Annotated in this window: 108 protein-coding genes and 1 tRNA gene (2 of these 109 only partly in view); 58 read left to right on the top strand and 51 right to left on the bottom strand. The window is 67.4% G+C overall.

Going from position 1 to position 111,456, the window contains the following annotated elements; all coding sequences use genetic code 11:
* The 3 genes from cobT to CXR42_RS01340 all read left to right on the top strand — a co-directional run.
* A protein-coding gene (cobT, locus tag CXR42_RS01350; protein WP_103255719.1) for a cobaltochelatase subunit CobT crosses the window boundary here: on the top strand, positions 1-1,802 show its 3' portion. 67 nt of this gene lie to the left of the window's left edge; 1,802 of the gene's 1,869 nt are visible here — the last part of the coding sequence; its start codon lies beyond the left edge, outside the window; the stop codon is at positions 1,800-1,802.
* 76 nt (positions 1,803-1,878) lie between these two features.
* Entirely contained in the window at positions 1,879-3,675 is a 1,797-nt protein-coding gene (locus CXR42_RS01345; RefSeq protein WP_103255718.1) for an aminopeptidase P family protein, read from the top strand.
* Positions 3,676-3,685: 10 nt separating this feature from the next.
* Entirely contained in the window at positions 3,686-4,027 is a 342-nt protein-coding gene (locus tag CXR42_RS01340) for a DUF427 domain-containing protein (RefSeq protein ID WP_103255717.1), read from the top strand.
* On the opposite strand, the gene CXR42_RS01335 is transcribed toward CXR42_RS01340, so the two are convergent.
* Positions 4,014-4,424 (bottom strand): SufE family protein, encoded by a 411-nt coding sequence (locus CXR42_RS01335; RefSeq protein ID WP_103255716.1) that lies wholly within the window; start codon positions 4,422-4,424, stop codon positions 4,014-4,016. The genes CXR42_RS01340 and CXR42_RS01335 overlap by 14 nt on opposite strands.
* Positions 4,425-4,546: 122 nt before the next feature.
* On the opposite strand from CXR42_RS01335, the gene CXR42_RS01330 reads away from it, so the two are divergent.
* Positions 4,547-5,005, top strand: a complete 459-nt coding sequence (locus tag CXR42_RS01330) for a hypothetical protein (RefSeq protein WP_245875317.1) — start codon at positions 4,547-4,549, stop codon at positions 5,003-5,005.
* Positions 5,006-5,332: 327 nt separating this feature from the next.
* Here CXR42_RS01330 and rnd read toward each other — a convergent pair whose 3' ends face one another.
* Positions 5,333-6,487, bottom strand: coding sequence for a ribonuclease D (gene rnd, locus CXR42_RS01325; protein ID WP_103255715.1), 1,155 nt, complete (start codon positions 6,485-6,487; stop codon positions 5,333-5,335).
* 130 nt (positions 6,488-6,617) lie between these two features.
* On the opposite strand from rnd, the gene CXR42_RS01320 reads away from it, so the two are divergent.
* Complete coding sequence (locus CXR42_RS01320) at positions 6,618-6,980, top strand: YbaN family protein (protein ID WP_103255714.1); 363 nt, start codon at positions 6,618-6,620, stop codon at positions 6,978-6,980.
* Here the strand turns inward: CXR42_RS01320 and purN are convergent.
* Positions 6,972-7,559 carry a phosphoribosylglycinamide formyltransferase gene (gene purN / locus CXR42_RS01315; protein WP_103255713.1) on the bottom strand — a complete coding sequence of 196 codons (588 nt, stop codon included), beginning with the start codon at positions 7,557-7,559 and terminating at the stop codon, positions 6,972-6,974. The genes CXR42_RS01320 and purN overlap by 9 nt on opposite strands.
* A complete protein-coding gene (gene purM, locus CXR42_RS01310; RefSeq protein WP_103255712.1) occupies positions 7,556-8,602 on the bottom strand; it encodes a phosphoribosylformylglycinamidine cyclo-ligase in 1,047 nt (348 codons plus the stop codon). Before purM ends, purN begins: the two co-directional genes overlap by 4 nt.
* A 125-nt stretch (positions 8,603-8,727) precedes the next feature.
* On the opposite strand from purM, the gene CXR42_RS01305 reads away from it, so the two are divergent.
* On the top strand, positions 8,728-9,675 hold the full coding sequence (locus CXR42_RS01305; RefSeq protein WP_103255711.1) for a sterol desaturase family protein: 948 nt from the start codon (positions 8,728-8,730) through the stop codon (positions 9,673-9,675).
* A 21-nt stretch (positions 9,676-9,696) separates the two neighbouring features.
* Here CXR42_RS01305 and CXR42_RS01300 read toward each other — a convergent pair whose 3' ends face one another.
* Positions 9,697-9,903 carry a hypothetical protein gene (locus tag CXR42_RS01300; RefSeq protein WP_103255710.1) on the bottom strand — a complete coding sequence of 69 codons (207 nt, stop codon included), beginning with the start codon at positions 9,901-9,903 and terminating at the stop codon, positions 9,697-9,699.
* A 124-nt stretch (positions 9,904-10,027) separates the two neighbouring features.
* Between CXR42_RS01300 and CXR42_RS01295 the strand changes: the two genes are divergently transcribed.
* From CXR42_RS01295 to CXR42_RS01235, 13 genes are all read left to right on the top strand, one after another.
* Positions 10,028-10,103: transfer RNA gene (locus CXR42_RS01295), tRNA-Ile, on the top strand.
* A 17-nt stretch (positions 10,104-10,120) separates the two neighbouring features.
* A complete protein-coding gene (locus CXR42_RS01290) occupies positions 10,121-11,494 on the top strand; it encodes an NAD(P)/FAD-dependent oxidoreductase (RefSeq protein WP_103255709.1) in 1,374 nt (457 codons plus the stop codon).
* A gap of 136 nt (positions 11,495-11,630) precedes the next feature.
* Positions 11,631-12,950: a vanadium-dependent haloperoxidase gene (locus CXR42_RS01285; protein WP_103255708.1), complete on the top strand. Its 1,320-nt coding sequence runs from the start codon at positions 11,631-11,633 to the stop codon at positions 12,948-12,950.
* Positions 12,950-14,506, top strand: a complete 1,557-nt coding sequence (locus CXR42_RS01280; protein ID WP_103255707.1) for a CRTAC1 family protein — start codon at positions 12,950-12,952, stop codon at positions 14,504-14,506. Before CXR42_RS01285 ends, CXR42_RS01280 begins: the two co-directional genes overlap by 1 nt.
* Before the next feature lie 445 nt (positions 14,507-14,951).
* Positions 14,952-16,094 (top strand): serine/threonine protein kinase, encoded by a 1,143-nt coding sequence (locus CXR42_RS01275; protein ID WP_103255706.1) that lies wholly within the window; start codon positions 14,952-14,954, stop codon positions 16,092-16,094.
* 3 nt (positions 16,095-16,097) lie between these two features.
* On the top strand, positions 16,098-16,781 hold the full coding sequence (locus CXR42_RS01270) for an HAD family hydrolase (protein WP_103255705.1): 684 nt from the start codon (positions 16,098-16,100) through the stop codon (positions 16,779-16,781).
* Positions 16,778-17,734, top strand: coding sequence for a sugar-binding transcriptional regulator (locus tag CXR42_RS01265; protein ID WP_103255704.1), 957 nt, complete (start codon positions 16,778-16,780; stop codon positions 17,732-17,734). The genes CXR42_RS01270 and CXR42_RS01265 overlap by 4 nt, the downstream gene beginning before the upstream one ends.
* Positions 17,735-17,839: 105 nt before the next feature.
* Positions 17,840-19,150 carry an ABC transporter substrate-binding protein gene (locus CXR42_RS01260; RefSeq protein WP_103255703.1) on the top strand — a complete coding sequence of 437 codons (1,311 nt, stop codon included), beginning with the start codon at positions 17,840-17,842 and terminating at the stop codon, positions 19,148-19,150.
* Between the two features lie 131 nt (positions 19,151-19,281).
* Positions 19,282-20,154: a carbohydrate ABC transporter permease gene (locus tag CXR42_RS01255; protein WP_103255702.1), complete on the top strand. Its 873-nt coding sequence runs from the start codon at positions 19,282-19,284 to the stop codon at positions 20,152-20,154.
* Between the two features lie 10 nt (positions 20,155-20,164).
* Positions 20,165-20,995, top strand: a complete 831-nt coding sequence (locus CXR42_RS01250; protein ID WP_103255701.1) for a carbohydrate ABC transporter permease — start codon at positions 20,165-20,167, stop codon at positions 20,993-20,995.
* A 6-nt stretch (positions 20,996-21,001) separates the two neighbouring features.
* On the top strand, positions 21,002-21,991 hold the full coding sequence (locus tag CXR42_RS01245) for an ABC transporter ATP-binding protein (RefSeq protein WP_103255700.1): 990 nt from the start codon (positions 21,002-21,004) through the stop codon (positions 21,989-21,991).
* Complete coding sequence (locus CXR42_RS01240) at positions 21,988-22,755, top strand: L-iditol 2-dehydrogenase (RefSeq protein ID WP_103255699.1); 768 nt, start codon at positions 21,988-21,990, stop codon at positions 22,753-22,755. The genes CXR42_RS01245 and CXR42_RS01240 overlap by 4 nt, the downstream gene beginning before the upstream one ends.
* Positions 22,756-24,192 (top strand): mannitol dehydrogenase family protein, encoded by a 1,437-nt coding sequence (locus CXR42_RS01235; protein ID WP_103255698.1) that lies wholly within the window; start codon positions 22,756-22,758, stop codon positions 24,190-24,192.
* Positions 24,193-24,238: 46 nt separating this feature from the next.
* Here the strand turns inward: CXR42_RS01235 and CXR42_RS01230 are convergent, their stop codons facing one another.
* Positions 24,239-25,873 carry an NAD(P)H-hydrate epimerase gene (locus tag CXR42_RS01230; RefSeq protein WP_103255697.1) on the bottom strand — a complete coding sequence of 545 codons (1,635 nt, stop codon included), beginning with the start codon at positions 25,871-25,873 and terminating at the stop codon, positions 24,239-24,241.
* A gap of 170 nt (positions 25,874-26,043) precedes the next feature.
* Between CXR42_RS01230 and CXR42_RS01225 the strand changes: the two genes are divergently transcribed.
* From CXR42_RS01225 to CXR42_RS01215, 3 genes are all read left to right on the top strand, one after another.
* Positions 26,044-26,382, top strand: a complete 339-nt coding sequence (locus tag CXR42_RS01225; RefSeq protein WP_103255696.1) for a P-II family nitrogen regulator — start codon at positions 26,044-26,046, stop codon at positions 26,380-26,382.
* Positions 26,383-26,452: 70 nt separating this feature from the next.
* Positions 26,453-27,862, top strand: a complete 1,410-nt coding sequence (glnA, locus tag CXR42_RS01220; RefSeq protein WP_103255695.1) for a type I glutamate--ammonia ligase — start codon at positions 26,453-26,455, stop codon at positions 27,860-27,862.
* 203 nt (positions 27,863-28,065) lie between these two features.
* The gene (locus CXR42_RS01215; RefSeq protein ID WP_103255694.1) at positions 28,066-28,782 is read left to right on the top strand and encodes a hypothetical protein; all 717 of its coding nucleotides are present in this window, start codon (positions 28,066-28,068) and stop codon (positions 28,780-28,782) included.
* A 154-nt stretch (positions 28,783-28,936) separates the two neighbouring features.
* On the opposite strand, the gene CXR42_RS01210 is transcribed toward CXR42_RS01215, so the two are convergent.
* The 3 genes from CXR42_RS01210 to CXR42_RS01200 are packed head-to-tail and all read right to left on the bottom strand — an operon-like array spanning position 28,937 to position 31,203.
* Positions 28,937-29,812 (bottom strand): alpha/beta hydrolase, encoded by an 876-nt coding sequence (locus tag CXR42_RS01210; protein WP_103255693.1) that lies wholly within the window; start codon positions 29,810-29,812, stop codon positions 28,937-28,939.
* Positions 29,813-30,409 (bottom strand): NAD(P)H-dependent oxidoreductase, encoded by a 597-nt coding sequence (locus CXR42_RS01205; protein WP_103255692.1) that lies wholly within the window; start codon positions 30,407-30,409, stop codon positions 29,813-29,815. It abuts the gene before it with no gap.
* On the bottom strand, positions 30,406-31,203 hold the full coding sequence (locus CXR42_RS01200; RefSeq protein ID WP_245875316.1) for a heme-dependent oxidative N-demethylase family protein: 798 nt from the start codon (positions 31,201-31,203) through the stop codon (positions 30,406-30,408). The genes CXR42_RS01205 and CXR42_RS01200 overlap by 4 nt, the downstream gene beginning before the upstream one ends.
* Before the next feature lie 132 nt (positions 31,204-31,335).
* On the opposite strand from CXR42_RS01200, the gene CXR42_RS01195 reads away from it, so the two are divergent.
* Together CXR42_RS01195 and dddP are read left to right on the top strand one after the other, a co-directional pair.
* Positions 31,336-32,301, top strand: coding sequence for a hypothetical protein (locus tag CXR42_RS01195; RefSeq protein WP_146037974.1), 966 nt, complete (start codon positions 31,336-31,338; stop codon positions 32,299-32,301).
* Positions 32,302-32,477: 176 nt separating this feature from the next.
* Entirely contained in the window at positions 32,478-33,812 is a 1,335-nt protein-coding gene (gene dddP, locus CXR42_RS01190) for a dimethylsulfonioproprionate lyase DddP (RefSeq protein ID WP_103255690.1), read from the top strand.
* Between the two features lie 84 nt (positions 33,813-33,896).
* Here dddP and CXR42_RS01185 read toward each other — a convergent pair whose 3' ends face one another.
* Both CXR42_RS01185 and CXR42_RS01180 read right to left on the bottom strand, forming a co-directional pair.
* Positions 33,897-34,781: an endonuclease/exonuclease/phosphatase family protein gene (locus tag CXR42_RS01185; RefSeq protein WP_103255689.1), complete on the bottom strand. Its 885-nt coding sequence runs from the start codon at positions 34,779-34,781 to the stop codon at positions 33,897-33,899.
* A gap of 9 nt (positions 34,782-34,790) precedes the next feature.
* On the bottom strand, positions 34,791-35,372 hold the full coding sequence (locus tag CXR42_RS01180) for a TetR/AcrR family transcriptional regulator (protein WP_103255688.1): 582 nt from the start codon (positions 35,370-35,372) through the stop codon (positions 34,791-34,793).
* 75 nt (positions 35,373-35,447) lie between these two features.
* Between CXR42_RS01180 and CXR42_RS01175 the strand changes: the two genes are divergently transcribed.
* The 7 genes from CXR42_RS01175 (at position 35,448) to CXR42_RS01150 (ending at position 41,140) form a co-directional block, all read left to right on the top strand.
* Positions 35,448-35,819, top strand: coding sequence for a hypothetical protein (locus CXR42_RS01175; RefSeq protein ID WP_103255687.1), 372 nt, complete (start codon positions 35,448-35,450; stop codon positions 35,817-35,819).
* Between the two features lie 63 nt (positions 35,820-35,882).
* Positions 35,883-37,187: an adenylosuccinate lyase gene (gene purB / locus CXR42_RS01170; protein WP_103255686.1), complete on the top strand. Its 1,305-nt coding sequence runs from the start codon at positions 35,883-35,885 to the stop codon at positions 37,185-37,187.
* Between the two features lie 98 nt (positions 37,188-37,285).
* The gene (locus CXR42_RS01165; protein ID WP_103255685.1) at positions 37,286-37,819 is read left to right on the top strand and encodes a hypothetical protein; all 534 of its coding nucleotides are present in this window, start codon (positions 37,286-37,288) and stop codon (positions 37,817-37,819) included.
* Positions 37,820-37,845: 26 nt separating this feature from the next.
* Positions 37,846-38,010, top strand: a complete 165-nt coding sequence (locus tag CXR42_RS19430) for a hypothetical protein (RefSeq protein WP_180995946.1) — start codon at positions 37,846-37,848, stop codon at positions 38,008-38,010.
* A gap of 59 nt (positions 38,011-38,069) precedes the next feature.
* Entirely contained in the window at positions 38,070-39,149 is a 1,080-nt protein-coding gene (locus CXR42_RS01160) for a flagellar motor switch protein FliG (protein ID WP_103255684.1), read from the top strand.
* A gap of 208 nt (positions 39,150-39,357) precedes the next feature.
* Positions 39,358-40,260 carry a DMT family transporter gene (locus tag CXR42_RS01155; protein ID WP_103255683.1) on the top strand — a complete coding sequence of 301 codons (903 nt, stop codon included), beginning with the start codon at positions 39,358-39,360 and terminating at the stop codon, positions 40,258-40,260.
* Positions 40,244-41,140 (top strand): LpxL/LpxP family acyltransferase, encoded by an 897-nt coding sequence (locus tag CXR42_RS01150; RefSeq protein ID WP_103255682.1) that lies wholly within the window; start codon positions 40,244-40,246, stop codon positions 41,138-41,140. The genes CXR42_RS01155 and CXR42_RS01150 overlap by 17 nt, the downstream gene beginning before the upstream one ends.
* A 42-nt stretch (positions 41,141-41,182) precedes the next feature.
* Here the strand turns inward: CXR42_RS01150 and CXR42_RS01145 are convergent, their stop codons facing one another.
* Positions 41,183-41,878, bottom strand: coding sequence for a DUF1223 domain-containing protein (locus CXR42_RS01145; RefSeq protein ID WP_103255681.1), 696 nt, complete (start codon positions 41,876-41,878; stop codon positions 41,183-41,185).
* A gap of 178 nt (positions 41,879-42,056) precedes the next feature.
* Between CXR42_RS01145 and acnA the strand changes: the two genes are divergently transcribed.
* Positions 42,057-44,744: an aconitate hydratase AcnA gene (gene acnA / locus CXR42_RS01140; protein WP_103255680.1), complete on the top strand. Its 2,688-nt coding sequence runs from the start codon at positions 42,057-42,059 to the stop codon at positions 44,742-44,744.
* A gap of 113 nt (positions 44,745-44,857) precedes the next feature.
* Positions 44,858-45,004: a hypothetical protein gene (locus CXR42_RS19425; RefSeq protein ID WP_180995945.1), complete on the top strand. Its 147-nt coding sequence runs from the start codon at positions 44,858-44,860 to the stop codon at positions 45,002-45,004.
* 143 nt (positions 45,005-45,147) lie between these two features.
* Here CXR42_RS19425 and CXR42_RS01135 read toward each other — a convergent pair whose 3' ends face one another.
* Genes CXR42_RS01135 through ccmA form a run of 5 tightly spaced genes read right to left on the bottom strand, consistent with a single transcriptional unit; the run spans position 45,148 to position 47,888 of the window.
* On the bottom strand, positions 45,148-45,684 hold the full coding sequence (locus CXR42_RS01135; RefSeq protein ID WP_245875315.1) for a DsbE family thiol:disulfide interchange protein: 537 nt from the start codon (positions 45,682-45,684) through the stop codon (positions 45,148-45,150).
* A complete protein-coding gene (gene ccmD / locus CXR42_RS01130) occupies positions 45,677-45,838 on the bottom strand; it encodes a heme exporter protein CcmD (protein WP_103255678.1) in 162 nt (53 codons plus the stop codon). The genes CXR42_RS01135 and ccmD overlap by 8 nt, the downstream gene beginning before the upstream one ends.
* Positions 45,835-46,563 (bottom strand): heme ABC transporter permease, encoded by a 729-nt coding sequence (locus tag CXR42_RS01125; protein ID WP_103255677.1) that lies wholly within the window; start codon positions 46,561-46,563, stop codon positions 45,835-45,837. Before CXR42_RS01125 ends, ccmD begins: the two co-directional genes overlap by 4 nt.
* Before the next feature lie 54 nt (positions 46,564-46,617).
* Positions 46,618-47,274 carry a heme exporter protein CcmB gene (gene ccmB / locus CXR42_RS01120; RefSeq protein ID WP_103255676.1) on the bottom strand — a complete coding sequence of 219 codons (657 nt, stop codon included), beginning with the start codon at positions 47,272-47,274 and terminating at the stop codon, positions 46,618-46,620.
* Positions 47,271-47,888: a heme ABC exporter ATP-binding protein CcmA gene (gene ccmA / locus CXR42_RS01115; protein WP_103255675.1), complete on the bottom strand. Its 618-nt coding sequence runs from the start codon at positions 47,886-47,888 to the stop codon at positions 47,271-47,273. The genes ccmB and ccmA overlap by 4 nt, the downstream gene beginning before the upstream one ends.
* A gap of 95 nt (positions 47,889-47,983) precedes the next feature.
* On the opposite strand from ccmA, the gene CXR42_RS01110 reads away from it, so the two are divergent.
* The gene (locus CXR42_RS01110; protein ID WP_103255674.1) at positions 47,984-48,970 is read left to right on the top strand and encodes an aldo/keto reductase; all 987 of its coding nucleotides are present in this window, start codon (positions 47,984-47,986) and stop codon (positions 48,968-48,970) included.
* A 58-nt stretch (positions 48,971-49,028) separates the two neighbouring features.
* Here CXR42_RS01110 and CXR42_RS01105 read toward each other — a convergent pair whose 3' ends face one another.
* The 4 genes from CXR42_RS01105 to yajC are packed head-to-tail and all read right to left on the bottom strand — an operon-like array spanning position 49,029 to position 52,382.
* The gene (locus CXR42_RS01105; RefSeq protein WP_103255673.1) at positions 49,029-49,385 is read right to left on the bottom strand and encodes an Mth938-like domain-containing protein; all 357 of its coding nucleotides are present in this window, start codon (positions 49,383-49,385) and stop codon (positions 49,029-49,031) included.
* Between the two features lie 8 nt (positions 49,386-49,393).
* Positions 49,394-50,365: a protein translocase subunit SecF gene (gene secF, locus CXR42_RS01100; protein ID WP_103255672.1), complete on the bottom strand. Its 972-nt coding sequence runs from the start codon at positions 50,363-50,365 to the stop codon at positions 49,394-49,396.
* A 12-nt stretch (positions 50,366-50,377) separates the two neighbouring features.
* The gene (secD, locus tag CXR42_RS01095; RefSeq protein ID WP_103255671.1) at positions 50,378-52,045 is read right to left on the bottom strand and encodes a protein translocase subunit SecD; all 1,668 of its coding nucleotides are present in this window, start codon (positions 52,043-52,045) and stop codon (positions 50,378-50,380) included.
* Between the two features lie 4 nt (positions 52,046-52,049).
* Entirely contained in the window at positions 52,050-52,382 is a 333-nt protein-coding gene (gene yajC / locus CXR42_RS01090; RefSeq protein WP_103255670.1) for a preprotein translocase subunit YajC, read from the bottom strand.
* Between the two features lie 184 nt (positions 52,383-52,566).
* Here yajC and serS point away from each other — a divergent pair, with 184 nt between their 5' ends.
* Positions 52,567-53,853: a serine--tRNA ligase gene (gene serS / locus CXR42_RS01085; RefSeq protein ID WP_103255669.1), complete on the top strand. Its 1,287-nt coding sequence runs from the start codon at positions 52,567-52,569 to the stop codon at positions 53,851-53,853.
* A gap of 60 nt (positions 53,854-53,913) precedes the next feature.
* The gene (locus tag CXR42_RS01080; RefSeq protein WP_103255668.1) at positions 53,914-54,621 is read left to right on the top strand and encodes a hypothetical protein; all 708 of its coding nucleotides are present in this window, start codon (positions 53,914-53,916) and stop codon (positions 54,619-54,621) included.
* Between the two features lie 65 nt (positions 54,622-54,686).
* Here CXR42_RS01080 and der read toward each other — a convergent pair whose 3' ends face one another.
* From der to CXR42_RS01055, 5 genes are all read right to left on the bottom strand, one after another.
* Positions 54,687-56,156, bottom strand: a complete 1,470-nt coding sequence (gene der / locus CXR42_RS01075; protein WP_103255667.1) for a ribosome biogenesis GTPase Der — start codon at positions 56,154-56,156, stop codon at positions 54,687-54,689.
* Between the two features lie 48 nt (positions 56,157-56,204).
* Positions 56,205-57,548, bottom strand: coding sequence for an outer membrane protein assembly factor BamB family protein (locus tag CXR42_RS01070; protein ID WP_103255666.1), 1,344 nt, complete (start codon positions 57,546-57,548; stop codon positions 56,205-56,207).
* A 41-nt stretch (positions 57,549-57,589) separates the two neighbouring features.
* Positions 57,590-58,246, bottom strand: coding sequence for a hypothetical protein (locus tag CXR42_RS01065; protein ID WP_103255665.1), 657 nt, complete (start codon positions 58,244-58,246; stop codon positions 57,590-57,592).
* An 88-nt stretch (positions 58,247-58,334) separates the two neighbouring features.
* Positions 58,335-61,697, bottom strand: a complete 3,363-nt coding sequence (locus tag CXR42_RS01060) for a caspase family protein (RefSeq protein ID WP_103255664.1) — start codon at positions 61,695-61,697, stop codon at positions 58,335-58,337.
* 122 nt (positions 61,698-61,819) lie between these two features.
* Positions 61,820-63,670: an ABCB family ABC transporter ATP-binding protein/permease gene (locus CXR42_RS01055; protein WP_103256964.1), complete on the bottom strand. Its 1,851-nt coding sequence runs from the start codon at positions 63,668-63,670 to the stop codon at positions 61,820-61,822.
* 80 nt (positions 63,671-63,750) lie between these two features.
* Between CXR42_RS01055 and CXR42_RS01050 the strand changes: the two genes are divergently transcribed.
* Positions 63,751-64,107, top strand: a complete 357-nt coding sequence (locus CXR42_RS01050) for an ArsR/SmtB family transcription factor (RefSeq protein ID WP_103255663.1) — start codon at positions 63,751-63,753, stop codon at positions 64,105-64,107.
* Here the strand turns inward: CXR42_RS01050 and CXR42_RS19640 are convergent.
* Positions 64,068-65,438: a LysM peptidoglycan-binding domain-containing protein gene (locus CXR42_RS19640; RefSeq protein ID WP_245875314.1), complete on the bottom strand. Its 1,371-nt coding sequence runs from the start codon at positions 65,436-65,438 to the stop codon at positions 64,068-64,070. The two genes, CXR42_RS01050 and CXR42_RS19640, sit on opposite strands and share 40 nt — an antisense overlap.
* A 96-nt stretch (positions 65,439-65,534) precedes the next feature.
* Here CXR42_RS19640 and CXR42_RS01040 point away from each other — a divergent pair, with 96 nt between their 5' ends.
* On the top strand, positions 65,535-66,089 hold the full coding sequence (locus CXR42_RS01040; protein WP_103255662.1) for an LOG family protein: 555 nt from the start codon (positions 65,535-65,537) through the stop codon (positions 66,087-66,089).
* A 69-nt stretch (positions 66,090-66,158) separates the two neighbouring features.
* Here the strand turns inward: CXR42_RS01040 and CXR42_RS01035 are convergent, their stop codons facing one another.
* From CXR42_RS01035 to CXR42_RS01000, 8 genes are all read right to left on the bottom strand, one after another.
* Positions 66,159-66,761 (bottom strand): superoxide dismutase, encoded by a 603-nt coding sequence (locus tag CXR42_RS01035; protein WP_103255661.1) that lies wholly within the window; start codon positions 66,759-66,761, stop codon positions 66,159-66,161.
* Between the two features lie 92 nt (positions 66,762-66,853).
* The gene (locus CXR42_RS01030; protein ID WP_103255660.1) at positions 66,854-67,264 is read right to left on the bottom strand and encodes a hypothetical protein; all 411 of its coding nucleotides are present in this window, start codon (positions 67,262-67,264) and stop codon (positions 66,854-66,856) included.
* Positions 67,265-67,346: 82 nt separating this feature from the next.
* Complete coding sequence (locus CXR42_RS01025; protein WP_103255659.1) at positions 67,347-67,895, bottom strand: sarcosine oxidase subunit gamma; 549 nt, start codon at positions 67,893-67,895, stop codon at positions 67,347-67,349.
* On the bottom strand, positions 67,888-70,806 hold the full coding sequence (locus tag CXR42_RS01020) for a sarcosine oxidase subunit alpha family protein (RefSeq protein WP_103255658.1): 2,919 nt from the start codon (positions 70,804-70,806) through the stop codon (positions 67,888-67,890). Before CXR42_RS01020 ends, CXR42_RS01025 begins: the two co-directional genes overlap by 8 nt.
* A complete protein-coding gene (locus CXR42_RS01015) occupies positions 70,803-71,126 on the bottom strand; it encodes a sarcosine oxidase subunit delta (protein WP_103255657.1) in 324 nt (107 codons plus the stop codon). Before CXR42_RS01015 ends, CXR42_RS01020 begins: the two co-directional genes overlap by 4 nt.
* Positions 71,127-71,154: 28 nt before the next feature.
* Complete coding sequence (locus CXR42_RS01010; RefSeq protein ID WP_146037973.1) at positions 71,155-71,904, bottom strand: FkbM family methyltransferase; 750 nt, start codon at positions 71,902-71,904, stop codon at positions 71,155-71,157.
* Positions 71,905-71,959: 55 nt separating this feature from the next.
* On the bottom strand, positions 71,960-72,298 hold the full coding sequence (locus CXR42_RS01005; RefSeq protein ID WP_103255655.1) for a hypothetical protein: 339 nt from the start codon (positions 72,296-72,298) through the stop codon (positions 71,960-71,962).
* A 103-nt stretch (positions 72,299-72,401) separates the two neighbouring features.
* Positions 72,402-73,649: a sarcosine oxidase subunit beta family protein gene (locus tag CXR42_RS01000; protein WP_103255654.1), complete on the bottom strand. Its 1,248-nt coding sequence runs from the start codon at positions 73,647-73,649 to the stop codon at positions 72,402-72,404.
* Positions 73,650-73,874: 225 nt separating this feature from the next.
* Here CXR42_RS01000 and ccmI point away from each other — a divergent pair, with 225 nt between their 5' ends.
* Genes ccmI through CXR42_RS00985 form a run of 3 tightly spaced genes read left to right on the top strand, consistent with a single transcriptional unit; the run spans position 73,875 to position 75,803 of the window.
* A complete protein-coding gene (gene ccmI / locus CXR42_RS00995) occupies positions 73,875-75,086 on the top strand; it encodes a c-type cytochrome biogenesis protein CcmI (RefSeq protein WP_103256963.1) in 1,212 nt (403 codons plus the stop codon).
* Entirely contained in the window at positions 75,083-75,556 is a 474-nt protein-coding gene (gene ruvX, locus CXR42_RS00990) for a Holliday junction resolvase RuvX (RefSeq protein ID WP_103255653.1), read from the top strand. The genes ccmI and ruvX overlap by 4 nt, the downstream gene beginning before the upstream one ends.
* Positions 75,557-75,572: 16 nt before the next feature.
* Positions 75,573-75,803 carry a DUF1289 domain-containing protein gene (locus tag CXR42_RS00985; RefSeq protein WP_103255652.1) on the top strand — a complete coding sequence of 77 codons (231 nt, stop codon included), beginning with the start codon at positions 75,573-75,575 and terminating at the stop codon, positions 75,801-75,803.
* 118 nt (positions 75,804-75,921) lie between these two features.
* Here the strand turns inward: CXR42_RS00985 and CXR42_RS00980 are convergent, their stop codons facing one another.
* Both CXR42_RS00980 and CXR42_RS00975 read right to left on the bottom strand, forming a co-directional pair.
* The gene (locus CXR42_RS00980) at positions 75,922-76,662 is read right to left on the bottom strand and encodes a hypothetical protein (RefSeq protein ID WP_103255651.1); all 741 of its coding nucleotides are present in this window, start codon (positions 76,660-76,662) and stop codon (positions 75,922-75,924) included.
* The gene (locus CXR42_RS00975; RefSeq protein WP_103256962.1) at positions 76,656-77,474 is read right to left on the bottom strand and encodes a sulfite exporter TauE/SafE family protein; all 819 of its coding nucleotides are present in this window, start codon (positions 77,472-77,474) and stop codon (positions 76,656-76,658) included. The genes CXR42_RS00980 and CXR42_RS00975 overlap by 7 nt, the downstream gene beginning before the upstream one ends.
* Before the next feature lie 163 nt (positions 77,475-77,637).
* Here CXR42_RS00975 and CXR42_RS00970 point away from each other — a divergent pair, with 163 nt between their 5' ends.
* Positions 77,638-78,831 carry a multidrug effflux MFS transporter gene (locus tag CXR42_RS00970; protein WP_103255650.1) on the top strand — a complete coding sequence of 398 codons (1,194 nt, stop codon included), beginning with the start codon at positions 77,638-77,640 and terminating at the stop codon, positions 78,829-78,831.
* Here the strand turns inward: CXR42_RS00970 and dusA are convergent.
* The 5 genes from dusA to CXR42_RS00945 form a co-directional block, all read right to left on the bottom strand.
* Positions 78,810-79,835, bottom strand: a complete 1,026-nt coding sequence (dusA, locus tag CXR42_RS00965) for a tRNA dihydrouridine(20/20a) synthase DusA (RefSeq protein WP_103255649.1) — start codon at positions 79,833-79,835, stop codon at positions 78,810-78,812. The two genes, CXR42_RS00970 and dusA, sit on opposite strands and share 22 nt — an antisense overlap.
* 270 nt (positions 79,836-80,105) lie before the next feature.
* A complete protein-coding gene (locus CXR42_RS00960) occupies positions 80,106-80,777 on the bottom strand; it encodes an ankyrin repeat domain-containing protein (RefSeq protein ID WP_103255648.1) in 672 nt (223 codons plus the stop codon).
* A gap of 55 nt (positions 80,778-80,832) precedes the next feature.
* Complete coding sequence (locus CXR42_RS00955) at positions 80,833-81,315, bottom strand: GlcG/HbpS family heme-binding protein (RefSeq protein ID WP_103255647.1); 483 nt, start codon at positions 81,313-81,315, stop codon at positions 80,833-80,835.
* An 88-nt stretch (positions 81,316-81,403) separates the two neighbouring features.
* Positions 81,404-82,012 carry a response regulator transcription factor gene (locus tag CXR42_RS00950; RefSeq protein ID WP_103255646.1) on the bottom strand — a complete coding sequence of 203 codons (609 nt, stop codon included), beginning with the start codon at positions 82,010-82,012 and terminating at the stop codon, positions 81,404-81,406.
* Positions 82,009-83,499 (bottom strand): sensor histidine kinase, encoded by a 1,491-nt coding sequence (locus CXR42_RS00945; RefSeq protein WP_245875313.1) that lies wholly within the window; start codon positions 83,497-83,499, stop codon positions 82,009-82,011. The genes CXR42_RS00950 and CXR42_RS00945 overlap by 4 nt, the downstream gene beginning before the upstream one ends.
* A 193-nt stretch (positions 83,500-83,692) precedes the next feature.
* Here CXR42_RS00945 and CXR42_RS00940 point away from each other — a divergent pair, with 193 nt between their 5' ends.
* The 16 genes from CXR42_RS00940 (at position 83,693) to CXR42_RS00865 (ending at position 99,807) form a co-directional block, all read left to right on the top strand.
* Positions 83,693-84,415, top strand: coding sequence for a GntR family transcriptional regulator (locus CXR42_RS00940; RefSeq protein ID WP_103255644.1), 723 nt, complete (start codon positions 83,693-83,695; stop codon positions 84,413-84,415).
* Positions 84,416-84,531: 116 nt separating this feature from the next.
* Positions 84,532-85,587, top strand: coding sequence for an ABC transporter ATP-binding protein (locus CXR42_RS00935; protein WP_103255643.1), 1,056 nt, complete (start codon positions 84,532-84,534; stop codon positions 85,585-85,587).
* Positions 85,584-86,465: an ABC transporter permease gene (locus CXR42_RS00930; protein WP_103255642.1), complete on the top strand. Its 882-nt coding sequence runs from the start codon at positions 85,584-85,586 to the stop codon at positions 86,463-86,465. The genes CXR42_RS00935 and CXR42_RS00930 overlap by 4 nt, the downstream gene beginning before the upstream one ends.
* Positions 86,462-87,235, top strand: coding sequence for an ABC transporter permease (locus CXR42_RS00925; protein ID WP_103256961.1), 774 nt, complete (start codon positions 86,462-86,464; stop codon positions 87,233-87,235). The genes CXR42_RS00930 and CXR42_RS00925 overlap by 4 nt, the downstream gene beginning before the upstream one ends.
* An 18-nt stretch (positions 87,236-87,253) precedes the next feature.
* On the top strand, positions 87,254-88,300 hold the full coding sequence (locus CXR42_RS00920) for an extracellular solute-binding protein (RefSeq protein WP_103255641.1): 1,047 nt from the start codon (positions 87,254-87,256) through the stop codon (positions 88,298-88,300).
* 53 nt (positions 88,301-88,353) lie between these two features.
* A complete protein-coding gene (locus CXR42_RS00915) occupies positions 88,354-89,514 on the top strand; it encodes an amidohydrolase family protein (protein WP_103255640.1) in 1,161 nt (386 codons plus the stop codon).
* Positions 89,515-89,524: 10 nt separating this feature from the next.
* Positions 89,525-90,181 carry a flavin reductase family protein gene (locus CXR42_RS00910; RefSeq protein ID WP_103255639.1) on the top strand — a complete coding sequence of 219 codons (657 nt, stop codon included), beginning with the start codon at positions 89,525-89,527 and terminating at the stop codon, positions 90,179-90,181.
* Positions 90,182-90,194: 13 nt separating this feature from the next.
* The gene (locus CXR42_RS00905; protein ID WP_103256960.1) at positions 90,195-91,676 is read left to right on the top strand and encodes an amidohydrolase family protein; all 1,482 of its coding nucleotides are present in this window, start codon (positions 90,195-90,197) and stop codon (positions 91,674-91,676) included.
* Between the two features lie 245 nt (positions 91,677-91,921).
* Entirely contained in the window at positions 91,922-92,350 is a 429-nt protein-coding gene (rnk, locus tag CXR42_RS00900) for a nucleoside diphosphate kinase regulator (RefSeq protein WP_103255638.1), read from the top strand.
* Positions 92,347-93,102 (top strand): sulfite exporter TauE/SafE family protein, encoded by a 756-nt coding sequence (locus CXR42_RS00895; protein WP_245875312.1) that lies wholly within the window; start codon positions 92,347-92,349, stop codon positions 93,100-93,102. The genes rnk and CXR42_RS00895 overlap by 4 nt, the downstream gene beginning before the upstream one ends.
* A gap of 213 nt (positions 93,103-93,315) precedes the next feature.
* Positions 93,316-94,065: a GntR family transcriptional regulator gene (locus CXR42_RS00890; protein WP_103255637.1), complete on the top strand. Its 750-nt coding sequence runs from the start codon at positions 93,316-93,318 to the stop codon at positions 94,063-94,065.
* A 70-nt stretch (positions 94,066-94,135) separates the two neighbouring features.
* Complete coding sequence (locus tag CXR42_RS00885) at positions 94,136-95,695, top strand: putative N-acetylmannosamine-6-phosphate 2-epimerase (RefSeq protein ID WP_103256958.1); 1,560 nt, start codon at positions 94,136-94,138, stop codon at positions 95,693-95,695.
* Positions 95,692-96,993: an extracellular solute-binding protein gene (locus CXR42_RS00880; RefSeq protein ID WP_103255636.1), complete on the top strand. Its 1,302-nt coding sequence runs from the start codon at positions 95,692-95,694 to the stop codon at positions 96,991-96,993. Before CXR42_RS00885 ends, CXR42_RS00880 begins: the two co-directional genes overlap by 4 nt.
* A 55-nt stretch (positions 96,994-97,048) precedes the next feature.
* The gene (locus CXR42_RS00875; RefSeq protein ID WP_103255635.1) at positions 97,049-97,909 is read left to right on the top strand and encodes a carbohydrate ABC transporter permease; all 861 of its coding nucleotides are present in this window, start codon (positions 97,049-97,051) and stop codon (positions 97,907-97,909) included.
* Between the two features lie 8 nt (positions 97,910-97,917).
* The gene (locus CXR42_RS00870) at positions 97,918-98,733 is read left to right on the top strand and encodes a carbohydrate ABC transporter permease (RefSeq protein WP_103256957.1); all 816 of its coding nucleotides are present in this window, start codon (positions 97,918-97,920) and stop codon (positions 98,731-98,733) included.
* Between the two features lie 3 nt (positions 98,734-98,736).
* Positions 98,737-99,807: an ABC transporter ATP-binding protein gene (locus CXR42_RS00865; RefSeq protein WP_103255634.1), complete on the top strand. Its 1,071-nt coding sequence runs from the start codon at positions 98,737-98,739 to the stop codon at positions 99,805-99,807.
* A gap of 539 nt (positions 99,808-100,346) precedes the next feature.
* Here CXR42_RS00865 and CXR42_RS00860 read toward each other — a convergent pair.
* From CXR42_RS00860 to CXR42_RS00820, 9 genes are all read right to left on the bottom strand, one after another.
* Positions 100,347-102,128 (bottom strand): ABC transporter ATP-binding protein, encoded by a 1,782-nt coding sequence (locus CXR42_RS00860; RefSeq protein WP_103255633.1) that lies wholly within the window; start codon positions 102,126-102,128, stop codon positions 100,347-100,349.
* The gene (locus CXR42_RS00855; protein ID WP_103255632.1) at positions 102,125-103,084 is read right to left on the bottom strand and encodes an acetamidase/formamidase family protein; all 960 of its coding nucleotides are present in this window, start codon (positions 103,082-103,084) and stop codon (positions 102,125-102,127) included. Before CXR42_RS00855 ends, CXR42_RS00860 begins: the two co-directional genes overlap by 4 nt.
* On the bottom strand, positions 103,084-104,697 hold the full coding sequence (locus tag CXR42_RS00850; protein WP_103255631.1) for an ABC transporter substrate-binding protein: 1,614 nt from the start codon (positions 104,695-104,697) through the stop codon (positions 103,084-103,086). The genes CXR42_RS00855 and CXR42_RS00850 overlap by 1 nt, the downstream gene beginning before the upstream one ends.
* Positions 104,698-104,717: 20 nt before the next feature.
* A complete protein-coding gene (locus CXR42_RS00845; protein WP_103255630.1) occupies positions 104,718-105,638 on the bottom strand; it encodes an ABC transporter permease in 921 nt (306 codons plus the stop codon).
* A complete protein-coding gene (locus CXR42_RS00840; RefSeq protein ID WP_103255629.1) occupies positions 105,638-106,519 on the bottom strand; it encodes an ABC transporter permease in 882 nt (293 codons plus the stop codon). The genes CXR42_RS00845 and CXR42_RS00840 overlap by 1 nt, the downstream gene beginning before the upstream one ends.
* Positions 106,497-107,099 carry an ANTAR domain-containing response regulator gene (locus CXR42_RS00835; RefSeq protein ID WP_103255628.1) on the bottom strand — a complete coding sequence of 201 codons (603 nt, stop codon included), beginning with the start codon at positions 107,097-107,099 and terminating at the stop codon, positions 106,497-106,499. The genes CXR42_RS00840 and CXR42_RS00835 overlap by 23 nt, the downstream gene beginning before the upstream one ends.
* A complete protein-coding gene (locus tag CXR42_RS00830) occupies positions 107,096-108,175 on the bottom strand; it encodes a transporter substrate-binding protein (RefSeq protein WP_103256956.1) in 1,080 nt (359 codons plus the stop codon). Before CXR42_RS00830 ends, CXR42_RS00835 begins: the two co-directional genes overlap by 4 nt.
* A 283-nt stretch (positions 108,176-108,458) precedes the next feature.
* Entirely contained in the window at positions 108,459-110,963 is a 2,505-nt protein-coding gene (locus tag CXR42_RS00825; RefSeq protein ID WP_180995944.1) for a hybrid sensor histidine kinase/response regulator, read from the bottom strand.
* Positions 110,964-111,046: 83 nt separating this feature from the next.
* Positions 111,047-111,456 carry the 3' portion of a putative pterin-binding protein gene (locus CXR42_RS00820; RefSeq protein WP_146037972.1) on the bottom strand. 109 nt of this gene lie beyond the right edge of the window, so 410 of the gene's 519 nt are visible here — the last part of the coding sequence; the start codon falls outside the window, past its right edge; the stop codon is at positions 111,047-111,049.

Here is a 111,456-nt window from a genome sequence, read left to right as displayed (position 1 = left end):
TGGCGGATGACCCCGAGATGTCGGTGACCTATTCGGTCGACCCGGCCGGGATGAACAAGGAAGGCGTGCGCCTGCCCCAGGTCAGCCGCCGCATGACCCGGGACGAGGTGCTGCTGGCGCGCGGCACGGCCGACAGCTTTGCCCTGCGGCGCAAGTATCACGACGACGGCGTGGCCGCGCGCTATGCCCCGACCGGCCCCCTGGCCCGCGACATCTATGAGGCGATGGAGGCCGCCCGCTGCGAAGCGGTCGGTGCGCGTGCCATGCCCGGCACCCATGGCAACATCGACGCCAAGATCGCCCACGAGGCCGAGCGCAAGGGCTATGGCCAGGTCACCCAGGCGTCGGAAGTGCCGCTGCCGGTCGCGGCCGGCTATCTGGTGCGCCAGATGGCCACCGGGCTGCCCTTGCCCAAGGCTGCCGAACACGCCGCCGACCTTTGGCGCGGCTTTGTCGAGGAACAGGCCGGCGCGACCCTGTCAAGCCTGGATCACGTACTGGCCGACCAGGCCGCCTTCGCGCGCCTTGCCCGCAAGGTGATCGCCGACCTCGGCTATGGCGACCAGCTCGGCGACGACCCCGACGCGCCCGAGGATGTGGGCGACGATCAGGCGGAAGAGGATCAGGACAGCCCCGACACCGCGGGCGAAGAGCAGGACGAAGGCGAAGAGGCCGAAGCCTCGCCCGAGCAATCCCAGGAGGAGCAACAGGACCAGTCCCAGGCGCAGGTCACCATGGAGGACAGCGCCGACATGGAACAGGGCGACGAGGCCGAGCTGCCCGAGGGCGAGGCCCCCCTGGAGCCGCCCCCGCCCGCTCCCTATTCCGACGCCGACCCGAACTATGCGGTCTATACCACGGATTTCGATGAAGAAATCCGCGCCGAGGAACTGGCAGAACCGGCGGAGCTGGAGCGCCTGCGCGCCTATCTTGACCAGCAGTTGGAGCCCTTGAAGGGCGCGGTCAGCCGCCTGGCCAACAAGCTGCAGCGCCGCTTGCAGGCCCAGCAAAACCGCAGCTGGGAGTTCGACAAGGAGGAAGGCATCCTGGACGCCGGCCGCCTGGCCCGCGTGGTGGCGAACCCGACCATGCCGCTGTCGTTCAAATGGGAAAAGGACACCGAGTTTCGCGACACGGTGGTCACGCTGCTTCTGGACAACTCCGGCTCGATGCGGGGCCGGCCGATCAGCATCGCCGCGATCTGCGCCGATGTGCTGGCCCGCACCCTGGAACGCTGCAACGTCAAGGTCGAGATCCTGGGCTTCACCACCCGCGCCTGGAAGGGCGGCCAAAGCCGTGAACGCTGGCTGGCGCAGGGCCGCCCGCAGATGCCGGGGCGGCTGAACGACCTGCGCCACATCATCTACAAGTCCGCCGACGCGCCCTGGCGGCGGGTGCGGCCGAACCTTGGCCTGATGATGAAAGAGGGCCTGCTGAAGGAAAACATCGACGGCGAGGCGCTGGAATGGGCGCACCGCCGGATGCTGGCCCGGCCCGAGGCACGGCGGATCATGATGGTGATCTCGGACGGCGCGCCGGTCGACGACTCAACCTTGTCGGTCAACCCCGCGAATTATCTGGAGAAACACCTGCGCGACGTGATCGCGATGGTCGAGCGTCGGCGCGCGGTGGAACTGATCGCAATCGGTATCGGCCATGATGTGACCCGCTACTATCAGCGCGCAGTGACGATCACCGATGTCGAGCAATTGGCCGGCGCGATGACCGAACAACTCGCCGGGCTGTTCGAGGTCGACCCGAAGAAGCGCGCCCGGGCGCTGGGGATGCGGCGGGCGGGGTAAGGGGGGCCTTCTGCCCCCCTCTGGCCTGACGGCCATTCACCCCCCGCGGATATTCGGGCAAAGATGAAAGACGCTTATGTTCCAGACCTTTGACAGCCATTCCTCACCCACTCAGGGCCCACCCCGCCTGGCTGCTTTGCGCGCGCGTCTGGCAGACATGGGGCTGGCCGGGTTTCTGGTGCCACGGGCCGATGCCCATCAGGGCGAATACGTCGCCGCGCGGGATGAGCGGCTGCAATGGCTGACCGGGTTCACCGGCTCGGCCGGGTTCTGCATCGTGCTGCCTGACGTGGCGGGGGTGTTTATCGACGGCCGTTACCGGACACAAGTGAAGGCCCAGGTGGACCTTGCCGCCTATACGCCGGTGCCTTGGCCAGAGGTTAAGCCGGGCGAGTGGATCGCCGAGCATCTCTCGGCCGGGATGGTGGGATTCGATCCTTGGCTGCATACCGCGGACGAGATCGAGAAACTTGAGAAGGCACTTGAAGGTAGTCCGGTAACAATCTCACGCGTAACGAAAAACCCGCTGGATACAATCTGGCCCGACCACCCCCCCGCGCCGCTTGGCAAGGCGTTCATCCACCCCGATCACCTGGCTGGCGAAAGCCATGCTCAGAAGCGTACCCGTCTGGCCGAGGAGTTGCGCAAGGCCGGCCAGCGCGCGGCGGTGCTGACCCTGCCGGACTCGCTGTGCTGGCTATTGAACATCCGCGGCGCGGATGTGCCGAAGAACCCGGTCGTGCATGGCTTTGCCCTTTTGCACGACGACGGGCGGGTGGACCTGTTCTCGGACCCGGCGAAGTATGACGATGCGGTGCGGGCGCATCTTGGCCCCGAGGTCCGCCTGGCCCCGCCTGACGCTCTGGCCGATGCCTTGCGCGCGCTGGCCGGGCCGGTGCGGGTCGACAAGGGCTCCGCCCCCCTCGCCGTGGCGGATATCCTGCGCGCAGCGGGGGTAGAGGTCGCCTGGGGTGACGATCCCTGCAAACTGCCGAAGGCGCGCAAGAACCCCGCCGAAATCGCCGCCACCCGCGAGGCGCATCTGCGCGATGGCGCCGCGATGGTGGAGTTCCTGTGCTGGCTGGACCGTGAGGCCCCCGGGACCCTGACCGAGATCGCCGTGGTCCAGGCGCTGGAAGGCTTCCGCCGGGCGACAAACGCCTTGCACGACATCAGCTTTGACACGATCTGCGGCGCGGGGCCGAACGGAGCGATCATCCACTACCGGGTGACCGAGGAGACGAACCGTCCGATCCGCGCGGGCGAGTTGCTGCTGGTCGATTCGGGCGGGCAGTATGTCGACGGGACCACAGACATCACGCGGACCATTGCCATCGGCGATCCGGGGGAGGAGGCGCGGGCGGCCTATACCCGCGTCCTGCAAGGCATGATCGCGATCAGCCGGGCGCGGTTTCCCAAGGGCCTGTCGGGCCGCGACATCGACGCGCTGGCGCGCTTTCCCTTGTGGCTGGCGGGGCAGGATTATGACCACGGGACCGGGCACGGGGTCGGCGCGTTCCTCTCGGTGCATGAGGGGCCGCAGCGGATCTCGCGGCTGTCCGAGGTGTCGCTGGAGCCCGGCATGATCCTGTCGAACGAGCCGGGCTATTACCGCGAGGGGGCCTTCGGCATCCGGCTGGAGAACCTGATCGTCGTCGAACCCGCCCCGCCCCTGGGTGACAATCGCGCGCAGCTGGCCTTCGAGACGCTGACCTGGGTGCCCTTCGACCGCCGGCTGATCCGGGCCGCCGACCTTGCCCCCGGCGAGCGGGCCTGGCTGGACGCCTATCATGCGCAGGTGCTGGAAAAGCTTGGCAAGCGGGTCGCGGGCGCTACCCTTTCGTGGCTGCAGGACGCCTGCGCGCCGCTTTAGGGAGAAGCCGATGGCCAGCCACATCACCATCTCGCCGATTGCCGACAAGATCACGGTCACTGCCGGCAGCACGGTCCTGGGCACCAGCCACCGCGCGCTGGAACTGCGCGAGGGCAGCGCGCCGCCCGTGGTTTATGTCCCGCGCGAGGATCTGGACATGGACCTGCTGGAGCGCACCCCACGGGCGACGACCTGCCCGTGGAAGGGCCAAGCCAGCTATTACTCGGTCCGGGACGGAGAGCGGCTTCTGGAGAACGCAGTCTGGTCCTATGAGGCCCCGAAGGCCGATGTCGCGGCGATTGCCGGGCATCTGGCCTTCTATACCGACCGGGTCCGGGTCACGCGCGGCTAGCGGCGGTCTCGCGGATCCGCTCGACCATCGCGCGGACCCCGTTGGATCGCTGGCTGGAGAGGTGTTCATTCAGCCCCAGGCGGCCCAGTTCGGCCGGGGCGTCGACCTTGGTCACCTCGGCCAGCGGCAGGCCCGCGTACAGGGCGTGCAGGACCGCGATCAGGCCGCGGACGATCATCGCGTCGCTGTCGCCCTGAAAGTCGAAGCGTCCGTCCTCGATCACCGGGCGCAGCCAGACCTGACTTGCGCAGCCTTGCACTTTCAGCGCGGGGACCTTGAACGAGTCGTCGAGGGGCGGCATCGCCTTGCCCAACTCGATCACGTGACGATAGCGGTCTTCCCAGTCGTCCAGGAATTCGAAGGTTTCGGCGAGGTCTTCGAAGGCGGCGGTGGCCATGGCATGCTCCGGTCGTTGTGGTGGAGGTAAGGCCGCGCAGCCGAAAGGTCCAGCCTGAGAGAGATGCTTTTCAAACGCGGCCCCATCGGCTACCCAAGGATGACACTTCAGGAAGGCCGCCCATGTCCCTTGTTCGCCCCGTGCTGCTTCTGACGCTCTGCGCCACCCTTGCGGGCTGCGGCGGGTTCCGGGACAGCCGGTTGAACCCGTTCAACTGGTTCGGCCGGTCCGAGCCGCGCGAGACGATCGTGCTGCCGGAACAGGTGCGGGATCAGCGGCCGCTGGTCGAGACCGTGGTCAGCCTGGTGGTCGAGCCGATGCCGGGCGGGGCGATCGTGCGGGCGCGGGGGCTGGCACCGACGCAGGGCTTCTGGGCGGCCGAGCTGGTGGCGGCGGAGACGGACCAGCAGGGCGTCCTGGTCTATGAGTTCCGCATCCTGCCGCCGACGGGGCCGGCGGATGTGAACACCCCCCGCTCGCGTGAGATCGATGTGGCGGTCTTCGTGTCCGACTACAAGCTGGACCAGGTGGGCGAGATCGTGGTGCAGGGCGCGACCAACGCGCGGTCGGCGCGGCGGTAGGGCTGGCTGCCCACGGTGGACAAAACCGGATAGTTTCGGGATATCAGTGGCTTGAGCGCGGTCGTTCAGGGTTTGTTAAGACCTTGGATTGGCTGGTTTCGGGGCGATTTTCCCTGTGAGCGGTGCGCTGGAAGCACACCCTACGCGGCGGCAACCGGGGTTGGTTCTGTCTGTCGCCTGCGGTTCGGGTCGGGCAAGAGCAGTGCGCAGGAAGCACAGGCTGGCCTGTTGCGGCCGGACGATTCGGCGCGGCAGGAAGAGGTGCGCTGGAAGCACACCCTACGCTGTGGCAGGGGCGCGCGTCCGGCTTGGCCGCTTGCCGCGCCGTCAGAGGTGGACGACGCGGACCTCATGGCCCTTGGCGGACAGCGCGATCTCGCCCTTGCACAGGCGCATGGCGTCGTCGCCGAAGGCCTCGCGCCGCCAGCCGGAAAGGGCGGGCACGTCACGCTCGCCGGCGGCGATCAGGTCCAGGTCGGCGGACGATGCGATCAGGCGGGGGGCCACGCCCAGCGACTCGGATTTGGCTTTCAACAGCACCCGCAGAAGATCGGCCAGTGCCGGGTTCACCTGCATCTGTTCGCGCGCGGCGTCGATCCGGGGGATGTCCTCGGGCCGCATCTCCAGCCCTTCCTTGACGGCGGCCAGGATGCCCTCGGCGATCTCGGGCTTGCGGCCTTCGCGCAGGAGGAGGCGCGAGCGGCCCAACTCCTCGACCGTGGTCGGCCGGGTCGAGGCGAGTTCCAGAAGCGCGTCGTCCTTCATCACCCGGCTGCGCGGCACGTTCTGCGCCTGGGCATAGGTCTCGCGGAAGCGGGCGAGCGCCTTGACCACGGCCAGAAAGCGGCCCGAGGTGGTGCGCGTCTTGATCCGCTGCCACGCCTCATCCGGGTTGACGGTATAGGTCGCAGGATCGGTCAGCAGCGACAACTCCTCGGCCACCCAATCGGCGCGGCCGTTCTTGGCCAGTTGCGCGGCCAGGAATTCGTAGATCACCCGCAGATGCGTCACATCGGCCAGGGCATAGTCCTTTTGCGCGTCCGAAAGCGGGCGGCGCGACCAGTCGGTGAAACGGCTGGTCTTGTCGAGGTTCGCCTTGGCGATCTTCTTCACCAGCGTCTCGTATCCCACCTGTTCGCCAAAGCCGCAGACCATCGCGGCGACCTGGGTGTCAAAGAGCGGGGTCGGGAACACGCGGCCTTCGACGAAGAAGATCTCAAGATCCTGCCGGGCGGCGTGGAACACCTTGACCGTCGCCTCGTGCCGGAAGAGGTCGTAGAGCGGTTCCATCGACATGTCCTCGCCCTCGATCGGGTCGATGAGGACGGCCTCGCCCTGCCCCGGCAGCGCCATCTGGATCAGGCACAGCTTGGACCAGTAGGTGCGTTCCCGCAGGAATTCGGTGTCGATGGTGACGAAGGGCTGGGCCTTGGCGGCCGCACAGAAGGCGGCGAGGTCTTCGGTCGTCGTGATCGTGCGCATAAGGCCACCTTTCGCGGGGTCATCCCGCCCGGATTTTGGCCGCTATAGGCGGGGTGGGGCCAAAAGGAAAGAGGCGGGGTTGCGGTTCCGGGGCGAGCGTGCGCTGGTGGTAACAGATCGGAGGACCTGGATGCGCACCCTGTGGCTGGCGGCGGGCTTGCTGGCCCTGGGGCTGGGGCTTCTGGGCGTGGTGTTGCCGGTGCTGCCGACGACGCCCTTCCTGCTGGTGGCGGCGGCGTGCTTTGCCAAATCCTCGCCCCGGTTGCATGGCTGGCTGCTGGCGCATCCGGCCTTTGGCCCGCCGATCCGCAACTGGGAGGACAACGGCGCGATCTCGCGTCCGGCCAAGCGGCTGGCGGTGGGCAGCATGGCGGTGGTGTTTGGCGTCTCGGTCTGGGCGGGGCTGGGCTGGCCGGTCTTGCTGGCGCAGGGTGGGCTGATCGCGGTCGGCTGCTGGTTCGTGCTGTCGCGGCCGGATGGGCCGTCAGTCTAGCGTCAGCGGGGTGCGGTCGCCGGTGGCAAAGCGGCGCAGGACGGCCGGATAGAGGCGGTGTTCGTGGGTCAGGACGCGGGCGGCAAGGGTATCCTGGGTGTCGCCGGGCAGGACGCGAACGCGGGCCTGGCCAAGGATCGGGCCGGCGTCCAGATCCTCGGTCACTTCATGCACGGTGCAGCCGGCCTGGTCGTCGCCGGCGGCAAGGGCGCGGGCATGGGTGTGCAGGCCGGGGTATTTCGGCAACAGCGAGGGGTGGATGTTCAGCATCCGGCCCTGGTAGCGGCGGATGAAGCCGGGCGTCAGGATGCGCATGAAGCCGGCAAGGCACAGGATATCGGGCTGGGCGGCGTCGATTTGCGCGGCCAGCGCGGTTTCGAACGCCTGGCGGTCGGGATAGGCGCGGTGGTCCACGGCGGCGGTCGGGATGCCCAGCGCCCGGGCCTTGGCCAGCCCCCCGGCGGCCGGGTCGTTCGAGGCGACCAGGACCGGCCGGGCCGGGTGGTCGCCGGTCATGTCCTGCACCAGGGCCAGCATGTTCGAGCCACCCCCGGAAATCAGGATGGCGACGCGCTTCACAGGAGCTTGCCCTGGTAGATGACCCCCTGCCCTTCGACGATGGTCCCCAGGCGGGCGACGGTTTCACCTTCGGCTTGCAGAAGGTCGGTCAGCGCCTCGGCCCGGTCTGCGGCCACGACAAGGATCATGCCGATGCCGCAGTTGAAGGTTTTCAGAAGTTCGGGTTCCGACATGTTCGCCGTGCTGGCCAGCCAGCGGAACACCGGGGGCAGTTGCCAGGCGCCAAGGTCGATCTGACAGGCCAGCCCCTCTGGCAGGACGCGGGGCGGGTTCTCGGTCAGGCCGCCGCCGGTGATATGCGCAAGGCCGTGGACGCCGCCCGCGCGGATCGCGGCGAGGGCGGGTTTGACGTAAAGCCGGGTGGGGGTGAGGAGCGCCTCGCCGAGCGTGCCCTTGGAGAAGGGCGAGGCATGGTCCCAGCCAAGGCCGGAAAGCTCGACCACCTTGCGCACGAAGCTGTAGCCGTTGGAATGGACGCCATTCGAGGCGAGGCCGAGGAGGACGTCGCCCTTTTCGACGCCCTTCGGCAGATCCTGCCCCCGCTCCATCGCGCCGACGGCGAAACCGGCCAGGTCGAAGTCGCCCTTGTGGTACATGCCCGGCATTTCGGCTGTCTCGCCGCCGATCAGCGCGCAACCCGAATCGGCGCAGCCCTTGGCGATGCCCGAGATGATGCGGGTGGCCTGATCGACGTCGAGCTTGCCGGTGGCGAAGTAGTCCAGGAAGAACAGCGGTTCCGCGCCCTGGCAGACCAGGTCGTTGACGCACATGGCGACAAGGTCGATGCCGATGGTGTCGACATGGCCCGTGTCGATGGCGATACGAAGCTTGGTCCCGACTCCGTCGGTCGCGGCGACAAGGACCGGGTCCTGGTAGCCCGCGGCCTTCAGGTCGAACAGCGCGCCAAAGCCGCCGAGACCGCCCATCACCCCGGGGCGGCTGGTCGCCTTGGCGGCGGGTTTGATCCGGTCGACAAGCGCGTTGCCTGCGTCGATGTCCACGCCCGCATCGGCATAGGTCAGCCCGTTGTGCCCCGTCGCCATCTTCCACCTCTGTCGCCGCTGATCTTGCCCGTCCGCTACACCAGAAGGGGCGCAGCGGCAACTGCGGCCTTGACGGGCGGGGCGGGGGATTGTTGCCTTGGGCGGACCCTGGGAAGAGCGGTGCCGTGACGGATACGCTTGCCGAGCTTTATGCGATTCTCTTTGATCCGGGCCTGGTCACGGCGCCGGCCTATTTGGCATTGGCCGGGCTGGCGGCCTTCTGGGTCTGGCGGCGCGAGGCGGCGGGGCGCGACCGGGCCGAACGGGGGGATCGGGGCGTGGGGTTCTGGCGCTGGCTGGTGCCGGGGCGAATCTGGCGGCATCCGTCGCATCTGATCGACCTGCAACTGTTCGTCCTGGGCCGGCTGATGGCGATCCTGGGCCTGTTCGCGGGGCTGGCGGTCACCACCTTTGTCGCGGCGGGGGTGGCGGGGCTGATCCCGGCGCCCCTGATTCCGGCCGAAAGCCTGGGGCCGGTGGCGCTGGCTGTCGTGCTGTGGCTGCCGTCGGATTTCTCGATCTACTGGGTGCATCGCATCTACCACCGCTGGGCACGGATCTGGCCCCTGCACGCGGTCCACCACAGCGCCGAGGTGATGACACCCTTCACCACCTATCGCCAGCATCCGGTCGCGAACCTGCTGACCAGCATCGCGCAGGCGGTGTTCGTGGGTCTGTGCCAGGGCCTGCTGATCGGCACCCTGGCCGAGGGCACGGCGGTGGCCGAGATTGCCGGGCTGAACCTGTGCATCGTCCTGGCCAATGCCGCCCTTGCGGCGCTGCACCATAGCCATGTCTGGCTAAGCTATGGCCCGGTGCTGGAGCATCTGGTGATCTCGCCCGCGCAGCACCAGATCCACCACAGCGTCGATCCGGCCCACCATGACCGGAACTTCGGCAACTCGCTGGCCTTGTGGGACTGGATGTTCGGCACGCTTTACGTGATCCGGGGGCGTGAGCATCTGACCCTGGGCCTGGCGGGCGAGGCGGAACGGGCGCTGATGACGCAGCGCCTGGGGCCGATGCTGTGGGATCCGCTGCGTCGCGTCCTGCAGCGGGGGCCGAAAGGCTAGGCCCCCGTGCGGTGACGTCTGTCAGCCGTCGTCGCCGGGAGGGTCCTTCGGTGCGGCCATGCCGCCCGCAATCACCAGTGCGCCAAGGATCAGCACCAGAAGGACGGCCCCGTCGCCGCCGCCGCTCGATACTTCCGGCGCGGGGGTCGGTGCGGCCACCCCGGCCAGCGCGGCGGTTGCGGTCGTCATCAAGGCCCCGACCCAGGCCACTGCGGTTGCAAGCTTCAAGGCAATCTCCTGACCAAGTGAATTCGGAAAATCCGATATGAAAGCCTAGCAAGCCGCGCGAATATCTCAAGCCCCCGCTTAGGCTTGACCGGCGCGACGGCTCTGCTAGGCATCAAAGGGCTACGGGCCTGTAGCTCAATGGTTAGAGCAGGGCGCTCATAACGCCTTGGTTGGGGGTTCGAGTCCCTCCGGGCCTACCAATTCCTGGCGGGTGGCGATGAAGATCGGCGATGTCTCGTTCTGGTACGGCGATATCGGGCTGCCCTATCGCCGCAGGGCGCTGGACGGGGATGCGACGGCAGATGTGGCGATCATCGGGGCGGGCTATACCGGGCTTTGGGCGGCCTGGTATCTGAAAGCGGCCAATCCTGCGCTGGATGTGCTGGTGATCGAAAAGGATTTCGCGGGCTTCGGCGCCAGTGGCCGCAATGGCGGCTGGCTGACGGGCGGGTTCGCCTGGAATCACCGGCGCTATCTGGAAGGGTCCAGCGAGCATCAGGTCCGCGCCATGGTCGAGGCGATGGGCGGCACGGTGGACGAGGTGATCCGCGTGGCCGAGACGCAGGGCATCGACGCGGATATCCAGCGCACGGATGAGCTGATGGTCGCGACGAAGCCTGCGCAACTGGCACGGATGCGGGCCGAGGTCGCGCATCGCCGGCACTGGGGCGAGGAAGAGCGGGTCTACGAGATCGGCGCGGATGAGGTGGCGCGGCGGGTGCGTATCCCCGGTGCCCTGGGCGCGATGGTGGTGGCGAATGTGGCGCGCATCCAGCCGGCCAAGCTGGTGCGCGGCCTGGCCGCGGCGGTGGAGCGGGCCGGGGTGCGGATCGTCGAGGGCACAACCGTCACGGGGTATGACAAGGGTCTGGTCACCACGGACCGCGGCCAGGTGCGCGCGCCGGTGATCCTGCGCTGCACCGAGGGCTTCACCGCCGGTCTGCCGGGCCGCAAGCGCGAGTGGTTGCCCCTGAACTCGGCCCAGATCGCGACCGAGCCCCTGCCGCCCGAGGTCTGGGAGAAGATCGGGTGGCAGGGCCATGAAATCCTGGGGGATTTCGCCAATGCCTATTGCTATTGCCAGCGCACGCGGGAAGGCCGGATCACGGTCGGCGCGCGTGGGGTGCCGTATCGCTTTGGCTCCAACCTCGACGTGGACGGCGCGCCGGATGCCGAAACGGTGCGGCGGCTTGTGGCGATCCTGCACCGGCATTTTCCGGCCGCACGGGGGGCGCGGATCGACCATGCCTGGTGCGGTGTCCTGGGCGTGCCGCGCGACTGGTGCGCGACGGTGGGGCTGGACCCGGCGACGGGCCTGGGCTGGGCGGGGGGCTATGTGGGGGTTGGGGTGTCCACCTCGAATCTGGCGGGGCGGACGCTGGCGGATCTGGTGCTGGGGCGGAACACGGACCTCGTGCATCTGCCCTGGGTCAACCGCCGGGTGAAGGAATGGGAGGCCGAGCCGTTCCGCTGGCTGGGCGTGACGGGGATGTATGCGCTGCTGAACGCCGCCGACCGGCGCGAGGATCGGCCCGGCGCGGGGCCGTCACGGCTGGCCGGCCTGGGGAACTGGCTGACCGGGCGGAGCTGACGGGCGCGCTCGTCGATGACTTCGTCACTCCTCGCAGGTTCTCCGACGGGGAGACGCTGCCTGATAGCGCCAACATCGCAGCTTGCCAGCCCAAGCCGCGCTTTGCCATAAGGTGTCAGCCGCCCGGGAGGACGCCATGCAGTTTCGCCGCCGTCAGGTTCTTGGCTTTACCATCGCCGCGCCCGTTGCGCTGAAATTCTCGCCAGCCCTGGCCGCCGACCGCGCCGATGTCTCGCGCGAGGTGGTGCTGATGTGGCACCGGCTGATCCTGGAACTGGTGCGCCACACCGCGACCTATGTGCCCCCGGTGGCGGCACGGGCCTTTGCCTATATCGGGATCACCGCGCATGAGGCGCTGGCCTCGGGCGATGGGCGGCTGGTCAGCCTGGCAGGGCAGTTGAACGGGCTGGCCCCCCTGCCCGCCCGTGCGGATGGCGCGTTTGACGCGCCTTGTGTCCTGCACGCGGCCTTGCAGGGGGCGGTGGCCGAGTTGTTCGGGAACACCGGCCCGACCGGCCAGCGCGCGATTCAGGCGATGGGCCGCAAGATGGGCGAGACCGCCAGCGCAGGAATCGACGCGGCGGTGGTGGAGCGCAGCGTGGCGCATGGCGCGGCGGTGGCAGGGCATATCCTGGCCTGGGCGCGCGGCGATGGCGGTGCGGTGATCGAGAACATGGGCTTTCCCATGGAGTATACTCCCGGAACGCGCCCGCAGGACTGGGTGCCGACCAACCTGATCCGGCTGCAACAGGCACCACTTCTGCCGCAATGGGCCGGGTGCCGGACCTTCGCCATCCCCGCCGCCGATGCCTGCGACGCCCCGCCCCACCCGGCCTATGACGAGGTGGCGGGGTCCGCATTCCACGACCACGCCCGCGAGGTGCATGAGATTGGGCGCGGGCTGACTGACGAGCAGAAGCTGATCGCCCGGTTCTGGTCGGACGATCCGATGCTGACCCCCACTCCGGCCGGCCACTGGATCGCCATCGTCCTGCAGATCGCCGAGCGCGATGCGCTGCCGGTCGAGGTGATTTCGGCCACGCTGGCCAAGCTGGGGGTGGCGCAGGCGGATGCGTTCATCTCGTGCTGGTCGACGAAGTTCAAATACAACCTTCTGCGCCCGGTGACCTATATCCGCCGCCACATCGACCCCGCCTGGGAGCCGCTGCTGATCACACCGCCCTTCCCGGAATATACGTCGGGGCACTCGACGCAGTCGGGCGCGGCCTCGACCGTGCTGGCGGCGATGCTGGGCGAGGATTTCGCCTTTGACGACGAGACGCATGTGGACGAAGGGCTGCCGGTGCGCAGCTTTCCATCCTTCGCGGCGGCGGCGGAAGAGGCGGCAGTCTCGCGGCTGTACGGCGGCATCCATTTCCGCTTTGGCAACGAGGCCGGGCTGGTGCAGGGCCGGCAGGTCGGGGCCTTTGCCGCCGCCTTGCGGACCGAAGCGTGATGCGCGCCCTTGTGTTGCTGGCGCTGGCCAGCCCCGCCATGGCCGAGCCGGTGGTGCCGGTCTTTACTGAGGAGACGGTCCCTTCGGGTCTTGCGACCAGTTTCGAGGGCGACTGGGAATACATGGTCGGCGGGGGCGTGGCGACCTTCGACTGCTCGGGCGATGGCAAGCCCGAGGTGTTCCTGTCGGGCGGCGTGGGGCTTTCGGCGCTGTATGTGAACCGCAGCCCGGTGGGCGGGGCGCTGGCGTTCGAGAACACCGGCGCGCTGGAGTTGGACGCGGTGCTGGGGGCCTATCCGCTGGACGTGGACAGCGACGGGATCATGGACCTGGTCGTGCTGCGGCTGGGCGAAAACCGGGTGATGCGCGGCCTGGGCGACTGCCGGTTCGAACAGTCGGCCTGGGGCTTTGACGGCGGCGACGCCTGGTCCACCGCCTTTGCCGCGATCTGGGAGCGGGGGCAGACCTGGCCGACCTTGGCCGTCGGCAATTATGTCGACCGCAAGGAAGAGGCGTTTCCCTGGGGGTCTTGCACCGACAACTGGCTGCACCGGCCAGGACCGGACGGACAGGGTTTCGCCCCGCCGATCCCGCTGACCCCGTCCTTCTGTGCGCTGTCGATGATCTTCACCGACTGGAACCGCTCCGGCCAGCCGGCGCTGCGGGTGTCGAACGACCGCGAATACTACAAGGGCGGGCAAGAGCAGTTGTGGCATCTGGACCCCGGTGCTGCCCCCCGGCTTTACACCGAGGCCGAGGGCTGGAAGCGGCTGCGCATCTGGGGCATGGGCATCGCGGCGGCGGATGTGAACCGGGACGGCTTTCAGGATTACTTCCTGACCTCGATGGCCGACAACAAGCTGCAATTCCTGAAGGACCCGGCGACCGGCCTGCCCGATTATGCCGATCTTGCCTTCAAATCGGGGGTCACGGCGCACCGGCCCTATACCGGCGGGGATTTCAAGCCATCCACCGCCTGGCACCCGCAGTTTGCCGATGTGAACAACGACGGCTGGCTGGACCTGTTCGTAGCCAAGGGCAACGTGGCGAAGATGCCGGATTTCGCGGCCGAGGACCCGAACAACCTGCTTCTGGGCCAGCCGGACGGCGTCTTTGTCGAAGCGGGCGACCGGGCGGGCGTGGCCAGCATGGGGATCGCGCGGGGGGCGCAGGTGGTGGACCTGAACCTGGACGGGCTGCTGGACCTGGTGGTGGTGAACCGCTGGGCCCCGGCGCAGGTCTGGCGCCAGACCGGAACGCCGGGCGGCACTTGGGTGCAGGTGCGCCTGCAGCAGGACGGGGCGAACCGCGACGCCATCGGCGCGGTGGTCGAGGTCCGGCGCGGCGCGGTGGTGGAACGGCACGAGATTGCGGCGGGTGGGGGCCATGCCTCGGGCTCGGTCGGGTGGCTGCATTATGGGTTGGGCGAGGCCGACAGTGCCGAGCTGCGGGTGATCTGGCCCGACGGGACCGAGGGCGCTTGGCAGACCCTGCCGGCCGGCAGTTTCCAGATCCTGCGACCGGATGCACCGGCCGAGGCGTGGCTGCCGCAGTAGCGCGGCGAATCGACCGGCCCGCAATCCAGGGTTGCGCACCTGCATGCCAACTTTCCCGAAGGTTCGGGAACCCCCTCGACTTGCCTGCAAAACGACCGACTTTTTTGTCACAGTGCCGCGCGGGCTGCCGCTGCCACAATCCCCGGACGCACCCTTGGCCCTGATGCGGAAAATCGCTGTGCGTGCGGGCTTCTGTGCGTCAGTCCACAGAACCAAGGCCAGCGCGCCGCATTTCCGCCACCTTTGCGCCACCTTCTCGGCCCACACCCGGCCTGCCGGGCTTTGGCCCTGCGGCGCAGACCCGGTCGATTGCCGGTCTGCGCCGCAACTGTTGTTGAAACCGACCTGCGGGAGTTGCACCTTTTGCCAAAGCTGTCCGCGCCGTCCCCGGCCTCCGGCACTGCCGGAAGCGGCCGTCGCGCCTGAAAAACGGAAAACGCAACGGATGCAAGAAACGCCATCCCACGACCTGGATGACCTGCCCGAGGACGCCGACGTCTTCGCCGACGACCTGAAGCCGGGCACGACGCTGCTGGACGGGCAATACACGATCCTTGGATTCCTGAACTCGGGCGGGTTCGGGATCACCTATCTGGCGAAGGATTCGCTGGACCGGACGGTGGTGATCAAGGAGTGCTTCCCGAACACCTTGTGCCGCCGATCGACCTCGGTCGTGCGGGCGCGGTCGCGCAAGCATCAGGGCGAATACAAAAGCTTCGTACAAAGCTTTGTCGAAGAGGCGCGCAGCCTGGCGCGGCTGGTGCATCCGAACATCGTCGGCGTGCATCAGGTCTTTGAGGACAACGACACCGCCTATATGGCGATCGACTTCATCAACGGCAAAGACCTGCAGGCGATCATGGAATCGACCGACCGGGCCTTTACGCCGGGGCAGATCGTGACCCTGCTGAAGAAGATGCTCAGCGCGGTGGACTTCATCCACCAGTCGGGGATCCTGCACCGCGACATCTCGCCCGACAACATCCTGATCGACCAGAACGGCAATCCGGTGCTGATCGACTTTGGCGCCGCGACCGAACAGGTGGTGCGCGCGACGCGGGTGCTGACCGGGCGGCGGGTGGTGAAGGACGGCTATTCGCCACAGGAGTTCTATCTGACGGGCGCGGAACAGGGGCCGTGGAGCGACCTTTATGCGCTGGGGGCCACCTTCTACATGCTGATCACCGGCAAGGCGCCGCCGGAAAGCCAGCGCCGGCTGGCGCGGGTGGCGGAAGGATCGGGCGACCCTTATGTGCCGCTGGCCGGCCGGTTCAAGGGCTATCCGCCGGGGTTTCTGGAGGCGATCGACAAGGCGGTCAGCGTCCTGCCCAAGGACCGGATCGCCAGCGCCCCCGACTGGCAAGAGCTGATCCGCCGTGGCGAGGAAGAGGGGTTTGTCTCTCCCGCCGCGCCTCCGCCGAAGCTGGAGGTCGGGGCCCCTGCCCCGGCCGCTGCGGAAGAGGACATCACCGACAAGCTGGACAAGTTCGTCGCCAACAACATGGGCTATTTCTTCGGCGTGTTCCTGGTCGCCGTCGGGGTGCTGGTCCTGGGCGCGGGGCTGTTCTTCTTCTGGGCGGTGAAGTGACCCATGTCCCATGACGGGCCGTTCGACCTGGTCATCTTCGACTGCGACGGGGTGCTGATCGACAGCGAGATCATCTCGGCCCGGATGCTGGTGCAGGAACTGGCGCGGCTGGGGGTGGTGATCGACCTGGCCTATGTCGCCCGGCATTTCCTGGGGCGCAGCTATCCCACGGTGATGGCGACGATCCGGCGCGAGTTCGGGCTGGACCTGGCCCCCAGCTTCGAGGAAGCCTACCGCGAGGAATTGCTGGCCGCCTTCCGCCGCGAGTTGACGGTGATGCCGGGCGTGACGGACGTGCTGGACGCGCTGGCGGTGCCGTGGTGCGTGGCGACCTCGTCCTCGCCCCGGCGGGCCGAGATGTCGCTGGAGCTTGCGGGCCTGCGCGACCGGGTCGGGGACCGGCTTTTCACCGCCAGCCAGGTGGCGAACGGCAAGCCCGCGCCGGACCTGTTCCTGTTCGCCGCCGCCCGGATGGGCGTGGTGCCAGACCGCGCGCTGGTGATCGAGGACAGCCTGACGGGCCTGCGGGCCGCTCAGGCTGCGGGGATGCAGGTCTGGCAATTCACCGGCGGCAGTCACTTCCGCGTGCCAGGCAGCGCGGCGGATCCCGACCCGCCGCCCGCGCGGCGGTTTGACGACTTTGCCGACTTCTTCCAGACTGCCCCTGCCCTGCAGAGACCGACATGAGCCGCCTTGACCCCGAACCTTCCCTGCATGACGAGGCCGCCCGGGCGGGGTGGCTGTATTATGTCGGCGGCCTGACGCAGGACCAGATTGCGACGGAACTGGGCGTCAGCCGCCAGCGCGCCCAGCGCCTGGTCAGCCGCGCGATGGCCGAGGGGCTGATCCATGTCCGACTGAACCACCGGATCGGGGCCTGCCTGGACCTGGAGGCCGAGCTTTGCCGCCGCTTCGGGCTGGGTCGGGCGCGCGTCTCGCCGGGGCTGGGGCCGGGCGGCGACGGGGTGCGCGCCATTGCCCCCGCCGCTGCGGCGGAACTGGAGCGGTTCCTGCGGATGCCGCAGCCGCTTGTGATCGGGCTGGGGACCGGCCGGGCCATGCGCGGCATGGTCGACGCGATGGTCGAGATCGACGCGCCGCAGCACCGGCTGGTCAGCCTGATCGGCAACATTGCCCCCGATGGATCAGCCAGTTTCTTCGACGTGGTGATGCGCATTGCCGACAAGGTGCGCGCGCCGCACTACCCGATGCCGGTCCCGGTGATCAGCCCCACACCCGAGGAGAACGCCGCCTTCCACGCGCTGGGTCCGGTGCAGAAGGTCGTGGCGCTGGCCGAGGCGGCGGATGTGATCCTGGTCGGCGTCGGCCAGATGTCGAACGACGCGCCGCTTCTGGCCGACGGTTTCGTCAGCCGGGCCGAGCTGGACGAGATGCAGGCCGCCGGCGCCGTGGGCGAGGTGGCGGGCTGGGTCTTTGATTCGGAGGGCCGCTATCTGGACCTGGGCACCAACATGCGCACCGGCGGGGTGCGCGTGGCGCCGGGACTGGACCGCCCCTCGATCGGCATCGCTGCGGGCGCATCCAAGGTTCCCGCCATTCATGCCGCGCTGAAATCCCGCATCATCAACGGCTTGGTCACGGACGAGCCGACCGCCCGCGCCCTTCTGGACCGCGCCTGACTTTCGCACCTGCGGCGGAAGAGGGGGCTTGACGACTCCGGGCCTGATGTGAGCATTTACCCGATAGGCGATGATTTGCTCACCGCTGACCCAGGGAGGGAACCCATGACCACGACGCTACGCGCGCTTCTCGGCGCGACGGCCATCGTTGCCTTTGCGGGCACGGCAATGGCCGAAACCACCATCACCGTCGCCACCGTGAACAACGGCGACATGGTCCGCATGCAGGGCCTGATGGACGACTTCAACGCCAAGCACCCCGACATCAAGGTCGAGTGGGTGACGCTGGAAGAAAACGTCCTGCGCCAGAACGTCACGACCGACATCGCCACCGGCGGCGGTCAGTATGACGTGATCACCATCGGCACCTACGAGGTTCCGATCTGGGGAAAGCAGGGCTGGCTCGCCAGCCTGAACGACCTGCCGGCCGAATATGACGTGGACGACCTGCTGCCCGCGATCCGGGGTGGTCTGACGGTCGATGGCAACCTCTACGCTTCGCCCTTCTATGGCGAATCCTCGATGGTGATGTACCGCAAGGACCTGATGGAGGCCGCCGGCCTGACCATGCCCGACGCGCCGACCTGGGCCGACATCGAAAAGGCCGCGGCCGCGATGACGAACAAAGAGGCCGAAATCTACGGCGTCTGCCTGCGCGGCAAGGCCGGCTGGGGCGAGAACATGGCCTTCCTGACCGCCATGTCGAACTCGTTCGGCGCGCGCTGGTTCGACGAGGCGTGGAACCCGCAGTTCGACAGCCCCGAGTGGAAGGCGACGCTGGAGTTCTATCTGAACCTGATGAACAACTATGGCCCGCCCGGTGCCTCGAACAACGGGTTCAACGAGAACCTGACGCTGTTCAACCAGGGCAAGTGCGGGATGTGGATCGACGCCACCGTCGCGGCCTCCTTCGTGACCGGCAAGGATTCGACCGTCGCTGACAAGGTCGGCTTCGCCCTGGCCCCCGACAACGGTCTGGGCAAGCGCGGCAACTGGCTTTGGGCCTGGTCGCTGGCGATCCCCGCCTCCAGCCAGAAGCAGGACGCCGCCAAGACCTTCATCAACTGGGCCACGAACAAGGACTATCTGGCGCTGGTTGCCTCCAAGGAAGGCTGGGCGAACGTTCCTCCGGGCACGCGCAGCTCGCTTTACGCCAATGAAGAGTACGCCAAGGTGCCCTTCGCCAAGATGACCATCGACAGCATCAACTCGGCTGACCCGAACGCGCCGACCGTGCAGCCGGTGCCGTATGTCGGCGTCCAGTTCGTCGCCATCCCCGAGTTCCAGGGCCTGGGTACCACGGTGGGCGAGATCTTCTCGGCCGCACTGGCAGGACAAAAGACCGCGGACGAGGCGTTGGCCGAAGCGCAGGCCGCAGTGACCGACGAGATGACGGCCACGGGCTATATCAAGTAAGCTATCGGTGCGGGGCCGGCCTTGCGGCTGGCCCCGCCCCCCTTCGGCGGTGCCGACTGCCCTGTCCCGCGATTTCCCCTGTCCGCGCCCTGCCCCTGCCCCCGCGCCTTGCCCCTTTCGGAGACGCGCCCATGTCCACCCAATCCACCCGCCTGGCTGCCCGCTTCATGGTGGCGCCCTCTGTCATCCTGCTGTTCATCTGGATGATCGTGCCCCTGGCGATGACGGCCTGGTTCTCCTTTCGGCTGTACCGGCTGCTGTCGCCGGACCGGACCGGCTGGGTGGGCGTCAACAACTATGTCTGGTTCTTCAACTCGCCCGATTTCTGGCTGGCGCTGACCAATACGCTGTTGCTGGTGGGGGGCGTGCTGCTGATCACCGTGGTTCTGGGCATCCTGATCGCGCTGCTTCTGGACCAGCCGATCAAGGGCCAGGGCGTGCTGCGCATCCTGGTGATCGCGCCCTTCTTCGTGATGCCGCCCGTAGCCGCCTCGATCTGGGAAAACCTGTTCATGCATCCGCAGAACGGTCTGTTCTCGGCCATCGCCCGGGGCTTCGGCGCGCAGCCGATCCTGTTTCTGGAAAGCTATCCCATGCCAAGCGTCATCGGGATCGTCGCCTGGGAATGGCTGCCCTTCGCCACGCTGATCTTTGTCACCGCGCTGCAATCGCTGTCGTCCGAGCAGCTGGAGGCGGCCGAAATGGACGGGGCATCGGCCTTCAACCGCTTCCGGTTCATCATCCTGCCGCATCTGACGCGGGCGATCACCGTGGTGATCCTGATCCAGACGATCTTCCTTCTGGGCATCTTCGGCGAGATCTTCACCACCACCCAAGGCGGGCCGGGGTCGGCCTCGACCACCCTGCCCTACATGATCTTCAAGCAGGCCATCGTCGCCAAGGACATCGGCCGGGCAGCAGCCGGCGGGATCATCGCGGTGATCCTGGCCAATATCGTGGCCTATTTCCTGATGCGCGGCATTGGCCGGCATCTGGACGCGTGAGGAGAGAGCCATGGCCCGCGCCCATTCCCCCCGTCGCCTGTGGCTGACCACGATCGCCGCCTGGACGGTCGCCCTGATCATCTTCTTCCCGGTCCTGTGGATGATCCTGACCAGCTTCAAGACCGAGGCCAGCGCCGTGGCCATGCCGCCCGAGTTCCTGGGTGCCGACTGGACGCTGGAGAACTATGTCGAGGTCTGGGGCCGGTCGGACTATCCCCGGTTCTTCTGGAACTCGGTCGTGATCGCGGTCGGCTCCACGCTTCTGGGCCTGCTGATCGCCATTCCGGCGGCCTGGTCCATGGCCTTCGTGCCGGGCAAGCGGACCAAGGATCTGCTGATGTGGATGCTGTCCACCAAGATGATGCCCGCCGTCGCGGTGATGGTGCCGATCTACCTTTTGTTCCTGCAGTTCGGGCTTCTGGACACGCGGATCGGGCTGGTGCTGGTCCTGATGCTGATGAACCTGCCGATCATCATCTGGATGCTTTACACCTACTTCAAGGAAATCCCCGGCGAGATCCTTGAGGCCGCGCGGATGGACGGCGCAAGCCTGTGGAATGAGATCGTCTACGTGCTGACGCCGATGGCGATCCCCGGCATCGCCTCGACCATGCTGCTGAACATCATCCTGGCGTGGAACGAGGCGTTCTGGACGATCACCCTGACCACCACCAAGGCGGCCCCCTTGTCAGCCTTTATCGCCAGCTTCTCGGCGCCGCAGGGGCTGTTTTACGCGAAACTCTCGGCGGCCAGTGCCATGGCCATCATGCCGATCCTGATCCTTGGCTGGTTCAGCCAGAAGCAACTCGTCCGCGGCCTGACCTTTGGCGCGGTGAAGTGAGGTAACATGGGCAAGATTCAACTCCGCCAGGTGCGCAAGTCGTTCGGCGACGTGCATGTGATCCCCGGCCTGGACCTGGACATCGAGGATGGCGAGTTCGTCGTCTTTGTGGGGCCATCGGGCTGCGGGAAGTCCACCCTGCTGCGGCTGATCGCGGGGCTGGAGGATACCACCAGCGGCGTGATCGAGATCGACGGCAAGGACGCAACGCACCTGCCGCCCGCCAAGCGCGGCCTGGCGATGGTGTTTCAATCCTACGCCTTGTATCCCCACATGACGGTGCGCAAGAACATCGCCTTCCCGCTGAAAATGGCCGGAATGGACCAGGCCGAGCAGGACAAGCGCGTCGAACGCGCGGCCAAGGTGCTGAACCTGTCCAGCTACCTTGACCGCCGCCCTGGCCAGCTGTCGGGCGGCCAGCGCCAGCGCGTCGCCATCGGCCGCGCCATCGTGCGCGAGCCTGCGGCGTTCCTGTTTGACGAGCCCTTGTCGAACCTGGACGCGGCCCTGCGGGTCGGGATGCGGCAGGAGATTTCGGAACTTCACCAATCCCTCAAGACCACCATGGTCTATGTCACCCATGATCAGGTCGAGGCGATGACCATGGCCGACAAGATCGTCGTCCTGAACGCCGGCAACATCGAACAGGTCGGCAGTCCCCTGACCCTTTACCACAACCCGAAGAACATCTTCGTCGCGGGCTTCATCGGCAGCCCGAAAATGAACCTGATCGAGGGGGCCGAGGCCGCCAAGCACAACGCCCACACCATCGGCATCCGCCCCGAGCATATCACCGTCGGCGACGGCCCGTGGGAGGGGGTGGTGGGCCTGTCGGAACACCTCGGCTCGGACAGTTTCATCAAGGTCGATGTGCCGGGCCTTGGCATCATCAACGTGCGTGGCGCGGGCGAATTGAACGTCCACCACGGCGACCGCATCCGGCTGGCTCCGGCCGGGAAGATCCACCGTTTTGACGACAAGGGGCTGGCCCTATGAGACTGCAAGGCAAGACCGCCCTGATCACCGGGGCCGCACGCGGCATCGGGCTGGAATTCGCCCGCGCCTATATCGCCGAGGGGGCGACCGTGGCGCTGGCCGATGTGAACAGCGCAGCCGTGACGCATGCGGCCGAAAGCCTGGGGCCGCAGGCGCATCCCATCGTCATGGATGTGACCGATCAAGCCAGCATCGAAGCGGGCTTTGCCGAGGCCGTGCGCCGGATGGGCCAGCTTGACATCCTGATCAACAACGCCGCCCTCTTCTCGGCCGCGCCGATCGTCGAGATCAGCCGCAAGGACTATGACAAGCTCTTTGCCGTCAACGTCGCGGGCACCCTGTTCTGCACCCAGGCCGCCGCGCGCCACATGATCCCGAGGGGCACCGGCACGATCATCAACATGGCGTCCCAAGCCGGTCGCCGCGGTGAGGGGCTGGTGGCCGTCTACTGCGCGACCAAGGCCGCCGTGATCAGCCTGACGCAATCGGCAGGCCTGGACCTGATCAAGCACGGCATCAACGTCAACGCCATCGCCCCCGGCGTGGTGGATGGCGAACATTGGGACGGCGTCGACGCGTTCTTTGCCAAGTACGAAAACAAGGCCGCCGGCCAGAAGAAGCGCGAGGTGGGCCAGGCCGTCCCCTTCGGCCGCATGGGCACCGCCGCAGACCTGACCGGCATGGCGATCTTCCTTGCCACGCCGGAAGCGAAATACATCGTCGCCCAATGCTTCGGCGTGGACGGCGGCAACTGGATGGCCTGAATGGAACCTACGCTCCCCTCGTACGACCGATCCAAGCTGACGCCCGGCATCGTCCACATCGGGCTTGGCAACTTTCATCGCGCGCATATGGCCGTCTATCTGGACGACCTCTTCGCCCTGGGGCTGGGGCACGACTGGGCGATCCTGGGTGCCGGGGTGCGCGAGGGCGACGCCCGGATGCGCGAGGCGCTGACGGCGCAAGATTGCCTCTCCACGGTGATAGAGCTGGACCCGGCGGGCAAATCGGCGCGGCGGATCGGCAGCATGATCGACTTCCTGCCGGTGGAACCCGACAACGCCGCGCTGATCGCCGCAATGACCCGGCCGGAGATCCGCATCGTCAGCCTGACCGTCACCGAGGGCGGCTATTTCATCGACCCCGCCACCGGCCGCTTTGACCCCCGCGCGCCCGAGATTGCCCATGACGGCGCGACCCCCGACCGTCCCGGCACCGCCTTTGGTGCCATCGTCTCCGCGCTGAAAACCCGGCGCGCGGCCGGCATCCCGCCCTTCACGGTGATGAGTTGCGACAACCTGCCCGGCAACGGCCATGTCACCCGCGCCGCCGTAGTGGGCACGGCCCGCCTGTCGGACCCGGCCCTTGCCGACTGGATCGAGGCCCAGGTCGCCTTCCCGAACGGCATGGTCGACCGCATCACCCCCGCCACCGGCCCGCGCGAGCGCGAGATGGCCGCAAGCTTCGGCCTGTCCGACCCGGTCCCCGTGACGTGCGAGCCCTTCCGGCAATGGGTGCTGGAGGATCACTTCCCCACCGGCCGCCCGCCCTTGGAGAAGGTGGGCGTCACCTTCACCGGCGAGGTCCATGCCTTCGAGATGATGAAGATCCGCATCCTGAACGGCGGCCATGCGACCATCGCCTATCCCGGCGGCCTCATGGACATCGAATACGTCCACGAGGCGATGGCGCATCCCCTGATCCGCGGCTTCCTGGACAAGGTGGAGACGGAGGAGATCATCCCTTACGTCCCCCCCGTGCCCGACACCGACATCGCCGCCTATTACCGGCTGATCGTCGAGCGGTTCAGCAACCCCGAGGTGGCCGATACCGAGCGGCGGCTGTGTCTCGACGGTTCCAACCGGCAACCGAAGTTCATCATCCCCTCGGTCCGCGACGCGCTGGCGGCGGGGGGCAAGGTCGAGGGGCTGGCGCTCGTCTCGGCGCTGTGGTGCCGGTATTGCTTTGGCACCAGCGACAGCGGCACGCCCATCGCGCCGAACGACCCGAACTGGGACTATCTGCAAGCGCAGGCCCGGGCGGCAAGGGACGCACCTGTGGTCTGGCTGCAGATGAAGCCGATCTATGGCGAGTTGAACAAGGACCTGCGCTTCGTCGCGGCCTTCACCAAGGCGCTGAACGCGCTGTGGGAGAAGGGGACGGCGGCGGTGCTGCAGGACTACATCGGCAAGGGTGCGTGAGATCACGCACCCTACGGGTTCGCAGGTGCCGTGCTGGCACGCACCCTCATACCCCGAGCGCGCGGAACACCTTGGGCAACTCCTCGGGCAGGTCCTCGGCAATCAGCCCCGGCCCGAAGGAAAGCGCGCATTCCACATGCAGCCAGGCCCCCGTGCAAGCGGCATCAAACGGTGAAAACCCCCGCGCCAGAAGCCCGGTGATGAACCCCGCCAGCACGTCGCCGGACCCAGCGGTCGCGAGCCAGGGCGCCGCCCGGTCGTAGTGGGCGGAGTTGATGGCGCAACGCCCCATTGGGTCGGCGATCACTGTGTCGGGGCCTTTGTAGAGGACCACGCAGCCCGCCCGCGCCGCCGCCTCCCGAGTGGCGTCGACCTTGGAATAGGCGGGGCCTTTGGTGGCGGGGGCCGCGAGCTTCTCCGCGATGTCGGGGAAGAGGCGGGCGAATTCTCCGGCATGGGGGGTGAGGACGCATCCCGGATGCAGGGCGGCGAAGAGGTCGGGGTGTTGGGAGAGGATGGTGTGGGCTGGGGGGTGGTTTACATTGGGGGGGGGGGGCCCGCCCGGTCTTTGGTTGGGGGGGGGGGGCCCCCGACTCTCCAACGCCACCCCCACCAACCCGGCCTCCCGCGCGCCGACCCCCAACCCCGGCCCCACACACAGCGCATTGATCCGCCCATCCTCCAGCACCCCGGCGAGGGCCGCCCCATCCGCCACCCCCCGCAGCATCACCGCATCCAGCCGCGCGACGTTTTCGGGGATCGCGTCCAAAGGACACCCCACCGTCACCACCCCCGCCCCGATCCGCAAAGCCCCCCGCGCCGCCAGCCGCGCCGCCCCGCCGCGACCCGAAGGGCCGGAGAGGATGAGGGCGTGGCCGTGGGAGTATTTGTGCTGTGCAGGACGACTGGCGCCGAAGATTACCGACTTCTCGTGAACCCGGCGCGACGTGGTCCTGCTGGTAAGTGCCACGATTTCGGGATCGCCCGGACCGCCCGGGTTACGCCGCCGTTTCGGCACAAAGCCCTCAATGCCAATGTCTACCACCTTCAATCGTGCATCAATGCAAGGAAGCTGGTCCAGCATGTGGCCTAGCCGGCTTCGCTGAAAGGTGACGATCAACTGCGGCTCCGGGCAATGATGACCGTCGGGATCTTCTTCAGACAGGTACTTGCCACTATCGGCGCAAAAGCCAGACGGGAGATCAACTGACACTCCAACGCCCCGTCGCGCCATTGCACGGAGGAATTTCTCCACATCCCCCGACAGGGGCCGGGTGAGGCCTGTGCCGAAAACGGCGTCTATCACCAGTCCATCGCATCCCGAATAATCCGATGCCGACCTGTCATGCGGAGTAATCGTCCCCATCCCCACCCACCGCTCATAATTCACCCGCGCGTCCGGCGGCATCTTCTCCGGATCGCCGTAGAGGAAGACCTCCACCTCCCAGCCCCACTCCTTCAAGAGCCGCGCCACCACGAACCCGTCGCCGCCGTTGTTGCCCGGCCCGCAGAGGACCACCGCCCGGTGCGAGGTGGCCTTCAACTCCGGCCATTCCTCGAAGATCGCCTCGACCACGCCCCGCCCGGCGCGTTCCATCAGTTCAAGGCCCGTGACCTCTCCGCTGGCAATCGCTGCCTGTTCGATGGCCCGCATCTGCGCGGCGGTCAGGAGTTCGGTCATTTTTCGCGCACCCAAGTTTCCAAATCGCCCACCTCGCAGGCGCATTGCACAAATTTTATGCGTCACCGCAGGAATCCCCCGGCGATGCACCATCGGAAAACCCTGTCACATTGCCCCCCGGTCGGGGAAGTGGTGAGAGGGGCAGAGACGGAACCGGGGGGAGCCTGCCCATGAAGAAAGTCGAAGCCATCATCAAGCCGTTCAAGCTGGATGAAGTCAAAGAGGCGCTTCAGGAAGCGGGCATCCAGGGCCTGTCGGTGACCGAGGTCAAGGGCTTTGGCCGGCAGAAGGGCCATACGGAACTGTACCGTGGCGCCGAATATGTCGTCGACTTCCTGCCCAAGGTGAAGATCGAGGTCGTGCTGACCGACGACATGGTCGACACCGCCGTCCAGGCGATCATCGCCGCCGCGCGCACCGACAAGATCGGCGACGGCAAGATCTTCGTCACCCCCGTGGAACAAGCCATCCGCATCCGCACCGGCGAAACCGGCGACGATGCTGTCTGAACCGGGATGCTGATTTTCGCAGAAAATCAGTGCCCTTGATCCCATCAACCCCAAACCGAAAGGCAGTCAGATGAGCGCCGTTGCCAAGGCTCTGCAACTGATGAAGGACGAGGAGGTCGAATATGTCGACATCCGCTTTACCGACCCTAAGGGCAAGCTCCAGCACGTGACGCTGGTCGCCGACCTGGTGGACGAGGACTTCTTCGAGGAAGGCTTCATGTTCGACGGCTCGTCGATCGCGGGCTGGAAGTCGATCGACCAGTCCGACATGAAGCTGATGCCCGACGCGGGTTCGGTCTATATCGATCCGTTCTACGCGGAAAAGACCATGTGCGTGCATTGCAACGTGGTCGAGCCCGACACCGGCGAGGCGTACAGCCGCTGCCCGCGCCAGACCGCGCTGAAGGCAGAGGCCTACCTCAAGTCCTCGGGCGTTGGCGATGCGTTCTATTGCGGCCCCGAGGCCGAATTCTTCCTGTTCGACGATGTCCGCTACTCGGTGACGCCCCGCAAGGTGGCCTACGAGATCGACGCCGAGGCTGCGGCATGGAACACCGACACCGTGACCGAAGGCGGCAACTACGGCCATCGCGCGGGCCACAAGGGCGGCTACTTCCCGGTGAACCCGATCGACGAAGCCCAGGACATCCGCGGCGAGATGCTGTCCACCATGAAGCGGATGGGCATCAAGGTCGACAAGCACCACCACGAGGTTGCGACCTGCCAGCACGAACTGGGCATGATCTTCGGCGGTCTGGTCGAGCAGGCCGACAACATCCAGAAGTACAAATACGTGATCCACAACGTGGCGCACGCCTACGGCAAGACCGTGACCTTCATGCCGAAGCCCATGAAGGGCGACAACGGCTCGGGGATGCACGTCAACATGTCGATCTGGCGCGGCGGCAAGCCGCTCTTTGCGGGCGACAAGTATGCCGACCTGAGCCAGGAGGCGCTGTACTTCATCGGCGGCATCCTGAAGCACGCCAAGGCCCTGAACGCGCTGACCAACCCCGGCACCAACAGCTACAAGCGTCTGATCCCCGGCTTTGAAGCCCCGGTTCTGCGCGCGTATTCGGCCCGCAACCGGTCGGGCTGCGTCCGGATCCCGTGGACCGAGTCGCCGAAGGCCAAGCGTGTCGAGGCCCGTTTCCCCGATCCGTCGGCGAACCCCTACCTGGCTTTCGCGGCCCTCCTGATGGCCGGCCTGGACGGCATCAAGAACAAGATCGACCCGGGCCCGGCTTCGGACAAGGACCTCTATGACCTGCCGCCGGAAGAACTGGCGCAGATCCCGACGGTTTGCGGTTCGCTGCGCGAGGCGCTGGAGGAACTGGAGAAGGACATGGACTTCCTGCTGGCGGGCGACGTCTTTACCCGCGACCAGCTGGAGGCCTACATGGGGCTGAAGTGGGAGGAAGTCTACGCCTACGAGCATACCCCCCACCCGATCGAGTACCAGATGTACTATTCTTGCTGAGACCCCCGGGTCCGGGCTTGGGAAAGGGCGCCTTCGGGCGCCCTTTTTCGCTGGCATGTCCACGCGGGGCGACCTGGGTAAGCCCTTGTAATCGTTCGCAGCAGCGCCGCGTCGTTAACCTTTTGGCAAGGGGTGAGCCTGGGCTGTTGCATGGGCGGGCGGGCCTGCGCTAGCCTGCGGCCGCAGCAACCGGCGGGAGAGACATGGCGCAGGATCCCTTGCGGAAATCGTCGGGACGCGGCCGGCCGGAGATCTGGGCCTCGGGTGGGCAGCGGCCGCCGTTCAACCTGCGCGCGCTGGGGTCGGCCAGCCTGCATCTGTCTCGCGAGGGCGTGGCGCCGGTCCTGGCCTGGGCGGCGCGGGGCCTCCGGCGGGGGGCACTGAAAATCAAGGCGGGAACCGGACGGATTCCGGCAGAAAAGCTGGGCCGGGCGGAACGCTTTGTCCCATCGCACCTGCGGGTGGCGGGTTGGATCGCCAATCTTGCGACCACCCTGGCCCATGGCAGCGCCACCGCCGACCCCGAGGTGCCGCGCGGCAATGCGCTGGTGGCCGAGATCCAACCCTATCTGTGGGAGGCCGTTGCGGCCGCGCCCGAACCCGCGCCGGCGCCAGAACCCGCGCCGCCACCGGGAGAGGTTGCACCCGTGGTGCTGGCCGAGCCGGTGGTCTTGCAGCCTGGGGACGATCCCCTGGCCGCGATCCGGGACGAGATCGGCGCAGAGCCGGATGCGCCCCGCCCGAAAGCCCCTGACCAGCCCCCGGCCCCGCCCGGCCCGACGGCAGAGGGGACAATGCAGGTCGCGGGCTACCTGGCCGGCTGGGCCAGCGTGATCCTTGTGCTGCCGCTGGGGCTGGTCTGGGCGCTGTGGCTTTGGCTGAAGGGACGCGACCTGCGGCAGATCGGGACCGAGGACTAAGCCGCGGCTCCGGGATTGGGGCGGTTTTCAGAATGAGCGCGTGCCGCGCAAGGCTTTTGTCTCGCCGTTTTGCGTGAAGGACGCAAAACGGCTCGGCGCTTGGGGGTTTTCCACCCCCAAACCCCCGGAGGATATTTGCAGCCAGGTGAAAGGCCTAGGTCAGGGCCTGAGTGATGAAGGCAAGGACCTCGGACTTGACCGGATCGGTTTCGAAGGGCGCGCCACCGTGGCCGGCGCCGGGGACAAGCTTGTAATCGACGGCGGCCTCGGGGTCGGCAGCGACCCAGGCCTCACGCAGGCGCTTGGCTTGCAGATCGGCGACCAGGGGGTCGGCATCGCCGTGGCGGATCAGGAGCGGCGGCAAGGGTTCGCGCAGCCGGTCAAGCCGGCCGATCGGACCCATGGCGCGGGCCGCGGCGCGGTCCTGGGCCACGGGAAAGCCCAGAAGCTGGCTTTCCGGGCTGTCGGCGGCATCGGTGGGCCCCATGGCGGGGGTGCGGCCCAGGGTGGCCATGTCCTGGTCCATGGTCGAGAAATCCATCGGCCCGAAGAGGCTGACCACGCCACGCGGCGGCAGGCCGACCTCGACCAGGCTGAGCGCGGTCGACACGGCAAGGAAGGCTCCAGCCGACTGGCCAAGCAGCACCAGGCGCGAGGGGTCGAGGCCAAGGTTCGCGCCTTCGCGTTGGAGATGGACCACGGCGGCCAGCGTATCCTCGCCCTGCGCGGGCCAAGGCGCGGTGCCGGAGAGGCGGTAGTTGATGCGGACCACGGCGATGCCGGCGGCCAGAACCTCTGGCCAGATCGCAAGGTCGGACTTGTCGCCCATGCGGAAGGCGCCGCCGTGGACCAGCATCAGGACCGGGTGCGGGCCGGGACCGTCGGGCAGTGTCACGTCCATCACCTGCCGGGGGTCGGGGCCATAGGCGACCTCGGTCGCGGCCGGGCTGCGGCGCCACCAGGCGACGGCCCCTGCGGCCAGCGCGGCAGTGCCGCCGATCAGAAGCGTGCGACGGATCAGTCCGGGCATCTACAGTCTCCGTTGCAGGCGGGTGAGGTCGGCGGCAAGTCGGGCTTCCAGCCGGATGATGCGGGGTTCGGCCACCGCCTCGGCGCTGTGCAGCACGCGCCAGGTGAGGCGGGCCTTTGGCGCGCAGGGTTTCAGGATGGCCAGCCGCAGGATGCGGCGCAGGGGCTGGCGCAGGACCAGCCAGTCGATCCAGCCGGGCGCCCCCATGGTGGTGACGGCCAGCACCTCTTGCAGCCGGTCAAGGCGGGGCAGCATCGGGCCGAAGCCCGGGGAATGGTCGAAGGCCAGCCCCGGCGTCCAGACCCGGTCGAACCAGCCCTTCAGGATCGCCGGGAAGCCGAACCACCAGGTCGGGAATACCAGGATCAGGACCTGGGCCTGGGCAAGGTCGGCCTTGTCCTGCGCCAGGGTGTCGGCGGGCGTGGTGTAATAGCCGGCGCGTTCCTCAGGCGTCAGGACCGGGTCGAACCCGTCGTACAGGTCGCGGCGGGTGACCTGCCAGCCCATGGCGCGGGCCTGCCCCTCCAGCGTCGCGGCAAGGCGGGCGGTCAGGCTGCGGCCCCGGGGATGGGCGGTAACGATCAGGCAGCGGGTCAATGGACGGCCTTTCGCAGGGCGGCGAGGTCGTCCGGGCTGACGCTGGCCGCGTCCACGACATAGGTGTGGATGGTAAAGACCACGGCGCGGGTCACGGGCAGGCGCATAAGGCACTGGCGTTCGCAGCGGATGAACACATGGCCCTGGGGCTGGGGGCGCCGCTCGCCCTCGATTCGCGGCTGGTGCAGGACGAAGTCGTCGTAGGTCAGGTAATTCATCCGCCAGAGCGGTTGCTCGGGTCTGATGGCGTCGAAAAGCCGGGCCACGCGTTTGGCGATGTCGGCGTCGTAGACCGGGACCGGGTCGTGGATGCTGGTCATCGGGCGGCCGATCTTCTGGGCCAGCGACCAGCTTGCCGGAAAGCACAGGATGCCGCCGGTCAGGGCGTATTCCTGGTCCTGGCGCTCCATCAGGCACAGATCCTCTTGCACCAGGCGGCCAAGGGTCAGGAGCGGTTGCGACGGGTCCAGCGGGACGGTTACGCCATCGGGCCGGGTGGCGGTGCTGTCGGTCAGGGTGAAGCCGGGGGCGCTGCGCAGCCAGTCGAGGGTGGCGTGGTACAACTCCTCGGCCGCGGGGCAGGCCTGGGGGAGAAGCGCGTGGACAACCTGCGGCTGGGCGGCGATCAGGCGGTCGCGCAGCGCCATCTGGGGGGCATAGGCCTCGTCCAGGCGCAGCCAGTCGCGGCCCTCGACCGGCAGGATGCCGGGCAGGCGGCGGGTGCGCGGGTCGATCCAGGGCAAGTGCGGCAGGCGGTCCTGCAGGATCGGCGTGTCTTGCATCGGGGTGGCCATGGCGGTCTTTGACCACGCCTGCCGGGCGGCTGCAACCGGGGGCGGACGGGTGGGCCGGTCACGGTTTCGCGGGGCTTTACTTTTCGGCAGGGTCAGGTTGCTATCCGGGGCAGAACGCAACCCTGAGTGCTGGTGCCCATGTCCTTTCCGGTGATGACCTTCGACGCGGCGATCCTTTACGACACGCCCTTCCGCATCCCGGACTATCAGGCGCTATTGGGTGAGGTGAACCAGCGGCTGGGTCGGGCGGGCAACGGCGTGGCCATGACCAACCTGCAGGCCGAGGGCGGCGTCGTCTTTCGCAGCGACAACCTCTATGTCGCGATTTCGTTCAACCGGACCAGACTGCCGGCCGAGGGGTTCCAGGCTGCGCTGAACGCGGGCGTCAACCGGATGCGCAACGAACGTTTCGGCCATTGGGTTGAGGACCATATCGAGCATGTCTTCGTCACCGTGGGCGACGGCAAGCTGCCGATGGTCCCCGCGATGCGCGAGTTGATGCAGGCTGCGGGGATGGCGCAGACGGTCGAAGCCGTGGACCCGCGGGTCAAGATCTCGGTCCTGCACAGCGTGGTCGAGGCGATCGTCGAGACGATCATGCCGACGCCGACCGTGGTGCATTGGTGCGACACGGACCTCTTGTACACCGCCTATGACTTTCCGCCCGTGACCCCCGCCCTGCCCTTCCCGGTCTCGTTGACCGCGCAGCCGCAGGTCTTTGACACCGGTCTGACCCCGGACGGCCGGCAGACGCATGGCATCGTGATGCGGAGGTCAGAGCTCTTGTGCGGCCGCACGCTTTTTGCCGACACGACGACCTATGACCCGAACGCGATTCTTGCGGCGATGCAGGTGATCATGCTGGGCCATATCATTGGCGCGCGCGAGTTGGAGGATGGCGTCGTGGGGTCGTTCGACGAGCGCACGGCCTTCCGGCTGGAGTTTAGGCCCCCGGACCCGATGACGCCGGCCGGCGGGATCTGCATGCTGATCGGGCCGGCCGAGGCACTGCAAGCGCGGGCGACCGCCGCCACGCAAACGGGCGGCGCGGGGCGCAAGGGATGGTGGCCTTTCGGGAAAAAGCGCACCCTGCACTGACGGGACGGCCGGGGGCTTGCGGTAACAGATGCGGGACGCGCGGGGGTGTCGGTCCCTGGCACGGACGCACGGTCCTGGTTGATCGGCCAGAGCCTGCCGAAAACGAAGCGGCGCGTCGTTTCCAGGCGATCTTTCCCGCCACCGGCCCGGCAGCCTGCACCCAAGGGGAGGCAGCCATGACCTATCAGCGCGACCGCCGGAAGATCGACCCCAGCAAGGGCGCGGCCCTGGGCGACGGAACCCCGAACGACAACGACCGGGTGGAGATCGGCCCGACCCAGCTGGCCTTTCGCGAATGGGAGGCCCTGGGCCTTGCCCTGCCCGACCTGGGCCGGATGCGCACGGAGCGCTGGCAGAAGCTGACCGCCGGGCTGGTCGCGCGGGACTATGGCGGCCTGCTGCTGTTCGATCCCCTGAACATCCGCTATGCCACCGATACCACCAACATGCTGCTTTGGAACACCCACAACCCGTTCCGCGCCTGCCTGTTGTGCGCCGACGGGCATCTGGTGATGTGGGAGTACAAGAATTCGCCGTTCCTCGTGACCTTCAACCCCTTGGTCAAGGAACTGCGCTCGGGGGCGACGTTCTTTTACAACTCCACCGGCGACCGGGGGGCCGAGGCGGCCAAGGGCTTTGCCGCCCAGGTCGATGAGGTGATGCGCGCCCATGCCGGGACCAATCGGCGGCTGGCGGTGGACAAGATCATGGTCCACGGGCTGCGCGCGCTGGAGGCGGTGGGCTTCACGGTCGAGGAAGGCGAAGAGGTGACCGAACGGGTCCGCGCGGTGAAAACCCCGGACGAGATCCTGGCGATGCGCTGCGCCCATGCCGCCTGCGAGGCGGGGATCGCCGAGATGGAGGCCTTCACCCGGGCCGAAGTGCCGAAGGGCGGGGTCAGCGAGGATGCGATCTGGGCCGAGTTGCACGCCGCCAACATCCGGCGCGGCGGCGAATGGATCGAGACGCGGCTTCTGGCCAGCGGGCCCCGGACCAACCCGTGGTTTCAGGAATGTGGCCCGCGGATCGTGCAGCCGAACGAGATCGTCGCCTTCGACACCGACCTGATCGGGGCCTATGGTTTCTGCATCGACATCAGCCGGACCTGGTGGGTGGGCGACGCGCGGCCCTCCAATGCGATGGTCAGCGCGTTCCACCACGCGCTGGACCATATCGCCGACCACAAGGACCGCCTGCGGCCCGGCGTGACCATCGAAGAGCTGGTGATGGGCGGCCACCAATTGGCACCGGAATACTGGGCGCAGAAATACAGCTGCAAGATGCATGGCGTGGGCCTGTGCGACGAGTGGCCCTATGTCCACTATCCCGACGGCTGGATGCCCGGCGCCTTTGACGCCGCCCTGGAACCGGGGATGGTCCTGTGCGTCGAGGCACTGGTTTCGCCAGAAGGGGGCGATTTCTCGATCAAGCTGGAGGATCAGGTGCTGATCACCGACACCGGCTGCGAGACGCTGACCCGCTATCCCTTCGACCCGCGCTTCCTGGCCTGACGCCCCCCTCGTCGTGCGACTGCGTCTTCTCCTCGGACGGTTCAACCGCAGCGAGGAGTGACGCAGTCATCGACGAGCGGGCGATCAGGGCTCCAGTTCGGCAAACAGCCCAAGGTGGTCCGACCCCAGCGCCGGGCGAAAGGTGATCCGGCCGCCGTTCGGGGCAAAGGCGTGGTCGATGGGCAGGCGCAGCACCGGGGCAAAGCCCAGGTAGCTGCCGCCGGTCGGCCCGGCCTGCAGGCCGTCCACCGCCCAGGCCATCCGCTTCACCGCATGGCCCCAGCCCACCATGTTGAAATCGCCCGCCATCAGCACCGGCCCCTCCAGCCCCGCCAGCACCGGGACCAGCGCATCGACCTGGGCCTGCTGGTCATAGGGCCAGGGCCAGGACAGATGCACCGAGACGACCCAGACCGCCCGCTCTTCAAGCTGGACCTGCAGCGCGGCCAGTCCGTCGGCGCAGGTTTCCGAGCCAGGGACCACCGGCAGGCGTGTCAGCACCGCCGTCCCGCCACGCCGCCCGGTCCTGCAATGCAACTGCCCCGGATACTCGGCCGCCAGCGCCGCCAGCAGCGCCTCGTTCGGGGGCGAGACCTCTTGCAGGGTCACCGCCAGCGGGCGCGTGCCGCGGATATCGGCCTCGACCTCGGCCAGGGCGGCGTTCTGGAAGAACAGGTTCTTCTGGTACAGCGCGAAGGTTCCCGGCGGCCCGGGCCAGAAGAAGGCCAGCGCCACTTGCAGGGCCGCGACCAGCGCCACCAGGGTAGAGCCGAAGGCCGCCATCTGCAGGCCCAGAAAGCCCGCGACGATGGCCAGCAGCGCCAAGGCCCCGGCGGCATAGCCCCGGCCCACGGCCAGCGAATCGCCCAGGGGATGCACCCAGCCCAGATAGCCCCCCGCCAGAAGCAGGATCGTCAGCACCAGCGCGGTCTTGACCAGCGCCGTCCAGATCGGATGTTCGTCTTCCATCGTTACCCTTCACCCGCCGCCCTGCCCGAAAAGCCGCGAGACAAGCCGCCGCAACCCGTCGTGCATGTCGACTGCCGTCGTCAATCGCAGGGTCTCAAACCCGATCACTGCGGCATAAATGAGGTGGGCATTTGGCGTGACCTCGGCCTCCGCCAGGCCCGCGTCCCTCAGGAAGCCTTGCACATCGGCCAGCCGCTGCCGATCCACCCGCTCGACCGCGGCGCGGGCGCGCGGGTCGCTGCGCCCCCAGTCGCGCAGGGCCGGTTCGATGGCCGCGCCCCCGAAGGTTGGGCCCGGCGGGGCCGAGGCAAGCGCGATCAAAAGGTCAAGCTGCCCCCGTGCATCCCGTCCCGAGGCGCGCACTGCCCGGGTGATGGCGTGGGTTGCCACTTCTTCCCACAGTTCAAGCATCGCTTGATGAAGGTCGGCGAGATCCTTGAAATGCCAATAGAAAGATCCCTTGGTCGCCCCGATCTCGCGCGCCAGGGGCTCTACCCGGACAGCCAGGATTCCGCCGTCCACCAGCGCCCGCAGGCCGGCTTTGACCCAATACTCGCGGCCCAGCCGCGCCCGTCCATCCTGAGGTTTCATCTGCAAAACATACGCCACCGTATGGACATCGTCCAGCAGAACAGCTAAACCATACGCAACCGTATGGAGATACTCATGAACATCTGGCTTTTGTCCGCCGGCCTCGGCGCGCTGCTCCTTGACGTCATCCACGTCACGCTGGGTGGGCGCGAGATTCACCGGCCGATGGTGGCTGCCCACTGGCCCGAACCGGCCAAGGCAGTCTGGTCGGTCGTCTGGCACGCGGCGACCGCGGTGATGGCCTTTGGCGGGGCCGCCCTGATCGCTGCGGCGTTCGTGCCGGCCCAGGCCCTTGCCCTCGCACTCTTGCCCATCGCGCTGTTCCTGTCCTTCACCGCGCTGTTCGTCGGCTATGGCCTGTCACGCCTCGGCACGTTGCGCGACTTGCCGCAGGGGCTGGCCTTCGCGGTCATCTCGGCCCTGGGGATCATCGGCCTTTTCGCCTGACGCTTGCGCGCTGGACTTGCGCGGCGTAAGGGGGCGCCAAACCCCTACCCCCCGGAGGCCCCCATGATCCCGCGCTATTCCCGTCCCGATATGGTGGCGATCTGGTCCCCGGAAGCCCGCTTCAAGATCTGGTTCGAGATCGAGGCCCATGCCTGCGACGCGCAGGCCGCCCTTGGCGTGATCCCCAAGGCCAATGCCGAAGCTGTCTGGCGCGCCAAGGATGTGGAATTCAGCGTGGCCCGGATCGACGAGATCGAGGCGGTGACAAAGCATGACGTGATCGCCTTCCTGACCCATCTGGCCGAGCATATCGGGTCCGAGGATGCGCGCTTCGTGCATCAGGGCATGACCTCGTCGGACGTGCTGGACACGACGCTGAACATCCAGCTGGTGCGGGCGGCCGATCTGTTGCTGAAGGGCCTGGACCGGGTGCTGGCGGCGCTGAAGACCCGCGCCTATGAGCATAAGGATACGGTCCGCATCGGCCGCAGCCACGGCATCCATGCCGAACCCACGACGATGGGCCTGACCTTCGCCCGCTTCTATGCCGAAATGGCGCGCAACCGCGCGCGGCTGGTGAACGCCCGGGCCGAAGTGGCCACCGGCGCGATTTCCGGCGCGGTCGGCACCTTTGCCAACATCGACCCGGCGGTCGAAGAGCATGTCTGCAAGATGCTGGGCCTGACGCCCGAGCCGATCAGCACCCAGGTCATTCCGCGCGACCGCCACGCGATGTTCTTCGCCACGCTGGGCGTGATCGCCTCCAGCATCGAGAACGTCGCCATCGAGATCCGTCACATGCAGCGGACCGAAGTGCTGGAGGCGGAAGAGTTCTTCTCGCCCGGCCAGAAGGGCTCCAGCGCGATGCCGCACAAGCGCAACCCCGTGCTGACGGAGAACCTGACCGGCCTTGCGCGGCTGGTGCGCATGGCCGTGGTCCCGGCGTTGGAGAACGTGGCCCTGTGGCATGAGCGGGACATCAGCCATTCCTCGGTCGAACGCGCCATCGGGCCGGATGCGACGGTGACCTTGGACTTTGCGCTGCACCGGCTGGCCGGCGTGGTGGAAAAGCTGGTGATCTACCCCGAGAACATGCTGCGCAACATGAACAAGTTCAAAGGGCTGGTCATGTCGCAGCGCGTGCTGCTAGCCTTGACCCAGGCCGGCGTCAGCCGCGAGGACAGCTATCGCCTGGTCCAGCGCAACGCGATGAAAGTCTGGGAGAAGGGCGCGGATTTCAAGACCGAGCTTCTGGCCGACCCCGAAGTCACGGCGGCGCTTTCGCCGGCCGAAATCGAGGAAAAGTTCGACCTTGGTTATCACACCAAGCATGTCGACACGATCTTCGCCCGGGTTTTCGGCACCTGACGCAAGCGTGATCCGGCTGCGGCGGGCTGTCGCAACTTCGCGCGCTTGATTGCGCCGCGACCGTGCTATCTTTCGGAAACTTGCCGAAAGGTCGACCGATGCGCATGATCCTTGCCGCCGCCCTTGCCCTGGCCCCGCAGCTTTCGCTTGCGGCGGGCAGCGACGACACTGAGCCGCCAAAGCCCACCGAGACCACGACCGAATGCGCCAAGGGCGAGGTCTGGGATGACAAGACCGCGACCTGCATCAAGGCGGAAAGCTCGTCTCTCAGCGACGACCAGCGCTATGGCGCGGTGAGGGAGCTTGCCTATTCCGACCGGCCCGAAGAGGCGCTGGCGATCCTGGCCCTGATGACCGAGGGCGAGACCCCGCGTGTCCTGACCTATCAGGGCTTCCTGCTGCGCCAGACCGGCCGGGTCGAGGAAGGCATCGCCGCCTACGAACGCGCCATTGCGCTGGACAAGGACAACCATCTGGCCCGCAGCTACTATGGCCAGCTTCTGGTCCAGATGGACGAAATTGCGCTGGCACAGCAACAGCTTGCCGCCATCCGCATGTATGGCGGGGGCGGCACCTGGGCCGATCAGGCGCTGGCCAAGGCCATCGCCACCGGCACGACCTATACTTACTGACCCAGAACTCAACAGGAGGACGACCCATGAAGATCGCACTGACCCTCGCCGCGCTTGCCCTCTCGGTTTCCCCGGCGCTGGCCTATGCCGGCTGCTCGGACAAGGCCAAGGACCAGACCGCCTCGTCCTGCATGCCGGGCACGACCTGGGATGCCGCGACCGGCACCTGCGCGGCGACGCCCTCAAGCTAAGCCGGCGTTAACCGGGCGCTGCGAGGCTGAGGTCGAGAGATTCGACGCATAGGCCCCGCATGACCCAGGATATCGTCCCGCTTGCCCGCATCACCCAGGACCGCCGCGCCATTTCGGTCGGCGGCCCGGGCGGGCGGCGGGTTCTTACCCCCCGCGCCAAGGCCGCGATCATCGTGCGCTACCTTCTGACCGAGGGGGCCTCACTGCCGCTTGCCTCGCTTCCCGAACACATGCAGGCGGCGCTGGCCGAACAGATGGGCCAGATGCGGCTGATCGACCGGGATACCCTGGATACGGTCGTCAGCGAATTCCTGTCCGAACTGGAATCCGTGGGCCTGGCCTTCCCCGGCGGGATCGAGGGGGCCTTGAACATGATGGATGGGCATATCTCGCAATCCGCCGCCACCCGCCTGCGGCGGCTGGCCGGGGCCTCGTCCAAGGTCGACCCGTGGGAGCGGATCGTGACCCTGCCGCCCGACCGCCTGTTGCCGATCCTGACCGATGAGGCGGTCGAGGTGGGGGCGGTGATGCTGTCCAAGCTGCCGGTGGCCAAGGCCGCGGATCTGCTGGGAAAGCTGCCCGGCGACCGGGCGCGGCGGGTGGCCTATGCGGTGTCGATGACCGGCAATGTCGACCCCGAAACCGTGCGCCGCATCGGCCTTGCCCTGCTGGCCGAACTGGACAACCAGCCGCCCAAGGCCTTCGACACCGCCCCGGTGCAGCGGGTGGGGGCGATCCTGAACGTCTCGCCCGCGCTGACGCGGGACGATGTCCTGCAGGGGCTGGAGGTCGAGGATGCCGCCTTTGCGGCCGAGGTGCGCAAGGCGATCTTCACCTTTGTCCATATCCCGGCCCGCGTCTCGGCCCGCGACGTGCCAAAGATCACCCGGCTGGTGGAACAGCCGCAACTGGTCACCGCCTGCGCCGGCGCACAAGGCAAGCCCGAGCTGGAGGCCGCGGCCGAATTCATCCTGGCCAACATTTCGCAGCGCCTGGCCCAGGGCCTGCGCGAGGAGATGGCCGCGCGCGGCAAGATCAAGGACAAGGACGCGGAAGAGGCGATGAACATCATCGTCAACGCGATCCGCGACCTGGAGGCCAGCGGCGAGATCGTCCTGATCCAGCCCGAGGAGGAGTGAGGGGGCCCGCCAAGCCTTCGAACCCTGACCAGAGACCGAAACGCGCCGGTTGGCGGCAGCCGACGCCGCTGGCCTGCCGATCCGGCGTAGGGTGGGCGATTCGCCCACCTTACGCCCATCCTTCCCGGCACCCGGCCCGCCCCGGCCCAAGGTAAGTCATGGGCGCATCACCCTTGCGGCCATCCCTGACCGCCCCTAGACACGGGGCATGGGCAGCACCTCCCTTTCCTCCGTCAGCCGCGGCGTGGCGCTGATGATCGCCGCGATCTTCCTCTTCACCGCGATGGACGCGACGGCAAAAGGGCTGATCGCCCGCTATCCCGCGCCGCAGGTGATCTGGGTCCGCTTTGCCGGGCAGTTGCTGCTGGTCCTGCTGATCCTGAACATCCGGCTTGGCCCCATCCTGCGCACCCGCTTTCCGGTGCTGCATTTCTGGCGCTCGGCCTCGCAGTTCGGGGCCACCACCTTCTTCTTCCTGTCACTGCCGCATATCGGCCTGGCCGAGGCCACGGCCATCGCCGACATCAACCCGGTCCTGATCACGCTGGGGGCGGCGCTGTTCCTGGGTGAACGGCTGGGCCCGCGTCGCGTGGCCGGGGTCGTCGTCGCCCTGGCCGGCGCCCTGATCGTGATCCGCCCCGGCGCCGGGGTCTTCAGTTGGTGGGCCGTCCTGCCGCTTCTTTGCGCGCTGTCCTATGCGACCTCGGCGCTGCTGACCCGCCGGATCGGCGCGCAGGAAAGCGTCTGGGCCTCGATGGTCTATGCCGCACTTTTCGGCACGCTGGTCGCAGGCATCGCCCTGCCCTTCGTCTGGGAGCCGGTTGCGGTCGAGGACTTGTGGAAATTCGCCCTGATCGCCTGCCTGGGGACCGGGGCGCAACTGTGCATCATCCGCAGCTTCTCGATCACCGAGGCCAGCGTGGTCGCGCCCTTCGCCTATCTCGGGATCGTCTTTGCCGCCTTCTGGGGCGTGGTTCTGTACGATCAATGGCCCGACCGCTGGACGGTGATCGGTGCGCTTGTGATCGTGGGCGCGGGACTTTATGTCTGGCACCGCGAAACCCTTGGCGCGCGCGCCGCCGTCACAGGCCCCGATGACGACCGAAGCTGACGACCGCCCGCCGTTCCGGCTGGACCATTACCTGGTGAATCTCGCCGCGCGCGGGATGATCGGGCTGGCGCTGGCGCTGCCCTACCGCTGGCGCGTGGGCTTTGGTGGCTGGCTGGTGCGGCGGGTGGTAGGGCCGCTGGCGGGCTACCGCGCGCGGGCGCGCGAGAACCTCGCGCTGGTCTGGCCCGACCGACCAATGGCCGAGCGAGCCGCCATCGCCGAGGCCGCGCTGGACAATGCCGGGCGGACCCTGATCGAGAACTATTCGACCCACGGTTTCCAGACCCGCGCCGCCGCGATCGAGCCGCAGGGTCCAGGCTATGCCGCGCTGATCGCCGCGCGCGACGCCGGGCGGCCGGTGATCCTGGTCTCGGGCCATTTCGGCAATTACGAGGCCGCGCGGGCCGCTCTGGTGGCGCGCGGGTTCCAGATCGGCGGGCTGTATCGCAATCTGCGCAACCGCTATTTCAACGCGCATTACGTCCGCACGATGGAGGCCTTCGGCGGCCCGGTCTTTCCGCAAGGCCGGGCGGGGACGGCGGGCTTCGTGCGGCATCTGAAGGCGGGGGGGCAACTGGTGCTGCTCTTCGACCAGGATATGGCAAGCGGCACCGCGCTGCCCTTCCTGGGCCAACCGGCCCGCACCGCCCTGTCGGCGGCAGAACTGGCGCTGCGGTTCAAGGCTGACCTCATCCCGTTCTTTGCCACGCGCCGCCCGGACGGGTTGAGCTTCCGGGTCGAAATGGACGCCCCGGTGCCACACAGCACGCCCGAGGCGATGATGCTGGCTGTCACCCAGGCGCTGGAGGAGCGGGTGCGCGCTCATCCCGGCCAATGGTTCTGGATCCACCGGCGCTGGAAGGGCGGCGGCGCGGCCTAGACGGGCGTAAGGTGGGCGATATCGCCCACCCTACCCCCGCGCCTATTTCACCCGGGCCGCTGCCAGAATCGCTGCCGGTCCGCTGGTCTGCACGATCACCGCGCCCGGCTCTGCGCCCGGGAACGGGGCCGTCAGTTCCAGCGGCTCCTGCCCGGCCCAGTCGCCCAACCCCTCCCACGAGGTGACGATGTTGGTATAGGTCACCGTCTTGCCCGCATTCTCGCCGCGTTCGATGGTGACCGTCTCTGCCGGCTTGTAGCGCACCAGTTGCACGCGCACCGGCTCGGTCAGGGGCGGGTCGGCTTCGGCCCGGATCACCAAGCGGTCGCCTTCGCGCGTGACGGTCAGGCGCACGTGGCTGCCCTTGGCCATGTGATCCCGTAGCCGGGCCGCGGTTTCGTCCGGCGCGAAGCCTTCGATCCGGTCCTGGCCGCCGATGATCAGTTGCGGCGTATAGATCGTCCGCGACCCCACCGCCTTGGCATAGGCGCGCTGACGGTCGGTGAACTTCGGGTTCGCGAACTTGTCGGCCCAGCCGATATAGTCCCAGTAATCCACATGCAGCGCCAAAGGCAGGATGCGCGGGTCCGAGGCCAGCATCGCCACGAACTCATCCGCAGGCGGACAGGACGAACACCCCTGCGAGGTGTAAAGCTCGACCACCACCACCGGCTCTGCCTGGGCAGGGGCCACCGCTGCCAGCCAAAGGCCGCAAGCGGCGCTGACGAAATGTCGCATGTCGCCTATCCTGATCCTTGATCCCCTGGGCTGTTATAGAAACACCTGTGGGGCCGGGCCAATCAAGGTTTTGCGAGAGACCTGTCATAACCGACAGGAAAGCTGCAATCCGGGGCTGGATATTCGGCATACAATTGCATACAATGCCGCGCGAAGCCGCCTTTCAAGGGAGCCAGAGATGACCGTCGCCGTTGGACATGACCTGTCGAAGACCCGCAAGACCCTGACCGCAGGGGGCCAGACGGTCGCCTACTACTCCATCCCCGCCGCCGAGGCCGCGGGCCTGGGCGAATTCTCCAAGCTGCCCGCCGCGCTGAAGGTGGTGCTGGAGAACATGCTGCGCTTCGAGGATGGCAAGACCGTCACCGTGGACGACATCAAGGCCTTCTCGACCTGGGGCAAGCAAAAGGGCCAGAACCCGATCGAGATCGCCTATCGCCCCGCCCGCGTGCTGATGCAGGACTTCACCGGCGTTCCGGCGGTCGTCGACCTGGCCGCGATGCGCGACGGGATCAAGGGCCTGAAGGGCTCGGCCGCCAAGATCAACCCGCTGGTCCCCGTCGACCTTGTGATCGACCACTCGGTGATGATCGACGAATTCGGCCACCCCCGCGCCTTCCAGATGAACGTGGACCGCGAGTATGAGCGGAACATGGAGCGTTACGTCTTCCTGAAATGGGGCCAGAACGCGTTCAACAACTTCCGCGTCGTGCCGCCCGGCACCGGCATCTGCCACCAGGTGAACCTGGAATACCTTGCCCAGACCGTCTGGACCGACACCGACCAGGACGGCAACCTGGTCGCCTACCCCGACACCCTCGTCGGCACCGACAGCCACACCACGATGGTCAACGGTCTGGCCGTCCTTGGCTGGGGCGTCGGCGGGATCGAGGCCGAAGCCGCGATGCTGGGCCAGCCCGTGTCGATGCTGATCCCCGAGGTCGTCGGCTTCAAGCTGACCGGCGAGATGAAGGAAGGCACCACCGCGACCGACCTGGTGCTGAAGGTCGTGCAGATGCTGCGCAAGCATGGCGTCGTCAACAAGTTCGTCGAATTCTACGGCCCGGGACTGGATCACCTGCCGCTCGCCGACCGCGCGACCATCGCCAACATGGCCCCGGAATACGGCGCGACCTGCGGCTTCTTCCCGATCGACGACGAAACCCTGCGCTACCTGCGCCAGACCGGCCGGGAGGAGGGCCGCATCGCCCTGGTCGAGGCCTATGCCAAGGCCAATGGCATGTGGCGCGGGCCGGACTATGACCCGATCTACACCTCGACCCTGCAACTGGACATGGGCGAGATCGTCCCCGCCATCTCGGGCCCGAAGCGCCCGCAGGACTACCTGCCGCTGACCGACGCGAAAGCCAGCTTCGCCAAGGAGATGGAGGCCAGCTTCAAGCGCCCGCAGGGCGTGGAAGTGGCCGTGGAAGGCCAGGACTACAAACTGTCCTCGGGCAAGGTGGTGATCGCCTCGATCACCTCCTGCACCAACACGTCGAACCCCTATGTGCTGATCGGCGCGGGTCTGGTGGCGCGGAAGGCCCGGGCTTTGGGTCTGAACCGCAAGCCCTGGGTGAAAACCTCGCTCGCCCCCGGGTCGCAGGTCGTGTCGGAATACCTGAACGCCGCCGGCCTGCAGGAGGATCTGGACGCCGTGGGCTTCAACCTGGTCGGCTACGGTTGCACCACCTGCATCGGCAACTCCGGTCCCCTGCAGCCTGAAATCTCCAAGGCGATCAACGAGGGCGACCTTGTGGCCGCTGCGGTCCTGTCGGGCAACCGGAACTTCGAGGGCCGGATCAGCCCGGACGTGCGCGCGAACTACCTCGCCTCGCCGCCCTTGGTCGTGGCCTATGCGCTGGCCGGCGACATGAACATCGACCTGACGACCGAGCCCCTGGGCACCGGGTCGAATGGCCAGCCGGTTTACCTCAAGGACATCTGGCCGACGAACAAGGAAATCGCCGACATCGTCCATGCGGTCGTGACGCGCGAAGCCTTCATGAAAAAATACGCCGATGTCTTCAAAGGCGACGCCAAGTGGCAGGCGGTCGAGATCACCGACAGCGAGACCTACGATTGGCCCGCAAGCTCGACCTACATCCAGAACCCGCCCTATTTCCAGGGCATGTCGGCCACGCCGGGTGTCATCAACAACATCACCGGCGCGCGGGTCCTGGCGCTGCTGGGCGACATGATCACCACCGACCACATCTCGCCCGCAGGGTCGTTCAAGGCGACGACCCCGGCTGGCAAGTATCTGACCGAGCGGCAGGTTCCGGTGTCCGAGTTCAACTCCTATGGGGCCCGGCGCGGCAACCATGAGGTGATGATGCGCGGCACCTTCGCCAACATCCGCATCAAGAACGAGATGCTTGACGGGGTTGAGGGCGGCTATTCCCTTGGGCCGGACGGCGCGCAGACCTCGATCTACGACGCCTCGATGGCCTATCAGGCGGCTGGCACGCCACTGGTGATCTTCGGCGGCATCGAATACGGCGCGGGCTCCAGCCGTGACTGGGCGGCCAAGGGCACGGCCCTTCTCGGCGTCAAGGCGGTGATCGCCGAATCGTTCGAGCGTATCCACCGGTCGAACCTGGTCGGCATGGGCGTCATCCCGTTCGAGTTCACCGGCGGCGACACCCGCAAGTCCTTGGGCCTGAAGGGCGACGAGGTCGTGTCGATCGGCGGGCTGGAGGGCGACCTGAAGCCGCTCAGCCTGGTGCCCTGCACCATCCGCTATGCCAACGGGACCGAGAAGGTGATCCAGCTGAAGTGCCGGATCGATACCGCGATCGAGATCGAATATGTGCAGAACGGCGGCGTGCTGCACTATGTGCTGCGGGACCTCGCGGCCTCCTGATTTCGGAAACGGATTGTTTCCAATTGAAGGCCCGGGCGCGTCCCGGGCCTTCAGTCTTTTTCAACGGCTGGCAGGGCAGTGTCGGGTAGTCGCAACGCCAGAAGGCCGTTCCCATGTCGCACCGCTTCCCGCCGCTTCGTCCGCCTGTCCTGCCGGTGCGGTCGGTTTCCGTTGCGGGCCGGGGCGATGTGCTGGCCAGCCTGCCGGTGGTGGAGTTGCTGCTGTGCGCGGCGCTGGGACTGCTGTTGCTGCTTGCCTGAACCGGCGGTGGGCCACCCGCCGCGACAAGCGCGGCGGAACGGCCCACCCTACGCCCATGCAAACATGGTTTACGAAAGCTGAACGTCCGCGATCAAGCCCTTGAAATCGTGGCGTTCGCCCGGATTGTCCACTGTGGACAGGCTTAGCCCCCGGCCAGCGCCTTTTCCAGTTCCGGGATGAAGCGCGTCTCATAATCCGTGCCGACCAACGGCCCGACGAAGCGGAACAACACGGTCCCGTCCCCCGCCAGGATGAAGGTCTCGGGCGGGGCGGTGACGCCCCATTCCACCCGGTTGCGCCCCTGCGGATCGGTGGCGACGCCCAGGAAGGGGTTCCCCTCCTCGGCCAGGTATTCGACGGCTTTCCGGTCGTCGTCCATCATGTTGATCCCGGCCACCCGGATGCCCCGCGCGGCCATTTCCAGCAGCACCGGATGCTCGGCCCGGCAGGGCGGGCACCAGGTGGCCCAGAAGTTGACCACCGTCACCTCACCCGTGCGCAGGTCGGCGTCGGTCAGGACCGGGATACCCGGCAGGCCAGTCACCGGCACCGCCGGAGCCGTACGCCCGACCAGGACAGAGCGCAGCTCGCCCGGATTGTCGCGGTACATGCCGGTGTAGAACAGCCCCGCCAGTCCCGCGAACAGGACCGGGGGCAGGATCATCAGCCATCTAGCCATCGGATTTCCCCGCCCTTGCCTCGACCTCGGCCAGCGCGCGCTTGACCCGCGCCGCCTGCCAGAGGGTCAGCCCTACGAGTGCAGCAATCAGCACCGCCGTGGCCGCATAGGACCCCAGGACCGCCGTCGCGTATTTTCCCAGATCCGGCATCATGCCACCCTCTCGCGCGCCAGCAGGGCCTGCAGGCGGCGCGACCGGATCTCGGTCCGGGTGCGCAAGAGGACCATGGTGATGAACAGAAGGACGAAGCCCGCGATGCAGACCAGAAGCGGAACCCAGAACACGTCGGACACGTTCTCTTCCTTGTCGAGCGAGAGCGACGCGCCCTGGTGCAGGCCCTGGTTCCAGAAGTTGACCGCATAGCGCGACAGCAGCGCGAACACCGATCCCACCAGGCAGAGGATCGACGTCAGGTCGGCCGCGGTATCCGGGTTCTCGATCGCGGACCACAGAGCCATGTAGCCGAAATAGAACAGCGTCAGGATCAGGAACGAGGTCAGCCGCGGGTCCCAGGCCCACCAGGTGCCCCACATCGGCTGGCCCCAAAGCGCGCCGGTCACCAGGGCGATCAGGGTGAAGGTCAGTCCCACCGGTGCGGCGGCCTTGGCGGCAAGAGCGCTGACATGGTGGCGGCGGACGATCCAGATCAGCGAGGCGACCAGCATCATCACCCAGGCGTTGATCGCCATCATCGCAGCGGGGACATGCAGGTAGATGATCTTGACGGTCGAGCCCTGCTTGTAATCGTCGGGCGTGAAGAAGAAGCCCCAGACCAGCCCCACCACCAGGCAAACGACTGTCAGGCCCACCGCCCAAGGCAATGCCCAGGCCGAGGTCGCCATGAACTTTTTCGGGTTCGCATATTCCCAGATCGACATGCGCTTCGCCTATCCTGTTCGCCGGTTTCTCTCAACTCACCATCGCGCGACGCCCTAGCGCAAATTGACGCGGAGTGCCGCGGCCGCCGCGAAGGGCAGCAGGGCGGCGGCCCCCAGGCTGATCGCGGCCAGAAGCGCAAGCGGGGTGGCCAGCGCCATGCCCTCTGCCCCCCGGCGCACGACCTCGGCCCCGAAGATCAGGGTCGGGACATAGAGCGGCAGGACCAGAAGGCTAAGGAGAAGCCCACCCCGGCGCAGGCCCACCGTCAAAGCAGCCCCGAAGGCGCCGACCATCGACAGCGTGGGCGTGCCAAGCAGCAGGCTGAGGACAAGCCAGGGATAGCCGGCGGGCGCAAGGTTCAAGAGGACGCCAAGGCCCGGTGCCAGCAGCGTCAGCGGCAGGCCGGTGACCAACCAGTGCGCCAGGGCCTTGACGGCGACAGCGCCCTCCATCGGCAGGGGGGAGGTGGCAAGAAGGTCAAGCGAGCCGTCCTCATGATCCAGCGCGAAGATTCGGTCGAGGGACAGAATGCAAGCCAAGAGCGCGCCGACCCAGAGGATGCCGGGGGCGATGCGGCCAAGGGTCGTGCCCTCGGCCCCGACGCCAAGGGGGACCAGGATGGCGAGGATCAGGAAGAAGGCAAGGCCCAGCCCGAAGCCGCCGCCCGAGCGGAAGGCCAGCCGAAGGTCGCGGAGGAGCAGCGCCCTCATGCAAAGGCCTCGTCAAAGCCGTCGCGGGCCAGGATGCGGGTGCGGAAGGGGTCGAGGTCGAGGATCGTCGCCTCGGGCAGGCCAAGGTCGACATGGGTGGCGATGATCGCGGCGCCGCCTTGGGCCAGATGATCACGGACGACACCGGCGAAAAGCGCGACCGAGGCCACGTCCAGGCTGACAGTGGGTTCGTCCAGCAGCCAGAGCGGGCGGCCGGTGACCAGAAGGCGGGCCAGACCAAGGCGGCGCTTCTGGCCGGCCGAAAGCTCACCCGCGCGGCGGCGGGTCAGCTTGGCCAGGTCCATCGCGGCGATGGCCCGGTCGATAGATGGGCCGCCGTAGATCGCCGACCAGAAGGCCAGGTTCTCGGCCACCGTCAGGGTGGACTTCAGCCCGTCGGCATGGGCGGCATAGGCCACGGTCTCGGGGTTGAGGTCGATCTCTCCGGCGGCGGCAGGTTGCAGGCCGGCCAGCGTGCGCAGAAGCGTGGTCTTGCCCGAGCCGTTCGGCCCGCGCAGGGTCAGCGCCTGGCCTGCCGACAGGGCAAGATCCAGCCCTTGCAGGACCGTCACCCCGCCCCGCGCCACAGCCAGATTGCGCACCGTCATCACCATGGCCAAGCCCTAGCCGATGGCAGCGCCCGCGAAAAGGGCCATGGTCAAGGCCCGCCCCGGGGCCTATGTCTTGGCGCGACAGAAGGAGACCCACGATGCAGAGCATTCCCTTTGGCCGGACCGGCCGCATGACCACCCGGATCGGCTTTGGCGCCTGGGCCATCGGCGGCACCTGGGGCGAGGTGTCGGTCGAGGATGCGAAGGCCACGCTGCACGCGGCGCTGGACGAGGGCATGACCTTCATCGACACGGCGGATGTCTATGGCGACGGCCGGTCCGAGCGGATCATCCGCGAAGTGCTGGCCGAACGCGGCGGCGAGCGGCCCTTTGTCGCGACCAAGGCCGGGCGGCGGCTGAACCCGCATGTCGCCGAGGGCTATAACGGCGCGAACCTGGAGGGGTTCATCGACCGCTCGTTGCAGAACCTGGGGGTGGAGCGGCTGGATCTGGTGCAGTTGCACTGCCCGCCGACGCCGGTGTTCCTGGACCCTGAGGTCTTTGCGGCGCTGGAGGCGATCAAGGCCAAGGGCAAGATCGCGGATTACGGCGTCTCGGTCGAGACGGTGGAGGAAGCCCGCGCGGCGATCCGGCAGCCGCGCGTCGTCTCGGTGCAGATCATCTACAACCTGTTCCGCATGAAACCGGCCGAGGTGTTCTTTGCCGAGGCGAAGGCGGCCAATGTGGCGGTCATTGCGCGGGTGCCGCTGGCCTCGGGCCTTCTGACCGGCAAGATGACCAGGGACAGCCAGTTCGCGGCCGACGATCACCGCAGCTTCAACCGCAACGGCGAAGCGTTCGACAAGGGCGAGACATTCTCGGGCGTGCCCTATGAGGTGGCGCTGGACGCGGTAGAGGAGCTGCGCGCGCTGGTGCCGGCAGGGGCGACGATGGCCGCCTTCAGCCTGCGCTGGATCCTGATGGAGGACGCGGTGACAGTGGTGATCCCCGGGGCGAAGTCGCCGGTCCAGGCGCGGGCCAATGCGGCGGCGGCGGGGCTTCCGGCGCTGTCGGACGAGGTGATGCAAGCCGCGCGCGAGGTTTATGACCGCCGCATCAAGGCGCATGTGCACGGGTCGTGGTAGGGGGCCAAATTCCTTAAGGAAAGAATTTGACAAAATTCTTACTTAAGAATTTTGGCGCCTAGTCTACGGGCAGGAGTGCGACGGCCACCCGCCGCCCCTCGCCCAGCAGCACGTTATAGGTCCGGGCGGCGGTGGGTGAGGCCATGACCTCGACCCCGACACCCTGCCCTTCCATCGCGGTGCGGAAGGCGGGGGGCACATGCGCGATGGCCGCGCCGGTGCCGACAAACAGCACGTCGATCCGGCCGACCAGCGACAGGGGCGTCGCGGTGTCGTCGAACCCGCCCCAAGGACCGGCGTCCCAGGGCGTGATCAGGCAGGAACCGCGCAGCACATGGCCGGCCACGCGGAAAAAGCCGGGCCCGTAGCCCTCGATCGCCTTGGCCGACCCATAGGTGACTTCGGTCAGACGCATCGGCGGCCTCAGGCGTCCACGTTGGCGAATTCGTTCTTGTCGGACTTCTTCGGCTTGTCGCTGCGGTCAAGGCCGACGAACAGCACCAGGTTCTTGGCCACGAAGACCGAGGAATAGGTGCCCAGAAGCACGCCCACGAAGATCGCGAAGGTAAAGCCACGGATCACGTCGCCGCCCCAGATCAGCATCGCCCCCAGCGCCATCAGCGTGGTGCCCGAGGTCATGATCGTCCGGCTGAGGGTTTCGTTCACCGAGAGGTTCATGACGTCCTTCAACGGCATGGTCTTGTATTTCAACAGGTTCTCGCGCAGCCGATCAAAGACCACCACGGTGTCGTTGACGGAATAGCCCAGGATGGTCAGTAGCGCCGCGACGATGGTCAGGTCGAACTTGATCTGGAAGATCGCGAAGATGCCGATGGTGATGAAGATGTCATGCACGATGGCGATGACCGCCCCCATCGCAAACTGCCATTCGAAGCGCATCCAGATATAGATCATGATCCCGACCGACGCCGCGACCATGGCCAGGACCGCTTTCCAGATCAGCTCGCCCGAGACCTTGGGACCGACCGATTCGACCGAGGGGAAGGTGATCGAAGGCGAGATCTGGCGCAGGTTCTCTTCGACCTGGGCGATGGTCTCCGGCGAAACGGATTCCTGGCCGTCCAGCGGGGCGATACGGACCTGCGCGACATATTGGTCATCGGCGAAGTTGGGATCGAACACCTCGGTCACCGCGACGTCGCCCAGTTCCAGACCAGAGAGGGCGTCGCGATAGGCGCCGACATCGACGGGTTCCGTCGCCTCGGTGCGGATCGTGGTGCCGCCGCGGAAGTCGATGCCGAAGTTCAAGCCCATCGCAATCCAGGCCACGATGGCCACGACGGTCAGTATCATCGAACCGCCGAAGGTCAGCCACTGCGCGCGGAAGAAATCGAAGTTGGTCGTTTCCGGGACGACGCGAAGACGGAAGGCCATGGTCTGTTCCCCTTACACGACGACGGTTGCCGGCCGACGCCAGCCATACCAAAGCTCGACCAGAACCCGTGTCACCAGGACTGCCGTGAACACCGAGGTGATGATCCCGATTCCCAGCGTGATGGCAAAGCCGCGGACCGGACCGGCACCGACAGTGAACAGCACCACGGCGGTGATGAAGGTGGTGATGTTCGCGTCGATGATTGCGCTGAGCGCGCGTTCATAGCCCAGTTCGATCGCGCGGGCGGCGTTCTTGTTCTGGCGCAACTCCTCGCGGATACGTTCGAACACAAGGACGTTTGCGTCGACCGCCATGCCGATGGTCAGCACGATCCCGGCAATGCCCGGAAGGGTCAGCGTCCCGCCGACAGCCGACAGGGCCGCGAAGATCAGCGCCATGTTGATGACCAGGGCGATGTTGGCAAAGATCCCGAACAGCCCGTAGGAGGCGACCATGTAGACGGCCACCGCCACGCCGGCGCCGATCGCCGCGATCTTGCCGGCGTCGATCGAATCCTGCCCCAGTTCCGGGCCGATGGTGCGTTCTTCCAGGAAATTCATCTCGGCCGGCAGGGCGCCGGCGCGCAGCAGGATGGCAAGGTTCGTGGAATCCTCGACCGTGAAACTGCCGGTGATTATGCCCGAGCCGCCGGGAATGTGGCTTTGGATGACGGGGGCCGAGATCACCTCGTTGTCCAGGACGATGGCGAAAGGCGCGCCGATGTTCGCTGCGGTGTAGTCGCCGAACTTGCGGGCGCCGGTGGTATCGAAGCGGAAGCTGACAGCCGGCTGGCCGTTCTGGTCGAAAGAAGGCTGGGCATCCACCAGATCCTCGCCCGAGACGACGGGGGTTTCCTCGACGATGTAATAGACCCCCTCTTCGTCCATCGACGGCAGCAGGAGGTTGCGCGGGCCGGCGTTGGCCCCGGCATCGGTGGTCCGGCTGACGACGGCGTTGAAGGTCAGCTTGGCGGTGGTGCCGATCAGATCCTTAAGCTCTTGCGCCGAGCCGATGCCCGGGACCTGGATCAGGATGCGATCCTCGCCCTGGCGCTGGATCGTGGGTTCGCGCGTGCCGGCCTGGTCGACCCGGCGGCGAATGATTTCAAGCGATTGCTGCAGGGTGCGTTCGTCGGTGGCGCGCTTCTCGGCTTCGGACAGCTGGACAACGATGTCATTGCCCTCGGCCGTCACGTCGATGGTGCTTTCGCCGACCCCGGTCAGCGTCACGACGCTGCCGCCCAGACCGCGAACGGCATCAAGCGCCGCGGCCATCCCTTCCGGGTTTTCGATCGTGGCGCGCAAGACGCCATCGGGCGATGGGGCGCGGCGGACATTGCCGACCTGCTCGCGCAGGTCGCGCAGGGCGTCCCGCACCTCGGGCCACATCGCGTCGATCCGGGTCTTGTAGACATCCTCGACCTTGACCTCGGCCAGAAGGTGCGCTCCGCCCCGCAGATCAAGCCCCAGGTTCATCAGGGCCGAGGGCAGGAAATCCGGCCATTCGGCGCGGGCCGCTTCCAGTTCCGGCGTCGCGGTGCCGCCGGCCGCCTCGATCGCGGCAAGGGCGTCATTGTGCTGCTCGACGCGCGAGTAGAACAGATTGGGCAGGCCGGCGACGATACCCCAGCCGCAGACCAACAGGATCAGGACGCGCTTCCACAGCGACGCGGTTTGCATGGCGTCAGCTCGCCGCGGGTTCGGTCTTGTTCAGAACCTGGGTGATCGTGTGCCGCACGACCTTGACCTTGACGCCATCGGCGATCTCGACCTCAATCATCCCGTCTTCCTGGACCTTGGACACCTTGCCGACGATCCCGCCCGAGGTGATGACCTGGTCACCGCGGCGCAGGGCCTCGACCATGGCGCGATGCTCTTTCATCTTCTTCTGCTGCGGACGGATCAGCAGGAAGTAGAAGATCACGAAGATCAGGATGATCGGCAGGAACTGCGCGAAGGCGGCCCCGGCAGAGGGCTGGCCGGCAGCGGCCTGAGCGAAGGCGGGAGAGACGAACATGGACATCCTTTCCTGCGGTCGGGCGGTCCCTTGAACGGCCTGCCCAAATTGATTGAGCCGTCATGTAAGGCCTTTCGGCCGGCATTGCCAGAGGGGCCGCGCGGGAAGGCGGGCCCGGCGGCACCTTCCCCAGGCCGGCGATATCGGGCATAAGCGCCGGCGTAGTCTTTCAGAGGGCCTTCCCATGCACGACATCCGCTTCATCCGCGAAAATCCCGCAGCGTTCGATGCCGCGCTGTCGCGTCGTGGGCTGGCGCCGATGTCGGCAGACCTTCTGGCAATCGACGAGGCGCGGCGCGCAAAGATCCTGGCGGCCGAGACGGCAGCCGCTGCGCAGAATGCGGCGTCGAAGGACGTGGGTGCCGCCAAGGCGCGCGGGGATAATGCCGAGTTCGAACGCTTGCGGGCGCTGGTGGCCGATAAAAAGGCCGAGGGCGCGCGCCTTACCGAAGAGGCGGGAGCCGAGGATGCGCGGCTGCGCGATGCGCTGATGCGGATCGCGAACCTGCCCCTGGACGAGGTTCCGGAAGGCCCGGACGAAAGCGGCAACGTCGAGATCCGGCGCTGGGGCACGCCGCGGGCGATGGACTTCAAGCCGTTGGAGCATTTCGACATTCCGGCAGCCCGGGGGTTGGACTTCCAGACGGCCGCAAAGCTTTCGGGGAGCCGCTTCGTCGTGCTGCGCGGCGCGGTGGCGCGGGTGCATCGCGCCTTGGCGCAGTTCATGCTGGACCTGCATACCAGCGAGCATGGGCTGGCCGAGACCTGGACTCCGGTTCTGGTCAAGGAAGAGGCGATGTACGGCACGAACCAGCTGCCGAAGTTCGCCGAGGACAGCTATCAGACCACCAACGGCTGGTGGCTGATCCCGACGTCGGAGGTCACGCTGACCAACTCGGTCGCCGGCGACATCCTCGACGAGGGTGCCCTGCCCCTGCGGCTGACGGCGCACACGCATTGCTTCCGGTCCGAGGCGGGCAGCGCGGGCAAGGACACGACGGGGATGCTGCGCCAGCACCAGTTCGAGAAGGTCGAGATGGTGACGATCTGCACGCCCGAGACCGCGCTGGCGGAGCATGAGCGCATGACGAAATGTGCCGAAGCGGTGCTGGAACGGCTGGGCCTGCCCTACCGGACCATCGTCCTTTGCACCGGCGACATGGGATTCGGCGCGCAAAAGACGCATGACCTGGAGGTCTGGCTGCCGGGGCAGAACACCTTCCGCGAGATTTCCAGCGTGTCCACCTGCGGCCAGTTCCAGGCGCGGCGGATGAACGCGCGGTACCGTCCTGCGGGCGGCAAGCCGGAGTTCGTGGCGACGCTGAACGGCTCGGGCCTGGCGGTGGGGCGCTGCCTGATCGCGGTGCTTGAGAACGGACAAGAGGCCGACGGCTCGGTCACCTTGCCGGCGGCGCTGGTGCCCTATCTTGGCGGCAAGACCCGGATCACGGCAGACGGCGTGCTGGTCTGACGCAGGAACCCCCAGGCTGGCCTGGCGTTTGCCATGGCCTGTCCCATTCTGGAGTAAGTGATGACCCGCGTTCCCGCCACGATCCTGCTGCTGGCGACCATCGCCTTCGGCCTTGCGCCGCTGGTGACCCCGCCCTTCACCGGCTATGACCCCGCCCTGTTCCCGGTGCAGATCGGGCGGCCGGCGATCCAGCCTGCGGGTTATGCCTTTGCGATCTGGTCGGTGATCTATCTGTGGCTGATCGTCCATGCGGTCTACGGGCTGTGGCAACGGCCCGCGCACCCGGCCTGGACCGGATCGCGCCTGCCTCTGACGATTGCGATTGTCGTGGGGGTGGTGTGGCTGTGGATCGCCGGGCAGAGTGCTGTCTGGGGAACGGCGACGATCTGGATCATGGCGGCGGGGGCGCTTGCAGCCTTCCTGCGTGCGCCGACCGAGCCGGATCGCTGGCTGCTCTCGGGCCCGCTGGCGATCTTTGCGGGCTGGCTGACGGCAGCGGCGGCGGTGTCGACCGGCGTGCTGATCGCGGGCCATGGCCTGCTGTCGAACAACGGGTCGGCCCTGGCGATGCTGGCGCTGGTCCTGGTCATCGCGCTGGTGGTGCAGGCCCGCAAGCCGCGGATGCCGGTCTACGGGCTGACCGTGGTCTGGGCCCTGGTGGGCGTGATCGTGGTCAACCTGGGCGACAATCTGCTGGTGGCCGGGGCGGCTGCGGCGGGCGCGGTGGTGATGCTGGCCGCGCTGGCCTGGACCTGGCGCAAGGGCTGACACGGGGCCAAATTCCTTAAGTAAGGAATTTTACAAGAATTTTACCTAAAATTCTTGGGTACCGCCTACTGCCCGGTGTTCTTTTCCTTGTGCTTGCGCAGCCGCGACGGCGTGTGGAACTTGCGTTCCTTCCACGGGTTCTGGTCGCCCTGGCTGCGCAGGAACAGCCGGATCGGCGTGCCCGGCATGTCGAAGTGGTCGCGCAAGCCATTGACCAGATAGCGCTTGTAGCTTTCCGGCAGTTCGTCGGGGCGCGAGCATTTGATCATGAAGCCGGGCGGCCGGGTCTTGGCCTGGGTCATGTAGCGCAGCTTGATCCGGTGGCCGCCGGGGGCCGGCGGCGGGTGCGCTTCGGTCATGGCCCCCAGCCAGGTGTTCAGTTTGGCCGTCGGGATGCGGCGGTTCCAGACGTCATGCGCCTTCCGGATCGCGTCATGCAGCCGGTCAAGGCCCCTGCCCGTCTTGGCCGACACCGTCACCAACGGCGCGCCGCGCAGCTGCGGCAAGAGGCGTTCGAACATCTCCTTCAGCTCGGCCAGCTTTTCCTGCTTTTCGTCCTCAAGATCCCATTTGTTGACCGCAACCACTACCGCGCGGCCTTCGGTCTCGGCGAAGTCGGCGATGCGGAGGTCCTGCACCTCGAAGGGGATTTCCACGTCAAGAAGGACGACGACGACCTCGGCAAAGCGCACGGCGCGGAGGCCGTCGGCAACCGAGAGCTTTTCCAGCTTCTCGACCACCTTGGCCTTCTTGCGCATGCCGGCGGTGTCCCAGATGCGGATCGGGGTGCCCTGCCATTCCGCCCGGACCGAGATGGCGTCGCGGGTGATCCCGGCCTCGGGTCCGGTCAGCATCCGGTCGGTGCCAAGGATCTTGTTGATCAGGGTGGACTTGCCGGCGTTCGGGCGGCCGATGACGGCGATCTGCAAGGGTTTCAGCGCCGTCGGGCGGTGGGCGTTCTCGTCCACCTCAAGCTCGGCGTCCTCTTCGCTAAGGTCGAGGTCGGTTTCCGGCAGCATCTCGGCTTCGCGGGGGGCGAATTCTTCCTCAAACGGCTTGAGCGCGTTGTAAAGGTCGTCGATCCCCTCGCCATGTTCGGCGGACAGGCGGATCGGCTCGCCCAGGCCCAGGGAATAGGCTTCCAGCGCGCCCGAGTCACCGGCTTTGCCTTCGGCCTTGTTCACGCCAAGCAGGACGCGTGCGGCCTTCTTGCGCAGGATGTCGGCGAAGACCTCGTCCGTCGGCGTCACGCCAACGCGGCCGTCGATCAGGAACAGGCAGACATCGGCCATGTCGACGGCGCGTTCGGTCAGGCGGCGCATCCGACCCTGGAGGGAATCGTCGGTCACCTCCTCGAGCCCCGCGGTGTCGATCACCGTGAAGCGGAGGTCGAACAGCTTGGCGTCCCCCTCGCGCAGGTCGCGGGTCACGCCGGGCTGGTCGTCGACCAGCGCCAGCTTGCGGCCGACGAGTCGGTTGAAGAGCGTCGACTTGCCCACATTGGGGCGGCCCACGATGGCGAGCGTGAAGGTCATGTCATGCGTCCAGGCTTGGCGAAGCGCCTGCCATACACGGCAACGCGCCTAGCGGAAAGCGTGAAGTTGCCCGTTGCCGCCCACGACATACAGCGTCCCCCCCGCCACTGCGGGCTGTGTCGCGGCGCCACCGGGGATTTCGGTGGTATGGGTCAGGCTGCCATCCGTCGGATCGAAGGCGCGCAGCAGGCCGTCGGAGGAGACGACCATCACCCGCCCGCCCGCCAGGACCGGCCCGTAATGGGCGTAGATCCCCTTGCGGCGCTTGATCTTTTCGTTGGTGAAATAGGGCATCGGGACGGCCCAGATCACCTCGCCCGTCTCGGCATCCAGGCGCACGAGTTCGGCCTGGTCGTTGACCAGGAAAAGCGAGCCGCCGGCCACGGCGACGGGGCCAAGGGCACCTTCGCCCGCCGACCAGATCCGCTCGCCCGAGGAGGCGGACATCGCCACCGTCCGGCCCGAACCGGTGCCGGCATAGATGACCCCGCCATCGATCACCGCGTCGGCGGTCACCTCGGGTGTCAGGGCATAGGCCGCACCAAGCCGTTTGCCTGCAAGGGATTTCTGCCAGACCTTGGTCCCGCCGCCGATCTTGAGGACCGCCATCAGATCGCCCCCGGAGGAGGGGAACACCACCGCGCGATCGCCAACGGTTGGCGCCGCCGTTCCGACATAACCCGTAGCGCCCGGCGTGCCGATCACCTGCCACGCGACCTTGCCGGTCGCCGCATCGATCGCCCAGGCCGAGCCGTCCTTGGCGCTGACATAGACCATGCTGCCATCAGTCGCCGGCGCGCCGGTGACGGGCGCGTCAACGCGCTGGCGCCAGAGCACCTGGCCGGAACCGGCATCCAGGGCCACAACCTCACCATAGGTGGTGGCGGCAAACAGACGCTCGCCCCCGACCGCAAGGCCGCCGCCGGAGATACCGCCGCCCGCGTCGAAGGTCGCGGTCAGGTCGGCCGACCAAAGCGCCCCGCCCCCGGTCGAGGTCGCCATGACGGTCGAGCCTGCGTCCATCGTGAACACCCGCCCTTCCGAAACGACCGGCGCGGCCGAGACCCGATTCTTGCGGCTGGATCCGGCACCGATGCTGGCGCTCCACACCCGCTGCGGGGCGGGGGACAGGGCGGAATGCGGCATCAGGTGGCGGGCATTGCCGCCGCGATGCGTCCATTCGCCGGTGTTCGACTGCCCGGGCAGCGCGATGGGCTGGCTGAGATTTGCGGCCTCTTCCGGTGCGGTGGGGGCGGGCTCGCCCTCGACCGGAACCGAGGCGTCAAGATCGGCGCGGATCGGGAAGCGTTCACCTTGCAGGATCACTTCCTTCTGGCCGCAGGCCGCCAGCAGCGCCAGTAGGGCCGCGCTTGTCATCAGCCTGATCGTCATGCCAGCCACCCGAAGCTTCCTTCCATTGCGCCTGCCGCCCCTTAGCCGGACGTGGTTTCGGGCAGCGTACCGCCCAGCGCCGTAATCACCTGCCCGGCCCGCGCCCGCAGCGCGCCCGAGCTTTTCTGGTCCTGCATCAAGGCCTGCAATGCCGCGATGGCCGCATCGCGCTGGCCTTCCTCGATTAGCAGATAGGCGAGTTGTTCCTCGGCCAGGGTGCGATAGGGCCGGCCCGGCGTGGCGATGCCTTGCAGCGCGGTGCGGCGGTCGGCCAGCGGCATCTCGGCCCCGGCGACGGTCACCCGGCGCAGGACAGCAAGATCGCGGTAGCTGGCGGGCAGCGTCGCATCGGCGGCAAGGCGCTCCAGCGCGGCCAGGGTGGCAGCACGGTCGGCCTGCGGGTCCGAGGCGAGAATCAGCTGCAGGATCGCGCCCTGCTGGCCATCGACCGAGATCGCCTCCAACGCGGCGCGGCGTTCGTCGGGCGTGCCCTGGTCCAGCGCGTCGATCAGCGCATCGCCGAATGCCTCGGCCCGGGCTTCGGCGCGGGACTTGGACCATTCGTTCCAGGCGGCACCGGCGACGATGGCCACCACGACCAGCACCCCGATCCAGCCATATTTGCGGAAGAGACCGAAAAGCCGGTCGCGACGGACCTCTTCGGTGACTTCCTCGATGAAGCTGTCCGGATTGCTCACGCCTCGCCCCTTGCCTTCGCCTTGTGTCCCTGTCGTCTTACAGGGAAAGTCCAAGGGTTGCCAAGCCCTGCCCCACCCGGAGCGGCGGTCAGAATTCCGTGGGCAGGCCCAGCTTGCGGCGGAAACCGGTGATCCAGTCCTCATAGCCCGGCGGCAGCGTGCCGGTGGCCTGCATCTCTTCCAGGATCGCCAGCGCCTCCTGGTTCTCGGCCCGGGCCTCGGGCATGAGGACGGCCGTCAGGTCCAGCGCGCGGACAAGGTCCAGGCGATACCAGGGATCATCCGGGTAAGAGGTCGCAAGATCCCGCATCATCGCGAGACTGGCCTGCTGGTGCGACAGGGCGGTCTGAGTGTCGCCGGTTTGCGCCAGGACCCCGGCGATGCGTTCATAGCTGATGGCAAGGTTGCGATACCAATCCGGGTTCGTCCCGTCCTGGCCGACCAGCCATTCGCGCAAGGCCAGGCTTTCGCGGTGGCTTTTCAGAGCGCCCGGCAGGTCCGCGGCCAGTTCCTGCGCGCCGCCCAACCGCTCCAGCGCGACGGCAAGGTCGGCGGCATAGGTGTGGTCGCGGTCGTTGATGTCCAGAAGCCGGCTGCCCATCGTGGCCATGTCGCGGAAACTGGCGACGGCCGCCCGCGCGTCGCCCAGGGCTTGCTGCGCATCGCCCAGCCGGTTCAGCGTGACCAGCCGATTGTGGATATGGTCGGGCTCGTCCGGGGCAAGCTGAATCAGCCGGTCCGCCGTCGCCAGCGCGCCTTGGGCGACCACCAGCGCCTCGCTGGTGCGGCCAAGGTCCAGCAGGGTCTGGCTAAGGCGGTTCTCGGCCACCGCCAGATCGAAAAGCGCGAAAAGCGAGTCCGGCGCGGCCCCGGCAAGTTGCCTGCGCAGGGTCACGGCTTCGGTCAGAAAGGGTTCGGCCGTGGCCGCATCGCCCCGCGCCAGGTGCAGCGCGCCCATCTTCAGCAGCGAAAAGCCAAGATCGCGCTGGTATTGCGAGACCGAGGGATCGGCCGCCACCATGGATTGGCGCAGGCGCAATGTCTCGTCCTGGGCAGTCAGCGCGCCGTCAAGGTCGCCCATCGCCTCGCGCAGGTCGGCGATCTTTTCCAGCGCGATGCCCAGGTCACGCTGACGCGGCAGGTTCTCGGGGTCCAGCGCCACGATTCCCTGGCGCAACTCCAGCGACCGTTCCTGCGCCGCCATCGCCGCCACCATGTCGAACTGGTCGAAATAGATATCCCCCAGCCGTTCATGGCTGACCGACAGGTCGCGTTGCCAAAGCATGTTGGTCGGGTCCAGTGCCCCCAGTCGTTCCCGGATGCCCAGGGCCGCCTGATGCGCCAGCAGCGCCGAATCCTGGTCGCCGCGCCGGTTGTTGATGTCGCCGATCCGCTCGAAGGTCACGGCAAGGTCGCGCTGGCGCAGGGTGTTGTCGGGGTCAAGCGCGGCCAGTTCCTCGCGGATCGCCAGGGCCTTGGCATAGCTGTCCAGGCCCCCGTCATAATCGCCGTCATCGACCAGCGTATCGCCGACCCGTTCGTAGCTGACGGAAAGGTCGCGGCGGATTTCCTCATCGCCCGGAAACTCGGCCGCCAGCGCCTCGGTCACCTCAAGCGAGATGCGGAAGGCCTCACGCGCGGCCAGCTTGTCGCCCATTGCCACCAACACATCGCCCAACCGTTCCTGGGTGAACGAGATGTCACGGCGGTAAGTCACGTTGTCGGGCATCATCGCCAGCAACGCCTCGGCCAGCGCCAGCGCCTCGCGGTGGGCGGCCAGCGCGCCGGCAAAGTCGTTGCGGGCAAAGCGGATCTCGCCGACCTTGTTGCGCGCCACCTGGCGGTCGCGCATCAGGTCCAGGTCGTCGGGCAACTGGTCGGCCTGCCATTGCGAGAATTCCAGCGCGCTGGAATAGGCGGCCTCGGCCTCGCGCAGGAAGCCCTGCTGTTGCAGGACGTTGCCGACGCTGGTCAGAGACCAGATCAGCTCGCGCACCCATTCCACATCGGTTGGGTCCGCCTCGACCCGGGCCTGCACAAATTCGCTGCGCCGGGTGAAGGCATCCAGCGCACCTTGCGTGTTGCCGGCGACAAGCTGCAACTCGCCCAGATCGGACAGCGCGAACACGTAGTTGAACTGCGTCTCGCGGTCCAGATCCTGGTCCTGCACCTCGGCATAAAGCGCGACGGCCTTGCCGATATCCGAGATCGCAAGGTCATAGCGCAGGTCGGTGCGGGCGGCGCTGGCGTTCAGCATGTGGGTCGCGGCCTCGGACAACGTGCGCGACAGGTAAGTCGCCTGGATCGAGGTGCGGGCGGTGGCGTCGATCTCGGCGGCCTCGGTCAGCAGGGCGCGGGCGGTGTCGAAGGCACCCAGCGTCAGGGATTCGTCCGCCTGGGCGCGCAGGGCGGCGACGCGGGGATCGTCGGACTGGAACTTCTGCAACTCGGACTGGAAGCTTTCATAGGACTGCGCCGCTTCCAGAAGCAGGCGGGCGCGTTCCTCGGGCGATTGACGGTCAAGGTCGGCGGAGAGAAGGGCCGCATACAGCGGGGCAAGCGGCAGGTTACGCTCGGCGGCCAGCCCCTCGACCTCGGCGCGCAGGTCGGGGGTCAGGTCGGCCATGGCGATCAGAAGCTGGTCGCGTTCCGGGAGCGCGCCCTGGCCGGTGATGAACACCAGTTCCGGCAGACCGCTTTCGATATAGGGCAGTTGCTTGCCCCGGCTGCGGTCATAGACGTCCTGCTGCACCAGGGTCAGGGCCGTGCGCAATTCCACCCCTGCCGTGCCAAGGTGGCGCACCAGCGCGGCGGTGAAGGGAGAATTCCCCTCCTCCCCGTCGGAGGCGGTTTCGTTCGGGGCTGCGGCAAAGGCGAATAGGACACCGTCCGCCCGCCCCATGCGCCCCAGGCCCGGCGCGGGCTGGCCGGCGGCGATGACGGGCGGGTCATCCTCCAGCGCGGCGGCACCCCGGCCCTCGGTCCCGCCGCCGGCAAAGGGATCGTCACGGCAGGCGTCCAGCAGCATGATAGCGACCGGCGCCACCGCCTGAAGCGCGGCCTGCGCTTCGGCCAGCGGCAGGGCGGTGGCGGCAAGGCGCTCGGGCGAGGAGGCATCAGTGTCGGTGGGCAGAAGGTAGTTGACCCCGTCGATCGCCACCCCATGCCCGGCGAAGAACATCAGCGCCACATCCGCCCCGGCGGCATCGGCCTGGAAATCCTCCAGCGCGCGGCGCATCCGGCGCAGGTCGCGGTTGGTTTCGACAAAGACCTCAAAGTCCAGCTTCTCCAGCAGGTCTTCCATCGCACGGGCGTCATTGGCGGGGTTCGCAAGCGGCCGGATCGACTGGTAGTCGTCCACCACCAGAATCAGCGCCACGCGGCGTTCCGCCAGGGCGGCTGTCACCAGCCCCAGCCACAGCATCACCGCCAGACCCACCCGCCGCATCATCGGCCGCCCCCTTCAACTTGGGCGGAGCATGAGCAAGCCTGACCGGATGGTCAAAGGAAAAACCCCGTCATCCGGCGCCCAGTCACGGCGTCGTGTCACGGCATCGTGTCACGGGGCCGCGATCAGGCGGCTTCGCCCGCGGCGGGTTCTGCCTCTTCCTCGGCCGACTGGCGTTCCCACATCTGGGCATAGCGGCCGCGGCGGGACAGCAGCTCTTCATGGCGGCCCTGTTCCAGAATGCGGCCATCCTCCAGCACGATGATCTGGTCAGCGTCCGCGATGGTCGACAGGCGGTGCGCGATGGTGATCACGCTGCGCCCCTCGCCCATCTCGCGCAAGCTTTCCTGGATCGAGCGTTCGGTCTGGGTGTCCAGCGCGCTGGTCGCCTCGTCCAGAATCAGGATCAGCGGGTTCTTCAGCAGGGTCCGGGCAATACCCACGCGCTGCTTTTCGCCGCCCGAGAGTTTCAGCCCGCGCTCGCCCACCACCGTGTCATAGCCCTGCGGCAGGCGCTGGACAAAGTCGTGGATCTTCGCGGCCTTCGCCGCCGCCTCGATGTCCTCGCGGCTGGCGCCGGCCCGGCCGTAGGCGATGTTGTACAGGATCGTGTCGTTGAACAGGACCGTATCCTGCGGCACGACGCCGATGGCCTGGTGCAGGCTGTCCTGCGTCACCTGGCGGATGTCCTGCCCGTCGATGCGGATCGCGCCGTCCTGGATGTCATAGAAGCGGAACAAAAGCCGCCCGATGGTCGACTTGCCCGAGCCAGAGGTGCCGACCAGCGCCACCCGTTCACCCGGGGCGACGCGGAAGCTGATGCCTTTCAGGATCTCGCGCTCGGCCTCATAGCGGAAATGGACGTCGGTGAAGGTGATCTCGCCGCCGCGCACGTCCAGCGGGCGGGCGTCGGGGGCGTCGGTCACTTCGGCCGGCTGGCCCAGAAGGCCGAACATCTCGCCCATGTCGACCAGCGCCTGCCGGATCTCGCGGTAGACGGTGCCAAGGAAGTTGAGGGGCATGGTGATCTGGATCATGTAGGCGTTGACCATGACGAAATCGCCCACGGTCAGGGTGCCGGCCCGGACGCCAAGCGCGCTCATCGCCATGACGATGACAAGGCCGGTGGTGATCAGCGCCGCCTGGCCCACGTTCAGGAACGAGAGCGACAGACCGGTCTTGACTGCCGCCGTTTCATACTGCCGCATCGCGCCGTCATAGCGGTCGGCCTCACGCAGTTCGGCGTTGAAATACTTGACGGTTTCGAAATTTAGCAGGCTGTCGATCGCCTTCTGGTTGGCGTCGGTATCCTGGTCGTTCATCTCGCGCCGCAGCTTCACGCGCCATTCGGTGACCTTGAAGGTGAACCAGACGTAAAGCCCGATGGTGATGACCACGACGGCGGCATACTGCCAGCCAAAGACCAGGGCGAAGATCGTCGCGACCATGGTCAGTTCCAGGATCAGCGGCCCGATGGACAGCAGCATGAAGCGCAGCAGGAAGTCGACGCCCTTCACCCCGCGCTCGATGATGCGGCTAAGTCCCCCGGTCTTGCGGGTGATGTGATAGCGCAGGGACAGCCGGTGGATGTGGGTGAAGGTCTCGATCGCCAGCCGCCGGATCGCGCGCTGGCCGACGCGGACAAAGACCGCATCGCGCAATTCGCCAAAGACGATGGCGCCAAGGCGTGCCAGGCCATAGGCCACGACCAGGCCCACGGCGCCCAGGCCCAGGATCATGCCGGTGTCCGGCCCCTCGCCCGCCAGGCTGTCCACCGCCAGCTTGTAGACCCAGGGGGTAGAGACCGAGACCAGCTTGGCCATTACCAGGAAGATCAGGGCCCCGATCACGCGGCGCTTCACCCAGGCCTGGCCTTCGGGCCAAAGATAGGGGGCGACCCGGCGCAGGGTGTGCCACCCGGAAACAGAGGCGCTGCCCTGGTCGGCAGAGGTGGCTTTGGCGGTGATGCGGCGCATGTTCGTCTTTCCTGCCCGGCCATTGCGGGGACGGCCCGGTTCGGTTATGGTCATTTCAACCGTTCTTGAATAGTTGAACCATGGACCGAAGTAAAGCCCTCGCGGCCACCCTCTCCGCCCTGGCGCACGAGACGCGGCTGGACCTGATCCGGCTGCTCGTCCCGCTGGGCGAGACCGGCCTGCCCGCGGGCGAGATCGCGCAGGCCCTGGGTCTGGCCGCGCCACGGCTGTCGTTCCACCTTGCCGCGCTGGAGCAGGCCGGGTTGATCCGGTCCCGCCGCGCCGCGCGCAATGTCATCTACAGCGTCGATACCACCGGGCTGGGACGGACGATCTCGTATCTTCTGAACGACTGCTGCTGCGATCATCCCGAAGTGCTGGCCGCCTGCAGCCACCGTCAGGGCGAAGTCGCCTCGCCCGGGACCGAGAAGACCTGACCGGGATAGATCAGGTTCGGGTCCCTGATCTTGTCGCGGTTGGCTTCAAACACCTGCACATACATCACCCCGTCGCCATAGCGTTCCTGCGCAATGCCCCAGAGGGTGAAGCCGGGCTGCACCGTCACGGTGACAAAGCCGGCAGCGGCTGGTGCGGTAGCGGCAGGGGCGGCGTCGGCCGGTTGGACGGGGGCGGCGGGTGCTGCTTCCGCGACGGCTTCCGGGACCGCCTCGGGTGCCGGCGCTTCTGTGATGGCCGTGTCGGGGGCCGTGTCGGGCGTCGCGTCGGGGACAGCGTCAGCGGCGGGCGCGGCGGCGACGGGCGCCTCGGCGGCGGGGGCGGTCGTCGCCGCTTCGGGCGTCGCTTCGGCCGTCACCGGGGCCTCGGGCGGCACGTCGGGGGTATCCTGGGCGGCCGGGGCTTCGGGCGCTGTGGTCACTGCGGCCAGGGCCTCCAGCGTCTCGCGCTTGAAGGGGGTCTCGAACCGCGAGACGACCTTGCCCTCGGCATCCAGCTGATCCACGCGCAGGGTATAGATCCCCGGCGCGGTGTCGGGCAGGTCGGTCAGCCAAAGCCCCGAGGCGGGCGCGGAAAGCTCGGCCTTCAGCTGGTTGTCCAGATAGATGCGCAGGGCCGTCCCCGCTCCGGCACGTCCGCCAACCTGCACGCCGCCGGCCGGCGTGTAGGTGATCGTGTCGATCATCACATTGTCCCGCGCCACGCTTGGCGCGTCGGGTTCCTGCAGCACCACGGCCCCGGCATCCGACAGCAGCAACGCGGGCGGCGCCTCGGGCGCGGCATCCGGCTGCGGGGCGACGGGCTCGTCCGCGGCAAGCTCGGGCAATTGGGCAGCGGCCGGTTCGGCCGGGGCCTCGGGGCCAGTGATCGGCCCCAGCGCGACCATCTCGGCCGACGCTACGGTCTCACCCCCGGCCGGGGTCATCGAGACCCAAAGCAGGCTGGGCTGCGGATTGGGCGGCAGCGTGAACACCAGCGCGAATTCGCCCGAGGCCGCCGCCTCGCCCGCGGCGACGGACAATCCGTCAACCAGCACCTCGACCCGCGCCCCGGCGGCCGCCAGACCCGAAACGACCGCGCCCCCATCCGGGGCGACGCGCCAGACATCGATCTTGGGCAGGGCCAGGGCCGGTGCGGGCGTCGGATCAGCGGAAGGTGCCGGCGCGGGCGCTTCGCTCGTCGCTTCGGCCGCGACTTCTACCGGGGCGGCGGCTTCGGGCACAGGGCGCAAGACTTGCCAGCCCAGATAGGCCGTCCCAGCCAGAAGCAGACCGGCCCCACCCAGGACCAGCGCCCTGCTTCCCGGTGACATCCTTTGCCATGCCGACATCCACTTCCCCCCGGCGTCTTTCCTTGAACTCAGGAATCTCTATATCTGACCACAGCGCAACCGTTTTCAGGCCCGGACATGACCAAGCCCTCGATCTGCGTCTTCTGTGGCTCGCGTCCCGGCGCGCGCCCGGCCTATGTCGAGGCGGCGCGTCAGACCGGGGCGATGATCGCCCGGAACGGCTGGCGTCTGGTCTATGGCGCAGGGGATATCGGCATCATGGGCGAGGTCGCTGCTGCGGCCCAGGCCGATGGGGCGGCCATGCTTGGGGTGATCCCGGTGCATCTTCTGGGCCGCGAGCGCGCCCCGCGCGACATGACCCAGACCATCGTCACCGAGGACATGCACGAGCGCAAGAAGGTCATGTTCATGAACTCGGACGCCGTTGTGGTGCTGCCGGGGGGCGCCGGGTCGCTGGACGAATTCTTCGAGGTGCTGACCTGGGCGCAGATCGGGCTGCACGGCAAGCCGATCCTGCTGCTGGATGTTCAGGGCTACTGGCAGCCGCTGCTGCGCCTTCTGGACCATGTCATCGCCGAAGGCTTCGCCGCCCCGACGCTGCGCGACCTGTTCCAGACCGTGTCGGATGTCCCCGCGCTGAACGCCGCCCTTGCCGGTGCCCTGCCCGGCTAGCCCTGATCCGGGGCCCAATGAAAAAGGCCCGTGGATCGCTCCACGGGCCCTTTGGGTCTGACGCTTGCCTTAAAGACCGGCAGAGACCGCTTCCCAGTTCACCAGCTTTTCCAGGAAGTTGGTCAGATAGGCCGGACGCTTGTTGCGGAAGTCGATGTAATAGGAATGCTCCCACACGTCGCAGCCCAGCAGCGCGGTCTGGCCAAAGCACAGCGGGTTCACGCCATTCTCGGTCTTGGTGACCTTGAGGCTGCCGTCCTTGTCCTTGACCAGCCAGGCCCAGCCCGACCCGAACTGGCCCGCACCGGCGGCCGAGAAGTCGTCCTTGAACTTCTGGACCGAGCCGAAGCTTTCGGTCAGCGCCTTTTCCAGCGCGCCGGGCATGCCCTTGTTCTCGCCCGGGGCCATCCAGGTCCAGAACATGTTGTGGTTCCAGTGCTGCGAGGCATTGTTGAAGATGCCGTTCTGCGCCACGGCGCCAGCCTGGTAGGTGCCCTTGATGATCTCTTCGACGGACTTGTTCTCCCACTCGGTGCCGGCAATCAGCTTGTTGCCGTTGTCGACATAGGCCTTGTGGTGCAGGTCGTGGTGATACTCCAACGTCTCTTTCGACATGCCAAGCGGGGCCAGCGCGTCGTGCGCATAGGGAAGGTCGGGAAGGGTGAAGGCCATGGGATCGCTCCTCGCGTTAAGGGATGGTTACCCCGAATAAGTGGCCTTGCGACCGGAAGGTCAAGGCCGCGCGGACGCTTTTGCGGGTTCCCTCAAATCGACTTGCACTTCCCGCGACCTTCAAAGTCGTTGGCATAGCCGCCACCGGGCACGGCCCGGATGGTAACCGTTTTGTCGGCTTTGAAGTAGGAGGCGCGGAATTGCATCTTGGTCATCTGCCCCGTGCTGTTGGTCATCTGCACGTTCCAGGTCAGAACCAGCTTCTTCGCCGTATCCTCGGATACCTTGGCCTTCATCGGCTGTTCGTCGTTGTAGTACATGATCAGCCCGTCCGAGACGATCGCCTGACCCGCGGCCTCGTCGTACTGCAGGATGTAAAGCTCGGTGATATAGCCGCCCCCGGCGTTCGACTGGGGCACCTTGCACTCCAGCGTCAGGGACAGCGCCGGCAGGGCCGACAGAAACAGGGCGGAAGCGGCGGTAAGCAGGCGGGACCGGAACATGAAGCACCTCGTTGAATGTGCCGTCACGCTGCGGTGTCCGTCTGCGGCCGTCAAGTCTGGTTTACAGGTTCGCGCGCCGGTTTCAGTCGAGTTCGCTTCCGGGTTGCGCAGAATGGGTCAGAAGGCCCATCACATAGCCCGCGACCGAGCGAAAGCAGACCACCGTGAACCCGCCGTCCTGCTGCCATAGCGCCGCCGCCACCTGGGCCGCACGGGTCCGGCGCAACTCGCCGGGGGCGAGGGTGTCGAAATCGACCGGAGACAGCTTGCGCAGCACTTGCGCGGCCTTCTCGCCCTCGATGCGGAACACCGCCCGCGCGTCCGAGACGTCGACAGCAAGATGATGCTCTGACCCCAGGGACTTGCCAAGCGACGCTAAAGCGGGCTGGACATCGCCATAGGGCAGGACCAGCAGGTATTCGTCGGGACTCATCCAGCCGCAGGCCCGGTCGCCATTCACCTCGATCCGCCGCTGCGCGGGAAGCTTGGTTCCGGTCACCGCCTTCACGGCTTTCTCCAGAGACTTCAAACCCTTGGCGCGCAAGGTTATCATTCCGACCGGACCGATCTCACGGATCGTGGCGAAGCCCTGGAAGCTTGCGCCGCCAAGGGCGCTGACTGGCTCAGACATTCTGCTTCTCCCCATCCTTGTCGAAGAACACCGTGTCGCGCACCCGCGCTTTCACGGTGCCGCCGGCGGCCGTGTTGAACTCGACCACCTCGCCCATCCGGCTGGGACCGTGCTGCAACAGCCCCATTGCGATGCCGCGCTTCAGGGTGGGAGAGTAGTAGGTCGAGGTGACGCGGCCCTGCACGTTGCGCTGGCCGTTGCCGTTGACACCGTCGGCGATGATATAGGAGCCGTCGGGCACGACCGATCCGTCAAGCGTCTCGAACCCGACCAGTTTCCAGCGATCCGGGCTGGCCAGGAAAGTGCGTTCCTGGCCACGCTTGCCAAGGTAGTCGGCTTTCTTCTTCGAGATCGCCCAGTCAAGGCCAAGGTCCTGCGGGATCACGGTCCCGTCGGTTTCGTCCCCGATCATGATAAAGCCCTTCTCGGCCCGCATGATGTGCAGGCACTCGGTCCCGTAGGGCATCGCGCCAAGGGCCTTTCCGGCCTGGGTGCAAGCCTCCCAGAAGGCCGCGCCGTGGCTGGCGGGGATGGCGATTTCGTAGCTGAGTTCACCCGAGAAGCTGATCCGGTAGACCCGGACCGGGAAGCCCGCAAGGGTGCCGTCCGCCCATTGCATGAAGGGCAGCGCCTCCTTTGAAACATCCATGCCACCAAGGACTTGCAGGAGTTTCCTCGCGTTCGGGCCGACGACAGCCACTTGCGCGTACTGTTCCGTGACGTTGGCGGTGTAGACCTTCCAGTCCCACCATTCGCACTGCAGCCAGTCCTCCATCCAGGCGTGGATGCGGTCGGCCCCACCCGAGGTGGTGTGGCAAAGCCAGGTGTCTTCGTCGATCCGGGCAACGACGCCGTCGTCCGACAGGAACCCCTGTTCGTTGCACATCAGGCCATAGCGGCACTTGCCGATCGGCAGGGTGGACATGACGCCGGTGTAGAGCATGTCCAGGAACTTGCCCGCATCCGGCCCCTTGACGATGATCTTGCCGAGGGTCGAGGCGTCCAGGAGGCCGAGGTTCTGGCGGGTGTTCAGCACCTCACGGTGGACGGCCTGCTCATGCGTCTCGCCTGCGCGAGGGAAGCAGTAAGGGCGGCGCCAGAGGCCGACGGGTTCAAAGTAGGCGCCCGCCTTTTCGTGCGCCTCGTGCATTGGGGTGCGGCGGAGGGGCTGGAAGATCTCGCCCCGCGATTCGCCAGCCAGCGCGCCGATGGTAACGGGCGTGTAGGGCGGCCGGAACGTGGTGGTGCCGACCTGCGGGATCTCTTGACCCAGACTGTCAGCAAGCACGGCGAGTCCGTTGATGTTGCTAAGCTTTCCCTGATCGGTCGCCATGCCAAGCGTGGTGTAGCGCTTGGTGTGTTCGACCGAGACATAGCCCTCGCGGCTGGCGAGCTGCACGTCGGAGACCTTCACGTCGTTCTGGTAGTCGAGCCACATCTTCGAGCGCAGCTGGATCGGGGCGCTCTGCGGCATGACCCAGACGGGCGGGATCGTGACGGTCGCGCCGGTGAGGGTCAGGTCCCCCGCCGCGCTGCCCACGACCTCAACCATGGCCGAGCCGTCGTGGTTCAATGGCGGGCGATTGGGGTCGGGGATGAAGGCCGAAAGGGTCTCGTCCCAGGTCAGCTTGCCGCCGCAATGGCTCCACAGGTGGACGACGGGGGACCAGCCGCCGGACATGGCGACGGCCTCGCAGGCGATTTCCTCCTGCACCGCGCCTTCGCCGGCCTGAGCGCAGATCGCGACGCCGGTCACGCGCGTCGACCCTTTGACCTTGGCGATGCCCTTACCGGTCAACACGCGGATGCCAGCGGCACGGGCCGCCTGGGGCAGCGGGCCGTCAGCCGTTTCGCGGGCGTCGAGGATGGCGGGCACGTCAAGGCCCGCGGCCTTCAGCGCAAGGGCGGTCTGGTACGCGCTGTCGTTGTTGGTGACGACCACGGTGCGGTCACCGGGCGAGACGGCATAGTTCACGACGTAGTCGCGGACGGCCGAGGCCAGCATCACGCCGGGGATGTCGTTTCCGGCGAAGCTGAGCGGGCGTTCGATCGCGCCCGTGGCGGTGATGATCTTGCCCGTGCGGATGCGCCAGAGGCGGTGCTTCGGGCGGCCGTCGCCGGGGGTATGGTCGGCGACACGCTCGTCGGCCAGGACATAGCCGTGGTCATAGACGCCGAAGCCACAGGTGCGGGTGCGGATGGAGACATTGTCGCGGGCCATCAGGTCGGCCTCGATGGCCGCGATCCAGGCGTCAACCGGCTGGCCGTCCACTTCGGTGTCGTCGACCGGGGCGCGACCGCCCAGAGTCGGGGTCTGCTCCAGCAGAATGACGCGCTGGCCTGCATCGGCGGCGGCTTTCGCGGCCTTCAGACCGGCTACCCCTGCCCCGACCACCAGGACGTCGCAGAAGGCATAAGCCTGCTCATAGCGGTCGGCGTCGCCTTCGGTGGGCGCCTTGCCCAGACCCGCCGCGCGGCGGATGAAGGGTTCGAACAGGTGCTTCCACGCCGGGCGCGGGTGGATGAAGGTCTTGTAATAGAAGCCCGCAGGCATGAACCGGGCGGCGTAGTTGTTCACCACACCCACGTCGAATTCCAGCGACGGCCAGTGGTTCTGCGAGGTGCATTCCAGCCCGTCGAAAAGTTCCGTCGTGGTGGTGCGCTGGTTCGGCTCCAGCCGGGCCCCTGCCCCAAGGTTGACCAGTGCGTTCGGCTCTTCGGGGCCCGAGGCGACGATGCCGCGCGGGCGGTGGTACTTGAAGCTGCGGCCGACCAGCATCTGGTCGTTGGCCAGCAGGCCCGCGGCGAGGGTGTCGCCCTGATACCCCTTCAAACGCTTGCCGTTGAACGAGAATTCGACCGGCGCGGTGCGGTTGATCAACCGGCCGCCCTTGGCGAGGCGCGTGCTCATTTGTAGCCCTTCCAGTCAGGCCGGCGGGCCTGGATCTTCGCGATGATGTCGGCAGGGGGTTCCGAGACCTGGGCCGGGTATGTGCCGAACACCTCCAAGGTGGCGGTGCAGCGGGCGGCAAGGAACCACTTGCCGCAGCCGTAACTGTGGCGCCAGCGTTCGAAATGCACGCCCTTGGGGTTCTTGCGGGCGAACATGTAGGCCTCGAACTCTTCCGGAGAGGAGCCGGGGCCAAAGCGCTTCAGATGCGCCTCGTAGCCGGGCGAAAGCTCGGTCTCTTCGGCCTTCACGCCGCAGTAGGGGCATTCAAGGATCAGCATGAGCGTGTTTCCGGGTGATGCAGGGATGTCATTCCTCAACCTCGGTCTGGCCGATGCCGCGGTTGAAGAAGGTGAAAAGCTCGTCCAGGGGCACCGTCAGGCCGGGCGCAAGGCCAGCCAGCCAGCGGCCGATGCGGAAAACGGACAGGCCCGCCGCTTCCAGCACGTCGACAAGCGCGTCATTCGACGGCGTGCCCGGCTCGGCGCGCACCAGCGCGGCCGAGGGCCGGACGGCCGCTAGATCGAAGCTGCGCAGCACCTGTTCCTCATGCCCGCCGGCATTGACCACAAGAAGCTGCGCCGCCTTGATCCCCAACTCGTGCAGGACGGCGTCCAGGCGGATGAAGGGCACCTCGACGCTGTCCAGATCGTCAGCGGTCGCGCCCCGGACCAGAATCCGGTCGCGGACGATCGAGGCGCGGTGGCGGGCCAGCTTCGGGTTACGCTCCAGCGCCTCGGGTTTCAGGAAATGCAGCGGCAGATTGGCCGCGATGTCAGAGATGCCAAGGTTCAGCACCGCAACCCGGTCGCTTTCGGTATGAAGCGTCTCAAGTGCGGTAAACTGGGCGGGGTGCGGTTCGATGAGAAGTCCCGACCAGCCATCGTCGCGAAAGCGGTCCAGCAGGCCCAGCCCGCCCTCTCCGCTGCCCGAACCGACCTCGACCACGAAAACGCGGCCCTTGTGGCGGTCATGCACCGCGTTCAGGATCATGGCCAGCATCGGCGCGTCCAGTCGCCAGGACCGTTTTATCGCCAGTGTTCCCAGGGGGCGGACCATGTCTCAGCCCCCGATACGGTGTGGGGCGGGCGCGGTCTTGCGCCCGCCGCCAAGGTCAGGGATTCGCCGGGGCCACAGGCTCGGCAGCACCATCATCGGCCGGAGCCGCATCGTCGGCCGGGGCCGCAGCATCGGGCGCAGCGGCTTCGGGTGCGGCAGGCTCGACAGTAAGGTTGGTCGAATTGTCGACCGGAGCGGCCGGCGGCTCGATGGTGACGTTGGTGTCGTTGTCAGCCGGCGTGGTGGCCACGGGGCCCGGTCCACCGAACACCAGCCACAGGATGAAACCCACCGCGACGACAAGGCCGCCGACGATAAGCGCCATGCTTGCGCCAGAGGATTCGGTCGTCCGGGTCTCGCGGACATAGGTCTTGTAGTTGTCCTGGTCAGCCATTGGAAAATCTCCATGCTTTGGTTTACTGGCATGGAAACTCGCCCCCCGGCGCGGGGGTTCCGGGGCTGCGGCCGCTCGGCAGAAAGGCGCCGCAGGCTGGTCATCAATGCGCCACCCCGGCGGCGACGGATTCGTCGATGAACTGGCCTTCCTTGAAGCGCCACATGCTGAAATCGGCCGCGAGGGGGCCGGGTTCGCCCTTGGCCATCAGTTCCGCCATCGCCCAGCCGGAGCCGGGGATCGCCTTGAAGCCGCCCGTGCCCCAGCCGCAGTTGATGAAGCAGTTGCCAAGCGGGGTCTTCGAAATCAACGGCGAGCGGTCGCCGGTCATGTCGACGATGCCGCCCCACTGGCGCAGCATCTTCAACCGGCTGATCATCGGGAAGGTTTCGACCAGGGCGCGCAGGGTTTCCTCGATATGGTGGAAGCTGCCGCGCTGGGTAAAGTTGTTGAACCCGTCGGTGCCGCCGCCGATCACCATCTCACCCTTGTCGGATTGCGACATGTAGCCGTGGACAGTGTTGGCCATCACAACGACATCCATGCAGGGCTTGATCGGTTCGCTGACCAGCGCCTGAAGCGCCACGGCCTCGATCGGCAGGCGGAAGCCCGCCATCTCGGCCAACTGGCCCGAATGACCTGCGACGACCATGCCAAGCTTCTTGCAGCCGATGAAGCCCTTGGTAGTGTCGATCCCGGTGACTTGACCGTTTTCGGAGCGCACACCTTTGACTTCGCAGTTCTGGATGATGTGCATGCCCATCGCCGAGCAGGCGCGGGCATAGCCCCAGGCGACGGCGTCGTGGCGGGCAGTGCCGCCGCGGGCCTGATACAAGGCGCCGAGGATCGGGTAGCGCGGGCCGTCGATGTTGATGATCGGGACCAGTTCCTTCACGCGCTGGGGCGAGATCCATTCGGTCTGCACGCCTTGGAGCGCGTTCGCGTGAACCGTGCGCAGGTAGCCGCGCACCTCGTGGTGGGTTTGGCCCAGCATAAGAAGGCCGCGGGGCGAGAACATGACGTTGTAGTTCAGCTCCTGGCTCAGCGTCTCGTAAATCGCGCGGGCTTTTTCGTAGATCGCGGCCGAGGGGTCCTGCAGATAGTTCGAGCGGATGATCGTCGTGTTCCGCCCGGTATTGCCGCCACCCAGCCAGCCCCTTTCAATCACCGCGACATTGGTGATGCCGAAGTTCTTGCCCAGGTAATAGGCGGTCGCAAGGCCGTGGCCCCCGGCGCCGACGATGATCGCGTCGTAGGACGCTTTCGGCTCGGGCGAAGCCCAGGCGCGTTCCCAGCCCATGTGGTAGCGGGCTGCCTCGCGGGCGATGGCAAAGACCGAATAGCGCTTCATCGGGGCCTCGTCTGGGAAGAGCGGACCTGGCGTCCGTCATCACTCTCTATGATCGGTTGCCGGTTATAGCCGCAGACATAGGCGGCACAATCGGGAAAATTGCGACATTTGTGAAGCTGCTGCAGGGGTCGGGGTGGATGCGGCCGATTGCCCCTTTCTTGGGGTGGCCCGAACGACTACATCGGGCCGGACTGGCATGGTCGGCATGGGGCTGGGGCGGCGATGATGGCGGATTGGGACTTCTGGGCGGTGGCGCTGCTGGGTGCGGTGGCGGTAACGGCCCTGCTGGTCCAGGCGCTGCGGCGCGGCCGGGCCGAAGCGGCGGCGGCCGAGGCGGACCTGGCAGTCTACAAGGACCAGATGGCCGAGATCGCGCGCGACCTGGCGCGCGGCACCATCGGCACGGAAGAGGCCGAGCGTCTGCGCAGCGAGGTCGGCCGCCGGGTGCTGGACCTTGACCGCCAGCGCGGCACCGGGACCGTTGCAGCCGAAGCACCCCTTGCGCCTGTCGCGGCGCTGATCGTGGCCGTGGTGCTGGGCGGGGGCCTGGCGACCTATTGGTGGCTTGGCGCGCCGGGCTATCCCGACCTGCCGATCGAACGCCGCATCGCGCTGGCCGATGAGCGGATGGCCACGCGTCCTTCGCAGGCCGAGGCGGTCGCCGTCGCACCCAAGGTCGCGCCGCCAGAGGTGGACCCGGATTTCGTGAAGCTGATGGACTCGCTGCGCAGCGCCGTGGAAGAGCGTCCCGACGACCCGCGCGGGCTGGAGCTTCTGGCCCGCAACGAGACCGCGCTTGGCAACTTCGCAGCAGCCGAGGCCGCCCAGCGCCGGCTGATCGCGGCAAAGGGCACGGCTGTCACCGCAGCGGACCAGGCCGCTCTGGCCGAGATCATGATTGCCGCAGCCGGCGGCTATGTCTCGCCCGAGGCCGAGGTCGCGTTGCAGGCCGCCCTTGCGCTGGACCCGACCGAGGGGCTGGCGCGCTATTACGCGGGGCTGATGTTCGTTCAGGCGGGCCGCTACGACCGCGGCTTCGCCCTGTGGAGCGACCTTCTGGAAACCGGGCCAGCCGATGCGCCCTGGACCGAACCCCTGCGCGCCCAGATCGAAGAGGTCGCCTGGCGGGCCGGTCTCACCTACCAGCTGCCCGACGCGCGCGGGCCCAGCGCAGGCGACATGGCCACCGCCGCCGAGATGACTCCGGAAGAGCGGCAGGCGATGATCGAAGGCATGGTCGCGCAGCTGTCCGAGCGGCTGGCGACCGAGGGCGGCGATGTCGAGGATTGGGACCGCCTGATCCGCTCGCTGGCGGTGCTGGAGCGGCTGAGCGAAGCGCAGACCATCTATGACGAAGCCAAGGTGCGCTTCGAGGGGCGGCCGGCGGAACTGTCCTTCCTGCGGCTGGCGGCGGTGGAAACGGGGCTGTCGCCATGATCTGCGCCTTAATCGAAGAGTTTGCCGCGGCCCTGCCGCCGAACCGGGCGGTTGCCGGGCTGGACCTGGGCGACAAGACCATCGGGGTGGCGCTGTCGGACCTGCGCCGGCAGGTGGCCACCCCGATCGAGGTGATCCGGCGCGAGAAGTTCACCATCGATGCGGCCAGGCTTCTGGCCCTGCTGGAGGCGCGGGGGGCGGCGGGGATCGTGCTGGGGCTGCCCTTGAACATGGACGGCTCGGTCGGGCCGCGCGTGCAGGCCACTCAGGCCTTCGCGCGCAATCTGGAAAAGCTGACCGCCCTGCCGATCTGCTATTGGGACGAGCGCTTGTCGACCGTCGCGGCCGAACGGGCGCTTCTGGAGGCGGATACGTCGCGGAAGCGTCGGAAAGAGGTGATCGACCAGGTGGCGGCGGGCTATATCCTGCAAGGCGCGCTGGACCGGATGGCGCATCTTGCCAGGGACTGACGGGAAGGATGACGGGTTGAAGGACGATGTCTGGAAGCGCGACGAGATTGCTTCACCTTGCGTGAAGCTGTGCGTCGTACACCCCGAGGAGCGGATCTGCGTCGGCTGCTATCGCAGCATCGACGAGATCAGCCGCTGGTCCCGGCTGACGCATGAGGAACGCGCGACCGTGATGGCGGAATTGCCAGAGCGCGCGCCCCGTCTGGCCAAGCGCCGCGGCGGGCGTCAGGCCCGGCTGGACCGCTAGTCAAGCGGAGTGCCTGCGGCACGGAGTCTTGGGGTCGCCGGCGCGGACTTGCGTCCGCTTGTCTCCGGCTGGGGGCATTCTGCCCCCAAACCCCCTGAGGATATTTTAAGACAGAAAATCAGGGCCGCGTGAGCCAGGCCGCGACCGAGGAAAGCTGCGGGCGCAGGTAGGCGATCATCCGGCCTTCGGCGGGGGCGTGGTCGCCCGGTTGCCATGGGGCGACACCGTGCAGCGTCAGACGGTGCAGCAGCGTCGCCTCTCCTGGCCGGACCGGAAGTTCGATGCGCCGGCAGCTGGCAAAGACCTGGCGCCGGGCCCGCTGGTAGGGTTCGGTAATGTCGACCTTTCCCCAAGCCGCAGGGGGATGTGGTTCCAGGGCCTTGAGCAGTGCGGCGCGCAGGATTTCGTGGCTGCCCTCCCACACCGTCAGGGGCGAGGCACCCGTCTCGTTCAGCGGCAAGCCCAGAATCCAGGCATGCGGCTCTTTCACCATGCGGCGCTTCTGCAGGCCGATGGGCAGAAGCCCGTCCAGATGCGCAGCGTCGCGGTCGCGGCGGTAGGCGAAGGCGGCGGGCGTCTCCTCGGCCGAGGATTGGGGATAGCCGGGGCGGATCACCGAAAGCTGGACGCGGTGCAGGGGTTCGGGCGCCAGAGGCAGGGCCTCCCACGGGAAGGGCGTGCCGGCAAGACTGCCGTCCGGCTCGTTCGGCAGCGCATCGACGCCCACGAACCAGGTGCCGCCACAGCGCCAGGCCTCATCCGTGGTGGCGAGGTGATCCAGAGCGGCGGTGCGGGCGGCCTCGGCCCAGGCGGCAATCGCCGGGTGGGGACCAATCCGCTGCCAGCCCGGGTTCACCATCCCAGGACCTTGCGCAGCATGTTCAGCGCGACCAGCGTCAGAAAGACCGCAAAGGCGCGTTTCAGGGGCTTGGGGTTCATCGAATGCGCCAGCCGCACGCCCAGGGGTGTGGTCAGAAGCGTCGTCCCGATCACCACCAGGAAGGCCGGCAGGTTCACCGCGCCCAGGGTATAGGGCGGCGCGTCCGCCACGGGCAGGAACAGAAAGCCCAGAACCGCCGGCACCGCGATCAGCACGCCGAAGCCCGAGGCCGTGGCGACCGCGCGGTGGATCGGCATCGAATAGAGCGTCATCAAGGGCACCCCGAAGGTCCCGCCGCCAATCCCCATCATCGCCGAGAAGAAGCCGACCGCCCCGGCCAGAAGGCTGCGCACCGGCTGGCCCGGCATCGCTGCCCCAAGCCGCCAATTGTCACGACCGAAAGCCATCCACAGGCCGGCCAGCCCGGCGAGTGTCCCGAACACCGCTTGCAGCGTGGACGAGGACAGGCGTGAGGCAACGAAGGTTCCCACGGCCGCCGCGATGATCAGGCCTGGGCCCCAGGTCTTCAGCACCGCCCAATCCACCGCGCCCTTCTTGTTGTGCGACGCAACCGAGCGGACCGAGGTGATCGCGATGGTCGCCATTGCCGTGGCGACGCAGATCTGCATCAGCTGATCGCCGCCATAGCCCAGCGCGCCAAAGGCGTAGAAGAAGGCGGGCACCAGCACGATCCCGCCGCCCACACCCAGCAGGCCACCGACCACTCCGGCAAAGGCACCGATCACCACCAGCGCGGCCAGCATGGGAAGAAGCAGGGAAAGTTCTGGCATGTCGGCCCCCTTTGACGACTTGCGCCGGACATAGCCCGCCCCCTGCCCGAGGGCCAGAGACAAAGGCTCTGGCCAAGGTGGATACCGAATGGTATGCAACCCGTCCGTTTCGAGTCGGGGCCAGCGTTTCCAGGCCCCCGCCCCAATTTTCAAAGGCTTTCTCATGTCCGACCGTATTCTGCGCCCGGCGCTGGTGCTGGGACTTCTGTCCTGCATTGGCCCCTTTGCCATCGACATGTACCTGCCGGCGATGCCGGCCATCGCCAAGGACCTTGGCACGACCGTGCAGGCGATGCAGGGCACGATTGTCGCTTACTTCATCGCCTTCGGCCTGGCACAGCTGATCTACGGCCCCTGGGCCGACCGCTGGGGGCGCAAGCCGCCGCTTTATGCCGGGATCGCGGTTTTCATGCTGGGCTCGGCCTTCTGCACCTTCGCGCCCACCGTGGAGTGGCTGACCTTCGGCCGTGCGATCCAGGGGCTGGGCGGCGCCGCGCTGATGGTGGTGCCGCGCGCGATCATCCGTGACCTGTACACCGGCCCGCAGGCCACCCGGCTGATGGCGGCGGTGATGATGGTGATCTCGGTCTCGCCGATGCTGGCACCGCTGGCCGGGTCGGGGATGATCGCGCTGTGGGATTGGCGGTCGATCTTCGCCACGCTTACCATCGCGGGGGTTGCCAGCCTGGCGATCCTGGCGCTGTTCCAGCCCGAGACGTTGCACAAGGCCGACCGCCAGCCCTTCAACTGGTCCGCGATGCGGCGGGGGGCGGCGGTCCTGTTCACCGATCCCCTGTTCATGGGGCTGACCTTCCTGGGCGGCTTTGGCATGGCGAGTTTCTTCGTCTTTATCGCCAGTGCCAGCTTTGTCTACACTGGCGCTTTCGGCCTGTCGCCGACCGGCTTTTCCATCGCCTTCGCGATCAACGCGATCGGCTTCTTTGCCGCCTCGCAGATGGCGGGACCGCTGGGGATGCGCCACGGCGCGCCGAAGGTGATGGCCTGGGCCTCGGCCGGGTTCGCGCTCTTCACGGTGGCGCTGTTCGCGCTGGCCCTGGCGGGGGTGATGTCGTTGTGGCTGTGCGTGGCGGGGCTGTTCCTGGCCAATGCCTGCCTGGGGCTGATCATCCCGACCGCGATGGTCATGGCGCTGGACGAGCACGGCGACATCGCCGGGCTCGCCTCCTCGCTGGGCGGCACGCTGCAGATGCTGGCGGGCGGGGTGATGATCGCCGCGGTGGGGCCGTTCTTCGACGGGACTGCCACGCCGATGCTGGGGGCCATCGCGCTGTGCGGCGTTCTGGTGCTGGCCCTGTCGCGGCTGGTGCGGTCGCGTCAGGCGGCGGCGCTGGCCTGAAGCTCGGCCAGCGCGCGGTCGATCACATCAAGGCCCGCGCCGTTGCGTGAGGCGTTTTCCGACAGCACCCGGCGCCAACCCCTGGCGCCGGGTTTGCCGGTGAACAGGCCCAGCATGTGCCGGGTGATCTGGTGCAGCCTGCCCCCCTGCGCCAGATGCTCGGCGATATAGGGGCGCATGGCGTCAACCACAGCGATGGCGTCGGGGGCGAAATCCTCGCCCCACAGCGCATCGGCCCCGATCAGGGTGCTGGCCGGATCGTGATAGGCCGCCCGGCCGATCATCACCCCATCCAGGCCCCGGTCCAACAAAACCCTGGCCTGCGCCAGCGAGGTGATACCACCGTTGATGCAGATCAGCAGCTCGGGGAACTGCTCCTTCATCCGCACCACCAGGTCGTGGTCAAGCGGGGGGATCTCACGGTTTTCTTTGGGTGACAGGCCCTGCAGCCAGGCCTTGCGCGCATGGATGATGACATGCCGCACCCCTGCCCCGGCCAGGGTCTCGATAAAGGCGGGCAGCACCGCCTCGGGGTCCTGCTCGTCCACGCCGATCCGGCATTTGACGGTGACCGGGGCATCCGTCTCGCCCCTCATCGCGCGAACGCAGTCGGCAACCAGTTCGGGCCGCTCCATCAGCACCGCGCCGAAACAGCCCGACTGCACCCGGTCCGACGGGCAGCCGCAGTTCAGGTTGATCTCGTCATAGCCCCAAGCGTTGGCGATGCGCGTGGCCTCGGCCAGCTCACGCGGGTCCGAACCGCCAAGTTGCAGCGCAACGGGATGTTCCACCTGCGAATAGTCCAGCAGCCGGGGTTTCGGGCCGTGGACGATGGCCGGGGCGGTCACCATTTCCGTGTACAGCATCGCCCGCCGCGTCATCTGCCGGTGAAAGACACGGCAGTGCCGATCCGTCCAGTCCATCATCGGCGCAACGGAAAGGCGGCGGGCGTCCTGCGCCAGGGGGCGTTCTGGATGACCTGTATCGTTGGCACCCGTCGTCATGCGTCGTTCGTCCTGTCCTGGCCCGCGAATTCCCGTCCGGCCGCACCGGAAGCGGGATGCCCGACGCAACATGGGCACTGCCGGCTGCCTATCCAAGCATAGAAGCGCCATTCGGGTCAGCGCATACAAGGCAGGGATCATGCTGCGCAAGGCTGGAAAGCGGCCGGGGCGTTCAGGGAAATCCGTCAACAAGACCGCTTGGTCCACCGGGCGCGTGGTCACTGGCTGAACCGTGGTGCGCCCTTGTTCGTGCCGCCAGCCGACGCGCAACTACCTGTCGCGCAGGATCGCGACGATCTCGTCATACCCCCGCGCCTGGGCATGTTGTAGCGGTGTCACGCCGTCCCGGTCGCCGATGGTCCGGTCTGCCCCGGCCGCGACCAGGGCACGCACCGTCTCGATGTGACCGGGACCGCCGTTGCCCAGGATCACCGCCTCGATCAGGGCGGTCCAGCCAAGGTTGTTGACGTGATCCAGCGGCGCGCCCCCGGCGACAAGACGACGGACCACCTCCTGATGCCCCAGATGCGCCGCCGCGATCAGCGCCGTGCCGTCATAAACGCTGGTGATCAGGTCGGGACGGTTGCCCAGGCGCAAGGCCAGCGTCACCATCTCGGGATCGTCGGCGACTGCGGCGATGGTCAGCACATCATAGACCTGATCGTCCAGCGCGTTCATGTCGGCACCGGCGACGGCTAGCGCCTCAAGCGCCGCGTCGTGCGAGGCGAAGGCCGCCACATGCGCAGGCGTGCGGCCATTGGCATCGCGCGCGTTCAGGTCCGCGCCGGCCGCGATCAGACTGCGGATGGCGTCCAGGTCGCCCAGATGCGCGGCGCGGTGCAGACCATCATAGGCCGCAACCTCGGCCGGCGAGGGCGCGGTCTGGGCGACGGCCGACTGGCTGACCGCAACAAGGGCGGCAAGAAGAAGCAAGGCTTTCATGCGAAATCTCCCAGTGGTTTGGCCGGCCCTAGCGGCCGGCCAGGGGTACAGTCGGTCATTCCGCTCCGATGGCGTCCAGACCGGCGCGGGCGCAAGCAGCATCGACATCGCCCGACGGCGCGCCGCCGACACCGATCCCGCCGACCAGCGCGCCACCGATCCTGATCGGAAGGCCCCCGCCCTGGATCACCAGACGCGCATCCATGTCGCGCAGCCCGGCATTCTGCGGGTTCTCGGCGATGAACCCTGCAAGATCGGCAGTATCGCGGCCCATCGCGGCCGAGGTAAACGCCTTGCCGGTCGCGCTGGAGGCGGTATGCGGCCCGGAATTGTCGGCCTTCAGCACCACCTTCGTCGCCCCGTCACGCGCGACGATGGCCACGGTGACATTGTGCTTTTCGGCGGCGCAGGCCGCAAGGGCGGCCTCGGCAGCGGTCGTCGCCATCTCCAGCGGCAGGTATGGCGCGGTCGGCAGATCCTGCGCGACGGCAGAGATCGGGGCCAGCAGCGCAGCGGTCAGGGCAAGCTTGCGGATCATCGTGGTCCTCCTTCGGGGTTGATGAAAGACCCCTACCCCCCCGTCGCCGCCCGGCATATTCGTAGACCTCGCACGGCCCTCGGTAGAACTACCGAGGACCGCCCGCATCCAGCCAGATCCGTGTCTGCTCGGCCGGCGAGGTGGTGCCGACCTTCGCGGCAATCGCCGCCCGGTGGCTGTCGACGGTCCGCGCCGAAAGCCCCAGCGCGTCCGAGATCTGGCGCGTGGTCAGGCCCTTGGCGATCATCTCCAGCACTTCCGCCTCGCGCGCGGTCAGGCGGGACAGCAATTCCCTGGCCTCGGCGGCTTCGGCGGCCAGGCGGCTGTCACGCTCCAGCATCTCGTGGCCCTTGCGGATCGCGTCGATCAGGTCCTCTTCGTCCACAGGCTTGCTCAGGAAGTCGATGGCCCCGTTGCGAAAGGCGCGACGGCAGGCCTCGATATCGCCATGGCCACTGATGACCACGGTGGGCCAGGACACGCCCCGCTCCTGCAGGGCCTGCTGCAGCTTCAGGCCGGACATGACCGGCATCCGGATGTCCAAGATCAGGCAACCGGGTGCCAGCGTGTCGAGACCGGCAAGCAGGCCATCGGGCGAGGCAAAGCTGCGGACCTGAAAGCCCACCGTCCGCAACAGCAATGCGATGGCATCGCGCACCGCGTCGTCGTCGTCGACCAGATAGACCGGCAGGCTCATGGCTGTGCCCCCCCGTCCTGCGGGGCGTGGACCGGAAGGCGCAGCCGGAACAGGGTCGGATGCGCCGACACCAGGCGCACCTCGCCGCCCATCCGCTCGGCCAGGCGCTGACACAGGGCCAGACCCAGGCCGGTTCCGCCCGGCTTGCCGGTGACAAAGGGCTCGAACAGGCGGTCGCGCAAATCGGGTGCCACGCCGGGGCCATTGTCGGCAACGTCCACCTCGACCTGATCATCCGCCTGTCGGGCAAGGACCAAGACCTCGCCCCCCTGCTGACCAGAGGCCGCCTCGATCGCGTTGTGCGCCAGGTTGAAGATGATCTGCTCCAGTTCCACCTGATCGCCCCGGATGGCAACGGTCGGGGGGGCCGCATCGAAGCGCAGTTGAACGCCTCGGCGTGTCGCCTCGGGCTGCAGCAGAAGTTCGACGTTCCGCAGCGCCGTTCCCAGCGCGCCGATGCGGTCGGTGTCCTGCGCGGGGACGGTCCAGTTGCGCAGCCGCTCCAGGATCGCCGAGGCGCGCTTGGCCTGGTCCGCGATGCCTTGCGTGGCCTGCTCCAATGCGGCGGCATCGCCCTGCCGGGACAGGTGCCGCGCGGCCTGGGCCTGGCTCAGGATTGCCGTCAGCGGTTGGGTCAGCTCATGGGCGATGCCGCTGGCCATTTCCCCCAGGGTATTGACGCGGGACGCATGGGCCAGACGCGCCTCCTGCCCGCTGAGATAGGCCTGCCGTTCGGCACGACGGGCGCGGGCATACTGGCCCAGCCCAAGGACCAGCCCAAGATAGACCAGTGTGGTCAGGACTGCGACGGCCACCAGCCGCCCCGCCGGCAACAGGTCCGTCAGTCCTGGGGCAAAGTCCGCCTGCAGGACAAGCGGCTGCGACTGGCTGCCCAGCGTTTTCTCGAAATCCGGCGTGCCGAGGCGGCCTGCCCCAGCAAGCAGCGCACCATCCGGCAACAGCAACGACCAGCGCACCGAAGGTCGCGCCCAGAACGGCGCACTGACATCGACAAGCGCCACCCCGTCCACTTCCACCGCCAGGGCGAACCTTGCGTCGTCGGTGTTGGGGCTGCGCTTGACCAGCAGATAGCGTCCCGGCGCCCAAGGGGCCGCCCGCAGGTCCAACTGCCCCTCCGACGCCATGGCCGCCGCGCGCAAAAGGGCGATCTGCTCGGCCCCCAGGCCAGAACGCGTGGTCAGACGTTCACGATCGTTGGCCAGCGCCACCAGGTCAATGGCCACGATCCGCGGATAGAACCGGCTGATCGTCGCTGCGACCTGAAGGAACAGGTCGGGCCGGTTGCCGCTGTCGGCACTGGCCAGCGCGGAGAGCGCGGTCATATGCGCATCATGCTGATCGGCCCGCTGCGACAAAAGCCGGTGCAGGATGCTGGCTTCGTTCTCGAACTCAGCTTCCAGCCGGCTTTGTTCCGTCATCGCGGTCAGGACCAGCACAGCCAGAATCACCACAAGCCAGCCCAGCAAAGGCAGGCCTTTCTGTCGGAAGGACGCAAGGGGTTGGGCTGACGGCATGATCGTCTCTTACCCCGCCCGGATCAGAAATAAAGCGATAACCGCGCCGGGCGCGATCCCGTGATCACGGGGCGGCGGTCGGGCCGTCCTCTGGCACCCGGCGGAATAGCGGATACAGTCCAGTCCGAATCGGGGGAACAACTCCATGCCGCTTAGCAAGAAAAGCCCGGACACCGGGGCCCGCACGCCCACACGGACCGAAAAGGTGCAACTGGCCCTACGGCGGGCCATCCTGGAACAGCGCCTGACCCCCGGCACCCGATTGCCCGAGGACGCCGTGGGCGAGGCGTTCGGGGCCTCACGCACCATAGCGCGTGAGGCGCTTGGCCGTCTGGCGACCGAGGGCCTTGTCGAACTGATCCCGAACCGCGGTGCCTTCGTCGCCAACCCCTCGCTGGAAGAGGGCCGTGGCATCTTCGTGATCCGCGCGGCACTGGAACGGGCGATGGTCCGGCAATTGTCCGGCCGGATCGACGCCGCCGCGCAAAAGCGCCTGCTGGCCATGGTGGAAGAGGAAACCCGCCTGGCCGAAAAAAGCGACGTGGAAGCCATCCGCCTGGCCGGTGAGTTCCACCTCTACCTTGCCAGCCTGACCGGCAACCCCCTGCTGGAACGCTACCTGGTCGAGATCATCTCGCGTTGTTCGCTGGTGATGACGATGTATGGCCGGCCCCATTCGGCGGACTGCGGCGCGCGCGAGCATCGGGCCATCGTCGAGGCGCTGGTGACGGGGGACTTCCTGCGGGCTGGCGACCTGATGGAACACCACGTCGAGGACGTCGCCGCCCGCGCCCAGCTTTCGGTGCGACCCCGAACCGACGTGCGGCAAGTGCTGGCCGATTTCGCTGCGCAGATGGGCGATCCGTAAAGAGAAACAGGCGACGCCCCAAGGATCGTATGCAATCCACATAAATTCTCGCATGCAATGTTGACAGGATTGTATGCAATCTGCCAACCTCAAGCGACTGGACGCTGGGGGCCCGCATGGCAGAGACGAACACCGTTACGATCCGGGGCGTAAGCAAGGCCTTCGGCCGCGGCGATGCAGCGGTCCGCGTCCTGCACGACGTCTCGGTCGACATTGCCCGGCAAGAGTTCTTCACGCTGCTGGGCCCGTCCGGCTGCGGAAAGACCACGCTTCTGCGCCTGGTCGCAGGGTTCGAGATCGCCGATTCCGGCTCTATCAGGATCGAAGGGCAGGACGTGACCCACGCCCCGCCGTTCCGCAGGCCGGTCAACACCGTGTTCCAGAACTACGCGCTCTTCCCGCACCTGACGGTCGAGCAGAACGTCGCTTTCTCGCTGGAAGAACAGCGCCTGCCCCGCGACCAGATCCGCCAGCGCGTCGGCGAGGCGCTGGAGATGGTGCGGATGCAGACCTACGCCCGCCGCCGCCCCTCGGACCTGTCGGGCGGGCAGCAACAGCGCGTGGCGCTGGCCCGGGCGCTGGCCCCCAGGCCGAAGCTTCTGCTGCTGGACGAACCCTTGTCCGCGCTGGACCTGAAGCTGCGCAAGGAAATGCAGATCGAACTGAAGCAGTTGCAGGCCGAAGCGGGGATCACCTTCCTGTTCGTCACCCACGACCAGGAAGAGGCGCTGGCCCTCTCGGACCGGGTGGCGGTGATGCAGGGCGGGCGCATCCTGCAAATGGGGCCGCCGCGCGAAATCTATGAGGCGCCCACGCACCGCTTCGTCGCGGATTTCATCGGCGACATCAACCTCTTGGACGGCGAGGCGACGGGCGGCGGCGTTCGGGTGGCGGGCGGCCAGACCCTGCCGGTGCAGGTGTCCCGGCCTGGGCCCGTGACGCTGGCAATCCGGCCGGAACGGGCCCGACTGGTCGCTGCCGGCACGGGGGTGATGGACGCGACGCTGGTCCACAGCGCCTATCTGGGCACGGCGACGCTGCATAAGCTGCAACTCGCCAGTGGCGGGGACTTCCTGATCCGCCAGTCCGATCCGGTGCAGGCGGCCCCCGAAAAGGGAAGCCGCGTCGGCATCGCGCTCCCGACCGACGCGCTGCAGGTGCTTCAGGAATGACCCAGTCCGACACCCTGCGCCGCATCGTCCTGATGCTGCCCGCGCTGGTCGCGATCCTGCTATTGGTCGGGGCACCCCTTGGCCTGATGGGCTGGGTTTCCCTGCTGGAGAAGGGCACCACTGCCGGTGTCGACTGGGGGTCCGCCCCCTCGATCGGCAACTACCAGCGCCTGGTCTGGGAAGAGGATTTCGACGGCACCCTTATCCTGAACACCAATTACCTGGTGATCTTCCTGCGCTCGGTATTGCAGGCCGCGGTGACGACCCTTCTGTGCCTGATGCTTGGCCTGCCGGTCGCCTTGTGGATGGCAAGCCTGTCGCCAACCGGCCGGGCGGTGATGCTGCTGCTGGTGACGATCCCGTTCTGGACCAACCTTCTGGTCCGCAACTACGCCTGGCTGATCATCCTGCGTGAGGGCGGCTGGCTGGGGATGGCCGTCGATGCGCTGTGGCCGTTCGGTCCGGTGCAACTGCTTTACAACGACGTGGCGGTGGCAATCGGGCTGACCTATTCCTTCCTGCCCTTCATGGTCCTGCCCGTCTACTCCGTGTTCGAGAAATTCGACTGGCGCCTGGTCGAGGCCGCGCATGACCTGGGCGCCACCCGGGCGCGGGCCCTGCGGCGGGTGATCCTGCCGGTGGCGATGCCCGGTATCCTGGCCGGCTCGCTTCTGGTTTTCATTCCCTGCCTGGGGGCCTTCGTGACCCCTGCCCTTTTGGGCGGCGGCAAGACGCTGATGCTGGGCAACGTGATCCAGATGCAGTTCGGCCCCTCGCGCAACTGGCCCTTCGGCGCGGCGATCTCGGTCGTGCTGCTGGCGGTGATGCTGCTTGCGATGACCGCCCTTGCCTTGTGGCGCAACCGGAGGTCCGCATGAACATCCGCCGTTTCCCCCTGACCCGCGAAATCTCGCTTTTCGTGCTGGCCTATCTTTACCTGCCGGTCTTTGTCCTGATCGCCTACAGCTTCAACGCCAACCGCACGGCGACGGTCTGGACCCATGCCTCGCTGGATTGGTACGTCCGCATCCTGAACAACCCTTCGATCCGGGCGGCGACCTGGAACTCACTGGTTCTTGCGATCAGTGCTGCGACAGCGGCGACCGTCATCGCCCTTCTCGCCGCCCTCGCCACCCGGCGCGCCTTTCCCGGCCGCAACGCCAGCGAGACGATCCTGCGGCTGCCCCTGATCCTGCCCGAGATCGTCGTCGCCGTCGCCACGCTGATCCTGTTCGTCGCGGTGGGCATCGAGCTTGGCCTTGGCGCAATGATCCTGGCCCATACGGTGTTCTGCATCCCCTTCGCCTACCTGCCGATCCGCGCCCGGCTGGATGGCATGAGCGGCACCTACGAAGAGGCCGCGCAGGACCTTTACGCCAACCGCTTCCGCACCTTCCGCCGGGTGACGATGCCGCTTTTGTGGCCCGGGGTGCTGGCCGGCTTCACCCTGGCTTTCGTGACCAGCCTCGACGACTTCCTGACCTCGTTCTTCCTGTCAGGCCCCGGCACGACGACGCTGCCCGTCTACATCTTCTCGGCCATCCGCGCCGGGATCACCCCGGAAATCAACGCGATCTCGACGGTGATGCTGGTGATCTCGATCCTTCTCGTCAGCCTGTCCTTTGCCCTGACCCGCCTTCGTCGATAACACCCAACAGGAGAGACCATGACCCGACCGAACATCCTCGCCAAAGCCGCGCTTGCCACGCTGCTGGCCCTTCCCGCCGCCGCGCAGGACGCGGAAAGGACGCTCTATTTCTACAACTGGACCGACTACTATCCGGTCGAACTGCTGGCCAAGTTCGAGGCCGAGACCGGGATCAAGGTCATCCTGGACGGCTTCGACAGCAACGACACTCTCTTGGCAAAGCTGCAGTCGGGCGGGGCGGCCTATGACGTGATCGTGCCCAGCGACTATGTCATTCCTGGCCTGATCGCCGACGGTCTGTTGCTGAAGATCGACACCAACGCGATGGAAAACTACGTCCACATGAAGGACGCCTTCAAGAACCCGGACTTCGACCCGACGCACGAATACACCGCGCCCTACCTTTGGGGCGTGACCGGGATCGCCTATGACAGCGCCCAGGTCGAAGGTGGCGTGCTGGAGGCCAGCTGGAAGGAATACTTCGAGCCACGGCCGGAACTTGAAGGCAAGATCGCCGCGCTGGATACGGCCAGCGACGTGATCCTTGCGGCCTCGCTTTATCTTGGCATCCCGCAATGCACCGAAAGCAACGACGACGCCAAGCGCATCCTGGACCTTCTGGAAGCGCAGAAGCCGAAGCTGAAACTCTACAGCTCGGACAGCACGGTGGACCGGCTGGCCTCGGGCGAGGTGGCGCTGCACCATGTCTGGAACGGCGCGACCGCGCGGGCGACGGCGCAGCGCGATACGATCCGCTTCATCTACCCGGCTGAAGGCACCCCGATGTTCCGGGACAACTTTGCCGTGCCCGCCAACGCGCCGCACCCCGAGAATGCGAAGATCTTCATCAACTGGATGATGAAGCCCGAGAATGCCGCCGCCGTGTCCAATGCGATTGCCTATGGCAATGCGATGAAGGCGGACGAATTCCTTAGCGACCAGTGGCGCGCGATGGACGCGATCAACATGCCCGAGGAATATTCCAGCCGTCTGGTCCCGACCCAGGACTGTGGGCCCGCGGCGCGTGAGTTGCGCGACAAGATCTGGACCCGCCTCAAGGGCTAAGACCTGACCGGCACGGCCCGCAGCGGGCCGTGCCCCAACCTTCCGGGGGCAGCATGGCACCGACCACCTTCACAGACCTTCGCGACCTGGGTGGCCAGGCCATCGGCATCCGCTGCGACCAGGGCCGCATCGTCGCGATCGGCCCGGACGTCACCGCCCCCGACGCCATCCCAGGCGAAGGCCGGCTGGTCCTTCCCGCCTTTGTCGAGCCGCATGTCCATCTGGACAAGACGCTTTGGGGCGAACCCTGGCAGCCCGGCCGCCGCGCCGCCCGCCTGCGCGACTATATCGAGAATGAACGCCGCGTCCTTTCTGCCTGCACCACGCCACCCGAACTGCGCGCTGGGCGCCTGCTGGAGCAGATGCTGCGCTTTGGAACGACTGCCGTCCGCTCGCATATCGACGTGGCCCCCGACATCGGCCTGACCCATGTCGAGGCGATGCTTCGCCTGCGCGAGGCATGGTCGGATCGCGTGGACCTGCAGTTCGTGGCCTTTCCCCAGCAGGGCCTTCTGTCCCGCCCCGGTACCGCCGACCTGATGCGTAAGGCCATCGCCCTGGGCGTCGAGACGGTGGGCGGCCTTGACCCGGCCGGCATCGACGGCGACCCCGAAGGGCAGTTGCGCTTTGTCTTCGATCTTGCGACCCAGACCGGCGCGGGCGTCGACATCCACCTGCACGACAAGGGCGACCTCGGCGCCTGGCAGGTCGAACGCATCGCCGACCACACCCAGGCCACGGGCCTGACCGGCAAGGTGATGATCAGCCACGCCTATTGCCTGGGCCAGATCCCCGCCGCCCGGCTGGAACGGATCGGGCGGCGTCTGGCCGACCTTGGCATCTCGCTGATGACCTCGGCCCCGGCCGATGTGGCCGTGCCGCCAGTCGAGGAGTTGACCACGATGGGCGTGACCGTCTGCTGCGGCTCGGACGGCATCCGCGACGCCTGGTCGCCGCTTGGCAATGGCGACATGCTGGAGCGTGCCTTCCTGACCGCGTTCCGCTTCGACTGGAACACCGACGAGGATTTCCGCCGCGCCCTTGGCTGCGCGACCACGCAGGCGGCCCGGGCCATCGGGCTGGCCGATTACGGCCTCTACCCCGGCAGCCGGGCGGATTTCGTGATGATCGATGCGATGAACGGCGGCGACGCCCTTTGCCGCCGCCCCGCCGCCCGCCGGGTGGTACGCCGCGGCGTGGTTGTCGCGGGATAGGTCAGCAAACATGGACGTCGATTTCACCCAACTGCCCGCAGCCGACCGCTACCGCCTGCTGACCAACTTCGTCGGCCCGCGCCCCATCGCGCTGGTCACCACCCGCTCTGCCGCCGGCCACGACAACGCCGCGCCGATGAGCTTCTTCAACGTCTTCGCCCATGAGCCGCCCATCGTGGCCCTTGGCATCCAGAACCGGGGCAACGGCGATGAAAAGGACACCGTCGCCAACATCCGCCGCACCGGCGAGTTTGTCGTCAACATGGTGGACATGGGCCTGGCCGATGCGATGATCCTCTGCGGGATCAACTTCGCTTCGGACGTGGACGAGGTGGCCTTCGCCGGCCTGACGCCGGTGCCCGGCCGGCAGGTCGACGCTGTCCGCATCGCCGAAAGCCCCTGCGCCTTCGAATGCCGGGTAGAGCGGATCCTCGACTATCCCCGACGGGTGCTGGTGATCGGCGAGGTCGTGCAGATGCATGTCGACGACCGCTGCCTGGACGCAGGGGGGCGCTATGTGAACCCGGACACCTACCAGCCCATCGCCCGGCTGCACGCCGACAGCTACATCACCTCGGACCGCCAGTTCGAACTGAAAAAGCCCGAGCATCTGCTGCATCACGAGGCCGCGCAGGTCACCCTTGGCGACAAGCGGGCGGCAGGCTGACATGGGGCAAACGATGACGCTAGATGCCCTTGCCCTCGGCCAGCGCCCCTCGGGCCGCACCGCGCTGCGCGCCCGCTGGATCCTGGGCCATGCCGGCGGCACCCACCGCCTGCTGGAAAACGCCGAACTGGTCATCGAAGGCCAGCGCGTCCTGTACGTCGGCCCCGCCTTCCCCGGCGAGGTCGCGCGCCGGATCGACCTTGGGCAGGTGCTGGTCTCGCCCGGCTTTGTCGATCTCGACGCCCTGTCGGACATCGACACCACGCTGCTGACCGTCGACTACGGCCCCGGCTGGGCCAAGGGCCGGGTTTGGCCGCAGTCCTATGTCGACCGCGGCCCCTACGAGATGTACACGCCCGAGGAACTGGCCTTCCAGAAGCGCTTCGCCTTTGCGCAACTCTTGCGGAACGGCATCACCACCGCCCTGCCCATCGCCTCGCTGTTCTACCGCGCCTGGGGTGAAACCGTGGCCGAGTTCGAAGCCGCAGCCAGGGCGGCGGGCGAGATGGGCCTTCGCGTCTGGCTGGGACCGGCCTATCGCGCGGGCGGGATGGTCTGCACCGCGCCGGGGGTGCTGGAACCGCAGTTCGACGAGGCGCGCGGGCAGCAGGGCCTGGACGATGCGCTGGCTTTCGCCGACCGGATTGCGGGCTACTGCGATGGCCTGATCCAGCCGATGCTCGCCCCCGACCGGGTCGAGACCTGCACCTTGCCGCTGCTGCGCCGGACGATGGCCGCGGCCGCCGAACGTGGCCTGCCCGTGCGGCTGCACATGGCCCAGGGCCGCATGGAGCGAAAGACGGTCGAGGCCCTGCACGGCACCACGGCCCCGCGCTGGCTGGCCACGCACGGCCTGCTGCACGACCGGCTGATCGCCCCCCACGCGGTCGAGGCCACGGACGACGACCTGCGCCTCTACGCCGACCACGGCGTCACCATCGCGCATTGCCCGCTGGTCTATGCCCGCGACGGCGAGATGCTGCGGTCTTTCCGCAAGTGCCGGGACATGGGCATTCGCATCGGCATGGGCACCGACACCGCGCCGCCCGACATGGTGCTGAACATGGTCATCGGCCTGATGATGGGCCGGGCGGCCGAAGGCGGGGCCGCCGGGCTGACCACGGCCGAGATCTTCGACGCCGCCACCATCGGCGGTGCAGACGCGCTTGGCCGTGCAGACCTTGGTCGGCTGGCCCCCGGCTGTCTTGCCGACATCGCCATCTTCGACCTGTCCGATCCCGGCTTTGCGCCCACCATCGACCCAGTCCAGACCCTGGTTTTCGGCGCGACCGGTCGCGTGACCCGGGCGGTCTTTGTCGATGGCCGGCTGTCGATGCGCGATGGCAAGGTGGCCGGGATCGACATGGAGGCCGCCAGAGACCAGGTGCAGCGCCAGTTCGAAGGGTTGCTGGCGAAATACCCCGACCGCACCTGGGGGCATCCCGCTGTGACCGACCTTTTCCCACCGACCTACCCGCCCGTAATGGCGGACTGAACGGCATGTCGTGGCGGCCCGGCCCCCAAGCCGTTTACCTTTCTGGACTCACCGGCTAGCCTGCCCGGATGGAAATCCTGATCCCATCTTGCAAAGACCGGTCAAGGACCGACACGTCGCACGGCCGCTCCTAGGCCCCGGGCGCTCGCGCGGGTCGATCAGGACAGCGCCCGGGGATTTCAGCCAGATACCGTCCTTCATTCCCGGCACCGCCGATTGCCCGGCCGCCCGCAGGAGTTCCCCTCATGTCGAAACCCCGTCGCCCACAGATCACCATCGCCCAGGAAACCGTCACCCGTCTGGAAGCCCTCGTCGAAGGCGCTTCCGCAAAGGCGCCGGCGCTTGCAGAAGGCCTTCTTGAAGAACTGGCCCGCGCCCGCATCCTGCCCGCCGCGCGTGTGCCCGCGGATGTCGCCGCAATCGGCAGCCGCGTGACCTGGCGGGACGAGGCCACCGGCCGCGTGCAGACGGCCCAGCTTGTCTGGCCCGAAGCGGCCGACATCGAGGCAGGACGCGCCTCGGTCCTGACCCCGATCGGGGTTGCGCTTCTGGGCCTGAAGATCGGCGCCAGCTTCCCCTGGGAAACCCGCAGCGGCGAAACCCGGACCCTGACCGTCCTTGCGGTGGACCATGCCGCCCCGCCTGCGACAGCCCGGGACGGAGTGGCATCGTGACCTTGGCCGAGGCTGCGATGCTGGGCCTTGCCGCCTTTGCGGCAGGGGTGATGAACACCGTGGCGGGCGGCGGCACGTTCCTGACCTTCCCGGCCCTGGTGCTGGCGGGGGTGCCTCCGGTCGTGGCCAACGCGACCAGCGCGGTGGCGGTCTTTCCGGGTTACCTTGCCGGCGCCATCGGGTTCCGGGCCGAGCTGGCCCGCGTGCCCCTGCGACAGATGGTGCGGCTCTCGGCGGTGACACTTGTGGGGGGGCTTGCCGGTTCGCTTCTGCTCATGGTCTCCTCGAACGAGGCGTTCTCGCGGATCGTTCCGGGCCTGCTGCTGTTTGCCACGCTGCTGTTCCTCTTCGGCGACCGGCTGGCCAGACAGGGCACCGCAGCGGGAACCGGCGACGGGGCCCTGGGCCTTGCCGGTCTGCTGCTGGTCAGCCTGTATGGCGGCTATTTCAACGGCGGATTGGGCATCATGCTGCTGGCCCTGTTCGCGCTGTGGGGGATGCGTGACCTGCATCAGATGAACGGGCTGAAGACCGGGCTGTCCTTTGTCCTGTCGGCCATTTCAGTCGCGGCCTTTGCCGTGGCGGGGCTGGTGGCATGGCCTCAGGCGGCGCTGATGATGGTGGCCTCGACCCTCGGCGGTTATGCCGGGGCACCGCTGGCACGGCGGATCCCGCGACCCGTCCTGCGCGGGCTGATCGCGACCATCGGTTTCGGCATGACTGCGGCCTTTGCGATCCGGGCCTGGCTCTGACGGCCTGCCGCACCGGGTCAGGGACGCTTCGCCGGTCACGACCGTCCATAGGCCCGCTGGCGCGTGACCCGCGCCCGCCTTGGACTGCCCCCACCGCAGTCATCGGTGCAGCCCGTCGCGGCCGCCAACCGCCCTGAGGCCGCGCCAAAGCGGCTTGCCAGGCGGGCCGCGGCTGGCTAATCTGGTATCTACCAGTTACAGACCGGACCCCGAATGGCCGATGATCCCCTGATCGACCGGATCCGCGCCGCCCTGGCCGAGCCGGCCCCCGACCAGCCGCTCTACCAGCGCCTTGCCGCCGTGCTGACCGATGCGCTTGCGACGGGCGAGGTCGGCGCCGGCCAGACCCTGCCCAGCGAGCGGCACCTGTCCGCCGCCCTTGGCATCAGCCGCGTCACCCTGCGCCGCGCGCTGGAGCTTCTGGCCCGCGAAGGCCGCCTGCGCCGCCAGCAGGGCGCCCAGACCCGCGTGGCCGAGCGGGTGGAAAAGGCGCTTTCCACCGTCACCGGCTTTTCCGACGAACTCGCCGCGCGCGGCAGCATCCCCGGCCACCGCTGGATTTCCCGGAAAACCGTGCTTCCCACCCCTAGCGAGGCGATGGCCCTTGGCCTTTCCGCCACCGACCCCGTGGTTCGCCTGATCCGCATCCGCACCGCCGACGGCCGCCCCCTGGCGATCGAACGCGCCACCCTCCCCCAGGCAATCCTGCCCTCGGGCGAGATGGTCGAAGCCTCACTCTACGCCACCATGCGCGCGCTTGGCGTGGCCCCGGTCCGGGGCGCGCAACGCATCCGCGCCGGCCTGATGTCCCCGGTCGAGGCTGAACTGCTGGAGGCCGAGCCCGGCGCGCCGCTGCTTATCATTGAACGCCGCTGCGCCCTGGCCGACGGCCGCGCGGTCGAATTCACCGAAACCCGCTACAACGGAGCGCTTTACGACTTCCTCACCGACTTGGGACGCTGATGGTGCATACCAGTTGGTTTTTCTTGCATACCAGTTCGCCCCCAGCCACCCTCGGATGGCGGAGGGAATCATGGCCGGACTACTCGACAGATTGCGCGGCGGGCTGATCGTATCCTGCCAGCCCGTGCCCGGCGGCCCGATGGACCGGCCCGAGATCGTGGCCGCCTTCGCCATGGCCGCACTTGCCGGGGGCGCGGCGGGCCTGCGGATCGAGGGTGCGGAAAACCTGCGCGCCGTGCGCCGGCAGACCGACGCCCCGGTGATCGGCCTGATCAAGCGCGACCTGACCGACAGCTTCGTCCGCATCACCCCCCTTCTTCAGGACGTGCAGGCGCTGGCCGACGCCGGGGCCGACATCATCGCCTTCGACGCCACCGACCGCGACCGCCCCGTGCCCCGCGCCGACCTGGTGGCCGCGATCCATGCGGCGGGCAGACTGGCCATGGCCGACTGCGCCTTCCCCGAAGACGGGGTCGCGGCCCATGCCCTTGGCGTGGAAATCCTCGGCTCCACCATGTCGGGCTATACCGGCGGCCCGGTGCCCGACGCGCCCGACCTGCATCTGGTGCAGGCCCTGCGCCGGACCGGCGGTTTCGTCGTGGCCGAAGGGCGCTATCACCTGCCCGCCCTTGCCGCCCGCGCCATCGGGGCCGGGGCCGATGCGGTGGTCGCAGGCTCGGCCATCACGCGCACCGAACATGTCACCGGCTGGTTCGTCGAGGCGATGGCCCACGCCCAACCGCTCGCCCCGTCAGGCCAGCGCACCCTGGCCGTGGACCTTGGCGGGACGAAGCTTCTTGTCGCGCTGGTCGAAGGCGCACGGGTCATCGACCGAGTGGAAGCCGCAACCGACCGCGCGGCAGGCCCCGAGGCCTGGGTTCGCCAGATGGCCGCCCTTGCCCAGCCCTGGACCGGACAGTTCGACAGCGCCGGGATCACCGTGACGGGCCTGGTGAAGGACCGGCACTGGCGCGCGCTGAACCCCGGCACTCTGGCCTTTGACGGCCGCTTTCCCCTGCAGGACGCCGCGCAAGCCGCGGTTGGCGTGCCGGTGGCGCTGGCCAACGACGCGCAGGCCGCAGCCTGGGGCGAATACGCCCATGGCACGGGCGAAGGCAAGGATATGGTGTTCCTCACCGTCTCGACCGGGGTCGGTGGCGGCGTGGTGGCCAACGGCCGGCTTCTGCAAGGCAGGGGCGGCGTCGCGGGCCATTTCGGCCAGGTCCTGCCCCTGCCCGAAGGCCCCGAAACCCGATTCGAGGACGGCGCCTCGGGCCGTTTCATCGCGGCCGAAGGCGCGCGTCTGGGTCTTGCCCCCGACGCCCGCGCGGTCTTTGCCGCCGCCGCTGCCGGGGATACCCGGGCGGATGCGGTGATCGAAACCTCGGCCCGGCGGGTGGCGCGGCTGTGCCACGACCTGCAACTGATGTTCGACCCGCGCTATACCGTGATCGGCGGTGGCGTGGGCCTTGCACCCGGTTATCTTGACCGGGTGGCGCAGGCGGTGGCGCAGTTCCAGCCGCTGGTGCGCCCGACCCTGCGACCGGCCGCGCTTGGCAGGGATGCCGGCGTGATCGGGATTGCCGATCTAGCCAGAAAAAGACAACCCAACAGAGAGGAGACCCCATGACCCGCAAGATGCACCTTCTCGCCACAGCGGCGGCGCTATCCCTGCTTTCCGGCCTCGCCCAGGCCGAGGTCACCGTCCTTGGCTGGCCCGGCGGCCCCGAGGAAACCGCGCTGCGCGCCGTGACCGAGGTCTACAACGCCCAACCCGACCTCGCCGAAGAGAACAAGGTCGAGCTTCTGTTCACCTCGCGCGACGGCTTTTTCGACAAGCTCCAAGTGGACCTCGCGGCCGGTAGCACCGCCTTCGACGTGAACCTGATTGCAACCTACTCCATCGGCCGCTACGCCCCTTACATGGAGCCGATCACCCTGTCCGACCAGGCCGGCGCGGTCTTTGGCGACACGGTTCTCAAGACCATGCAGTTCGACGGCCAGCAATATGGCGTCCCGACCGACCTGTCGCTGCACTTTCTCTACTTCCGCCTGGACCTGACCGACGCGCTGATGGCCGACGACGCCGCCAAGGCCAGATATGCCGAGATTTCCCAGCAGCACCTGGGCAAGGCGATGGAACCCAAGGCCCCCGCCGACTGGACGTGGGAGGATTTCGTCGCCAATGCGCTGTACTTCAGCCAATCGGTCAACCCCGACAGCCCGACGCGCTATGGCACGGTGATCCAGGCCAAGAACCTTTTGTTCAACATGATGGTGTTCCACTCCTGGCCGCGCAGCTATGGCGGCAACTGGATGGACGACGCCGGCACCATCACCGTCGACTCCGAGGCGTTCCGCACCGCGCTGTCCCAGGTCAAGATGCTGTTTGACCTTGGCGCGACCCCGCCCGACTCCACCTCATATGAATATGCCGAGGCGAACGCGGCCTATGCCGCGGGCCAGGTCGCGGCGATGGTGCAGTGGAACGCCGCGGCGGGTGAGTTGACGGCCGCCCAGGCCGCCACCGGCACCACCGCGCCCCCCGCAGGCCCGGACGGCAAGTTCACCCATATCCACGGCCTCGGCCTTGGCCTGAACAAGGCGGCCGAGAACAAGGAGGGCGCGATTGCCTTCCTGCAATGGCTCTCGACCGAAGAGGCGGCCCTCGCCTATGCCAAGGCCGGCGGCGCGCCCGGTCTTGCGGCAGAGACGGCGGCCAAGCTGGCCACCGACCGGCCCGATCTGGTGCAGGTGGGCGAATACGCCTCGACCTATGGCTTCGTGATGAACGGCGGCACCTCGGAAAAGGCGCTGTCGGTCTATGAGGCCCAGGCGAAAGAGTTCACGGGCTATTGGGCCGGCACCCAGGACCTCGACACCGCCCTGAAGAACGCCGCCACCGCGATGGCCGATCTTCTGAAGTAACCCCGAAAGGCGCGGGCGGCCCCGATCCGCCCGCGCCCCCGAACCCGAGGCCCGGATGACCAACCGACGCGAAAACGCCATCCTCGCCGCGCCGCTGGTGCTGTTCCTGCTGGCGATCCTGGGCTTTCCCACCGTGCTTGCCCTGGTCTACGGCGTCTCCGACACCAGCTTCCAGACCCTGACCAGCCCCGAATTCTCGGGCCTTGCGAACTTTCGCCAGGTGCTGGCCGACCCGACCTTCTGGCAAGCCGCCTGGTTCTCGCTGCGCTTCGGCGCGATCACCGCCGTCCTGCAATGCGCGCTTGGCCTCGCCCTCGCCGTCTACCTGGCCCCGCTTGTCCGCCTGCACGGCTGGACCGTGGCGATCCTGATCATCCCGATGATCGTCGCCCCCGCGATGATGGGCCTGATGTACCGCCTGGTCCTGCACGAATTTGCCGGCCCCCTGCCGCACTACCTTTATCAATGGCTTGGCTGGTCCCCCGCCTTCCTCAGCCCCGCGCATGTCTTCAAGACCGTCGTCGTGGCCGAGACCTTGCAATGGACCCCCTTCGCCTTCCTGCTGTTCCTCACCGCATACCAGTCGATCCCCGAGGATCTGCGCGAAGCCGCCGCCGTCGACGGCACCCGTCCCTGGCGCCGGTTCTGGACGATCGAACTGCCGCTGATGCTGCCGACCGTCTGGGTCGCGCTGTTCATCCGCTTCATCGACGGGTTCCGGGTCTTTGACAACATCTACACCCTGGTCGGCGCGGGGCCGGGGGGGTCGACCACCTCGATGTCGATCTACATCTACGAAACCTTCCTCCGCCGGGGCGAGATCGGCAAGGCCATGGCCGCAGCCATCCTCTTGTTCGTCACCGCCTTCCTCGCCCTTGCCCTGGCCCAGCGCCTGACCCGAAAGGCCGCGCGATGAAGCCCCGCATGACCCTCCGCTGGATCGTCTTTGCCTTTGCGGCCTTCATCCTGAACTTCCCCGTCATCGCCACCCTGATCACCGCCTTCAAGGGGGCGGGAGAGGTCAGCCGCAACCCCTCGCTCTGGGTGCAGGCCCCGACGCTGGAGAATTTCGCCACCGTCCTGACCGTCAGCGACCGGCTGAACGTCTACCATTACCTCTGGAACTCGACCGTCGCGGCGCTGATCGGGGCGGTGCTGCCGATGCTGGTGGCCTTCCCGCTGGCCTGGGCCATGGTGCGGCGCGGGGTCGGACGGGGCGTCCTTTTCCCGCTGGTCGTCAACCTGCGCGCCCTGCCGCTGATCATCTTCGCGATCCCGCTTTACATGATGTTCAGCGTCGCGGGCCTTCTGGACACCCGGCTGGGCCTTGGCCTGATCCTGGCCATCGTCAACCTGCCGCTGGCCCTCCTCCTGCTGGTCAACGCCGTCGCCGAAATCCCGGCCGAGATAGAAGAGGCCGCCCATATGGACGGCGCCCGCACCGGGCGCCTCCTCCTCCGCGTGGTCCTGCCGCTCTGCCGCCCGGCGCTGATCACCACCTTCGTCTTTGGCTTCATCACCGCCTGGAACGAGTTCCTCTTCGGCCTGATGCTGACCACGCGTGAGGCGGTGCCGATGACCGTCGGCGCCTCCTTCTTCTTCGCCACCTCGGGCGGGGGCGTGCAATGGGGCCTGGCCGCCGCTGTCATGGTGGTGGCGGCCCTTCCGCCCCTGGTTCTGGGGCTGGTCATGTATCGCCGGATCACCGGCTCGATGGTCGCAGGCGCGGTAAAGGGATAGCACATGGCCGATCTCAGGCTGGAACACCTGTCGAAACGTATTGGCGGCCACAGCGTCACGCATGACGTCTCGCTGTCTGTCCCGGACGGCGCCTTCTGCGTCTTTGTCGGCCCCTCTGGCTGCGGCAAGTCCACCCTTCTGCGCCTGATCGCGGGGCTGGAGGAAGCCAGCGCCGGCCGCATCCTGGTTGGCGGACGCGACGTGACCCAGGTGCCCGCCTGGGACCGCGACCTGGCCATGGTGTTCCAAAGCTATGCGCTTTACCCGCACATGACCGTGCGCGACAACATCGCCTTCGCCCTGCGCAGCGCCCGCCGCCCCGAACCCGAGGTCGCGGCCAAGGTGGCCGAGGCCGCGCGCATCCTGCAACTCGACAGCCTTCTCGACCGCAAGCCCGCCCAGCTTTCCGGCGGCCAGCGCCAGCGCGTCGCCATCGGCCGCGCCATCGTGAAACAGCCGAAACTCTTCCTGTTCGACGAGCCGCTCTCGAACCTTGATGCCGAGTTGCGCGTCCACATGCGCCTGGAACTCGCCCGCCTGCACCGGCAGCTTGGAACCACGATCGTCTACGTCACCCATGACCAGGTCGAGGCGATGACCCTGGCCACCCAGATCGTCGTCCTGCGCGACGGGCGGGTGGAACAGGTGGGCAGCCCGCTGCAGCTTTACGACGCCCCCGACAACCTCTTCGTTGCGGGCTTCATCGGCAGCCCGAAGATGAACCTCTTGGCCGCCACGCGCCAGGGCGACCGGCTGGTCCTGCCCGGCTGCGGCGGTCAGAGCGTTCCCCTGCCACCCCTCGCGGCGCTTCCGGCCGAAGGCGTCCCCCTGCATCTTGGCCTGCGGCCCCAGGCGATCAGCGCGACCGGCGCCCAGTCGCTTGATCTGGTCATCGAGGTGGTCGAGCATCTGGGTTCCGAAACCCTGGTCCACGCCCGCGCGCCCGGCTCTGCCGAACTCGTCACCGCACTTGTGACCGGCGGCCGCACCCTCTCCCCCGGCCAACCCTTCACCGCCGGGTTCGGGACCGCCGCCCTCTACCTTTTCGACCCCACCGGCCAGCGCCTGCGTTGACCTTGCACTTGTGACCGCCGCCACAGGCCGGCGCGCACCAACCTGCGCGCCATAACACGGGTGCAGCACGCCCCCGCACCGGTAACCCGGCCCACACCGACCAACGCGGCAACGGGGTGCAGCCCCTTGCATCGACAGCCCGCATCACCCTCAGGACCGGCCATCCCAATGCGTCGCTAATCCTTCGCTGCCCGTCATCAGGCGCCCCGCCAAACCCGCGTCAACGGCCACCAGCCGACCGTGTGTTGACTCTCCGGCGCGCACCGACCAAGGCGCCGATAACGCGGGCGTAGCCCCTTGCATCGACAGCCCGCATCACCCAGTGGACGGGCCATCCCAATGCGTCGCCCATCCTTCGCTGCCCGTCATCGGGCACCACGCCAAACCCGCGCCAACGGCCACCAGCCGCCACCTGAGCCGAGCCCGTTTCGGCCTTGGGGCCACAGATTAAGCAAGAGTAAATGGAATCCCGCAAGCCATTGGTTTTGCAAGATACTCCATTTTTGTCCACCGTGGACAGACGAAGCGCGGTGACCGCCTCAACCTGTCCCCTCGGCCACCAGATGCCCCTCTCCCACATCCCGCAGCGCGACCCGCTGCGGCCCCTTGCCCGGCGCGTGGATCGGGGACGGCACCTCACCGGACAGCCGGACCCCGCCCGGCCGCTGGTGGCCCGGATCGGGCACCGGCACCGCCTCGATCAGCCGGCGGGTATAGGGGTGCTGCGGGTTCCCGAAGATCTGCCCCCGCGTCCCCATCTCGACAACCTGCCCCAGATACATCACCGCCACCCGGTCCGAGATATTCTCGACCACCGCCATGTCGTGGCTGATGAAAAGGTAGGACATCCCGAACTCCGCCTGCAGGGCCCGCAACAGCTCCAGCACCCGGGCCTGCACCGACACATCCAGCGCAGAGACGCTTTCATCGGCGATGATCAGGTCCGGCTGCAAGGCCAGCGCCCGCGCGATGCAGATCCGCTGCCGCTGCCCGCCCGAGAATTCGTGCGGATACCGGTCCAGCTGCGCCGCCTCCAGCCCGACGCGGGCCATCAGGTCGGCCGCCCGGTCGCGCTGGCTGGCCGCGTCCCCGATCCCGTGGATCAGCAGCGGTTCCGCAATCAGCTCTCCCACCCGCATCCGCGGGTTCAGCGCGGCCATCGGGTCCTGGAACACCATCTGCACCCGCCGCCGCATCGCCTTCAGCCCGGCAGGGTCCGGCCCCGCCATCGCCTGCCCCGCGATCTCGATCCGGCCCTGATGCGGCGCCAGCCCGACCAGCGCCTTGGCGATCGTCGACTTGCCGCAGCCGGATTCACCGACCAGCGCGAAGGTCTCGCCCTTGCGGATGTCGAAGCTGACGTGTTCCACGGCGTGGACATTGGCCGTGACACCGCCAAGGAGCCCGCCGCGCAGGGGGTAGCGGACCACCACGTCGCTTAGTCGAGCAATCGGCGCGCCGGTCACCGGCGGACGCGCCGTCCCCCGCCCCATGCGCGGCACGGCGGCGAGAAGCGCGCGGGTATAGTCCGCCTGCGGCCGGTGGAAGATCTCGGCGGTGGCCGCCGTCTCGACCTGGCGGCCCTGACGCATCACGATAACCCGGTCCGCCATCTCGGCCACCACGCCCATGTCATGCGTGATCAGGATGATCGCGGTCCCGAGGTCACGCTGCAGGTCGCGCAGAAGGTCCAGCACCTCGCGCTGTACGGTCACGTCCAGCGCGGTGGTCGGCTCGTCGGCGATCAGCACCTCGGGCCGCAGGGCCAGCGCCATGGCGATCATCACGCGCTGGCGCATGCCGCCGGAAAGCTCATGCGGATACTGGCCCATCCGCTTTTCGGGTTCCGACAGCCGGACGGCGCGCAACGCCTCGACGGCCCGCTTGCGTGCCTCGGGGCGGCCCACGGTTTCATGCGCGCGGATCGCCTCGGCCAGTTGGGCGCCGATGGTCATCACCGGGTTGAGGCTGGTCATCGGCTCTTGAAAGATCATCGCGATCCGGTCGCCGCGTATGCTGCGGAGGGACGGTTCGGAAAGGCCGGTCAGGTCCTGCCCGCCAAAATGGATGCCCCCGCCGGTCACCCTGACGGCCGGCTGCGGCAGAAGGCCCATGATCGCAAGCGAGGTGATCGACTTGCCCGACCCGCTTTCCCCGGCGATGGCCAGGGTCTCGCCCTTGGCAAGAGTGAAGGACAAGTCCTGCACCAGGGGTTTCAACCCCTGTTCGGTGCGAGCGGACACGCACAGCCCCTCGACCCGCAAGACAGGCTCCGGGGCGGTGGCCGCCCCGGGGATTGGCAGGGGTTCCGCAAGGGTCATTCGAAAACGACCCGGGGGAAGTAGAAGCTGACGACCCAATTCGGCATGTCGACGATCTCGGAAATCCGCAGATCGCCGCAGACCGAACAGAGCATGTAGGCGTCCACGGCCGAGATGCCCTGCTGACGGGTCAGAAGATCGATCATTCCCGACACTGCGTCCCTGGCCGCCGTCATCAGGTCCGGCCCGATGCCCGTGGTCGCCTCATAGCCCTTGGCATCCAGATGCCGCGTCACCGGCCCCGGCGTCGTGAAGCGCGGGGACTTCAGCGGCTGGTTCTTCACCAGGTCCAGCGTGAGGACCACGTTCATCGGGCTTTCGATGGCCGTCCCGCAGACCTCGCCGTCGCCTTGCGCGGCATGGGTGTCGCCCACGCTGAACAGGGCCCCCTCCACCTCGACCGGCAGGTAAAGCGTGACGCCCGCCGTCAGGTCGCGGATGTCAAGATTGCCACCGACCCGCCGGGGCGGCACGACGGAGTGGTGGCCCGTCTCGGCCGGGGCATTGCCGATGGTGCCCGAGAAGGGCTTCAGCGGCACACGGGCGGACGCCCCCCACATCGCGGGCGCCATGCTGGTCGGGTCATAGGACCACAGGCACAGGGCCGGGTCCTTGAACTGGTCAGCAAGCAACCCGAAGCCCGGGATGTTCGCCGTCCAGCCAAAGCCCTTGCCGTCGAACACCTTGGGCTGGAACCCCTCCAGCGTCACCTTCAGCACGTCGCCCGGCTTGGCGCCGTCAACGTAGATCGGGCCGGAGACCGGGTTGATCTTGCCGAAATCGAGGTCGATCACGCTTTGCAGCGTCGACGACGGGCCAAGCTGGCCCGCCGAAGAGTCGTGACAGTGGAACTCGATGGTCGAGCCCGGTGCGACGCGCAGCGCCGGCGGCAGGGTATTGTCCCAGCCGAAATGGTGCTGCGCGCCGTGGATCGTGTAGTCGCAGGCCTTGCACATTACTGCTTGACCCAGACGTAGTCGTAGTTGACCGGGATCGAGACCGGATCGACGTACAGCGCATCCTCACCGCCCATGCGTTCCGACTTCATCGTGTAGCGTTCCTCGTTGAAGACCGGGATCCAGGGGGCCTGTTCCATCACGCCGACATAGACATCGGACCACAGCTTCAGCCGGTCCGCGGCCTGGGCCGGGTCGAACATGCTGTCGGCCTCGATGGCCTTGGCATCCAGCGCCTCGTCGCAGAACTTGGACCAGTTCCAGCCGCCTTCCGCCGCGCCCGCGCAACCAAGGATCGGGCCGTAGAAGTTGGACGGATCGGGGAAGTCGGCGATCCAGCCCATGCCGCCGGACCAGATCATCGGGGCCGTGCCCGCGCCGCCGGCCTCGATCACGTTGGCCTGGGCGAGGTTCTGGATATTCGCGGTGATCCCGATGGCCGCAAGGTCCTGCTGGATGGCTTGCGCGATGCGCGGGTTCGGGTCGGTGTTCATCACGTAGAGGTCAGTCTCGAACCCGTCAGCCAGGCCCGCTTCGGCCAGCAGGGCCTTTGCACCTTCGGGATCGTAGGCATAGCCCGCGTAGCCCTCGGTATAGCCGGGCATCGACGGCGGCAGCGGCTGGGTCGCCGGAACCGCGCGGCCGTTGATGATCTGGGTGATCCGCTCCTTGTTGATCGCCATGTTGACGGCCTTGCGAACCTCAAGCTTGTCGAAGGGCGCGATGCCGACGTTCAGGGTGATATAGCCGGTGTGGAGTTGGCCGCCCTGCACCACGCGCGCGGCCTGGGCCGGGTCGCCCATCACCTCGGTGAACTTGGCGGGCGGGATGCCGTCGCCGGGCACGTCAACTTCGCCGTTCTGCAGGCGCAGAAGGGCGACGACCGGCTCTTGCCCGACCTCGAACACCACCGAGTCCAGGAACGGAACCCCGGCGCGCCAGTAGTCGGCGTTCTTCTCGAACACCAGGCGCTGGCCCAGCGTCCATTCCGCCAGCTTGAAGGCCCCGGTGCCGACCGGCTTCTTGCCGAAGTCAGCGCCCGCTTCGTCCACCGCTTCCTTCGGCACGACCGAGGCGAAGTTCAGCGCCATGACATGCAGGAAGGTTGCGTCGGGGCGCGAGAGGGTGATCTTCACCGTCAGCGGATCGACAACTTCGACGCCGGAAAGCCCGCCCTCGCCTGCCGCGTCAAACCCCGCGATGGCCCCGAAGAACCCCGCGCCGGGCGACTGGGTGGCGGGATTGGTCACGCGGTCCAGCGAGTATTTCACATCCTCGGCGGTCATCTCACGGCCGTTGTGGAACTTGACGCCGGCGCGCAGCTTGAAGGTGTAGGTCAGGCCGTCCGGCGAGATCTCGTAGCTTTCCGCCAGACCCGGGCGCAGCTCGGTCGTGCCGGGGACATAGTCCATCAGCCCGTCGAACAGCGACTTGATCATCGACCAGTTTTGCCAGTCATAGCCGATGGCGGGGTCAAGCGTGGCCACGTCGTCCTTGTAGGTGATGGTGATCGACCCACCGGCCTTGGCGGCCGGATCGGGGGTGTAGTCCTGCGCCAGGGCGGGCAGCGATAGCGCCAGCATGACGGCGGTGGATGCGAGCAGTTTCTTCATTGTCTCTCTCCTGTTGGGTTTCAGCGAAGTTTGATGCGGGGGTCGATCCATGGCGCGACAAGATCGGCCAGCAGGTTGCCGAGGACGATGGCGAAGGCGGACACCAGGGTGACGCCCATGATGATCGGAATGTCGACGCGCTGGATCGCCTGCCAGGCCAGCTGGCCGATGCCGGGCCAGCCGAACACGCTTTCGACGACGACGATCCCGCCCATGAAGATGCCGATGTCGATGCCGATCATCGCGATCACCGGCAGGATGGCATTCGGCAGCGCATGGCGCAGGACGATCCGTGCCCGGCCCAGCCCCTTGGCGCGGGCGGTGCGGATGTAATCGGCGCGCAGGACGTCGATCATGCTGGAGCGCATCATGCGGCTGTACCAGCCCGACCCAAGGATTCCCAAGGTGACGGCCGGCAGCACCAGATGGGCAAAGGTGCCGTAACCGCCGATCGGGAACCAGCCCAGCTTGACCGCAAAGACATACAGCAGCAGCAGGCTGACCACGAATTGCGGGGCCGAGACGGTGACGAAGGACGTGACCATCAGCACCTGGTCCACCGCCCTGCCCCGCCACAGCGCCGCGATGATCCCCATGGTCAGGCCCAGCACCAGCTCGCACAGGATCGCGCCGAACATCAGAAGCAGCGTGGCCGGCAGGCGCGACCAGATCAGCTCGGCCACCTCGGTCTTTTGCAGGTAGCTGCGGCCCATGTCGCCCTGCACCAGCCCGCCCAGGTAGCGGGCGTATTGCACGATGAAGGGCTTATCGAGACCCAGCTGCTGCCGGATATTTTCAACCGTCTCGGCGGTGGCCGAGCGGCCCGCGATCTGGCGCACGGGGTCGGCGGGCAGAACGTAAAGCAGGAAGAAGGTGATGAAACTGACGCCCAGCAGGATCAGCGCCGATTGGATCAGGCGGCGAAGAAGATAGGCGGCCATCAGTCGCGCCCCCGTTGCGTGGGGTCCAGGACATCGCGCAGGGCGTCGCCGACCAGGTTGAAGGCCAGCGCCAGCAGGATGATCGCGGCACCGGGAATAAAGACCAGCCAGGGGGCGGACTGAAAGTAGGTCTGGTTTTCGAAGATGATGTTGCCCCAGCTTGGCGTCGGGGGCTGCACGCCGATCCCCAGGAAGGACAGCGTCGCCTCCAGCAGGACCGTCGTGGAAATCCCCAGCGTGCCCCAGACGATGATCGTGGGCAGAAGGTGCGGCAGGATGTGACGGAACAGGATGCGGGCGTTGCCGGCGCCCAGCGTACGTTCGGCCGCGATGAAGTCGCGGGTGGCCAGGGACGAGGTCTCGGTAAAGATCACCCGCGCGGTCTGCACCCAGTTCACCAGGGCGATGACCAGCGCCACGATCCAGAGCGAGGGCTGGAAGAGCGCCGCCAGGCAGATCGCCAGCAGCAGCGCCGGAAAGGCCATCATCAGGTCGGTGAAGCGCATCAGGATGCCGCCGATCCAGCCCCGGTAGAACCCCGCCGTGATGCCCACGAGCGTTCCGATGACCAGCGCCAGGCCATTCGCCACCACCCCGATGATCAGCGAGGTCTGCGCGCCGTAAAGAAGCCGGCTGAACAGGTCGCGGCCCAGCAGGTCGGTGCCCAACAGGAACTTGCCATCCGGCGGCATCGGCGCGCCTTCCAGGGTCAGGCCGTCGAACATCTGGTCGTTCGGCGCGAAGGGCGCGATCCACGGCGCAAAGACCGCCCCGGCCACGACCAGAACGATGATCGCCAGCCCGAAGAGCGCCAGCTTGCGCCGCAGCAGCCGGGAAAGCGCGCCCTGGGGCGGGGCGTCAGCCGCGCTGAGAACGGTCATCCGGCCCCCCTTGCGCCGCGACGATCCGCGCCGCCGCATCCTCGAAACTGATCCGCCAGGCCATCGCCATCTGCCGCAGCTGGGCATAGGCTTCCGCCTCGGACTTGCCGCGCGCGGCCAGCAGGGTCACCGCCCGCACCACGGTTTGCCGTTCGTCCAGCCGCCGCCGCAGGTCCGCGATCTCGGCCGACAGCGCCTTTTGCGCGTCGAACGCATCCCGTGCGATGAGAAGTGCCGAATAGGCCCCGTTGTCGCCGACCGGCTTCAAGAGCTGCGCATGTGCGCCCGCCTTCAGCGACCATTCGATCCGGCCCGGCGCCTCGGATCCGATCAGCGCGATCATCGGGATCGGCGGATGCCCGGCCTCCCACGGAAACATGCCGTCATGGCCCATGTCGGCATCAAAGAAGACATAGTCGGCGGCCAAAGCTTCGGGCCCCAGTTCCGGCCAGGCCTGGGTGACAGCCAAGCCGATCGCGGTCAGCTGGCGGGTCAGCGCCTGCACCGTTGGATGCGGGCGGTGCAGGATGATCGCCTGCGCATGGCCAAGATTGGGAATGCGGATCGCCCGGCGCTTCATGACACCACCCGCAAGGTCGGGGCCTGAACCTGCCTGCTGCGCGTCAGATAGGGGTCGCCCGGCACCGCCTCCCACCGCTTGATCGGGCGAAAGGCCCCGCCCTCGACCCGGGCGATGATCACCGGCAGGACGGTGTGATGCGTGTCAGGATCGACGATGCCGCCCCGGTCGGCCAGAAGCTGCGACAAGGGCCAGTTCTCGGCCCCCGCGCGCCCGGCCAACAGGCGCGCCAACTCCATCACCGCCGAGAACGCCGCCGCCTCATGCGAGGAACCGAAGTTGCCCGCGCCCGGCCAGCCCGGCACGCCACGGAAGTACGGCCCAGCCGCGACCAGCCCCTCGGCCGCCTGGCCCAAGGCGGGCAACTCGCATTCTGTCAGGTTGCAGGACAGGACCGGGCAACGGTCGGGCCGGAAATGCGCATCCTCCAGCCCCAGCGCGCGATAGGCCGCCATGAACTCATAGGACGACGGCCCGATCAGCGAGTTCAGGATGAAATCGGGCCGGGCAAAGCGCAGCTCCTCGATCATCCGCCCCACTTCGCGCGAGCCGATGGGCAGGTAGCGGTCGCCCAGCACCTCGCCCCCTGCCGCGGTGATCCGCTCGCGCGCCAGCCGGTTCATTTCCCAGCCCCAGATATAGTTCGAGCCGGTCAGGTAGGCGCGTCGGCCATGCGTGGGCATCACCCAGTCCAGCAGCGGCAGAAGGTGCTGGTTCGGGCAGGCATGGGTATAGACCACATGGTCCGACGCCTCGAACCCCTCATAGGGCACCGCATACCACAGCGTGCCGCCGAACTTCTCCACCGTCGGGATGACTTCCTTGCGGCTCCAGGACGTGATGCAGCCCACCACATGCCGCGCGCTGGTGTCGCGCAGGATCTCCTCGCACAGCGGCCCATAGGCATCGGCATTGCCGCCGGGATCGCGCTCGACTGGGACAAAGCTGAGGTCCAGCGCCGGATCGGCATTCACCATCGCGATGGCACCCAGCACGCCGGAGCGGCAGGCCTCGGAAATCAGCGAGTAGCTGCCAGTGCGTGAGAAGAGCAACCCCAGCTCGATCCGTCGCTTCACCACCATCCCCCAAAACCCGAAAGACCCTGCTGCGGACCCTGGTAGGTCCGCATGCAAGGCTTGATTGCCACCCGACGATTTGCCGATTTCTAGGCCCCAGCTTATGACCCCTGCCGGACGGGTCAAGCCCCATGGCGAAATTTACCGGCTGATGCGGGCCGCAGGGGATGATCTGCCGCTTTTTCCGGCATCGGAACCGCGCAGGCTGGGGGAGCGGCCGGATGCAAGGTTCTTCTTTTTTCGCGGCCAGCGCACAGGACTTACTATCCTGGACGACGTCGCCTTAAGGGCCGAGGCACTGGTCAATCTGCTGCCGCGTGGCATTCCAGGCTGGAACCAGTGCATCCAGGCGAAGCTGCGCGCCGTCCATGTCCAGGCGGCGGTAATCCGTCTCCAGCGCCTGCAGCGCCGACTGCAGCGCGCTGGCCCCGAAAACGGCAGCCGACCCGGCAAGCCTGTGGACCGCATCCGCCCGCGCCGCCGGAGTTTCGGTTGCCCAAGACGCGGCGGCGATCCGCTGCATCAGGTCATCGCCTTCGCGGCAGAAGGTCCGCAGCAGGTCCTGGGCCTTCTCGCGCCCAAGCTGGGCCGAAAGCTCGGCCAGCACACCTGCCATTCGGGGCGTCGGGTCTTGATCCGGGCCCTGTCCGACCCCTGAAAGCGTCTTGCGCAAGGACGCGACAGACAAAGGCTTGGTCAGCGTTTCCGTGATGCCGGCGGCATGGAACCGTTCGGCATCCTCGGGCAGGGCGTGGGCGGTCAGGGCGATGACAGGGGTCGCGCGGTTCGGCCCTTGCGAGGCACGGATCAGTCCGGTCGCGGTGACGCCGTCCAGTTCGGGCATGCTGATATCCATCAGGATCACGTCAAAGGCCTGCAACCCGGCGATATGCACGCCTTCGCGGCCGTCGTGGGCCTCGAACACCTGGTGGCCCAGGCTTTCCAGCATGTCGCGGGCGACCAGGCGGTTGATGCGGTTGTCCTCGACAAGAAGTATCTGCAGCGGTGCGGTCTCTTCGGACGCCGCGGTGGTCGAGGCGTCGTCCAGCGCCGCCCGCCGGTCAGCCTCGCGCAAGGTGTCGGGCGCGCCGATCGGCAGGCGGACCCAGAACAGGCTGCCCTCGCCCGGCTCGCTATCGACACCGATGTCGCCCCCCATGGCACGGACCAGCCGACGCGCGATGGCAAGGCCAAGGCCGGTGCCTTCGGCCTTGCGGCTATAGCTTGTGTCGAGGGTGCGAAACTCTTCAAAGACCCGTTCCAGGTCCTCTTCGCGGATGCCGATGCCGGTGTCGATGACTCGGAATTCGACCGCCTGCCCGTCGGCGGTGCCGTCGCATTCCACCCGGATCTCGCCCGACCGGGTGAACTTGTTGGCATTGCCAACCAAGTTCAGGATCACCTGCCGCAACCGCAGCGGATCGGCCCAGATCCGGGCTGGCGCCGACTGGACATCGGCGTGGATCCCGTTGCCATTCGCCTCGATCGCGTGGCGCTGGCTTTCGACCAGTTCCTGGATCAATGCGGCGGGGTCCACCGCATCGGGTTTGAGGTCCAGTTGCCCCGATTCAGCGCGCGACATGCCGAGGACGCCATTTACATGGTGCAAAAGCAGCCCGGCCGAGGTCTTCATGGCCGCGACATACCGCTCTTGCCGGGCGGTCAGGCGCGACATCTCCAGCAGTTCGATTGTCCCCAGGATGCCGTTCAGCGGGGTGCGCATCTCGTGGCTCATCACAGCCAGAAGTTCGGCCTTGGCACGCTCTCCGGCCACGGCGCGGTCGCGCGTCAGGATCAGCTCCTGCTCGCCGGCCACCCGCTCCGAGATGTCCCGCAGGAAGGACACGAAAATCTCGCGGCGGCCAAAGGTGGCAGCCGAGAGCGACAATTCGACCGGAAAGACCGCGCCGTCCTTGCGTCGCGCCTCAAGCCGGACCAGGCCCTTGCCAACCACCCGACGCTCGCCGGTCGAACGATAGCGTTTCATCCCCGCCGTGTGCGCGTCGCGCAAGTGATCGGGGATGACCAACGTGGCCATGTCGTGGCCGATGGCCTCGGACCGCGTATACCCAAAGACCCGTTCGGCCGCGCCGTTGTATTCCAGCACCTTGCCATCCGCATCGGTCACGATGATCCCGTCCAGCGAAGTGGCGATGATCTCTTCCAGCCGCTTGCGGGATTCGGCGGCCAGGCGTTCCGACCGGATACTGCGCCGGAACATCGCCATCAGGATGCCGATGCCGAACAGAAGTGCTGCGACCAGGGCCAGGGTGAAATAGCCGATCTGCGCCAGGGTGCGCGCGACGCCCTCGCGCTTGCCGTCGGAATCGTCAGCGTAAAAGCGCACCCCGAGCAAGGAATAGTCCCGCACCGAGACCCTTAACGCGGACAGGTCCTGGGCCATGGCGGGCAGGCTGGCGATCAGTTGGTCGTCGGGTCCGTCGATCACCGGGGTTTGCCGCTGGATGAACTCCTCCAGGTCGGAAAAAGTCGCCACGGCCTGCGGATCTTGCCGTAGCCCGGCGAACTGCTGGCTTTCGCCGATCAGCCGGATCCGGCTGTACAGGATATCGAACCGGCGGCGGATTTCCTGCAGGTCTGGTGCAGCGGCCATGTGGAGGGCGTCCTGGACGGCCACTTGCAGGGCCAGGACCTCGACCTCGGTCTGGACCAGGGACCACTGTGTCGTATCCGAATTGGCGACCGCCAGCGCATCTACCTCGCTGCGCACGGTATCGGCGAGGAACGAGATGGTCAGCAGGCACAGCAGGATGCCGACAACTGCCATCGACAACACAACCGACGGCAAGGTGCGAAAACTGCGCCTTGCCGGTTTGGAGTTGCGGGATCGGGCTGCCATCGCGCCTGGCGTCACTTGGCCGCGACGTCGATCTTGACGAGTTGCCAGATGCTGCGGGAGAAGATCACCTCGCTTTGGTAGTCCTGATCCAGGTCATAGGGATATACGACCCACAGCGGCCCCTTCTCACGCACCGACATCAGGTTGCCGTTCTGCCGGTAGGCCAGGATCGGCCCGCCTTCGACCGCGTCCGAGACCGGGATCTCGATGGCATAGTCGTTGATCGCCGTCGCCTTAAGCGCGCCTTCGCTGACCCCCAGCGCCCGCAGGATCGCCGCAATCTCGACCCCGGTGAAGCTTTGCTTGCCTTCCGTCCAGGGGGTAGAGGTCTCGAATGTCACCTCGCCCAGCGCCTGCAGCATCTCAAGGTCGAAGACGGCACTGTCGCCACGGTTGGTGACCTGGATGTCGCCGGTCACTT

The organism is Tabrizicola aquatica, assembly GCF_002900975.1.
Lineage (GTDB): Bacteria > Pseudomonadota > Alphaproteobacteria > Rhodobacterales > Rhodobacteraceae > Tabrizicola > Tabrizicola aquatica.
The sequence above is the reverse complement of the archived record's forward strand: the minus strand, read 5'-3'. Positions and strand labels throughout refer to the sequence as shown.

Excerpts from the sequence above, each read along its gene's own strand:
- CXR42_RS00915 (WP_103255640.1), top strand. The coding sequence starts at position 88,354 with ATGGCACCGACCACCTTCACAGACCTTCGCGACCTGGGTGGCCAGGCC.
- CXR42_RS00835 (WP_103255628.1), bottom strand. The coding sequence starts at position 107,099 with ATGAAGCGCCGGGCGATCCGCATTCCCAATCTTGGCCATGCGCAGGCG.
- CXR42_RS01070 (WP_103255666.1), bottom strand. The coding sequence starts at position 57,548 with ATGACGATCAGGCTGATGACAAGCGCGGCCCTACTGGCGCTGCTGGCG.
- CXR42_RS00935 (WP_103255643.1), top strand. The coding sequence starts at position 84,532 with ATGGCAGAGACGAACACCGTTACGATCCGGGGCGTAAGCAAGGCCTTC.
- CXR42_RS00825 (WP_180995944.1), bottom strand. The coding sequence starts at position 110,963 with ATGGCAGTTGTCGGCATCCTGCTGTGCCTGCTGACCATCTCGTTCCTC.
- CXR42_RS00950 (WP_103255646.1), bottom strand. The coding sequence starts at position 82,012 with ATGAGCCTGCCGGTCTATCTGGTCGACGACGACGACGCGGTGCGCGAT.
- CXR42_RS01285 (WP_103255708.1), top strand. The coding sequence starts at position 11,631 with ATGCAGTTTCGCCGCCGTCAGGTTCTTGGCTTTACCATCGCCGCGCCC.
- ccmB (WP_103255676.1), bottom strand. The coding sequence starts at position 47,274 with ATGAGGGCGCTGCTCCTCCGCGACCTTCGGCTGGCCTTCCGCTCGGGC.
- CXR42_RS01210 (WP_103255693.1), bottom strand. The coding sequence starts at position 29,812 with ATGCCCGGACTGATCCGTCGCACGCTTCTGATCGGCGGCACTGCCGCG.
- CXR42_RS01240 (WP_103255699.1), top strand. The coding sequence starts at position 21,988 with ATGAGACTGCAAGGCAAGACCGCCCTGATCACCGGGGCCGCACGCGGC.
- CXR42_RS01335 (WP_103255716.1), bottom strand. The coding sequence starts at position 4,424 with ATGGCCACCGCCGCCTTCGAAGACCTCGCCGAAACCTTCGAATTCCTG.
- CXR42_RS00920 (WP_103255641.1), top strand. The coding sequence starts at position 87,254 with ATGACCCGACCGAACATCCTCGCCAAAGCCGCGCTTGCCACGCTGCTG.
- CXR42_RS01110 (WP_103255674.1), top strand. The coding sequence starts at position 47,984 with ATGCAGAGCATTCCCTTTGGCCGGACCGGCCGCATGACCACCCGGATC.
- CXR42_RS00850 (WP_103255631.1), bottom strand. The coding sequence starts at position 104,697 with ATGAAGAAACTGCTCGCATCCACCGCCGTCATGCTGGCGCTATCGCTG.
- rnk (WP_103255638.1), top strand. The coding sequence starts at position 91,922 with ATGTCGAAACCCCGTCGCCCACAGATCACCATCGCCCAGGAAACCGTC.
- CXR42_RS00890 (WP_103255637.1), top strand. The coding sequence starts at position 93,316 with ATGGCCGATGATCCCCTGATCGACCGGATCCGCGCCGCCCTGGCCGAG.
- CXR42_RS01125 (WP_103255677.1), bottom strand. The coding sequence starts at position 46,563 with ATGTCGATCTGGGAATATGCGAACCCGAAAAAGTTCATGGCGACCTCG.
- CXR42_RS01255 (WP_103255702.1), top strand. The coding sequence starts at position 19,282 with ATGTCCACCCAATCCACCCGCCTGGCTGCCCGCTTCATGGTGGCGCCC.
- CXR42_RS01290 (WP_103255709.1), top strand. The coding sequence starts at position 10,121 with ATGAAGATCGGCGATGTCTCGTTCTGGTACGGCGATATCGGGCTGCCC.
- CXR42_RS00960 (WP_103255648.1), bottom strand. The coding sequence starts at position 80,777 with ATGAAAGCCTTGCTTCTTCTTGCCGCCCTTGTTGCGGTCAGCCAGTCG.
- CXR42_RS01175 (WP_103255687.1), top strand. The coding sequence starts at position 35,448 with ATGAACATCTGGCTTTTGTCCGCCGGCCTCGGCGCGCTGCTCCTTGAC.
- CXR42_RS01050 (WP_103255663.1), top strand. The coding sequence starts at position 63,751 with ATGGACCGAAGTAAAGCCCTCGCGGCCACCCTCTCCGCCCTGGCGCAC.
- CXR42_RS00975 (WP_103256962.1), bottom strand. The coding sequence starts at position 77,474 with ATGCCAGAACTTTCCCTGCTTCTTCCCATGCTGGCCGCGCTGGTGGTG.
- CXR42_RS01000 (WP_103255654.1), bottom strand. The coding sequence starts at position 73,649 with ATGAAGCGCTATTCGGTCTTTGCCATCGCCCGCGAGGCAGCCCGCTAC.
- CXR42_RS01230 (WP_103255697.1), bottom strand. The coding sequence starts at position 25,873 with ATGACCGAACTCCTGACCGCCGCGCAGATGCGGGCCATCGAACAGGCA.
- ruvX (WP_103255653.1), top strand. The coding sequence starts at position 75,083 with ATGATCTGCGCCTTAATCGAAGAGTTTGCCGCGGCCCTGCCGCCGAAC.
- CXR42_RS01215 (WP_103255694.1), top strand. The coding sequence starts at position 28,066 with ATGGCGCAGGATCCCTTGCGGAAATCGTCGGGACGCGGCCGGCCGGAG.
- CXR42_RS00970 (WP_103255650.1), top strand. The coding sequence starts at position 77,638 with ATGTCCGACCGTATTCTGCGCCCGGCGCTGGTGCTGGGACTTCTGTCC.
- secD (WP_103255671.1), bottom strand. The coding sequence starts at position 52,045 with ATGCAAACCGCGTCGCTGTGGAAGCGCGTCCTGATCCTGTTGGTCTGC.
- CXR42_RS01040 (WP_103255662.1), top strand. The coding sequence starts at position 65,535 with ATGACCAAGCCCTCGATCTGCGTCTTCTGTGGCTCGCGTCCCGGCGCG.
- CXR42_RS01055 (WP_103256964.1), bottom strand. The coding sequence starts at position 63,670 with ATGCGCCGCATCACCGCCAAAGCCACCTCTGCCGACCAGGGCAGCGCC.
- CXR42_RS01035 (WP_103255661.1), bottom strand. The coding sequence starts at position 66,761 with ATGGCCTTCACCCTTCCCGACCTTCCCTATGCGCACGACGCGCTGGCC.
- CXR42_RS01265 (WP_103255704.1), top strand. The coding sequence starts at position 16,778 with ATGAGCCGCCTTGACCCCGAACCTTCCCTGCATGACGAGGCCGCCCGG.
- CXR42_RS00845 (WP_103255630.1), bottom strand. The coding sequence starts at position 105,638 with ATGGCCGCCTATCTTCTTCGCCGCCTGATCCAATCGGCGCTGATCCTG.
- der (WP_103255667.1), bottom strand. The coding sequence starts at position 56,156 with ATGACCTTCACGCTCGCCATCGTGGGCCGCCCCAATGTGGGCAAGTCG.
- CXR42_RS01060 (WP_103255664.1), bottom strand. The coding sequence starts at position 61,697 with ATGATGCGGCGGGTGGGTCTGGCGGTGATGCTGTGGCTGGGGCTGGTG.
- acnA (WP_103255680.1), top strand. The coding sequence starts at position 42,057 with ATGACCGTCGCCGTTGGACATGACCTGTCGAAGACCCGCAAGACCCTG.
- CXR42_RS01245 (WP_103255700.1), top strand. The coding sequence starts at position 21,002 with ATGGGCAAGATTCAACTCCGCCAGGTGCGCAAGTCGTTCGGCGACGTG.
- CXR42_RS00860 (WP_103255633.1), bottom strand. The coding sequence starts at position 102,128 with ATGACCCTTGCGGAACCCCTGCCAATCCCCGGGGCGGCCACCGCCCCG.
- CXR42_RS01260 (WP_103255703.1), top strand. The coding sequence starts at position 17,840 with ATGACCACGACGCTACGCGCGCTTCTCGGCGCGACGGCCATCGTTGCC.
- CXR42_RS00980 (WP_103255651.1), bottom strand. The coding sequence starts at position 76,662 with ATGGTGAACCCGGGCTGGCAGCGGATTGGTCCCCACCCGGCGATTGCC.
- CXR42_RS01155 (WP_103255683.1), top strand. The coding sequence starts at position 39,358 with ATGGGCAGCACCTCCCTTTCCTCCGTCAGCCGCGGCGTGGCGCTGATG.
- rnd (WP_103255715.1), bottom strand. The coding sequence starts at position 6,487 with ATGCGCACGATCACGACGACCGAAGACCTCGCCGCCTTCTGTGCGGCC.
- secF (WP_103255672.1), bottom strand. The coding sequence starts at position 50,365 with ATGGCCTTCCGTCTTCGCGTCGTCCCGGAAACGACCAACTTCGATTTC.
- CXR42_RS00840 (WP_103255629.1), bottom strand. The coding sequence starts at position 106,519 with ATGACCGTTCTCAGCGCGGCTGACGCCCCGCCCCAGGGCGCGCTTTCC.
- CXR42_RS00955 (WP_103255647.1), bottom strand. The coding sequence starts at position 81,315 with ATGATCCGCAAGCTTGCCCTGACCGCTGCGCTGCTGGCCCCGATCTCT.
- CXR42_RS01135 (WP_245875315.1), bottom strand. The coding sequence starts at position 45,684 with ATGGCTAGATGGCTGATGATCCTGCCCCCGGTCCTGTTCGCGGGACTG.
- CXR42_RS19425 (WP_180995945.1), top strand. The coding sequence starts at position 44,858 with ATGTCGCACCGCTTCCCGCCGCTTCGTCCGCCTGTCCTGCCGGTGCGG.
- CXR42_RS01015 (WP_103255657.1), bottom strand. The coding sequence starts at position 71,126 with ATGCTGATCCTTGAATGCCCCTACTGCGGCGTGAAGGCCGAAGAGACC.
- purB (WP_103255686.1), top strand. The coding sequence starts at position 35,883 with ATGATCCCGCGCTATTCCCGTCCCGATATGGTGGCGATCTGGTCCCCG.
- CXR42_RS01165 (WP_103255685.1), top strand. The coding sequence starts at position 37,286 with ATGCGCATGATCCTTGCCGCCGCCCTTGCCCTGGCCCCGCAGCTTTCG.
- CXR42_RS01275 (WP_103255706.1), top strand. The coding sequence starts at position 14,952 with ATGCAAGAAACGCCATCCCACGACCTGGATGACCTGCCCGAGGACGCC.
- CXR42_RS19430 (WP_180995946.1), top strand. The coding sequence starts at position 37,846 with ATGAAGATCGCACTGACCCTCGCCGCGCTTGCCCTCTCGGTTTCCCCG.
- CXR42_RS01225 (WP_103255696.1), top strand. The coding sequence starts at position 26,044 with ATGAAGAAAGTCGAAGCCATCATCAAGCCGTTCAAGCTGGATGAAGTC.
- CXR42_RS01270 (WP_103255705.1), top strand. The coding sequence starts at position 16,098 with ATGTCCCATGACGGGCCGTTCGACCTGGTCATCTTCGACTGCGACGGG.
- CXR42_RS00930 (WP_103255642.1), top strand. The coding sequence starts at position 85,584 with ATGACCCAGTCCGACACCCTGCGCCGCATCGTCCTGATGCTGCCCGCG.
- glnA (WP_103255695.1), top strand. The coding sequence starts at position 26,453 with ATGAGCGCCGTTGCCAAGGCTCTGCAACTGATGAAGGACGAGGAGGTC.
- CXR42_RS01320 (WP_103255714.1), top strand. The coding sequence starts at position 6,618 with ATGCGCACCCTGTGGCTGGCGGCGGGCTTGCTGGCCCTGGGGCTGGGG.
- serS (WP_103255669.1), top strand. The coding sequence starts at position 52,567 with ATGCACGACATCCGCTTCATCCGCGAAAATCCCGCAGCGTTCGATGCC.
- CXR42_RS00875 (WP_103255635.1), top strand. The coding sequence starts at position 97,049 with ATGACCAACCGACGCGAAAACGCCATCCTCGCCGCGCCGCTGGTGCTG.
- CXR42_RS01200 (WP_245875316.1), bottom strand. The coding sequence starts at position 31,203 with ATGGCCACCCCGATGCAAGACACGCCGATCCTGCAGGACCGCCTGCCG.
- dusA (WP_103255649.1), bottom strand. The coding sequence starts at position 79,835 with ATGACGACGGGTGCCAACGATACAGGTCATCCAGAACGCCCCCTGGCG.
- CXR42_RS01345 (WP_103255718.1), top strand. The coding sequence starts at position 1,879 with ATGTTCCAGACCTTTGACAGCCATTCCTCACCCACTCAGGGCCCACCC.
- CXR42_RS01150 (WP_103255682.1), top strand. The coding sequence starts at position 40,244 with ATGACGACCGAAGCTGACGACCGCCCGCCGTTCCGGCTGGACCATTAC.
- CXR42_RS01145 (WP_103255681.1), bottom strand. The coding sequence starts at position 41,878 with ATGCGACATTTCGTCAGCGCCGCTTGCGGCCTTTGGCTGGCAGCGGTG.
- CXR42_RS00905 (WP_103256960.1), top strand. The coding sequence starts at position 90,195 with ATGACGCTAGATGCCCTTGCCCTCGGCCAGCGCCCCTCGGGCCGCACC.
- CXR42_RS00855 (WP_103255632.1), bottom strand. The coding sequence starts at position 103,084 with ATGTGCAAGGCCTGCGACTACACGATCCACGGCGCGCAGCACCATTTC.
- CXR42_RS01160 (WP_103255684.1), top strand. The coding sequence starts at position 38,070 with ATGACCCAGGATATCGTCCCGCTTGCCCGCATCACCCAGGACCGCCGC.
- dddP (WP_103255690.1), top strand. The coding sequence starts at position 32,478 with ATGACCTATCAGCGCGACCGCCGGAAGATCGACCCCAGCAAGGGCGCG.
- CXR42_RS00925 (WP_103256961.1), top strand. The coding sequence starts at position 86,462 with ATGAACATCCGCCGTTTCCCCCTGACCCGCGAAATCTCGCTTTTCGTG.
- CXR42_RS01080 (WP_103255668.1), top strand. The coding sequence starts at position 53,914 with ATGACCCGCGTTCCCGCCACGATCCTGCTGCTGGCGACCATCGCCTTC.
- CXR42_RS01005 (WP_103255655.1), bottom strand. The coding sequence starts at position 72,298 with ATGGCTGACCAGGACAACTACAAGACCTATGTCCGCGAGACCCGGACG.
- CXR42_RS00910 (WP_103255639.1), top strand. The coding sequence starts at position 89,525 with ATGGACGTCGATTTCACCCAACTGCCCGCAGCCGACCGCTACCGCCTG.
- CXR42_RS01340 (WP_103255717.1), top strand. The coding sequence starts at position 3,686 with ATGGCCAGCCACATCACCATCTCGCCGATTGCCGACAAGATCACGGTC.
- yajC (WP_103255670.1), bottom strand. The coding sequence starts at position 52,382 with ATGTTCGTCTCTCCCGCCTTCGCTCAGGCCGCTGCCGGCCAGCCCTCT.
- purM (WP_103255712.1), bottom strand. The coding sequence starts at position 8,602 with ATGGCGACGGGGCACAACGGGCTGACCTATGCCGATGCGGGCGTGGAC.
- CXR42_RS01280 (WP_103255707.1), top strand. The coding sequence starts at position 12,950 with ATGCGCGCCCTTGTGTTGCTGGCGCTGGCCAGCCCCGCCATGGCCGAG.
- CXR42_RS01330 (WP_245875317.1), top strand. The coding sequence starts at position 4,547 with ATGTCCCTTGTTCGCCCCGTGCTGCTTCTGACGCTCTGCGCCACCCTT.
- CXR42_RS19640 (WP_245875314.1), bottom strand. The coding sequence starts at position 65,438 with ATGTCACCGGGAAGCAGGGCGCTGGTCCTGGGTGGGGCCGGTCTGCTT.
- CXR42_RS01030 (WP_103255660.1), bottom strand. The coding sequence starts at position 67,264 with ATGTTCCGGTCCCGCCTGCTTACCGCCGCTTCCGCCCTGTTTCTGTCG.
- CXR42_RS00940 (WP_103255644.1), top strand. The coding sequence starts at position 83,693 with ATGCCGCTTAGCAAGAAAAGCCCGGACACCGGGGCCCGCACGCCCACA.
- CXR42_RS01010 (WP_146037973.1), bottom strand. The coding sequence starts at position 71,904 with ATGGTCCGCCCCCTGGGAACACTGGCGATAAAACGGTCCTGGCGACTG.
- CXR42_RS01235 (WP_103255698.1), top strand. The coding sequence starts at position 22,756 with ATGGAACCTACGCTCCCCTCGTACGACCGATCCAAGCTGACGCCCGGC.
- CXR42_RS01020 (WP_103255658.1), bottom strand. The coding sequence starts at position 70,806 with ATGAGCACGCGCCTCGCCAAGGGCGGCCGGTTGATCAACCGCACCGCG.
- CXR42_RS01185 (WP_103255689.1), bottom strand. The coding sequence starts at position 34,781 with ATGGAAGACGAACATCCGATCTGGACGGCGCTGGTCAAGACCGCGCTG.
- CXR42_RS00870 (WP_103256957.1), top strand. The coding sequence starts at position 97,918 with ATGACCCTCCGCTGGATCGTCTTTGCCTTTGCGGCCTTCATCCTGAAC.
- CXR42_RS01180 (WP_103255688.1), bottom strand. The coding sequence starts at position 35,372 with ATGAAACCTCAGGATGGACGGGCGCGGCTGGGCCGCGAGTATTGGGTC.
- CXR42_RS01250 (WP_103255701.1), top strand. The coding sequence starts at position 20,165 with ATGGCCCGCGCCCATTCCCCCCGTCGCCTGTGGCTGACCACGATCGCC.
- ccmA (WP_103255675.1), bottom strand. The coding sequence starts at position 47,888 with ATGGTGATGACGGTGCGCAATCTGGCTGTGGCGCGGGGCGGGGTGACG.
- CXR42_RS00880 (WP_103255636.1), top strand. The coding sequence starts at position 95,692 with ATGACCCGCAAGATGCACCTTCTCGCCACAGCGGCGGCGCTATCCCTG.
- CXR42_RS01025 (WP_103255659.1), bottom strand. The coding sequence starts at position 67,895 with ATGTCTGAGCCAGTCAGCGCCCTTGGCGGCGCAAGCTTCCAGGGCTTC.
- ccmD (WP_103255678.1), bottom strand. The coding sequence starts at position 45,838 with ATGATGCCGGATCTGGGAAAATACGCGACGGCGGTCCTGGGGTCCTAT.
- CXR42_RS00885 (WP_103256958.1), top strand. The coding sequence starts at position 94,136 with ATGGCCGGACTACTCGACAGATTGCGCGGCGGGCTGATCGTATCCTGC.
- ccmI (WP_103256963.1), top strand. The coding sequence starts at position 73,875 with ATGGCGGATTGGGACTTCTGGGCGGTGGCGCTGCTGGGTGCGGTGGCG.
- CXR42_RS01105 (WP_103255673.1), bottom strand. The coding sequence starts at position 49,385 with ATGCGTCTGACCGAAGTCACCTATGGGTCGGCCAAGGCGATCGAGGGC.
- CXR42_RS00865 (WP_103255634.1), top strand. The coding sequence starts at position 98,737 with ATGGCCGATCTCAGGCTGGAACACCTGTCGAAACGTATTGGCGGCCAC.